Genomic DNA, 112109 nt, shown 5'->3' on the forward strand with positions numbered 1-112109 from the left:
GCAGATCGATCAGGTCCAGGCCGATAACAAGATGAAGCCCGACGACAAGAAGCAGGTCCTCAACGATCTGAACGCGGCGCTGAAGGCGAAGCCACCGGAGGTCGAGAACAAGGGCAACATCGATCTCGTCGTCAAATATTACGACAAGCTCGCCGCTGCCTTCGGCGAGGATGACAACTGAGCCCAGACGTCACGTGATCTCAGAGCCCCGGCCCTCGGTCGGGGCTTTTTATTGACCGCGAGAGGGGTGAGGCTCGGGAGTGAATCCGCGCGCGAACGCCATTTCCATCCCTTTGCGGGTCGCGACGATATCGCTGTCCATGTTGTCCACGTCGACGTCGCCCCACCGCACGACTGCACCATGAGCAACGTCGTCTTTGAGCTTCACGCGATGCGCCAATCCGATCGGCAGCGCCCCAAGCTGGAGGCTTGTACGCGCCGGAATCACCTTACCCCAGACCGTGTAGCCGCCCTCACCATCGAGCATCTCGCCGGCGCGCAGGTCCTTCTTGGCGACGGCGACGACGTCGCCGCGGAAACCGAGCGGCTGTCCGGTCGGCTCGCGCCGCAGCGCCGCCGACAGCACCGAGACGTTCAGCTCCAACCCGATCAGGTGATAGGGCTTGTACATCGCCGCATAGCGGCCGCTGGCGTCCGTCTTCAGGCCGTATTGGCGGAAGCAGTCCGCTGCGTAGTCGTTCGGCGCCTCCAGCACGACATAGACGCCCCAGCGCAGATCGCGAAACACCGGCCGTCCGTCGCGTTCCAGCGATGACACCACTTCGACCATGCCCGATCGTTCCAGCACGCCGCCGCGGTCGCGCGGGCGCAGGACATGGGGCAGATCATCGACACCGCAGGGTGGAAACAGCAGTCCGTCCGTGGGCACGTCGAGCCCGGTCGCGTTGGCGATCGCGGCCATCTCGATGGCCGACTTGGTGCCGTCGAGGAAGGAATTGAACATCTGCGGGTTCATGCCGGCAGACTGTGCTTCGCCCGCCGTCAGCCCGTAATGCTGCCAGACGCCGTCCGGCGTCACGTCGTGATAGGCCGGCAGATATTTCGTGCCCTTGCCGGCCGCGACCACGTGGAAGCCGGTCGCGCGTGCCCAGTCGACGAGTTCGGCTGTCAGCGCCGGCTGGTCGCCATAGGCCAGCGAATAGACCACGCCCGCCTTGCGCGCCTCTTCCGCAAGAAGCGGCCCGGCCAGCACGTCGGCCTCGACATTGACCATCACGATGTGCTTGCCAGCCTTGATCGCGGCGCGCGCATGGCGGATGCCGGCAGCAGGATTGCCGGTCGCTTCGACAACGACATCAACGCCGTCACCCGTCGCCTTCGAACCATCGGGGCTGAAATTCGTGCGCGCGATCAGCTCGGCGCTCCAGCCGACCGTCCGGCACGCGTCGCGGGCGCGCTCGGGATCGAGGTCGATGATGACGGGGACCTCGAGGCCCGCGACATGCGGTACCTGCGCCAGAAACATCGAGCCGAATTTGCCGGCGCCGATCAGTGCCACGCGGACGGGCTTGCCGGAGGCATTGCGCGCTTGGAGGAGGGCGTGGAGGTTCATTGGGGAATTCCAGTGTTTCTTGGAGGCGCGGTAGGGCGGCTATCAGTTTCCCCGTCATGGCCGGGCTTGACCCGGCCATCCATCTCCAACGGGGGCCGTCGTCCTGATTGATGGATGCCCGGGTCAAGCCCGGGCATGACGACATTTTTCGTGGCGAGTGCTGTGCTCTACTCCGCCGCTTCGCGATGCGCCCGCGCCAGTTGTAGCAGCGCATCGTCCGGCAGCGTCACAATCGGCGTGAAGTCGCGATGCGCGATGTAGTCGGGCCGCGTGGGCGTGCGGATATGGTTCGAGACGGCGTTGAGCGTGAGGTACACGATCTTGCGCGGATAGGGTGTGATGTTGCCGGCGGAGCCGTGCACAAGATTGCCGTGGAACATCAGCATGCCGCCCGGCTTTCCGGTTGGCGCGACGATGCCGCCTTCTGCGACCAGCCGCGTCACCGTCGCCTCGTCCAAGGTCCACAATGGATAGGAGGTGGTCGCGAGATCATGCGACGCCTCGAGGTCGCCGGCATGCTGGCTGCGCGGCACCAGCATCAAGGGGCCGTTGATCGGCATGACCTCGTCGAGGAAGATCGCGATGTTCATCGCGCGCGGCTCCGGCATGCCGTCGTCGCGCTTCCAGGTGCCGTAGTCCTGGTGCCATTGCCAGACATCGCCGGTGAAGGCCGATTTGGCGTTGATCTTGAACTGATGCATGTAGACCTTCTCGCCGAAGATCTGCTCGATCGGCTCGATCATGCGCGGATGCGCCGCGAGCACGCGGAAGGCGTCGTTGTAGAGATGGGCGGCAAACGCCGTGCGCGGCGCGCCGCTCCTTTCGCGCCAGACCTCGGGCCTGTTGGCGGCGTAGATCGCCTCCGCCTCGTGGGCGAGGAACGCGGTCTCCTCCGGGCTGAACAGCTCGGGCAGGAACAGCCAGCCCTCGCGGTTGAAGAATGCAATCTGCTCCGGGGTCAGCTTCATGTCCTTCTCCCTCGCCTTGGCTTCCTCGGACGGGGCGCCCGCTCTTTGCGCCGGGCTGCCTCTGCGTCGTGCTCCCATCCTCTCGGCCTGCCGATGGGCGTCACGGTGCTTCCGCTGTCGACATTGGCAGAATCCGGGTGGATCGCAACATTCTCCAAGCCTATTTTGACTGGCAGATGATACGGGGCAGATCGACGATGGAGCCCGCCATGTCTGACCACTTCTACGCACTTTTCGAGACCGCGATCGGCACTTGCGCGATCGCCTGGGGACCGCGCGGAATCAACGCGGTGCAACTGCCGATGGGCGGCGTCGCGCAGACCCGGACCCGGATGCAGCAGCGCCACCCGGGCATCGGCGAGGATGAGCCGCCGGCGCATGTGCAGCGCGTCATCACCCGCGTCAAGGCGCTACTGGCCGGAGAGCCGGATGATCTCACCGACGTGGCTCTCGATCTCGACGGCGTCAGCGCATTCCAGCGCGGCGTCTACGACATCGCGCGCCGGATCCCGCCGGGCCGGACCCTGACCTATGGCGACATCGCCAAACAGCTCGGCGGCGTCGAGTTGTCGCGCGAGGTCGGTCAGGCACTGGGCCGCAACCCGTGTCCCATCGTGGTGCCATGCCATCGCGTGCTCGCGGCTGGCAACAAGCCGGGCGGCTTCTCCGCCAATGGTGGCGTCGACACCAAGCTGAGGATGCTGGCGATCGAGGGCGCCGCGGTGAACCATACGCCCAGCCTGTTCGATTGACGGCAGAACGCTACTGGAAGGCGGGTTTGATCTCCGGCGCGGTTCGCTCTATGCGGTGGCGCGGTCTCGACCCCGCCAACCCATCTCCGAGCTGAGCGCGCCGATGAAAATTCCGACCCTTCCCTTCACCGTGACCGACTGGTCGGCCGTTCCCGTGACCGAGCATCCGGGAGAGCAGGGCACGGCCTATTGGCGGACGCTGATGATCGGCGACATCCGGGTGCGGCAGGTCGAGTACACGCCGGGCTATCTTGCCGATCATTGGTGCGATCGCGGCCACATCCTGCTGGTGCTGGAAGGCGAGCTCGAGAGCGAGCTCAAGGATGGTCGCAGGTTCACTCTGTCGGCGGGCATGAGCTACCAGGTCTCCGACTTCGGCGACGCTGCCCATCGGTCCTTTACGCCGAAAGGCGCCAAGCTGTTCATCGTCGACTGAGATCTGCGAGCGTTACACGGTCTCGCAGGCGAAGCCGTCGCCCTTGCGCCTGATACGCCCGACCGAGGGCGAGGGAAAATGGGCCGTGCAGCACAGCGTCGCCGTGTCGCAATAGCGATCGAGAAAGGTGCGCCGCGTCGCTGCGGCCTGCGCCGGATCGACGTCGAATTTCGGTGACAGCTCGGGAAGCCCAAGCTGCAGCGGCGAGTGCATCAGGTCGCCGGAGAACACCGCGTCGTCCCTGCCCTTGCCGACGGCGACCGCGACATGGCCGGGCGTGTGCCCCGGCGTCGGCAGCAGACGGACGTGATCGCCGATCGCGAATCCATCCTTCACGATGTCGGCGCGCTTGGCCTCGACCACCGGCAGCACGCTGTCGGCGAATGGAGGCACCTCGGTCTTGGCGTTCTGCGCCACCCAGTAATCATATTCACGCTGCGCGAATACGTAGCGCGCATTCGGAAAGGTCGGCACCCAGCGGCCGTTGTCGAGCCGCGTGTTCCAGCCGACATGATCGGTGTGCAGATGCGTGCACATCACGACGTCGATGCCGTCGACCGACACGCCCGCAGTCGCAAGCGCCCGGATGTAGGTGTCGTCGGTCTTCATGTTCCAGACCGGCCGCGCGCGCGGCTTGTCGTTGCCGATGCAGCTGTCGATCAGGATGGTGTGGTGAGGCGTCCTCACCACGTAGGACTGAAAGCACAGGATCAGCGTGTCCTGCGCATCGAGGGCACCGGCCGCCTGCAGCGCGCTGCGTTCCGCTGCCAGCATCTCCGACGTCAGCTCCGGAAACATCTCGCGCGCCGGCAGGAACGTGGTTTCCTGCTCGATGATGCGATGAATGGTCGTGTCTGCAACCGAGAATGTCAGCGTCACGTCAGCTCCTGTTCGGCGATCAAGCCGCCGGCGGCACCGAGACCTTCACCGATTCCCGCTCCAGCATCTTGTTGTGGAACGCGTCGAGCGTTGGAAACGCCTTGCGCCAGCCGCAATCCGCAAACCGGAAATCGGCATAGCCGAGCACGCAGACGAGTCCGATCGAGACGATGTCGAACGGGCGCGTCATCAAGTCGGGCTGCGCATTGAAGCGCGCCATGCCCATCCAGGCTCTGTTCCAGTGGTCGTCGGACCACGCCTGCCAGCGCAGGCCCTCCGGGCGCACCATCGCCTCGTAGCGGCACAACAGCATCGAATCGAGCATGCCCTGCAGCATCGAATGCTCGCTCTTCACCTTCCAGCGCGAGGGACCCGATGCCGGAATGAGCTTGTTGCCGCCGGCGAGCTCGTCGAGATACTCGACGATCACATAGGAATCCAGGATCACGTCGCCGTTGTCGAGGATCAGCACCGGCAGCTTCTTCAGCGGCGTGATCTTCGAATACTCCTCATTGGCCTGGCCCGGCGTCACCGCTGCGGCCATGAATTCGATCTTGTCGATCAGCCCGAGCTCGATGGCGGCGATGCGCACCTTGCGGGCGAACGGCGAGGCGGGCGAGAAGGTGAGTTTCATCGGTAGTGTCCTCTGGCTGGTCATTCCGGGGCGATGCGAAGCATCGAACCCGGAATCTCGAGATTCCGGGTCTGGCGCTACGCGCCATCCCGGAATGACTCACAAGTCGATATCGCGCCTTACGCCTCGATGATCTCCTGGCGCTGCTCGCCGAGGCGCTCGATGCCGAGCGTGACGACGTCGCCGACGTTGAGGAAGGTCGGCGGCTTCATGCCCATGCCGACACCCGGAGGCGTGCCCGTGGTGACGATGTCGCCGGGCAGCAGCGTCATGAACTGCGAGACGTAGGAGATGCACTTCGCCATCGAGAAGATCATCGTCGCGGTGGTGCCGGTCTGGCGGCGCTGGCCGTTGACGTCGAGCCACATCGACAGGTTCTGCACGTCTGGAATCTCGTCCTTGGTGACGAGCCACGGGCCGACCGGGCCGAACGTGTCGTGCGACTTGCCCTTGGTCCACTGGCCAAGCCGCTCGATCTGGAAGTTGCGCTCGGAGACGTCGTTGCAGATCGTGTAGCCGGCGATGTGGTTCAGCGCCTCCGCCTCGGAGACGTATTTGGCGCGGGTGCCGATGATGGCGGCGATCTCGACCTCCCAGTCGAGCTTGGTCGAGCCGCGCGGCTTCTCGACCTGGTCATAGGGACCGCACAGCGCAGTGTTGGCCTTGAGGAAGAAGATCGGCTCGGCCGGAATCGGGTTGCCGGTCTCCTTGGCATGGTCGGAGTAATTGAGACCGATCGCCACGAATTTCGAGATGCCGGTGACGGGGGCGCCGAGCCGCGGCTTGCCGGCGACGGCGGGCAGGGAGGCCGGATCGAGCGCGGCGAGCTTCTTCAGGGACTCCGGCGCATAGGCGGCGCCGTCGAGGTCCTTCACATGCGCCGACAGGTCGCGCAACTGGCCGGATGCGTCGATCAGGCCCGGCTTTTCCGCGCCCTTCTCGCCGTAGCGAACAAGCTTCATTGGTTTCTCTCCCTCAATTCCTTGGTATTCCAGAGCCCTGTCATGGAGCATGGCGGGAGGAAATTCAACCTCGCGGGCTATGCGTCGCCGCTGCCCTGTAATGCCTCGAAGCGGAAGGCGGCGCCGTCCCGCCGGATATGGCCGGCATGGAAATGGCCGCCGATCACCAGCGTCTCAGTGTCGGCAAAACGCGAGAACAGCGCCCGCCGGGTCGCGATCGCCTGCGCCGGATCGGAATCGACCGTCGAGCTCCAATCGAGATGCGCCATCTGGCAGGGATGATGGGCGACGTCCCCGGTGAGCAGGGCCTGTGCGCCATCCGAGCCGATGTGCAGGCCGACATGACCGGGGCTGTGGCCCGGCGTCGGGATCAGCGTGATCTCGTCGGTGATCACAGCCTCGCTTCCGACCAGCTCCGCACGTCCGGCCGCAACGATCGGCTGCACGGAATCGGCGAAGGTCGCGGTCTCGTCGGCGGCCTCGCCGTGATCGCGCCAATGCTCATATTCGCTGCGGCCGAAGACGTAGCGCGCATTGGCAAAGGTCGGGACCCAGCGGCCGTCGACCAGCCGCGTATTCCATCCGACATGGTCGACATGGAGGTGGGTGCAGATCACCATGTCGATGCTCTCAGGCGGGAGGCCAGCAGCGCTCATCGTCTCCAGGAACGGTGTCGCGCGGTTGTTCCACATTGGCACGCTGCGGCCCTGCTTGTCGTTGCCGAGCCCGGTGTCGACCACGATCCGCATCGTCGGTGTTTCCAGCACCAGGGTGTGGATCGACATCTTCAGCCGGCCTTCATCGGTCGCAAAATCGGGCGCGAGCCAGGACAGCTCGCGGATCGCCTCGGGCGTTGCCTGCGGCAGGATGAAGCGGGTGCCGCCGACAGTCTCCAGCTCGACGAATTTGGTGATCCTGACCCGGCCGATCGTCCAAGACATGCGCGCTTCCTCGTCGTATTCTTGATGCCGCTCACGATGCCGCGTGGCTTATTCCGGCGCAATGGATCAACTGCCCGGAACAAGCGTTGCTGCATTCCGTCCATGAGGAGAACGCCATGCCAGAGCTGACGATATCGCCCGAGAAGGTCGCCTTCCTGATCGAAAAGGCGCGCGAGTTCGACGTCAAGGAGCAGGCGACCGATGAGGAATCCGGCTCGAATGCCGTCGATGACGACATGGTCGACGTGCTCCAGGATAGCGGCGATGATCCTGTGGTGCGCGAGATCACCGGTTTCATCAACGCGATGACCGAGGACGAGCAGACCGATCTCGTCGCCTTGATGCGGCTCGGCCGCGGCGACGGCGATATCGACGAGTGGGACGATCTGCGCCGCGAGGCCGCCGGCCAGCGCGACCGCCACACCGCGCGCTATCTGCTGGGCGAGCCGATGCTGGGCGATCTGCTTGCGGAAGGTCTCGACGCCTTCGGCATCGACTGGACGGAAGGCCGCACCACGGCGGATTCGTCGAGCCCGAGCCAGCGCGACGAGGACGAGACCACGAAGCGGTAGGTCGTTCGGAAAGGTAGAGTCGCTGTATTCATAGCGCGGATGGCAAACAGAACTCATAGCTTTATTAGTTGGATTCGAATTCCTGTTGCGCCGGCACTGCGCTCCCTCGCCCCGCTTGCGGGGAGAGGGGTGGGTGAGGTGGACTCTCCACAGACACCCGCGTTCGCGGGAGAGCCCTCCTCATCCGGATTGCATCTTGCGATGCAATCCGACCTCTCCCCGCAAGCGGGGCGAGGTGAAAGCCCGGGGTTGGCGTAGCAGGTTTCCGCGCCAGACCGCCCAAGGAAGTCTGTCTTACAGCGTGCCTGGGAAGGCGCCGCCGTCGAGCAGGATGTTCTGGCCGGTGATGTAGCCGGCCTTGGCGCCGCACAGGAAGGCGCAGGCGAGCCCAAATTCCTCGGGATCGCCGAAGCGACCTGCAGGGTTCGTCTTGGCGCGGTCGGCGAGGATCTGCTCCGGCGTGACACCGCGCCTCTCGGCTTCGCCCTTTGCCGTCGAGAGCAGGCGGTCGGTCTCGAACGGCCCCGGCAGCAGCGCGTTGATGGTGACGTTGTTGATCACGGTCTTGCGCGACAGGCCGGCGACGAAGCCGGTGAGGCCGGCGCGGGCGCCGTTGGAGAGGCCGAGGATGTCGATCGGCGCCTTCACCGCGGCCGAGGTGATGTTGACGATGCGGCCGAATTTGCGCGCCATCATGCCGTCGACGGTCGCCTTGATCAGCTCGATCGGCGTCAGCATGTTGGCGTCGAGCGCCTTGATCCAGTCGTCGCGGGTCCAGTTGCGAAAATCGCCGGGCGGCGGGCCGCCGGCATTGTTGATCAGGATGTCCGGATCCGGGCAGGCCTTCAGCACGGCGGCGCGGCCCTCAGGCGTGGTGATGTCGCCCGCCACTTCCGTCACGGTGACGCCAGGATTGGCAGCGCGGATCTCGGCCGCGGTCTTTGCCAGCACCTCGGCGCCGCGCGCCGTGATCGTGACATGCACGCCCTCATTGGCGAGCGCGATGGCGCAGGCGCGGCCCAAACCCTTGCTGGAGGCGCAGACGATGGCGCGGCGGCCCTTGATCCCGAGATCCACGATTGATCACTCCGATATGTCAGTGAGGCTGGAAGGAAGATGGGCGCATTCTAGCCAACCGAATTGCCGCTGATAAGAGCAGCCGGCCTGTGCCGAATTGCATGGCTCGCTATGACGGGAGAGGCGGCGCCGCCGTGTCCGTCAGATGCGCCGTTCCTGCTTCAGCCGGTCGATCAGGCTTGCGACCTCCGGAGGCAGCGAGCGGAAGCCTTTTGCGCCTGCGAGCGAGAGCATCGGCCGCAGGCGTGATCCCTCGAGGAAGCGCGGCTGACGCTCGGGGGGAACGATCCTGTCGAACACCAGCACCAGCGTGGTCGCGACCATGCCGGTGCGGATCGCGCCCAGCAGAGCGCCGCCGAGCCGGTCGCCAAAACCGGCTTCGGAACCGATCGCCTCGTCGAGCAGGATGCGGCCGATCTTGCCCAGCGCCATGCCGATGACGACGAAAGCGGCGAAGAACTGCAGCCAGTTCTGTGCCAGCGGAGTGCCGTGCACGTCGCGCAGTTGCGGGCTCATCGCCGCGACAGCGCCCATCGCCAGCGGCATCGCGAGCAGGTAGGCCAGAATCGTGATGGCGCTGCGCAACAGCCCGGTCGAGAAGCCGCTGTAGACGGCAACCATCAGTGCTGCACAAGCGGCGAGGTCGAAAGCGTTCATGGTTGCTCCGCCGCGGTTGTAGGCCGGTCCGGTAAACGATTCCGGTTTGCGCTGTTTCAAATCGTCTGTATCAATGCGCTGCAACAAATGAGGAAACTGTGGGAGAGACCATGTCCGACCTGTTCGATGTCAGCCGCGAGGTGATCCTGATCACCGGCGCGAGCCAGGGACTCGGGCGGCAGTTCGCACGGGTTCTATCGGCGCATGGCGCCGCCGTTGCGCTCGCGGCGCGCCAGACCGGCAAGCTCAAGGCGTTGGAGGAGGAGATCAGGGCGAGGGGTGGTCGCGCCGCCGCGGTCGAGATGGACGTGACGAGCACGGCGTCGATCGCCAGGGGCATGGATGCCGCCGAGGCCGCGCTCGGGCCCGTCACGGTGCTGATCAACAACGCCGGCATCGCGGTAGAGAAGCTCGCGGTCGAGCAGAGCGAGGCGGATTGGGACGCCGTGATCGGCGCCAATCTGAAGGGCGCCTATTTCGCCGCAACCGAAGCGGCGCGGCGCATGACGGCGCGCAAGGCCGGCGGCAACATCATCAACATCGCCTCGGTGCTCGGCTTCAGCGTCGTCAAGTTCATCTCGCCTTATGCGATCTCCAAGGCCGGCGTGGTGCAGGCGACCAAGGCGCTGGCGCTGGAGCTTGCGGCGAGCGGCATCCGCGTCAACGCACTGGCGCCCGGCTATATCGACACCGACATCAATCACGACGTCTGGGAGACGCCTGCGGGCGAGAAGCTGATCAAGCGCATCCCGCAGCGGCGCGTCGGCCATGAGAGTGATCTCGACGGCGCAATCCTGCTGCTGGCGTCCAATGCCTCGCGCTACATGACCGGCAGCGTTGTCACCGTGGACGGCGGCTTCCTGCTGACGTGAGGCCCTGCTGATCCGCAGGTTGATATCCCTCGATGGCAAGCGGACTCAGCCTTTCAGCTCGCTCCTGATCATGTCGGCGGCCTTCTCGCCGATCATGATGGTCGGCGCATTGGTGTTGCCGCCGATCAGGGTCGGCATGATCGAGGCATCGACCACGCGCAGGCTGGAGAGACCGTGCACCTTCAACTTGGGATCGACCACGGCGAGTGGATCGTCGACGCCCATCCTGCAGGTGCCGACAGGATGGTAGACCGTATCGACGCGGGCGCGCATGACGGCGCGAATGTCGTCGTCGGTCCTGACGTCCGACGTGAACAGGTCGCGCTTGCCGAGGCTGCGCATCGCCGGCGTCTGCATCAGCCGCTGCGTCGTCTTGTAGCCAGCCACCATGGTCTCGAGATCCTCGGCCTCGCCCAGGAAGTTGGGATCGATCAGCGGCGCGGCGAGCGGATCGGCATTCCTCAAACCGACCGTGCCGCGGCTCTTCGGTCGCAGCAGACAGAAATGGCAGGAGAAGCCGTTGCCATGGCGCTTGCGGCCGTGATCGTCGGTGACGGCCATGCCGAAATGCAGCTGGATGTCGGGGATGTCGAGATCAGGCCGCGTCTTCAGGAAGCCGCCGCATTCGGCGAAGTTCGAGGTCAGGACGCCGCGGCGCTCGCGGCGATATTGGCCGATGCCCGCCAGCAGCCGACGCAGGCCTTTCGGCGACAGGGAAGAGAAGTTGGGGTTGTCGGAGGTGTAGGCGAAGATGAAATCCGGATGATCCTGCAGGTTCTGTCCGACACCCGGCAGATGGTGGACGCTGGCGATGCCGAGCCGCGCCAGTGCAGTTGCGTCGCCGATGCCTGACAGCATCAGCAATTGCGGGGTCTGGAACGCGCCGGAGGCGAGGATCACTTCGCGCCGGCAGCGGATCTCCTTGACCTCCTTGCCCTGGCGATACTTCACGCCGACCGCGCGCTTGCCCTCGAACAGGATCATCGAGGCATGCGCCGAGGTCTCGACTCGCAGGTTGCTGCGGCTGCCGAGATGCGGCTGGATGTAGGCCCGTGCCGCGCTCCAGCGCTCGCCATTGGCTTGCGTGACTTGATAGAGCCCGAGCCCTTCCTGCGTCTCGGCATTGAAGTCGTCGCGGATCGGAAACTGCGCTTCGCGCGCGGCCTGGAGGAAAATCTCGTGCACAGGATTGTCGGTCCGCAGCCGGTTGACGGGCAGCGGTCCCGATCGGCCATGATACTCGCCGTCGAACTCGGCATTGTTCTCGGAGCGCTTGAAGTAGGGCAGTACGTCGTCATACGACCACCCGGGATTGCCGAGTGCAGCCCAATGATCGTAGTCGGCGCGGTGGCCGCGGATGTAGACCATGGCGTTGATCGCCGAGGAGCCGCCGAGCCCGCGGCCGCGCGGCTGATAGCCGATGCGCCCGTCCAGGCCCTTCTGCGGCACCGTGGTGAAGGACCAGTTGTTCACGGGCCCCGCGACCATCAGGAACAGCATGTAGGGCGTGGTCACGATCCAGTTGTCGTTGCGTCCCCCGGCGTCGAGCAGCGCCACGGATGTCGCCGGATCTTCCGACAAGCGGCCAGCAACCGTTGCGCCGCCGCTGCCGCCGCCCACGACGATGAAATCGACCTCGTCCGTCACGCATCTCTCCCTGATGTTGTCTTGCTTGTTGTTTGAATGTCATTCCAAGAGCGGCGCCGCGCGCAGCTGGCGAAACCATTGGGTTAGGCTTGCACCCCATCATCTCGGGGTTCCGGGTTCGCACTTTGCGCGCCCCGGAATGACGATTGGTGTGGCTAGGACAGGAATCGCAGCAGCTTTTCGATTCGTGCGATGCTGGCGCCGTAGGGAGGATAGAGATCCTTCATGCGGTTGAAGGGCGAGCGGTAGAATACCGGCTTCAGCTTGCTGAAGCTGTTGAATCCCCATTCGCCGTGATAGTGGCCGATGCCGGAGGCGCCGACGCCGCCCATCGGCTGGTTCATCTGCGCAAAATGCAGCAGGCAGTCGTTGATGGTGACGCCGCCGGAGACGGTGCGTGCAAGCACCGTATCACGGGCCGCAGCGTCAGTGCCGAACCAGTACAGCGCGAGCGGCCGGTCGTGGGCATTGATGTGGCGGATCACCTCGTCGGACTGGCGATAGGTCATGATGGGCAGCAGGGGACCGAAGATCTCCTCCTGCATGATCGCCATGTCCGGGGTTGCACCGACCACGACGGTCGGTGGAAATTTCCGCAGCTTCTTCCAGGCCGGATCTTCCGGACTGGTCGTGCTCAGCGTCTTGGCGCCGCGCGCGATCGCGTCGCGCAGCAATCCTTCCAGCCGGGCATAGTGCCGCTCGGAGATGATCGACGTGTAATCGTCATTGGCCGGGTTGGTGCCGAACATCTGCAGCATCTGCCGGTGCAGCTTGCCCGCGAATGCGTCGCGTTGCGGCTCGGGCACGAACACGTAGTCCGGCGCGATGCAGGTCTGGCCGGCGTTGAGCAGCTTGGCATAGGCGATCCGCTCCGCGGCTTCGTCGATGTTGGCGGAGACGTCGACGATGGTCGGTGACTTGCCGCCGAGCTCGAGCGTCACGGGGGTCAAGTTGCGCCCGGCGGCCTCAGCGACGATGCGGCCGACGCGGGTCGAGCCGGTGAAGACGAGATGATCGAACGGCAGCGCCGCAAAGGCCTCCGCGATGCCGTTGTTGATGCCGGTGACGGTGAGCTGGGCCGGGTCGAAATTCGCCGCGATCAGCTCCTTGAGCAGCGCGGAGAAGTGCGGCGTCAGCTCGCTCGGCTTGATCATGACCCGGTTGCCGGCGGCGAGCGCGCCGATTGCCGGCGCCAGCGTCAGCTGCAGCGGGTAGTTCCACGGCGCGATGATGCCGACCACGCCGAGCGGCTGCGGAATCAGGCGGTTGCGCGCCGGCCAGAACTGCAGCGCGGTGGCGATGCGCCGCGGCGCCATCCAGCGCGGCAGCACCTTGAGCGTGTGCCTGATCTCGGCCTGCAGGAACAGCGTTTCGGCAATCGTCGTCTCGACGGCGCAGCGGTGGCCGAAATCGGCCGAGATCGCCTGCTCCAGGCGCTTCTCGTTGTCCGACAGCATCGCTCGCAGCCGCTTCAGGCCGTCCAGCCGCGCCGCGAGGGCGGGTGGAGGCGCATTGCGGGAGGCCTCGACCTGCGCGTGGAACGCGTCGTCGAGCGCCGAGAGGGCTGGGCTCTTCACGGACTGGTCCATGGACGTCTCCTCGCGTGTACCGCGGCCGCGTGCAGGGCCGTCATTCTGGTTGGCCTAAAGCTGCCGCGTTGCGGAACCCTTGGCAAGCACGGCATCGGTTTGCGCCGCCTGGCGATAGCGTAGAGCCAAACCGTTTGGCGGGTGTGTGGTTCGTCGATCCCTGCCGCCGCCCTTCGAGGAACTTTGTCGTTGTTCCCAGCCTGGGCCGTGCGCCTCATGCTGGCGGGCAAACAGGCCGATCTCATAAGAGATTGGATTATCGATGTAATTCGAGCAACGAGGCTCGTAGCGGGCGGTGTCACAATCCGGCAAAAAAACTTGCGGAAAGCCCTTTCCAAACCGGCCTCGCATTGGTACATACCGCCCGCACCCGATGGCCGACCCGGCCGGCGGGCTCAAGCCTTCTCAGGAAGCCTTTGGGATGGATCGGCAGCGCCTCAGGCGTCTGCCAGGACCGCCCCGTGCTTCTCTGAAGGTGACGCACAAGTTAACGCGGGGTGGAGCAGCCCGGTAGCTCGTCAGGCTCATAACCTGAAGGTCATAGGTTCAAATCCTATCCCCGCAACCATTGAGACCGAAACTCCCGTAGCCGACGAGGCTGCGGGAGTTTTGGTTTGTGCCGCGTCCTCCCTGTGAGCTCCTGTGCAGCTGAGGACAGTGCCGTCTCCCCATGAAGCGTGGCATCGGAAGATCCGGGGATTATCACCAGGACGGCGCGCACACGACCGTGTGAGCCGGCAGACAATCTGCGAAGCTCGCGTTGAACTGAAGTATTGAGGCAACGGCGAAATCCACAATCCGTCTGCCTGCGGTACAACGCCATTGCCCTGGCGTGGGGGCAAGCTTGCGCATTGCGAGAGCGCAGCCACCGTCACGATGTCAGACGCAACAGATTGCGCACGGCGGGGCGCCATTCTCCGGTCATGGTGTATTCGAGGCCGAGCCGTGCGCCGCAGGTGATCGCCAGCATCGTCAACGGCGCCGAGACCGCCAGCGTCGAGAATGCCGACAGGCCCTGTCCGATCGTGCAGCCCATCGACATGATGCCGCCGGTGCCCATCAGCAGCGCGCCGGTCATGTGACGCTTCAGCTCGCGCGCGTCATCGCAGGCTTCCCAGCGGAAGACGCGCGAAAACATTGCCGCGACGAACGAGCCCAGGATCACGCCGGCGACGGAGCCGATCGCGAAATCGGCCCGGCTGCCCGACAGCGTGGCGATGTAGAGCACGGTATTGCCGAGCGGGGCAACGAAGGTCAGGGATGCCACGCGCGCCGGATCGAAATCGTCATTGCCGAGCCAGCTGGTGGCGAACCAGCCGAACGCCACCGCACAGCCTACGGCGAGGCCGGAGAGCAGCAGGCGCGGCGATCTCACGAGGCGCCCGTCGGCCAATGCCCAGGCCGCGAGCGCGACCGCTGCGACGGAAACGGTTGCCGGCCGCGCATATGAGCCAAGCGCGGGCGACAGCAGCATATCCATGCCCTGGGTCATCGTTTCGGGCAGGCGTATGGAGAGCGGCTCGATCAGCGAGATGCGCAGGAATCCCGTGAGCCCGCGCATCGCGGCCAGGGCTGACACGCCCAGCACCAGAAACACGACGATGGCGCGCAGATCACCGCCGCCGATACGGACCAGCGTTCCGAAGCCGCAGGTGCCGACCAGGGCCATCCCGATGCCGAACGACAGGCCGCCGAGAATGGCGCCGCCGAGCGGAATGGACGACGTCAAGTAGATCGAGCGCGACAGGTCGATCAGGCCGAAGCTGGCGAGCAACTGGGTTGCGACCAGCGCGACCGCGGCCGCCAGCGCGAAGGATTTGAGTCGTCGGGTATCGGCGCCGAAGAACGCGTCCTCCAGCATCGCGAGCGTACAGAAGCGGCCGGCGCGACCGGCGACGCCGAGAACGGCGCCCGCGAGCAGCCCACACATGAACGTCAGTGCTGATGGGCTGAGCATTCCTCTCCGACATCCTCGTTGGCTTCCTGGCATTGTGCGCCAGGAACGGCGGGGACGCCAGACCTCTCGCGCCCGCTACAGGGCGCGCCGATGCGAAGCCCGAGACCGCGAGGGCCAACCTCTCAGCGGCGGCGCTTGCGGACCGGCTCGCAATAGACGTCGTAGATCGCCGTCAGGATCTTGCGGACATCTTCGCTCGCAAGGCTGTAGTAGATCGTCTTGCCCTCGCGCCGCGTCGTGACCAGCCGGTCGAGCCTGAGACGGGCGAGCTGCTGCGAGACGGTCGACTGCCGCTCGCCCAGGAACTGCTCGAGCTCGGTGACGGATTTTTCGCCTTCGGCGAGGATGCAGAGCAGCAAAAGTCGGGACTCGTGGGACAGCGCCTTCAGCATCTCGCTGGCTTCCCGCGCCTTCTCGATCATCTGCTCGAGCTCGGCAGAGGTTTCGATGTCCTTCAACTTCGGCAGCGGCATGAATTCTGGATCCCTCGGTTGGCGTCAGGAGCGGGCCGGAGCCCCGCTTGTAGCATTCATTATGCGGCCGAGCAGCCCAAAGAAGAACGCATCGCCGGGATAACCGCGGATGCGTCCGATCTCGCGGCCCTGCTCGACCACCACGAAGGTCGGGGTGAACGCTCCCGGATCGATGCCGGAAAGATCCGTCGGCAGCGGCTTGGCAAGGTCGACCCGTCGCAGCGGCAGCGCGCGCCCTTCGTCGGTCTTGTCGTAGATGGGACCGATTTCTGCGTTGAAGCGGGCGCACCAGCCGCAGCCCGGACGTTCGAACATCACGAGCTCGGAGGCGAACGCCGGGGCCGAGAGGCAAATGCCGGTCACCACCGCCCCTGCGAGCGTTGCGAATCCGCGCGATGCACTTCTGCTGGACATGCCGAGATCCTCTCTGGACTTGTCGGTCAATCTATCATTAAATTCGAATATGTACTAGTGCGCGATTTCCGAATCCTGCCCGGCAGGCCGGGCACGTAGCGCTGGCCGACCGGGAGGAAAGATGGATCTCGACGTCACGCTGGGGGCCGCGCTGGCCGCGGGTCTGTTGTCGTTTCTGTCACCGTGCATTCTGCCGCTGGTCCCGCCGTTCCTGTGCTACATGGCTGGCGTCTCGGCGGCCGACGCGATCGGCGAAACCAGCATGGCCCAGCGGCGGCGGACGGTGCTGACGGCGCTGTGCTTCGTCGGCGGTTTTTCGCTGGTGTTCGTCGGTCTTGGCGCCACCGCCTCGGTGTTCGGGCGATTCATCGCCGGCCATCTCAGCCAGCTCGGCATCCTCGCCGGCCTCGTCATCATCACGATGGGGCTGCATTTCCTCGGGGTGCTCCGGATTCCGCTGCTGTACCGGAGCGCGACGATCGACGTCGGAAGCAAGCCGGCCGGTCTGCTCGGTGCGTTCGTGATGGGACTTGCCTTCGCCTTCGGCTGGACGCCGTGCGCGGGGCCGGTCCTTGCCGCCGTGCTGATGATGGCCGGCGCGGAGGCGACGGTCGGCAAGGGCGCGCTGCTGCTCGCCGCCTACTCGGTCGGGACCGGCATCCCGTTCCTGATCGCTGCCGCCTTCACAGGGCAGTTCATGACCATGCTCAAGAGCATCAAGCCGCATCTCCCCCTGGTCGAGAAGACGATGGGCGGCTTTCTCGTCCTGACCGGCGCGGCCTTTCTCGCCGGCGTGATCCCGCGGATGTCGGAATGGATCTTCGAGCGCTTTCCGTCGCTCGCCACCATCGGCTGATCAGCCGAAGCGGAAGTCCAATAGATTGACGAAGGACTGCAGCTCGATCTCATAGCGATGCACCAGGCCGGCGTCGCTCTCGCGCGCAGCGCGGCCGATTTCGCCGGCGCTCGTCGTGGCGCCGTCGATCAGGCGGCGGAATTCGGCCTGGCGCGCCACATCGGGCGCGGCGAGGCCGTTGCAGCGTTGCAGTCGGTCGCGCAGCGCTGTGCCGGCCTGGACGACCTCGCCAGGCTCGGCCTTGCCTGCTGCGAACCGCGCAGCGGCGTTGCGCAACGCGTCCATGACGGGCGACAGCTCGAACACGCAATCGCTGAGCTCGACCACGCCGGCGTCCTGCCTCAGGGCGTGAAGCGACCGGCGCAACGCGGCAATGGCCGCCGCAGCGCGCGCGCCGTCACCTGCGGTCAGCGCTTCGTCCGCCTGCTTCAGGCGATCGTTTCCGGTGGCGATCAGCTCTGCAAAGGATTTGGCCGAATAGGGCGCATTGGAGCGCTCGGCGAGCCGGCTGAGCCTGGCCCAGGCGATCCGGGCGTCGTCGAGCTCGATCTGCGCCAGACCCACATTGCCGGTGCGGCCATAGCTCGCGGCTGTGCGCAGGCTGGCCATCGCCGAGCGCATGAAGGCAGCAACGTCCGCGTTCTCTTCGGCGTGCCCACGGACGCCATGCGTGAGGCATGACAGCACGAGCGACAGCATGATGACGCGGCGCAGCATCGAATGTCCTTTTCACATTCTGTTATTCGAATATCATGTATCGAAATTCCGTGGACTTGGCAAAGTGGACTTGGCAAAGCGCGCGAGCAGGCTGATGACGACGAACCGGACGATGACGCGGCGCGATCTGGTTGCGCTGCTGCCTGCGGCGGCCGTCGGCCTGGCGTCAGCGCCGGCGCAGGCCGACGCGGCGCTCGGCGACGACGGGCTCTATCACCAGTCCTGGTTTCTCAACAGCTTCCTGGATCTGCGCGAGGATCTCGAAAGCGCGGCGTCGGAAGGCAAGCGGCTTGCGATCATGTGGGAGCTGCGCGGCTGCCCGTATTGCCGCGAGACTCATCTGGTGAACTTTGCCGACCAAGGGATCACGGACTACATCCGTGCCAATTTCGAAGTGCTGCAGCTCAACCTGCTCGGCGCGCGCAAGGTGATCGACTTCGACGGCAAGGAGTTCACCGAGAAGGAGCTCGCCGAGCGTTACGCGATCCGCTTCACGCCGACGTTCCAGTTCTTTCCGCCATCGGCCGAGGGCGTCTCTGCGAAGGAGCCGCTCGCGCGCGAGGTGGCTCGCGCGCCGGGCTATCTCAAGCCGCCGCATTTCCTCGCAATGTTCCGCTTCGTGCGCGACAAGGCCTATGAGCGCGGCACATTCCGCGACTATCTCGCTTCGACCAAGGGTTGAGTGCACTGCGGCATCGAAATACGCTTGACACCAATCACATTATCAAATCATAATTCTTGAATATGATGGATCGTAAGTCCGTCGCGTCTTCGTAAGGCGAGGGGACGCCTCGTCGGTCAGGGTGGAAACATGCGCCGTTTGATTCCGGCCGCCTTGCTCTGCGTGTTGCTGTCGGCAGCCGCGCGAGGTGACGAGCCGATCAGGCTCGATGTCATCGACTATGCCATTCCGAAATCGTTGACCGGCGCGCCCGGCAATGCCGATGCCGGCAAGAAGGTGTTCTTGACGCGGACGCTGGGCAATTGTCTCGCCTGTCATCAGGTGTCGTTGCTGAAGTCGGAGGAGTTTCACGGTGAGTTCGGTCCGTCGCTCGACGGCGTCGCGACCCGCTACAACACGGCGCAATTGCGCCTGATCGTCGCCGATCCCAAGCGCATCTTCACCGACACGGTGATGCCCGCCTTCTACAAGAACGACGGACTCAATCGCGTCAGGCCGGAGTTCGTCGGCAAACCCGTCCTCACCGCCGCGCAGGTCGAGGACGTCGTCGCCTTTCTCGAAACATTGAAATAACCGCCTCTGGAGGATGAAGCATGGGCGCAATCAACAGACGACAGGCGTTCCTTCTCGGCGGCGGTTTCGTCGCCCTGACGGTGCTGCCGATGGCCGCCAACGCCGAGCCGAGCAACGACGCGGCCGAGATGATCAAGAAGTTCACCGGCGGCAAGGAAGCGGCCAAGGGCAAGATCACGCTCGATCTGCCTGAGATCGCCGAGAACGGCAACACGGTGCCGCTCGCGCTCTCGGTCGAAAGCCCGATGACACCAGACAACTACGTCAAGGAAGTGCTGTTCGTGGCCGACGGCAATCCGAACGCCGGCGTCGCCACGCTGATGTTCACGCCGATGTCCGGCAAGGCCGAGGCGTCGATCCGTATCCGTCTGGCGCAGACCCAGAACGTGATCGCGGTCGCGAAGATGAGTGACGGCTCGCTCTTCACGGAGCGCAAGACCGTCAAGGTCACCATCGGCGGCTGCGGCGGCTGAGACAGGGGAGAGACGAACATGGCAGACAAGCCGCGCATCAAGCTTCCGAAGGAAGCCAAGAAGGGCGAGATCATCCAGATCAAGACGCTGGTCTCGCATCTGATGGAATCGGGTCAGCGCAAGGATGCGCAGGGTAAGCCGATCCCACGCAAGATCATCAACAAGTTCACCTGCGAGTTCAACGGCAAGCCGGTGTTCTCCTGCGCGCTGGAGCCGGCGATCTCCGCCAACCCGTACATCCAGTTCGACGCAAGGATCGACGAGGAAGGCACGTTCAAGTTCGCATGGACGGATGACGATGGCTCCGTGGTGACGGCCGAAGAGAAGATCGCGTTGAAGGCCTGATCGGCCGCGTGTGATCGCTAGGAGGAGTGACGGATGTCCATTCGCTACGGTTCTCTCGCCGTCCTGGCTTCGGCCGCGCTGGCCCTGTCGGCAGCCGCGACGTTCGGCCAGGAGGTCGAACGGAAGGGCATTCCGGCGCCTCCCGGTCACGTCTTCAAGACCATCATCTCGGGTTATCAGTTCCGCACCAAGGAAACGCGCGCGCTCCAGGATGACGACCTGGAGAATCCCGGCTTCCTCGCGGTGGAGCGGGCCGCCGACGTCTGGAAGACGGTCGACGGCAGCGAAGGCAAGTCGTGCATGAGCTGCCATGGCGAGGCGGAAAAGACCATGAAGGGCGTCGGCGCCGCCATGCCCAAATGGAGCGATAAGCTCAACAAGCCGGTCAATCTCGAGCAGCAGATCAACATCTGCCGTACCGAGCACATGAAGGCGCAGCCCTGGGCCTTCAAGTCGAAGGAACTGACGGACATGACGGCGTTCGTCCGCTACCAGTCGCGCGGCATGCCGGTGGCGGTGAAGACCGACGGTCCGATGTCGCCATGGTTCGAGAAGGGCAAGGAGATCTACTATACGCGGGTCGGGCAGCTCGATCTTGCCTGCGCGTCCTGCCACGAGAAGAACAACGGCAAGTTCATGCGCGCCGATTTCCTGAGCCAAGGCCAGACCAACGGCTTTCCGACCTACCGGCTGCGCGATCAGCGCCTGATCCCGCTGCATGAACGGTTCGAGGGCTGCATGTTCGACGTTCGCGGCGTGCCCTACAAGCCGCTGTCGGACGAGTTCCTCGCGCTCGAAGTCTACGTCGCCTGGCGCGGCATCGGGCTGCCCGTCGAGACACCGTCGGTCCGCAACTAGCCGCGGACACAAGGAAGATACATCATGATATCGCGTCGCGAATTCGTTCAGGTCGCATTGGCGGCGGCTGCCCTGACGGGTGGCTCCGGTCTTGCGGGTGCGACCCGCGCCTTTGCTCAGCAGAAGCTGACCGAGAAGGAGCTGCTGGCGTTCGATCCGGTCGGCAACGTCACCTTGGTTCATGTCACCGACATCCACGGCCAGCTGATGCCGCTGTATTTCCGCGAGCCGTCGACCAATCTCGGCGTCGGCGACGCCAAGGGCCAGCCGCCGCATGTCACCGGCAAGGATTTCCTCACCCGCTTCGGCATCGCGCCGGGCTCGTCGTCGGCCTATGCGCTGACCTCGGAGGATTTCGATGCGCTCGCCAAGACCTACGGGCGGATCGGCGGGCTCGACCGCGCCGCCACCGTCATCAAGGCCATCCGCGCCGAGCGCGGCGACAAGGTCGTGCTGCTCGATGGCGGTGATACTTGGCAGGGATCATGGTCGTCGCTGAAGACCCGCGGCCAGGACATGATCGACTGCATGGCGCTGCTGAAGCCGGATGCGATGACGGGGCATTGGGAGTTCACCTACGGCACCGAGCGCGTCAAGCAGGCGGTCGATGGTCTCGGCTTTCCGTTCCTCGGCCTCAACATCCGCGACACCGAATGGAACGAGCCGGCGTTCGAAGCCTCGACGATGATCGAGCGCGGCGGCGTCAAGATCGCGGTGCTCGGCCAGGCCTTCCCGTATACGCCGGTCGCCAATCCCCGCTGGATGATTCCGAACTGGTCGTTCGGCGTGCGCGAGGAGGATGTTCAGACCCAGGTCGACAAGGCGCGCAAGGACGGCGCCGGCCTCGTGGTGCTGCTGTCGCACAACGGCTTCGACGTCGACCGCAAGCTGGCGAGCCGCGTCAAGGGTCTCGACGTCATTCTCACGGGTCACACCCATGATGCGCTGCCTGAGGCCGTGAAGGTCGGCAAGACGCTGCTGATCGCGTCGGGCTCCTCCGGCAAGTTCGTCTCGCGGCTCGATCTCGACGTCAAGGACGGCGAGGTGAAGGGCTATTGCTACAAGCTGATTCCGCTGTTCTCCGACGTGATCACGCCGGATCCGGCGATGGCGGCCAAGATCGCCGAGGTGCGCAAGCCGTTTGCCGCCGATCTCGCCCGCCCGCTGGGACGGACCGAGACGCTGCTGTATCGCCGCGGCAATTTCAACGGCACGTTCGATGACCTCATCTGCCAGGCGCTGCTGCAGGAGCGCGATGCGGAGATCGCGCTGTCGCCGGGCTTCCGCTGGGGCACCAGCGTGATGCCGGGCCAGGACATCACCTTCGAGGACGTCACCAACGCCACCGCGATCACCTATCCGGCCGTCTATCGCATGGGCATGACCGGCACGCGGCTGAAGGAGATCATCGAGGACGTCGCCGACAACCTGTTCAACGTCGACCCCTACTACCAGCAGGGCGGCGACATGGTCCGCATCGGCGGCATGTCCTACGCCATCGACGTCAACAAGCCGCAGGGGCAGCGGATCTCCGACATGCGCCTGATCAAGACCGGGGCCGCGATCGATCCGACGCGCGAGTACCAGGTCGCGGGCTGGGCCAGCATCAACGAAGGCACGCAGGGGCCGCCGATCTGGGAGGTCGTGTCGAGCTATCTGCAGCGTCAGAAAACCGTTCGTCTCGAGCCCAACCGGGCCGTCAAAGTCTCCGGAGTGTGACGACGATGTCCAAGGACAAACTACTTCCCTCAGCCCCGCGCGCGTCGCGCCGTGGTTTCCTGACTGCAGCCGGCGGTCTTGCCGCCACGGCGCTGGCCTCGCAGGCGCGTGCCGGCGTCGGCAATCCCGCCAACCAGCCGCCGAACGTGCCGGAATGGACGCGGACCCTCGGCGAGGGCGTCGCTGTGCGCCCCTATGGCAAGCCGTCGAAGTTCGAGAAGGACGTCGTCCGCCGCGACGTCGAATGGCTGACGGCTTCGCGCGAATCCTCGGTCAGCTTCACGCCGCTGCATGAGCTCGAAGGCATCATCACGCCGAATGGGCTGTGCTTCGAACGCCATCACGGCGGCGTGGCCGACGTCGATCCGGCCGATCACCGGCTGATGATCCATGGCCTGGTCGAGCGACCGCTGCTGCTGACGCTCGACGAGCTCAAGCGCTACCCGCGCGTCAACCGCATCCACTTCATGGAATGCGCCGCCAATTCCGGCATGGAGTGGCGCGGTGCCCAGCTCAATGGCTGCCAGTTCACGCATGGCATGATCCACTGCGTGCAGTACACCGGCGTCTCGCTGCGCACGCTGCTGGAGGAGGCCGGCGTCAAGACCAACGGCAAATGGCTGTTGGTGGAGGGCGCCGACTCCGCGTCGATGGATCGCAGCCTGCCGATCGAGAAGGCGCTCGACGACTGCATCATTGCCTACAAGATGAATGGCGAGGCGCTGTATCCCGAGCAGGGCTATCCGATGCGCCTGGTGGTGCCGGGATGGCAGGGCAATCTCTGGGTCAAATGGCTGCGCCGCATCAAGGTCGGTGACCAGCCCTGGCATACCCGCGAGGAAACCTCGAAATACACGGACCTTTTGCCGAATGGCAAGGCGCGGCGCTTCACCTGGGCGATGGATGCCAAGTCGGTGATCACCAGCCCGAGCCCGCAGGCGCCGATCAAGCACGGCAAGGGCTTTACGATCGTCTCAGGGCTGGCGTGGTCGGGCAACGGCAAGGTCAGGCGCGTCGACGTCTCGCTCGATGGTGGCCGCAACTGGTGGCCGGCGCGGATCGACGGCCCGGTGCTCGACAAGGCGCTGACCCGGTTCTACTACGAGTTCGACTGGAACGGCGAGCCGCTGCTGCTGCAGTCGCGCGTCCAGGACGAGACCGGCTACGTCCAGCCGTCGAAGGCCGAGCTGCGCAAGGTCCGCGGCTACAACTCCATCTATCACAACAATGGCATCCAGACCTGGCACGTGCAGGCAAACGGTGAGGTCGAGAATGTCGAGGTCGCCTAAGCTCCTCATTGCCGCCGCGGCGCTGGCAACGCTTGCGGGCTCGGTGGCATTCGCCGGCGGTCCGAGCGAGAAGATCGAGGCCAAAACCGAGGCCAAGCCGCCGCAGCGCTTCAACATCGGCCGCGCGCCGAGCGCCGAGGAGATCCGCGGCTGGGACATCGACGTGCGTCCGGACGGGCAGGGGCTGCCAGTCGGCAAGGGCACCGTCGCCCAGGGCGAGAAGCTGTTCATGGACAATTGCGCCAGCTGCCATGGCGAATTCGGCGAGGGTGCCGGCCGCTGGCCGGTGCTCGCCGGCGGCAAGGGATCGCTGACATCAGATAATCCGGTCAAGACGGTCGGCTCCTACTGGCCCTACGCCTCGACGCTGTTCGACTACGTCCGCCACGCGATGCCGTTCGGCAGCCCGCAGTCGCTGAAGGTCGACGAGTACTACGCGCTGGTTGCCTATGTGCTCTATCTGAACGACGTGATCACCGATCAGAACTTCGAGTTGAGCAACAGCAATCTCGCCACGATCAAGATGCCGAACGAGGGCGGGTTCATCATGGATGACCGGAGCACGAGCGAGAAGGCGTTCTGGCAGAAGGATCCGTGCATGAAGAACTGCATCGCGCCGGTCAAGATCACCGGACGCGCGACAGCGGTCGACGTCACGCCGGAAGACAAGGACGGCAAGCCGCGAGGCGTCGAGTGAGGATTGCCGGATGCAGCCGCCGCCAGATGCTGTTGGCGGCCGCATCTGTCGCCCTGGCCGGAAGCGGGGTTGCGTCCATCGCCACTGCAGCCGAGCCACACAGGCTCGCGTTGCAGATCAGCGACGAGGATCCGGCCAAGATGCGCGCGGTGCTCGACGTCGCCGCGAATGTCTCCCGCCACTATTCGGGCGAGGGCGCGGAGGTCGAGATCGTGATCGTCGCCTTCAATGGCGGCCTCGACATGCTGCTGGCCGACCGCTCGCCGGTGAAGGAGCGGGTGCTCGGCTTCGCCAAGTCGATGCCCAATGTGAGCTTCATCGCCTGCGGCAACACCTTGGAGACGCTCGCGAGCAAGGAGGGACGGCAGCCGCCTCTGCTCGACGGTGTCACGGTCGTCAAGACCGGGGTCGCGACCCTGCTGGAGCTGTCCGAGAAGAACTGGACGATCGTGCGTCCCTGAAGGAATTTGCGATGCGGTGGTGGCTCGCTCTTGTCGTCTCGTTCATTGCGTCGATCGCCTTCGCGGCCGAGGAGCCGCGCGAGCTCACGATCGGCGGGCGTACGGCGCTCGGCACGCTGCGACTGCCGGCGCAGTCTGGACCGGATGTGCCGCTGGTGCTGATGACGCACGGCACGCTCGCGCACAAGGACATGGAGACCATCCAGGGCCTGTCCAAAGCGTTGGCCGAGCGGGGCATCGCCTCGCTCGCGCACAATCTCGTGCTCGGTCTCGATCGCCGCACCGGCATGTACGATTGCGCCAAACCCCATGACTATGTGACGGACGATGCTGTCGTGGAGATCGCCGCCTGGCTGAGCGAAGCGCGCAAGACCTCGTCGCACGTCTTCGTGCTCGGACATTCGCGCGGCGCCAATCAGCTCGCGCGCTATCTGGCCGCCAATCCCAAAGCGGCGGTCGACGGTGCGATCCTGCTGGCGCCGGCGACGGCGAGCATCGAGGCCGGTTTGAGAGACGCCTATGCGGAGAGCTACGGTCAGCGATTGGCGCCGCTGCTCGACAAGGCTGAGGCTGCGATCGCCGCCGGGCGCGGCGGCGATTGGATGTCGGTGCCGGGCTTCATCTATTGCCGCAATGCCAAGGTGACGGCGCGCGCATTCGCAGCATTCTATCGCGCCGACCGGCGCCAGGATACGGCGGCGCTGATCGCCGATGTGAGCCTGCCGGTTCTGGTGCTTGCGGCAGCGCAAGACAAGACGGTACCGGACGTGGCAGCGTCGTTCGCGACGCTGGCGTCACGCGCCGGCAGCCGTGTCCGATTGGAGACGATTGACGACGCAGATCACTTCTTTCGCGATCTCGCCGCCGAGGATGCCGCTGATCGCATCGCAGGATTCATTGCAGCCGCGCGTTAGGAGCCACCATGGAACGTCGATCTTTGATGCAAGCTGGTCTTGCCGGCCTGTTTGGAATCGTCGGTGTCAGCAGCGCACGCGCGGCGACGGAATCTCCGCGCCAGCGCGTCGCCTATCATCTCGCCGATCAGGACCGCGCTCTGTTCGTTCTCGGCAACCTCCAGAACCACGTCGATGGCACCGGAGGACCTGGACGCGCAGACATTCGCCTGGTGATCCACGGTCCGGGCTTGCGGGCCTTTCATGCGATTTCGGCCGACCAGACCATCTCGGCTCTGGCCGAGCGCCTCATGAAGGCCGGCGTCGGCTTCGAGGCCTGTGCCAACACCATGAAGGCGCAAGGCGTGAAGCTCGACGATCTCTTGCCAGGCTTCGCGGTGGCGGAGAAGGGCGGCGTCGTGCGCCTCACCGAGCTGCAGCAGAGTGGATACGCCTATCTGCGCCCGTGACGGGCGCATGCGTCCTTACCGATGCCGCCCGGCATGTTGAGCGGCAGGCCTGAACGACGGGAGCGCCCGTGCTCACCGCATTGATCGACCTTCTGGGTGAGGAGCTGGTGTCGCTGCTGTGCGGGCTCGCGGCCGGCGGCGCGTTCGGCTTCTTCGCCCAGCGCAGCCGCTTCTGCCTGCGGGCGGCCACAGTCGAGTTCGCGCGCGGGCAGGGCGGTCCGCGGCTGGCGGTGTGGCTCCTCACCTTCGCCTCGGCGCTGCTGGGCACCCAGGCACTGGTGGCGATGGGCCTGCTCGACGTCTCTGAAGCGCGCCAACTGGCGCAGCAGGGCAGCATTTCCGGCGCGATGATCGGCGGCACGCTGTTCGGCTGCGGCATGATCCTGGCGCGCGGCTGTGCCAGCCGTCTGCTGGTGCTCTCGGCCAACGGCAATCTGCGGGCGCTGCTGTCCGGCCTCGTCTTCGCGGTGACGGCGCAGTCGGCCTATCGCGGCCTGCTCGCGCCGGCGCGCGAGTGGCTCACCAATCTTTGGCTGGTCGACGGCGGACCGTCGCGCGACATCATGAGTCTGTTCGGCGGCGGCACGCCCGAGAAGCTCGGTTTCGGCATGCTGTGGTTCCTGGCCGGGCTCGCCGCCGTGTCGAAGTTTCAGGTCGGCCCGAAGATCCTGCGCGCGGCGGTCGCCGCGGGCGCGGCGGTCGCCGGGGGCTGGCTCCTCACCTATCAGCTCGGCCAGGCCTCGTTCTCGCCGGTGCCGCTGAAGAGCCTCACATTCAGCGGTCCTTCGGCGGAACTGCTGATGCAGGTGCTCGCCAGCACGCAGCTGAAGCCGGGCTTCGATCTCGGCATCATTCCGGGCGTGTTCATCGGCTCGTTCGTTGCGGCCGCGCTGGCGCGCGAACTCAATCTCGAAGGCTTCTCGGATGGCCGCGGCATGCGCCGCTACATGATCGGCGCCGTCCTGATGGGATTCGGCGCGATGCTGGCGGGCGGCTGCGCCGTTGGCGCCGGCGTAACCGGGGCATCGGTGTTTGCGCTCACAGCGTGGATCGTGCTCGGTGGAATGTGGTTGGGTGCGGCCGTCACCGATTTTGTCGTCGACCGCTGGTTGTTCGCCACCAAGCCGGCGCAGAGCCCGGTTCAGTCGCCCTCCGTCATGCCTTCATGAGACATCTTGCGGAAGCGAGCCTGCTTCTGCTGAGCGGCATTGAAAATGCAGCGTCAAAGAGCAGCATCCATCAATCTCCGGGACCTGTCTGTCACAGGCTCGTCGACGCCTGGCGTGTCGGCGCACTCCAAGCCTCTGATAGAACGTTGTCTGATCAGATCGGATCGAACCCGAAGACACGTGTCTTTGCGTCGTTCACGCAGGAGCGCAGATCGCGTAGTCCGCGGGTCGACCACAGGAGATGCGCGCCGAACCGGGCATTCGGACTATCACGCCCGAAAATTACGTTGGTAGATCACAGTCTCGAGATCCCGCCCGTTAACCAATTTGCGAAGGTCGAGTGTTACCGTCGCGAGGGGTACGGCGCAATCATGCGGCGGACCGATACGAATCGCCGGGACTACGAAAGGCACGCGAGATGTCGCAACTCTCCATTCGAGCAAAAATGGCGGCCGTCATTGCGCTGCTGCTGCTGGCGATGACCATCGTCGGATTGCTGGCCGTCCGCGGCATGCAGACAATCAACACGCATACCGAACAGATCGCCAAGAACTGGCTGCCGAGCGTGCGCGTGCTCGGCGAGTTGCGTTCGGCGATCAATCTCAATCGGGCGCAGCTCCGAGCCTACATGACGGCTGATACGACTGAGGAGAAGGACAATCTCGACCGCAACATGAAGGCAACGCTCGCCGTCATTGCGACGGCGCGCCGCTCCTATGAGGCGATGATCTCGTCTTCCGAGGAGCGCAGCCTGTTCGAGAGCTGGTCGCGGGGCTGGGAGCAATATGTCAAGGCTGCCGATGGTGTGCTCGAGGTGCTGCGCGCAGGGAACGGCAATGCGACCAAGCAGGCAAGCGATCTGTTCAACAAGACGGTCCGGGGCATCGCCAATCAGTCGGACGAATATCTTCGAAAGCTGATTGACCTCAACAATCGTGGCGCCGACGCCGAGACGAAGATCGCCGCGGATGGCTATGCCGAGGCATTTGCATTGATGTCGACGGTCATCGTCCTTGCCGTTCTCGCCGGCATCGGCGTCGGAAGCTGGTTCGTTCGCGACATTTCCCGGTGCATCGCTTCCATCATCAGGCCGATGCAGGCGCTCGGTGAGGGCAACCTGGCGACCGAGATCCCCTATCGCGGCCAGAAGACCGAAGTAGGCATGATGGCCGACGCCCTGGAGGTCTTCAAGACCGCCTTGATCGCGAAGAAGCAGGCCGACGATATCGCTTCGAAAGAGGCAGAGGTGAAACTGGAACGCAGCCGGCGGCTTGACGAGATCACTGGCCGCTTCGAGGCCGTGGTCGGCGAGATCGTCGACACCGTGTCCACGGCATCGAGCACATTGGAGGGTCACGCCGGCGGGCTCAGCAACACGGCGAGCCGCGCACAGAACCTGGCCACGTCCGTCACCGCGGCTTCCGAGGAAGCCTGCGCAAATGTGCAGTCGGTGGCATCTGCGACCGAGGAGCTCTCCGCGTCCGTCAACGAGATCAGCAGGCAAGTCCAGGATTCGGCCCAGATGGCCAATGAGGCGGTGGCGCAGGCCCGCAAGACCAATGAACAGGTCAGCGAGCTTTCGAAGTCCGCTGCCCGCATCGGCGACGTCGTCGAGCTGATCAATACGATTGCCGGACAGACCAACCTGCTCGCGCTGAATGCAACGATCGAGGCCGCGCGCGCCGGCGAAGCCGGCCGCGGATTTGCCGTGGTCGCATCCGAGGTCAAGGCGCTTGCCGAGCAGACGGCGAAGGCCACCGGCGAGATCGGCCAGCAGATCTCCGGCATCCAGTCCGCCACCCAGCAATCGGTCGGTGCGATCCGCGACATCAGCATCACCATCGAGAAACTGCAGGAGATTTCGTCGACGATCGCATCGGCCGTGGAGCAGCAGGGCGCTGCCACGCAGGAGATCTCGCGCAACGTCCAGCACGCGGCGGCGGGAACGCAGCAGGTCTCAGCCAACGTTGCGGATGTGCAGCGCGGCGCCGTCGATACCGGAACCGCGGCTTCCCAGGTTCTGTCCGCCGCGAAATCGCTGGCCGACGACAGTGCCAGACTGAGCATGGAAGTGAAGAAGTTCATCGCCGGCGTGAGAGCCGCCTAGGGTTCGTAGCGACTGAGAGCCGCGCAGATCCGATCTCGCCGCCATTTCGGCCGGCCCGCGGGGTGTGCTGACAGGTGCGCCGGCCACGCTGCCATCGCTTCTGCGGTGGCCTGCGAGCCTCATCTCGAGGATCTTTCGCGCGGCCGCGGCAAGCTGCGTGACCGAGTCGCCTGGTGACGATGGGCTTGCGAGGCCCGCGCGGACATGAACAGAGCGTGGGGTCGCGGCGGATCATGCTCCGCCGCGCTTGCTCGGGGCTGCCGTCCCCGAGTTCGTCAGTGCCGCTGTTTCCTCGCAGTCAGGCTGCCGCAGAGCCCCGCCTTTTCACCTCACCTGTCGGCATCGGCTGAATTATAATTGCAGAAATTCGAATATATGCATATAGTAACGTAAGTCGGTCGCGGCGCTGGGCCGCGTCAGCAGGGAGGACCCGTCGTGGCAATGATGAACGACGTCATGGTCAAGGATCTGGGCAAGTCCAAGCGCATCGACTGGCCGCCCTATCTGGTCGGCGCCGGCATCGGCGTCCTCAGCTGGGTGGCCTTTGCCGGGTTCGGCGACCCCCTCGGCGTCACGACGGCGTTTTCGCGCATCGCATCGCTGTTTGCCGCGCCGGTGATCGGATCCGACGCCGTCGCCGCCAACAGCTATTGGAGGTCCATGCCGTTGAAATGGGACTATGGCGTCTGGTTCCTGGTCGGCATTCCGTTCGGCGCATTCCTGTCGGCGATCATCTCCGGCACGTGGCGCCTCGAACTGGTACCGGAGGTCTGGAAGGAGCGCTTTGGCCCGTCTGTGGTCAAGCGCTTCGTGGCCGCGTTTCTCGGCGGCATCGTCATCATGTATGGCGCGCGTCTGGCCGGCGGTTGCACCAGCGGACACGGCATCTCCGGCGGTCTGCAATTGGCGCTGTCGAGCTGGCTGTTCCTCGCCGTGATGTTCGCGACGGGCCTTCTGGCGTCGCGCGTCATGTTCCGCAAAGCATAGGAGAATGGCCATGACGTCATTGATGAGCATCGCCGGCCCGCTGCTGATGGGCGCCGTGTTCGGCTATCTGCTGCAGCAGGGCAAGGTCACGAGCTGCAACGTGATCGAGAACCAGTTCCGGCTGCGCGACTTCACCGTGCTGAAGGTGATGGGCACGGCGATCTTGGTCGGCGGCATCGGAGTGCTGCTGCTGGTTGATACCGGCAACACCAAATATTACGTCAAGGACGCCAACATGCTCGCGGTCGCGCTCGGCGCGGCGCTGTTCGGCGTCGGCATGGTGGTCTACGGCTACTGCCCGGGCACCGCGCTCGGCGCCATCGCCAGCGGCAGCGTGCATGCCGCAGTCGGCGCTTTCGGCATGATTGTCGGCGCGATCCTCTATGCGCTGAGCTTCGACTGGGTGAAGGCTCACGTCCTGAATGTTTGGGCGCTCGGCAAGGTGCGGCTGCCCGACATCACCGGCGTGCCGGATGGCGTCTGGTTCGCCGCGCTCGCGATCGGCGCAGGTGCGTTCTTCTTCTGGGTCGAAGCGTCCGAGGCCAAGGCGAAGCGGACACAGGGGTAGGCGGAGTCGCCGAGTGCCCCCTATGTCAATCAGTGAGAGGTTCCTCCCATGCTATCAGGACTGTTCAGCAAGCTGACCGGATCGACCAGCGTGCCGGCGATCGAGCATGACGAGCTGGTGCGGGCGCATCAGCAGCGGAGCTGCGTCGTCGTCGACGTGCGCGAGCCGCATGAGTTCAAGGGCGGACACATTCCCGGCGCCGTCAATCACCCGCTGTCGCGTTTCGACCCGGGCGACCTCGTGCACGACAAGCCGGTGGTTCTGATCTGTCAGGCTGGCGGCCGCTCGGCCACCGCGCTGCGGCGCGCGCTGTCGGCGGGGCGGCAGGATATCCGCCACTATGCCGGCGGCATGAGCCGCTGGCGGGCGCGCGGCGGTCCTGTCGCCTGAACGCGCCCTGTCCGACAGATCCGACCTTCTGCTCTGTCAGGACGTTCCGAACGGATCTGTTCTGGTTGAGATGAAATGACCTGCAACCAGCGTGGGTTGCGGCAGGTTAAGAGTAAAGTGTGCGGCGGAAAGCTTCGATAGCCGTTCTCGCCCGCAGCAGCTAATTTGTTGTTGGTCCACTCCATTGGTTGACTCGTTCAGGAATAATTAGTTGCAACGCTGCAATACTCGAACACCGGTCGACGTTCGAGGATTGCATGTTGAAGCTTGTTGGCTTGAGAACCCGGATCACCCTTTCTCTGGTGATCGGCGCGGCCGCGACGGCCCTCTTCGTGCTGCTGGTCGCCATGTGGATCATCGGCGGCATCATCGACCGCGCCAATGAGCGCGAGCTCCACGCCCAATATGACGCCTTCAATTCGCGCCTGCAGCTGGAGTCGACCCGCGCGGAAGCCATGAGCGCGGTGGTCGCCAAGATCCCCGCCGTCCAGGACGCCATGGCGCAGAACGACCGCGACGCCTTGATGCGGCTGTTCGGCGCGGGCATGGCCAGCATGAAATCCGATTACGGTGTCGACCAGTTTCAGTTTCACACGCCGCCGGCGATGTCCTTCCTGCGCGTGCACCAGCCGGCCAAGTTCGGCGACGATCTGTCGGGCTTCCGCAAGACGGTGGTGGCCGCCAACACCGACCGCAAGCCGATCGTCGGGCTGGAGGGCGGCGTTGCCGGCCTCGGCCTCCGCGGCGTCGTACCGATCGTTTCCGCCGGCAAACATCTGGGCTCGGTCGAGTTCGGCCTGACCTTTGGCCAAAACTTCTTCGACGAGTTCAAGCGCAGCCGGAATGTCGACGTCGCGTTCCGCCTGGCTGGCGACAACGGCTTCAAGCTGTTCGCGACAACGATCGGGGAGACCTCCTTCTTCGCAAGCGGCGACTATCGGGAGGCATCGGCCGGCAGCTTCCTGTCGCGCCAAGGACAGCTCAAAGGCGTTCCGGTGGTCGCGCTGCTGGGCCCGATCAAGGATTTCTCCGGCAAGCCGATCGGCGCCGTCGAGATCATCATGGACAACAGCGAGTTCATCCAGGCTCGCAATCGCGCCGGGGCGTTGGCGATCGGGATGACGCTGGCCGGCCTCGTGCTGATCGCGCTCGCCGGGCTGTTGATCGCGCGCAGCATCTCCCGCCCGATCGTCCAGATGACGAGCGCCATGCGCGAGCTCGCCGATGGCAACCTGGACGTCAGCGTCCCGGCCGACTGGCGCAAGGACGAGGTTGGACAGATGGCGCGCGCCGTTTCGGTCTTCAGGGACAACGCCATCCGGATGAGGGATCTGCAGGCGGAGCAGGAGAAGGCCCAGGCTCGTGCCGAGGAGGACCGGCGCCGCATGCTGATGGAGGTGGCCGATGGCTTTGAGGCCAGCGTCCGCGGCGTTGTCGACGCAGTGTCGGCTGCGGCCATTGAAATGGAGGCGACCGCTCGTTCGATGTCGGTGACGATCGATCAATCGAAGCAGCAGGCCCTGACGGTGTCGCAGGCGTGCGGCTCCGCATCGGATAATGTCAACACCGTTGCCTCGGCGGCCGAAGAGCTGTCATCCTCGATGAACGAGATCAGCAAGACGCTCGAGCGTGCGTCGTCCGTGGTTCGCAAGGCCGCGGACGAAGGGCAGCAATCCAACGACAAGGTGCAGCGGCTCAACGTTGCCGCCAGCAAGATCAGCGAGGTCGTCGCACTCATCAACCAGATCGCCAGCCAGACCAATCTGCTGGCGCTGAATGCGACGATCGAGGCCGCGCGCGCCGGCGAGTCGGGCAGGGGATTCGCCGTCGTCGCCAGCGAGGTCAAGACGCTGGCGACCCAGACGGCCAAGGCGACCGAAGAGATTGGTGCTCAGATCGCCGCGGTTCAGGCCGAAACCGCCGCCGCGGTCCAGAGCATCGGTATGATCTGCACCACGATCCAGGAGGTCGACGAGATCTCGACCATCATCGCCTCATCGATCGCGCAACAGGACGCCGCGACCCGCGAGATCGCCGGCAATGTGAACGTCGTCGCCGGCAAGACCCAGGACGTCACGCGCAACATCGCGGGCGTCACGTCCGGGGTCGTGCAGACCGGCCACGCCGCCAACGAGGTGCTGTCGGCGGCCGGCGAGCTCGCGCAGCAGTCGACCCGGCTGCGCAGCGAGGTCAACCAGTTCCTGGCCCATATCAGAGCGGCCTGACCGGTCGTTGGGTGGCTGAAGTATCAAGCTCGCCGACACGCCCGTCGCCCCGGCCGTATCCGCCACGGGGGTGATTCCCGTGTCCGACCGGCATGAGCTGTGTCCTGGTGCCGTGGTCTCGAGAGCGCGAGGCGGGGCGGCGCCTCCTGTCCCGTGGCTCACGCCTGCTTCGCGGCCGCCTTCTCGAGCCGCTTCGCCATCACGCGCCAATAGGTGCCCGGCATGAACCGCTGCAGGAGATCCATGAAGCGCGCATCGCCGCCGATCAGGATGCGGGGCTCATTGCGCTCGACGCCCTCGATGATCCGCAACGCGGCGTCGCGCGGGCTGGTCCTGGCAAGCCGCTCGAACCGCTCGATGGCCTGCACGCGGCGCGCATTGTCGGTCATGCCCTGGCCGGCGCGGGCATTGCGCGCAATCGCCGTGGCGATGCCGCCGGGATGCACGACCGACAGCCGCACGGGACTGCCGGCGGCTGTGAGTTCGTGACGCAGGCTCTCGGAAAATCCCCGCACCGCGAACTTTGCCGCGGCGTAGGCCGATTGGCCGGGCGGAGCGATGATGCCGAAGATCGAGGACAGGTTGACGACATGCGCTTCGCGCTGGCGCGAAAGATGCGGCAGGAACGCGCGCGTGCCGTGCACGACGCCCCAGAAATTGATGTTGAACAGCCACTCCATCTCCGCCTGATCGATCTCGGCGAAGCTGCCGAACAGTGCCACGCCGGCATTGTTGACGACGATGTTGAGGCCGGGATGCGCGCGGGCCGCGTCCTCCGCGAACTGGTTGACTGCAGCGACGTCGCTGACGTCCAGCCGGTGCGTGGTCACCTTGCGGCCGCTCGCGGCGAGCTCGGCGGCGAGGCTTGCGAGGCCCGCCTCGTCGCGGTCGGCGAGCGCCAGATCGCAACCGCGCGCCGCCAGCTCCTGCGCCAGCGCACGGCCAATGCCGCTGGCTGCGCCTGTCACGGCGGCAGATGCGCCTCGAATGATCGTCATTGTCGCTTCACTCCCCTGATCGACCGGATCTACGTGCCTGTTCCAATTGCAGCTGGGTTTTCTGCCACTTTTTCTGATTGGAACCGAACCATCCGGCTGTTCAGCTTTTAACTCACATTACTTTACGAGCACACATTCGTGGAGGACCTGCATGGGACAGTCGCAACCTTTCCGTGCCACCGCACTGATCGTGGAAGACGATCTGGCGCAGCGCGAGATGATCACGCTGCTGCTCGAAGAGAGCGAGTACGACGTGATCGCGTGTGAGAGCGCGGAGGCCGCCGAACTCGTCCTGAACAAGCCGGGTCATCGCATCGTGCTGCTGATGACCGACGTCAATCTGGCGGGCCGCATGAACGGGGTCGAGCTTGCCCATCTCGCCAAGGCGCGTCACCCCCACATCAATGTGGTCGTCACTTCTGGCCGGCCGCTGTCGCAGCCGCTGCCGGGCGGCACGAAGTTCTGGAGCAAGCCGTGGGCGCCGCTCGATGTGCTGCGCGAGGCTGAGGTGACGCTCGAGCGCGCGCCCGATATCGGGTGAGGCCAAGGTCTTGCTCCGCCAGCGTCGCTCAAAGGGTGATGCGTGGCAAATGTCGACCGGTGGAGACGTGGGACCGGCTAGCGGCCGAGTCGACTGAGAGCCGGGTGGAAGCCGCGCTCCCACCCGGAAGTGCAACTACTTCTTCTTGGCAGCCTTCTTGGTCTTCTTCGCAGCTTTCTTGGTGGCCTTCGCGGCCTTCTTCGCCTTCTTCGCCATGGCATCCTCGTCAGGAGTTGATGGATTGCAACGCGACTTCGAGGCTTCGCTGGCGCACGCCAGCCATGCATCAGCCTCGGGTGTCGATCCCAGCAGATTCGCGAAGCTCTGCCTCACGCTGTCACCAGCACGGTTGCGCTTATCCACAGCTCGATGCATTCGCCGGCCAGTTGCGCCGTTGGCACGCAGGTCGTGACAAGGTTAGCGGATCGTAAAAGGTGTCTTCATTGATTCAAAACCAAGGCGCAATCTTGGTTGCGACCTTGAGGAACCGTTAACTGCGCCGCGCCCATGTTGCCGCGAACAACAGGGTAGCTCATGAGCGCGGCGCTATTGAACATCGAGGACAGGAGCTGCGGCGTCCTGCTGTCGGGATGCTGAACGTTCCGACGCTATGGACCGCCTTCGTGGTCAATTTCCTCGCGCTGGGCCTGATCTGGGCCTACGTGATGCGCAGCTATCCCAATCTGGATTCGGCGCGGTACTGGACGGCGTCTGCGTTCATGTGCGCGCCGGCGGCGACGTTCGCGCTGACGCGGTTCTATTTCGGCTCGTTCGTTCCGCTGCTGGCCGGCGGCTCGCTGATGACCTTCGCGATCTGCCTCGCGGCGATGGGCGTCGAGCGCTTCTATGGCTACAGGGCGTCGTGGCGGCTGAGCTTGATCGTCGTCGCGATGACCTGTGCGTCGATCGCATTCTTTCAATACGTGTACGACCACGGCCCGCTGAGGATCCTATGCTACTCGATCGGGCAGGCGGTCCCCATGGCGATCATCGCGCGGCTGGTGCTGGATGCGAGGCGCGGGCCCGTCAATCCGGGAGCGCGGCTGGCCGGCCTGCTGTCCGTTCTGATCATCGCGGTGTTTGCCGCGCGGTCGATCGGGGCGTTCGTCGGCGCCGATTTCAATTTCAGCCACTCCACCAGCGGCCAGGCCGCCGCGGTGCTGCTGCTGATCTTCCTGTCGATGTCGCTCAACTTCGGCTTCCTGCTGATGGCGGTGGACCGGCTGCGCAACGAGGTCGCCGATCTCGCGCTGCTCGACGATCTCACCGGCGTCGCCAACCGCCGTCACCTGATGCAGCGCCTGAGCGAGGAATGCGCGCGCGCCGAGCGCTCGCGGCGGCCGTTCGCGCTGCTGGTGATCGACCTCGACGGCTTCAAGATCATCAACGACACCCATGGCCATGCCGCCGGCGATGCCTGCCTGCAGCACTTCACGCTGATGGCCCAGACCCGGCTGCGCCCCGGCGACATGCTGGCGCGCACCGGCGGCGACGAATTCTGCATCGTGCTGCCGGCGTCCGCCTTGCGCGAAGGCGCGATGATCGCGCGGCGCATCCTGCAGGTTTGCCGCGACGATGCGGAGGCCTGTGCCGGCGCCGAGGTGCCGATCGAGGTCTCGATCGGCATCGCCGAATGGACCGAGGATGTCGGCGCATTCCCCGACCGGCTGATGGCGCGGGCGGACCAGGCGCTCTATGCCGCCAAGAAGGAGGGCAAGAACCGCTATGCCGTCTTCGCCAGTGACCATGAGACGCCGGCATTGGCGCCGGACCAGATCGAGCCGATGATGGCGCCGCCGCGCCGGCAGGATGCCACCGCCGGGTAGCCGGTGCTATCGTTGCCGGCCATGAGGCCGGTTCTGTTCTTCCTCCGCGCAGCGCTCGCGCTGCTTCTTCTTCCTGCGCCGGTCTCGGCCGAGGATCTCACGTCGCTCGCCCGCTCGTCCGGCACGCCGGACATCCCCGGTCTGAAGATGGTCTGGCTGGCGCCGTGGGGCGATCCGGCCAAGGCCCATCCCTGGACCAACATCATCGTCCACCAGACCGAAGGACCGGCGGGATCGGCGCGATCAGGGGCGCTGGCGCAAGCCAAGAACCCGAAACGGCGCGGCGTCACCCTGTGGGTGGAAACCGACGGCACGGTGTATTGGGCGGTGCCGGAAACCCTGGTGACGCTGCATGGCGACGGCGCCAACCGCAACGACAACCGCTATATCGACAACGGCCCGACCTATCGCAAGGTCGTCCGCGACAATTCCATCGGCGTGGAGTTCGCCGGCAACTATCCCGACGTCACCCGGCCCGCCACCGAAGCCCAGGTCGCCGCGTGGCGCATTCTCTCGAAGCTGCTCCGGCTGCGCTATCAGATCCCGCGGGAGCGGATCTATGCGCACAACTGGATCGACTACAAGGATGCCCGCTATTGCGAGGGCTGTGCGCTCGCCGGGCTCGCCCGCGCTGCGCCGGACTGATCACATAACAAACTGATCACATAACAAGAAGCCGGCGTCTCCGCCGGCTCCGATCGCATCCAAAGACCACCTTCAAGCCGCAAGCCGCGCCGCTAATGCGCGGCCTCGAGGGCCGCCGCCTCCTGCTTGGCGATGGCGCCCTTGACGGCGGACTGCACCTTCTCGAACGCGCGCACCTCGATCTGGCGCACGCGCTCCCGCGACACGCCGAACTCGGCGGCGAGGTCCTCGAGCGTCATCGGCTCGTCGGCCAGGCGCCGCGCCTCGAAGATGCGGCGCTCGCGCGCGTTGAGCACGCCGATCGCGCCGTTCAGCGCCTGCCTGCGGTGGTCATATTCCTCGTGCTCGGCCATGATGGCTTCCTGGTTGGGCGAGGTATCGACCAGCCAGTCCTGCCATTCGCCCGCTTCGCCGTCGTCGCGGATCGGCGCGTTCAGCGAGGCGTCGCCGCCGAGGCGGCGGTTCATGTCGACCACGTCCTGATCGGTCACGCCGAGGCGCTTCGCGATCAGCTTGACCTGATCCGGATGCAGATCGCCTTCATCCAGCGCGGAGATCTTGCTCTTGGCCTTGCGCAGGTTGAAGAACAGCTTCTTCTGGTTCGCGGTGGTGCCCATCTTCACGAGCGACCAGGAACGCAGGATGTACTCTTGTATCGACGCCTTGATCCACCACATGGCGTAGGTGGCGAGGCGAAAGCCCTTCTCGGGCTCGAACCTTTTCACCGCCTGCATCAGGCCGACATTGCCTTCCGAAACGACTTCGGATATCGGCAGGCCGTAGCCGCGGTAGCCCATGGCGATCTTGGCCACGAGCCTGAGGTGGCTGGTCACGAGTTTATGTGCTGCGTCGCTGTCGTCATGCTCGCGCCAACGCTTGGCGAGCATGTACTCCTCCTGCGGTTCCAGCATCGGGAACTTGCGGATCTCGGCGAGGTAGCGTGAAAGTCCGGATTCTCCATTGAGAACCGGGAGTGTAGCTGTACGGGCCATCGAGCGCCCTCCAGTTGGTTCAGGCCCCCGATAGCGGCGGGCCAGGCAAAGCGGTCGCTTGGTTAAAGCCGGCCGGTTTGCGACGTTCCATGCGTCGACCATTCGACGCAGGCGCAACATACACCATTTTCGCCCCCCGGTGGAAGGATTCCGGGGGTCACGTCCCCGTGTGGCTGCCATAACCTGCTGGCATGCTTGCGTTTTTCTGAAGGCGCTGCGTCATAGCGCCGCTCGCAGGGCGCTCCTCAACAGCATGAGATCCTCCGGCAGCTCCGATTCCCAGTGCATTATTTCTCCCGTCCGCGGGTGCTCGATGACCAGCAGATAGGCGTGCAGCGCCTGCCGTCCGAGCGCCTCGAGCGCGTCCCGCGCGGCCGACGCGAGCTGGTTCGCCTTGGTCTTGAAATGCGGGCCATAGACGGCATCGCCGAGCAGCGGATGGCCGAGGTGAGCCAGATGCACCCGGATCTGGTGGGTGCGCCCGGTCTCGAGATGGCACGCGATCAGCGACGCCACCGGCTTGCCGTCGCGGCCAAGAAAGCTCTCCTGCACCTCGTAATGGGTGATGGCCTCGCGGCCTTTGGGCCGCACCGCCATCTTGTCGCGGGCATGCGGATGCCGGTCGATGGCTGCGTTGATGGTGCCATGCGGCCGGTGCGGCACGCCCCAGGCGAACGCCAGATAGCCGCGCTCCATCGCGCCGGTGCGGCCGTGATCGGCGAACTGCGCGCTGAGCGAGGCGTGCGCCCGATCGTTCTTCGCGATCACCATCAGCCCGGTGGTGTCCTTGTCCAGCCGGTGCACGATGCCGGGGCGCTTGACGCCGCCGATCCCGGAAAGACTGGCGCCGCAATGCGCGATCAGCGCGTTCACCAGGGTGCCGGTCTCGTGCCCTGCGGCGGGGTGCACTACAAGGCCGGCCGGCTTGTCGATGACGACGATGTCGTCGTCCTCGTAGATGATTTTCAGTGGGATCGCCTCGGCCGCCGGCTCGGCCGGCACCGCTTCCGGCACGTCGATTGTGATCGTGTCGCCGGCTGTGACGTGATAAGCGGGGTCCCGCACCGCCTCGGCGCGGAGGCTGACCTGACCGGCCAGGATCAGCGCCTTCAGCCGCGACCGCGACAGCTCCGGCAGCCGGACCGCGAGCACGCGATCGAGCCGTGGCGAGCCTTCGTCGCCGGCGACCGTGACCGTCATCAGACCGTGGGATTGTGAAGTCGAGATGTCCATGAATTCCACCGTTGCGCCCGAGCCGTCATCGCCCGAGCAGGCCCAGCTGATGGCGCGGCTGCGGCGCATGATGATGATCGCGGGCGTGACCACCTCGATCGCGATCGCAGTGCTTCTGGTCGCCATCGGCTACCGCCTTTTCCGCGGCGATGGAAGCACAGCTTCGGGCCCCGACCTCACCGCCATGCTGCCCAAGGGCGCCCGCATCGTCGCCACCGGCACCGCCGGCGACCGCTTGGCCGTGACGCTGGATGTCGGCGGCGCCACCGAGATCCGCACCTTCGACGCCAAGTCCCTGAAACCCACCGGCCGCCTCCGCTTCGCGGTGGAGCCGTAAGGGGCAGGGGCGGTTTCGCCCGGACGCCAGCCATTATTGCGTTGCTGCCCCATCTCTGCCGACTCGGGCGGTCAGCGCCTCCCCCGCCTGCGGGGGAGGTCGCATCGCATCGAAGATGCGATGCGGGTGGGGGAACTCTCTCCATTGGCACCGGCGCCGGCAGCGCCCCCACCCCAACCCTCCCCCGCAAGCGGGAGAGGGAGCCCACCGCCGCCTTGGCCGGCTGTTTCCATCCTATGATGGCCGATCCCTTCGCCACCCGGGCAGTCCACTCCCCTCCCCCTTGCGGGGAGGGGTCGGGGGTGGGGGTCCCCACAGGGAAAGACCCTCGAGGCACTCACCCCACGAAATTTCCCATCCCCCGTCTTGCGGCGCGGCGATTTCGAGGCTATGCGGTTCACCTCACGCTCCCTTCGTCTAGCGGTTAGGACGCGGCCCTCTCAAGGCTGAAACAGGGGTTCGATTCCCCTAGGGAGCGCCATTCCCGGCGCTCAACCTGACATCCCCGACCTGTAAGCGCGGCTTCGCAGCCTCGCGGCGCGCGTTCGCGTCCGAGCTTTGCTCTCAGGCACGCCCTTCCAAGAGAAGGGCGCAGGGAAGGCCGGGTGCAGGCCGCACCCATGGCCCGCCTGCAGAAAGAAAAGCAGGCGGCAGTCACCACAGGATTGGCCGAACAACCGGCCTTCCCTGCGCGATGGGTTGAACGGCTGCTCCGTGCTCTCCCAGGGGACCGGGCTTGCTTGCCCCCGTCATCGGGATGTCGCCGACCAAGACACCAGCGTCGGGGTGTCGGGACCACACGGCTTGACCGTCCGCCTCGGGCTCGTTCGTCCGCACGCGAAACGCGCACTGCGACCCCAGGCGGCCACCGCATCCCACGCTCCACGGCCCGTGACGATCGCGAAACGCCCCTTCAGTGAGCGCGAGACGGCGTTGTACATAACATGATTTCCGAAAAAGAGAAACAGAAATTTTTGTTGAGCTGGACAGGCCTATGCATCTTGCGTTTGGCGCTGACAGCGAAACCAGACCGAAAAGCCCGCCACGGCGCCTGCTCCCGTGGATCAAATCTATGGAATTGGCATTCGACTTGCCGGAGTGAGAGAGCCTGTCTAAGTTGAGTAACTCGCGGAGGGGTTGAAGATGTGGGGCCACCAAAGGACGGCTACGGCGATTCAAATTTGTTGAACGGAGCCAGCTATGGCTCTTATTGAGTGTCCTGAGTGCGGCGCTCGCGTGAGCGTCCGCGCATCTGCCTGCCCGCAATGCGGCCACCCGATCGCGGAATATCCGTCGTCCGATCCGCTGACCGCCGCACGTGCGCAGCGATGGCTCAAGAGCGAATCCGCTCACGAGGCCGAACGCCCGTTACCCAAGAAGGCGAACCGAGGATGCGCCAGCGTTTTCGTGCTCTTGCTCGTTTTTATCGGTGTAGGCGCGATCATAGGAGATCGCGATGACGAAAAAGAGAAGGCCAATCCTACCTGCAAATCAGATTGGCGCCGATGTTCAGACAATGCTGATCTCGTGAATAACTTCCGAGACATTTCGTACGGTCAGGCGTCATGCAAGACTGAAGCACAGAAGCTTGCAAAGTTTGGCGAACCGAAATTTCCATTCCTCGCTTTCAGCACTTTCTACAAGGGAGACAACTACGTAAAGAGCGGCATTGTGACCCTAGTCGAGAAGGAAGCCCAGTTCCAAAATGGATTCGGCGCGATGGTGCACAGTACGGTCATCTGCAAATATGACCTTAATATCAAGCAAGCTGTAGATGTTAAGGTGAGCAGCAATTGATGCCATGAAGATGGCCGCTCCTATCTTTCGGCATTGTGATGTAGACGCTTGCGGACATCCCTGCCGCTTCAATGGACTGCGGTGAGGGTACAGTCTACTTTGTTGCTGCGCGTCGGCGTCGCCCGCCGCTACGGCGTCCAATTCGCCGGGCCGAGCAGGGTCGGAGGAATGAGCGCGCCGGTCATGGCGTGGATGAAGTGAAATCTCGTGCAGGCCGGGCAGCTCACGGTCTCGAAGGTCACGGTCTCGAACCGACAGTCGTCTTTCGGCTGGTGCAGGATGGCATCGACCTCGGACCCGGTCTGGGGGCAGCGAAATGTGATCGGACAATCCATCGTCCCATCTCCGATGCAGACTCGAACGTTGGGTCGCCGCAGGTTGCGCCTGATTCTCCGGGGTTGACTGCGCAATATTGATCAGCCGCTCGCGTTCGCCTCTGGCAGTCTGGTCGCGGGAGACATCGGGAGACGCGCTTGAACGGCCGCTTCGCCCCGCCCGAGAGGCCCCGAGGCGGATCAGGCGGCGCTTCAGACCGTCGGCTGTATCACGGGGCGTTCATTCCTTGCCGCTGCCCGCGAACGACGTGTCATGGCGTCGCGTGCCGTGCGGCGACGTCGAAGCCTGGATGACGACCAGGCTGGGGAGCCGATCATGATCGCGAATTCCATCCTGCGACGTTTGACGCTTCACCTGATGGAGACACGGATGTTGATCGACGTCAGGGTCGATGGAAACGTCGAGGGCGGTGAGCAGTTGTCGCAGGACGTGAAGGCGTCGCTTCATGCGGTGCTCCATCGCTACGAGGATCAGGTCAGACGTATCGACGTGCAGCTCAGCGACGCGGTGAGCCACAAGCCCGGTCACGACGACAAGAGCTGCAAGATCGAGGTGCACCGTGACGGCGGCGAGCCGATCGTCGCGACGCATCAGGACAGCTTCATGGAGCAGGCCGTGCGTGGCGCGGTCCACAAGCTGAAGCGCGCGCTCGACCACGCCTTCGGCAAGGAGGCGGTGTCCGATCAGCTTCGGGATCATCGCTAGACCCGTGGCGGGACGGTTTGCCGGCAAGGCCGCCGGGTGGGAGATCCGTGATGGATGTGCTTGCTGATGAGATCACCGACATCGGGCCGCAGCCGCAGGCGTTCGACATCGAGCGGGCGACCCGGGACAATGCCAATTATCGGTCGGTCGCCTGGAGCGGGCGCTAATCTGCAGGTGACGCTGATGTCGATTCCGGTCGGCGGCGACATCGGCCTGGAGGCGCATCCGGAAACCGATCAGTTCCTGCGGCTCGATGCCGGCCGCGGCCGGGTGCAGATGGGCCCGCGAAGGACAGGCTGACATTCGACCAGACGGTGTCGAACGGCTGGTGCGTGCTCGTTCCGGCCGGGACCTGGCACAACATCACCAACATCGGCCCGACGCCGATGCAGGTCCATGCGATCTATGCGCCGGCGCATCACGCGCCCGGCAAGGTGCGGGCGACGGCGGCTGCGGCCGCAGCCGACCGCGACGACACGCCCGCGGCCTGGTCCGTGCAACCCAAACAGGTGGTCGATCACCACGGATGAACGACCGCGAGGATGCGGTGAGGCCTCATTCGCTCGGCCGGTTCGCGCTGAGGAGATGGTCGAACGCGCGGGGTCTGGTGCACGTCGGTCTCTCGTTCGAGGCGGCTCCGCCGTGAGCATCCTCCATCGTGTGAGTGGCGACATCGCATGGAAGGTCTCGCATCGATTGCAGAATGGCGCTCGCGGCGCCCCGGCCTCGCCGAAAGCTCAATCGGAGGATGATAAGCAGATTGATCTAGCGCAAAGCGAGAGGAGGTTTCCACCGTAAAGTTCGGCATGTCCATCAACATGTCCATCGAGCGGGATGGGGGCTGTGCCGAGTTCGAACCTCGCCAGATTTGATCCGAAGGCCTTTCTCGACAAGGTTTGCCCGGGCCAGAAGGTCCTGAAGGTTCCCAAGGGGGGAAGCGTGTTCGCCCAGGGCGATCCGGCCGACGTCCTGTTCTTTCTCCAACAGGGAAAGATCAAGCTGACCGTCGTCAACGACGTCGGTAAGGAAGCGGTCATCGGCATCGTCGATGCCGGGCAGTTTCTTGGCGAAGGCTGTCTGACGCGGCAGGCGGTGCATACCGGCTCGGCATTCGCGCTGCAGGATTGCGTGGTCACCGCCATCGCCAAGAAGACGATGATCGCAGCGCTTCGCCTCTACCCTGAGCTTGCGGAGATGTTCATCGCGTTTCTGCTGGCCAGGATCGACCGGTTCGAAGCGGACCTGATCGACCAGCTCTTCCATAGCAGCGAAAAGCGGCTGGCGCGGCTGCTTCTGACGATGGCCAATTACGGCCGTGACGAAACGCCGCTGCCGGTCATTCCAAGAATCAGCCAGGAAACGCTGGCCGAGATGATCGGCACGACGCGGTCGCGCGTCAGTCATTTCATGAACAAGTTCAGAAGGGCGGGCCTGATCGAATATGACGGCGAGATCGTCGTCTATCCGGCGCTGCTGCAAGCCGTCCTGAACGACAACCTGCAGGCGGAGCAGCAGAACTAGCTGCGGGTGTGCAGCGCGCGGGTGGTCTGTCTTGCACAGACGGTTCTGTCCGCATCGCTAGCTGCCCATAACTCGCCGCCGGGCTCCGCGTTTCGTTTCGCCGCTTGAAGGCGGGACGCGCGAAGCGTTCGTGACGGGGTGAAGTGTTGCGTAGGGAGGGGACCACATGTTCAAGCAGCAGTTTTCCGACGCGTCTGACGCGTGCGCACTTGCCGAAGCCATTGTGGACACGGTCCGGGAGCCGCTGCTCGTCCTCGACCACGATCTCCGCGTGATTGCCGCCAGCCGTTCGTTCTATCTCACCTTCTCCGCGGCGCCCGAGGATGTGCTGGGACAACTCTTCTATGAGCTGGATGACGGCGCCTGGAATATTCCGGCGCTGAAGTCGTGGCTGGGCCAGATCTTCTCCAACACCGGCGCGCTGCATGATTTCGAGGTGGAGCACGTTTTTCCCGCCGTCGGCCCCCGGGCGATGCGGCTGAACGCCCGGCAGGTGTCCTACACGGTCGGGTCCCATACGACCATCCTGCTCGGCCTCGAGGACGTCACCAGCGAGCGCGCGATGGCGCGCCGGAACGAGGAGCTGCTGCGTCAGAAGGACATGCTGCTCGAGGAGTTTCAGCACCGGGTCGGCAACAGCCTGGCGATCATCGCCAGCATCATCTCGTTGAAGGCACGGTCCGTCGGCTCCGAGGAGGCGCGACGCCACCTGGACGACGCCCGCGATCGGGTCATCTCGTTCGCGAACATCCAGCAGAGTCTCCACACCTCCGCGCGCAGCGGCGTGATCGCGCTCGGACCGCATTTCGCGAGGCTCTGCCAGGCGATCTCGCAATCGATGATCGCCGACCAGCAGCGGACCAGGATCGAAACCCGCGGTGACGGTCAGGCGACGACGAGCGAAGCTGAAAGTCTCGGGCTGATCGTCACCGAGCTCGTCATCAACTCCCTCAAGCACGCCTTTCCCGAGGACACCGCGAATGGGCTGATCACCGTGATCTACGAGTCCTCAGGAGCCGGCTGGACCCTGTCCGTCTCGGACAATGGAACGGGGAAATTGCAGGTGAACGGCCGGCCGAAGGGGGGCCTGGGCACCGGCATCATCATGGCCCTGGCGAAGCAGCTCGGTGCCGAGGTCACGACCGTGGCCGGCCGGCCCGGCACGACCGTCTCGGTGCGTCACGCCGCCGTGGCGACATGCGACGACTTGACCGGAGCAAGCGTGCCGTCCGCTCCCGCGATCCGATCCAGGGCCGAATCCAGGGCAGGATCCGCGGCCGGATCGCGGACCGTCAGCCGATCGTGACGTCGTCGCCGATCAGTCCAGCATCGCCCGAACTCGTCTCCTCGCGCGACGCCGCTCCATCCGCAGGCCCCGCGGGCCGGTCCTACTGCAGCCGAACCGGCAGATTGAGCGGGCCGCGGAAGCCGAAGCCGTGCCAGCGCACGCTCGCGGGATCGGGCAGCGTCATGTCGGGGAAGCGCTCGAACAGCATCGGCAGCAGGATGGCGCCGACGGTGCGCCGCGAGAGGTGCGCGCCGGCGCAATGATGCGGGCCGTTGCCGAAGGCCTGGTGGGGGTTGGGGTCGCGCAGCGCGTTGTAGGTTTCGCCATTGTCGAAGAGGTCCTCGTCGCGGTTGGCGGAGGCCTGGATCGTCATCACGGTGTCGCCCTTCGGGATCAGGCAGCTGCGAATCTCGGTGTCTTCCATCACGAGGCGTGAGCTCGCCTGGATCGGCGCCACCCAGCGCACCCCTTCCTCGAAGGCGGAGCGCCATTTGTCCTGAGCGCGCACGGCTTCGAGCTGCTCCGGGTTGGTCAGCAGGCCATAGAGGATCGTCAGCAGGGCGTCGCGCGGCTCGTTGATGCCGCCGCCGATCGCGATCTTGATGTTGGCGATGATCTGGCTGTCCGGGATCGGGTTCTTCGCGTTCACCATGAAGGAGAGCGCGGACGAATCCGGCTCGGCGCGCACGCGCTCCATGTTGGCGCGGATGCAGCGGTCCATCTCCGCGTTGGCGATATCAGACGCGTCGAACGGCCCCGGCGTCCAGCCGAAATTGCCGGCGCCGTCGATCAGGGCCTGCGACCAGCGCTGCATGTCGGCATCGCCGGCGTCGGGAATGCCCATCACTTCAGCGAGAATGCGCGCGGCCAAGGGGCCTGCGAGGGCGGGGAAGAGATCGACGACCTCGCCGCGCGGCAGGCGGTCGAGATAATCAGTGGCGAATTTGGCGTAGAGCGGCTCCCAGACGGCTTCGATCGTCTTCGGCATCAGGGCGGGCATCATCGCCATGCGCTCGGTCCGGTGCTCGTCGTGATCCTTGCGCATCAAGGTATGCGCGAGGAAGGCGCGCTTCATCGGCGTGTTCGGATCGTTGGACGAGAACAGCGCCGCATTGTCCTTCACATATTTGGTATCGGCCGCCTTGGTGAGGAACGTCCGGCCCACCGACTTGACCCGCAGCACCGGCGCTTCGCGTCGCAGCCGCCGGTAGATCGGATAGGGATCGCGCGTCAGCTCCGCGATCGTGATGGTCTCGTCCAGGGGAGCCAGGGTCGCGGTCGGCATGGGGCGCTCCTATTGGATGCGGGCCAGCGCGTGTCCGTCCAAGGATAGTGGCAGGGACGGACCCGTGCAATCCTGGTCCGATGCCTTGGCGGGGAGGGGCGCGGCCGGATCGCTGATTTCGGCGGCTGGCAAGCGGCGTTCGGGCTGTGAGCTCCTAGCACCAATTCAGCCGGTCAGTCCTGCGCAGCCGGCGAGACCTCCTGCGGCTTGATCAGCAGCTCTCCCTCGCGGCGCAGGTTTCCTGCGGCGAGAAGATCCTCGAGGCTGCCTTGCAACGCCTCGCGCAACTGGGCGCTGGTCGAACCGAAACCGAACAGCCGGGCGACCGCCTGGATCAACTGGTCTTCCTCGGCGCCGTAGTTTTGCTCCACGACCTGCACGATGGCCGCCTTGATCTCCTCCGGCGGCAGCATCTCGGGCTTGCGCAAAGACTGCGATTGCACGTCCTCGCGGCTTCGAACGACGATCGCCTGGCCGGGCACGGCGTAGAACGGGCCTCCAGCGATCTGTCCCTTCGCGACTGCCGATTTCAGCGCCGTTCGCACGGCATCGCGGATGCGATTGCCGGCGCGGGCAAGGCCCCAGGCCGATCTGATCCGGACGATGATTTCCGATTCATGCACCGGTCCCTCGATGGCGACGATCTCGACGACGTGCCGCGTCATGTCGGCGAGCGGCGTCTCGTGCGGCTCGATCTCCCGACGGACGCGCAGCTTCGCCTCTTCATAGGGGGCCACCGTTGGTGCCTGTGCGAGGATCTCCAGAGGGCGCTGCTCGGTCTGCTCCGGCGCCGGCACATCGGGGTTTGCCGGAGGCTCGGGTTCAGCTCGAGCAGTCCCTTGGTCGATGTCCCGCCAATGCGCCTTCGCAGCGTCGATCGCGCGGAGGACCTTCTCGGTTTCCTCCTTGGGTCGGAGAAACCAGTCCGTCGACCAGATGCGATGCAGCACCCAGCCATGCGCTTCCAGCACGTTCTGTCGCAGGCGGTCGCGGTCCCGCGCCGAACGAGACGCATGGTACTGGGCGCCGTCGCATTCGATCCCCAGCAGGAAGCGGCCGGGCTTGTCGGGGTCGACGATAGCGAGATCGACGAAGAATCCGGCGGTGCCGATCTGGGTCTTCACGTCGTGACCAAGCGCCCGGAGCCTGGCGGCGACCTGCTCCTCGAACACCGAGTCGGGATCGCGCCCGGTCTCCTGCGCGATGCCGAGCTGCCCCGTCTGCGCGAAGGTCAGGAACGTCTTCAGCGCCGCGATGCCGCGGCCCTTGGCGCGCGACAGGTCGATGTCGTCGCCGGTGATCGAGGAGAAGACCTCGCAACGGAGCTTGGCGCGCGAGATCAGCACGTTCAGCCGGCGCTCGCCTCCGTCGGAGTTGAGGGGACCGAAGCTCATCGAGACGAAGCCTTCCTTCGTTCTCCCATAGCCTATGGAGATGAAGATGACGTCGCGTTCGTCGCCCTGGATGTTCTCGAGGTTCTTCACGAAGAACGGCTCGCTGGCACCGCGGACGAAGAACGTCTCCGTTTCCGGGTTCTCTTTACGCAAGATTTCGAGCTGATCCTGAATCGCCTGGCGCTGCGCCACCGAGAAGGTCGCGACGCCAAGGCTTCGGTCCGGCGTCTCGCGCGCATGGCGCATGACGGCCTCGGCGACGAGCCGCGCTTCCCTGGGGTTGGTCCGGCTGCTTCCACGTTCGTAGTGTGCATCGGGGTTGTAGTTGAACTTCAACCCCATTCCCGCGACGGCGTCGTACGGGCTCGGCACGATGAACAACCGGTTGTCGTAGAACTGCTTGTTGGACACGGCGATCAGCGACTGATGCTTGCTGCGATAGTGCCAGTTCAGCATCCGATGCGAGAGGCCCTTGGCAAGGCAGAGGTCGAGAATGCTTTCCGCATCCTTGACCTGGAATGTCGGCTGATCCTCGTCGTCGTTGTCCTCGTCATCATTGCCTGTCAGCTTCGCGAAGAAGCGCGTCGGCGGCAGTTGCCGCTCGTCGCCGACCACCACCATCTGCCGGCAGCGCGCGACGGCGCCGAGCGCATCGACCGGCTCGATCTGCGAGGCCTCGTCGACGACCAGCAGATCGAAGGCGATCGCGCCGGGCTTCAGGAACTGCGCCACCGACAGCGGACTCATCAGGAAGATCGGCTTGATCTGCTGGACGACCGGGCCGGCGCGCTCCAGGAGTTGACGGATCGGCAGATGGTTGCGCTTCTTGGCAAGTTCGCCGTTCAGCACGCCGAGCGGCCCGATGCCGCCGGCGTTGCGCGGCAGCGCCGCGGCATGCTCGTGGGCGATCTGATCGCGGGCCAGTTGCATCCGCGCGACGTCGAGCTTGCGGAAGCCGTCGACCAGCCGATCGTGCGATTCGCCGTCGAAACGTTTCAGTTCAGGATGGTTAGCGAAGATCACGCTGCGCATGGCATCGTAATAGGATCGGTCGAAAGCGGCTTCGAGCGCTTCGCCCGGCAAGGAGCCATCGAGCGCGCGATCGACCAGCGCGGCGAGACCTTGCGCGCGCGCAAGGCGGACCCGGCCCATGAACGCGATCCAGCGGGTGAGGCGCTCGGTCGCGTTCTGCCACTCCGACAAAGTCTGCGACAGCTCGTCCAGCCGGATCTGGTCGCCGGCGTCGAGTGGGATGCGGGCGGGCTCCAACTGGAGAGAGACGATCAGCCCGCGGAGGCCGGACATCAGACTTGCGAGGCTGTGGTTGAGCTGTTCGATCGATCGCCGATCATCGGCCGACAGCGTCAGCTGCGTCAGCCGCTGGCGCGTTTCATCGCTTGCAAACGGTTTGGGGAATGCAGTCCACCAGGTCGCCAATTTGGAAAGCGCATCCCAATCCGACCGTTCCTTCTGCCACGCGGTCCCGAAGGCGGTGCTGCCGGCGGCTTCGACCTCCTCGAAGGACCGGCGAGCGGCTTGCGCCGCGATCAGGCCGTCGATCAGCAGAAGCCGCTGCTCGAGCGTTTTCGGCATCGGCACCTTCAGGTACGAGGCCAGCAGCGCCACCTGTTGGCGATAACGCGGGCTGAGCAGGCGCAGCCAGGAGCGGCCCTTCTCGGCGATGACCTTGCGGCAATTGGCGATCGGTGCATCCCAGGCGGCCTCGACGAAGGCGCTCTCGAAGGCCGTCCTTAATTTCGCGTAGCGCAGTCCCTTGTCGACGATGTCCGTGATGAGTCCGGCCTGGCTCCAGACGGCCTCGCGGAAGGCAGTCCGATCGCACTCCGGCATCGCGGCCGCGACCTCCGCAAAGGCGAGTATCCCCGCGGCATCGGCCAAGGTGGCCGGCGGCGGGAGATCGAGCAGCGTGCCGAGGCGGGCGGCGCCTGAGGATGCGTTGCTGACAACGTTCGAAATGTCGCCCAGCGATCTCCGCAGCTCGGTCATTTCGGCTGGATCGAGCGCGTCGCGGCCGACGCCGCGCCAGGGATGCAGGTGCGGCGCGCCGTCGGCTGCAATTCGTTCGGCGAGCTCGGCGATCAGCTCACGCCGCCGCTCCAGATCCAGGGGAGACCAGGAGGGCGCGCCCTGCAACGGGTAGGGCGGCTGCGCGGAGATGTCCCCGCAGCGCACGAGGTGACCGAGCAGCCTGAATGGCGTCAGCTCGCTCGGCTGCTGCGGCTGGTGCATCATGTCCGCATGCCGGTTGAGGCCGTCACGGCTGTCAGTCAGGCGCTGGACCAGGGTGGCTTCGCCGCGCGGGACCGGGACCTCAGCCGATTTGCAGCGTTTCAGCTCTTCGAGCAGAACGCGCTTGTTGGCCTTGTTGGAGTGCAGCTCCAGCGCGAGCGCGCCGAGACCGACATGCTTCAGCCGCCGGTGCACGACCTCGAGCGCCGCCATCTTCTCGGCCACGAACAGCACCGTTTTTCCCTCGGCGGCCGCCGACGCGATGATGTTGGTGATGGTCTGCGATTTGCCGGTCCCAGGCGGTCCCTTGACGACGAGGTCGCGTCCACGGACCACTTCCTCGATCACCACGGCCTGGGATGAATCGGCATCGACGACATGGTTCATCGCCACCGGCTGGATGACGGAATCGATCTTGCCGTCGTCGGCCACGATCGGCTCCGCGCCCTCGAAGCCGTCCTGAAGCAGCGCTGAGATCAGGGGATGACGATCAAGGCTGCCATCTGCGGGCCAGTTGTCGGGGTCCAGATCGCGATACATCAGGAACTTGGAGAACGAGAAGAAGCCGAGGACGATCGCGTCCGCCCTGACCTCCCACCTCTGCTTGTTGGCGACCGTCTCCGCGACGCCGGCGAGATAGGTCGCGATATCGACGTCGTCCTCGTCGCCAAAATCCTCGATCTTGAGTCCGAACTCGGCGTCGAGCTTGGCCTGGAGCGAGAGGTTCGGCGACGGCGGCTCAGCGCGCGAGACCAGGTGAAACCGATCGGCGGCGCTGCTGCGTTCGAGGCGAACGGGCAGCAGGACGAGCGGCGCGAAGCGCTCGACGTCGGATTTGTCGTCCTCGAACCATTTCAGCAGCCCGAAGGCGAGATAAAGGATATTGACGCCCTGTTCTTCCTCGAGCGTTCGTGCGTCGTACCAGATATCCAGCAGGCGCTTCTGCAGCGCCTCCGATGACAGCCGGGTCTTGAGCCGGGTGTCCGGCTGCCGCGTCTGCGACTCCGAATCATCACCTCCCTGGTCCCCCTTGGTGGTCGGCGTGTCGGATCGCGGCGCCGGCTCGCTCAAGGGCAGGGTGCCGTCCGTCTCCGCAGTCTCAGCCTTCGTCGGAAGGAACGTGAAGCGTTTGCCTTCGCCGAGAAGCTCGAAGAGCGCAGCAGAGCGCGCGCCGACGATGTCAATGGTGCGGATGGTCTTGGTCTTGAGCGGGATGTGCACGAGCCGGTTGCGCGTGCCCAGATCGAGCAGCGCGCGCCGGTCCGCCAGCAATCGGTCTCTTACGGATGTGGTTGCCACGTGCAATCCTCCTGCGATTCGAGGATTGCAACCCGAAGTCATCTCGGTCAAGCGTTCGGCACGATGGAGATGTGCTCATTGAGCAATGTTTAATCTCCTCGCAGAATTTCATCTCCCCATAAGAGGGAGATGAAACTCGTATGCGGCCTACGCCGCCGCCTTATGCCGCGCCAGTTCCGCCTTGTAGAGCTCGAACTCCTCGGCGATGGCACGGGCGATCGACGGCCGCACGCGCAGGCGCTCGTAGTACGCCTTCACGGCCGGCCATTTCGCGAGCTGGACCGGCGGCGTTGCCATGGTCCAGTTGATCACGGTGACGAGATACGCGTCGGCGACCGTGAAATGATCAAGCAGATAGTCGCGATCCCGCAGGTGGTTCTCGAGATGATCGAGCCGCGACAGGTTCTTCTTCAGGACATGGGCCTTCATCTCCTCGGGCGCGGTCTTGTCGAGGATCGGGATGAACAATCCCTTGTGCAGCTCGGTGCCGATGAAGCAGAGCCATTGATGCAGCCGGCTGCGGTCCATGCCGGGGCCGGTGCCGAGCTTCGCCTCGGGGAAGCGATCGGCGACATATTGCAGGATCGCGGCATTCTCGGTCAGCAGGTCGCCGTCATCGGTGCGGAGCGTCGGGACGAGCCCGAGCGGATTGACGGCGCGGAAATCGGAGCCGTCGTTGAGGACGATCTTCGTCTTCGGGTCGACCTCGAGATAATTCGCCGCAGCGCCAGCTTCATACAGCGCGATGCGGGTGGCGAGCGAGCAGGCGAGTGGCGAGAAATACAGGTCCATGGACGTCTCCCTCGGGCTCCGGACCGGAGCGTTGATTGATTTTTATACTGTCTCGCATAATATAAGGCCGGTCAAGGAATTTATTGCGAAATGGTACAAAAAAAGAAAGGGCCGCCGCAGGGCGACCATCCCCTAAAAAAGGCAACCGCCCCGGTCGAGCCGAAGCGGCGCGGGAGGCCGCGGGCGTATGAGCCGGATGTCGCGCTCGGCAAGGCGCTCGACCTGTTCCGGTCGACCGGATTCGCCGCGACCTCGCTCGACGATCTCAGCGCCGCCACCGGCATGAACCGGCCGAGCCTCTATGGCGCGTTCGGCGACAAGCGCGAGCTCTACATCAAGAGCTATCAGCGCTACCGCGACAACGCCCGCGCCGTGATGGGCGAGATCTTCCGTCACGACTGGCCGGTGCGCGAGCAGCTGCAGAAGATCTTCGCCGCCGCACTCGACATCTATCTCTCGGGCGAGGAGGGGCCGCGCGGCTGCTTCACGGTGATGACGGCGGGCTCGGAAGCGGTCGCCGATCCCGACATCCGCGCCATGGTGCAGAACGCCCTGACCGAGCTCGACATGGCGTTTGCGCGCTGCTTCCGCCGCGCCAAGGAGCAGGGCGAGCTGCCTGCGGACGCCGACCCCGCCGTGCTGGCGCGGCTGGCGTCGGCGACGATCCACTCGATCGCGGTCCGCGCTCGCGCGCGGGCGTCGCGTCAGGAGCTGGAGGCGATCGTCGCCGGCGCAATCGATGTGATGGTCGGCAAAGGATAGCGTTTCAATATCCCCTGACGCGATCGACCAGGTTGCGCAGCGCCCCGCCGGCCTCGAAGGTCGCGATCTGCTCGGCGACGTAGCGGGAGATCGCGTCGGCGTCGGTGTCGGCTGCATTGTGCGGCGTCAGCACCACCTTCGGGTGGGTCCAGAACGGGCTGTCGGCCGGCAGCGGCTCCTGGCCGAACACGTCGAGCGAGACCGAACCAAGCGTGCCGTCGTCGAGGCAGGCGAGGATGTCGGCCTCGTTCTGCAGCCCGCCGCGGCCGGCATTGATCATGACGGGGGCGCCGAGCGGTGATGAGCGCCTGAGCTTGGCGAACATCTTGCGGTCGAGAATGCCGCGCGTATCCGGCGTCAGCGGCAGCAGCGACACCAGGATGTCGGTCCGCGCCAGGAACGCGTCGAGCTGCGCCGCGCCATGGAAGCATTCGATGCCGTCAGCCTGCTTGGCGCTGCGGCTCCAGCCGGCGACCTGGAAGCCCAATCGCTTGAGCACCTCGGCTGCGTCGATCCCGAGCGTGCCCAGTCCGAGAACGCCGACGCCGATCGCGGCCGCCGGCCACTGGTATTTCGGCGCCCAGCGCTTCACGCGCTGCGACTCGCGCAGATACAGCTCCTGGCGATGATGCATCAGCACGTGCAGCACGACATATTCGGTCATTCGCGCGGTGAGATCGTCCACCGCGACGCGGACCAGGGGCACGCTGGGCAGCGTCTTGTCCGCCATCAGCGCGTCGACGCCGGCGCCGAGGTTGAAGATCACGCGCAGGTTCGGAAAGCCGGCGAGCTCGCCGGGGACCGGCTTCCAGACCGCGGCGTAATGCACCTCGGCTGGATCGAGCCCGGGATCGGGCAGCAGCACCACAGGGCGGTCGCCGCAGACATCGTCGAAACGCGCCTTCCAGCGCTGTGGCGACCAGTTGTCGGTGCCGCCATGGATCAGGAGCGCCAGCGCGCCTTTGGTCATCGGAGGGTCCTCGAGCTTATGTGACGTGTTCCACATACCAGATCGCGCGGGCACGCCAATCTCCGCCCATCAACATGGAGACAATCGTCATGCGCAAATTGCTTCTCGCCACTGCTTTCGTCGTCGCGTCTGCCTCGGTCCAGGCCCAGACCATCGATGTCGGGTCGATCCTGTCGGCCAACGGCATCTCGATCGGCAAGGGCAGTCAGCCGCAGGCCGGCGGCCAGACGCAGGACGGTATGTCCCCGAACGCGGGCAGCCAAGGTGGACCGAGCGCCGCAGGGCAAGGGCAGGGCCCGGCCAACTCGCAGCGGCAGGCCGCGCGCGCCAGGCAGCCGCGCGAGAGCGCGCAGGAGAGCCGGGCGCGCAACATCGCGGCCAAGTACGGCATCTCCTGGTAGGCGGCTTGTTCCTGCGGGCGGAACCCCGCGAAAATACTTCGTGGGACTGTCGGCCGGAGGCATACTCCGCCGTCTTGAAGACGAAGGGAGATGCCTGCCGATGTTGTACGCGCTGCTCTGCTATCATGACGAGGATGTCGTCTGCGCCTGGAGCAAGGACCAGGATGCCGCGGTCATGGCCAAGCTTGCCGTCATCCAGGAGAAGCTCGCCAAGCAGGGGCGGCTCGGGCCGGTGGCGCGGCTGCTGCCGACCACGGCCGCGACGACGCTCCGGAAGGAGGATCCGCCGCTCGTCATCGACGGCCCCTATGCCGAGACCAAGGAGCAACTGCTCGGCTTCTATCTCGTCGACTGCGCCAATCTCGATGAGGCGCTGGAGGTCGCACGCGAGCTCGGCGAGGCCAATCCCGGCGGCTCCTACGAGATCCGTCCCGTCGGCACGTTCAGGCCGGGTGGAGCGCTGGCATGACCGATACGGCCTGGATCGATGCGGCCCTGACATCGGCACGACCCCAGGCCGTCGGCGCGCTGCTGCGCTATTTCCGCGACCTCGACACGGCGGAGGAGGCGTTCCAGAACGCCTGCCTGCGCGCCCTGAAGAGCTGGCCGCAGAACGGTCCGCCGCGCGATCCTGCGGCCTGGCTGATCATGGTCGGACGCAACGCGGCCATCGACGATGTCCGCCGGGTCCGCCGCGAGCAGCCGCTGCCGGATGACGAGGCGATCTCCGATCTCGACGACGCCGAGAGCGCGCTCGCCGAGCGGCTCGACGGCTCGCACTACCGCGACGACATCCTCCGCCTGCTGTTCATCTGCTGTCACAAGGACCTGCCGGCGACGCAGCAGATCGCGCTGGCGCTGCGGGTGGTGTCCGGCCTGACGGTGAAGCAGATCGCCCGCGCCTTCCTGGTCAGCGAGGCGGCGATGGAGCAGCGCATCACCCGCGCCAAGGCGCGCGTCGCGCAGGCGGACGTGCCGTTCGAGACGCCGGGCGCGATCGAGCGCGCCGAGCGCCTGACCGCGGTCGCGGCCATGATCTACCTGATCTTCAACGAGGGCTATTCGGCCAGCGGCGAGACCGCGGCGCTGCGCCAGCCGCTGTCCGAGGAGGCCATCCGGCTGGCGCGGCTGCTGCTGCGGCTGTTTCCGAGCGAGCCCGAAATCATGGGGCTGACGGCGCTGCTGCTGCTGCAACACGCGCGCAGCGCCGCCCGCTTCGATGCGGAGGGGACGCTGATCCTTCTCGACGAACAGGATCGCTCGCTGTGGAACCAGCCGATGATCGCGGAAGGCGTGGCCCTGATCGACAAGGCGATCCGCCACCGCCACAGCGGCCCGTACCAGATCCAGGCGGCGATCGCGGCGCTGCATTCGCGCGCCGCGCGCCCGGAGGACACCGACTGGACGCAGATCGATCTTCTCTATGGCGCGCTGGAAGTGGTGCAGCCCTCGCCGGTGGTGACGCTCAATCGCGCCGTCGCCGTCGCCAAGGTGCGCGGGGCCGAGGCGGCGCTCGATTTGATTGCGCCGCTCGAAGGGCGGCTTGCCAATTATTTCTATTTCTTCGGCGTGCGCGGCGCGCTGCTGATGCAGCTCGGGCGCAATGACGAGGCGCGGACCGCCTTCGACCGCGCCATCGCGCTGGCGCACAGCTCGGCGGAGGCCGCGCATATCCGCATGCAGCTCGATCGCCTGATGCGCGACAGCGCGACGGCTCAGGCTCGGGTCGGCCAGTGAAATACTGCCGAGATTCGGTCTAAAATTCTGCACCGGGCTGTCGGCGGCACGATCCTTCATTCGTCCTGGGAGCAGCATCACGGAGAGGAGCTGCAGATGACGACGATGGAAGAGCCGGTCTCGCGCGCCGAATTGTGGAGCGGCCGCATCCTGAGCGGTCTGGTGACGCTGTTCCTGCTGTTCGACGGCGCGGTCAAGCTCATCCCTCTGCCCGTCGTCACCCAGACGCTGGATCAGATGGGCTATGGAGCAGGCGACGCCATGGCGCGGGCGCTCGGCCTCATCACGCTTCTCTGCACCGTGCTCTATATCCTGCCGCCGACATCGTTCGTCGGCGCGATCCTGCTCACCGGCTATCTCGGCGGCGCCATCGCCTCGCATGTCCGCATCGGCAGTCCGCTGTTCAGCCACGTCCTGTTCGGCCTCTATCTCGGACTCCTGCTGTGGGGCGGCTTGTGGCTGCGCGACCGCCGCCTGCGCGCGCTTCTGCCGCTGCTGCGCTGAAAAATGATCTTTCAACCAAGGAGGATGACGATGATCTGTCCCTATCTGACATTCAATGGCGATTGCGCGCAGGCGCTCAAGCACTACGGCGAGGTGCTCGGCGCCAAGGTCGACATGATGATGCGTTATGGCGAGGCGCCGCCGGAGATGCCTTCTGCACCGGAGCACAAGGACAGGATCATGCATGTGCGCTTCTCGATCGGCGGCGGCGTCCTGATGGCCTCGGATTCGCCGCCCGAATATTATCAAGGCAAGCCGCACGGAATCTCGGTCTCGCTCCAGATCGCAGACCCGGCCGAGGCGGAGCGTAAGTTCCACGCCCTGCTCGAAGGCGGTGCCGTCACCATGCCGTTCGGCAAGACCTTCTGGTCGAAGGGCTTCGGCATGGGCGTCGATCGCTTCGGCATTCCGTGGATGATCAATTCCCCGGCGGATGGCTACGAGGCGTGACGCCGCTAGCGGCACGAGGCGTACATCGCCTTGAGCTCGCGCCCGCGCAACAACAGAAGCCGCGACGTCAGGCCGCCGCGGCGCTCGATCCAGCCGCGCACCGGCGTGGGATAAGTCTGCAGCACCAGCTTGGAAGCCTCGGGTTCCGCATAAGCGCGGCCGCGCCGGTCGACCGAGCGTGCGGCGTGGAAGCCGAGGGTGGCTCGCCGCGTCACGCAGATGCGGTCCTCGGGCACGACGCTGAGCACCAGCGTGCAGGCCGACAGGCAGGGACCGTCGATGATGACACGCTCGCCGGAGGCGCGAACCTTCTCGAACAGATCGATGAACGGCCCCACCTCGCCGCCGGGCGAGGAGATGATGCGGACGTCGGCGCGCGCCAGCATCGTCGCGATTCCCCACAGGACGACCGCCAGCAGCAAGGTCAGGATGATGCGCATCCGGCTCGGCATCGTTTCACGTGTTCCTGCGTTGGCCGCGCAAGGTCGGCAATCCGATTCCCGCGGCGTCGAAGCCGCCATCGACGGCCAGGATCTGTCCGGTGATATAGCTGGAGCGTTCGGAGCTGAGAAACAAGATGGCCTCGGCGAGCTCGTCCTCGAGGCCGTAACGGTTGAGCGGGATGGCGTCGTGATAGTCGGCGCGGATCTCCGGCGTATGCACGTCCTTGGCCATCGCGGTCTCCACCGGGCCCGGCGCTACCGCGTTGACGCGGATGCCGGCGGATGCGAGCTCGACCGCGAGTTGCTTGGTCAGATGCGCCAGCGCCGCCTTGCTGGTGCCGTAGGCGGAGCGCAGTGTGGAGGCGCGGACGGCGGAAATCGAGGTGATGTTGACGATGGTGCCGCCGCGCTCGCGCATCAGCGGGACCGCGGCCCGCGTGCACAGAAACGGCCCGGTCAGATTGACGTCGAGGATGCGTTGCCAGTCGGCTTCGCTGGTTTCCATGATCGGAGCGAAGCGTGCGACACCGGCATTGTTGACCAGCGCATCGAGACGGCCGAACCGGTCGGCGAGGCGCGCCAACGCATCGGCGACCATCGCGGCTTCCGCGACGTCGCAATGCAGGGCGAGCGTTCGATCGGGAGATTCGAGTGCGGCCGTAGCGTCGTCGAGCAGCTTCTTCTCGATGTCGAGCAGGGCCACACGCCAGCCCTCGTGCAGAAATCTCTTTGCTGTCGCCAGCCCGATGCCGCGCGCCGCCCCGGTGATCAGGGCGACTTTGTCGGTCTGCGTCGTCGTCGATGTTTCCGTCACGGCGGTCGACTCCTCGGGCCGGCAGCCCGGCTTTTCTCTTCGTTGAGTCCTAACATGCGCTGCGCGGATCAGCTGTGAAGGCCGTCACATCTGTCAGTGTACGTTCAATCCAGCTCCGCGCGATGGCGCATAGCCAGCGAAGTTCGTGGGCGTTGTCAAACAGCCAGCGGTGGTAGCGGTCGCATCGGCTCGCGTCCTCGCGGTGGAGAAGCATCCGAGTCATGCTCGCCTTGGCCTCCCGCTCGATCGGAGGCAGCAGGGAAGACCGGGAGCTTGGCGCCCCATCGGCCCCCGTGCGGGAAAAATGCACGGGGTAGGAACCCCAGGTTCGGCTGAGACATCCCGGCCCTCCCTGCGCGATGGTCTGACGGCCTATGACACGCTCCCCGGGGACCGGCTGTCTTGCCCCGGTTTCCGCCACAATGCGCTCACGCATCGGACACGGCATCAGCATCGGGATGCCGGGACCACACGATTTCGCCGTACGCGCCGCGTTGTTCGTCTGCGTGTCCTCATATGAGCATGATCTTGTCGGAAAGCTGTGGCGCAATGCGCGTCAACATCCTCCGGTTCCGAATCATGCTCCACGCTGCAACATCGACGCTTCCACCGCGTCCTGCTCCCCACGTTCGTGACGACCGCGAAACGTCCCTCTCGATCGGGAACAGGAGGAGCATTCTTACGGGAAGGACTGGACAAGGGTAAGGGTGATCGACTTGAAAGTCTTCACGAAAAAGCTCCGTGGCGCCGGCGGTCTCGCGGCCGCGCCGCAGCCTCCAAAGGCGCATTCCCCCGTGGAATTGGACAGTCCCGCCGTCGGCTGATTTGCCCGTCGTCGGGTCGCTCTCGGACGTGTCTGGGACGAATCTGAACCGGTAGCGTAGAGTTTAAGAGTCTCGGTAGAATCGACATGGGCGATCAATTCATCAGCCGGCGAATCACTCTCGTCAGAACCACGGAGCTGCACGCTTCGTCGCGCGGGCCGAATGATCTGAGGCGCGTGTGCGGCGCGTTGCTGTTGTCGTGCATTGTCCTCGGGCTCGCGGCGTCCGGCGCCGCCGGAGCGGATGGCAGCGTTGCTGCGAAACCGGCAGAGACCGAGCAGGCTGCGCACGATGTCGCGCCGCCGCAGCAGCCGCAGACGGCGGAGCCCGAGACGGTGGGGCGGCCGTCGGACGTGCCGACGCCGGCTCCGAAGGTGGCCGTGCCATCGACCGAGCCCGCGAAGCCGGTCGCGGCCGAGCGCAAGGCCGACCCGCGGAGCGACACCAAGACGACGAAGAATCTGTCGGTGCCTCAACGCGCGCTCCCGGCCGACGTTGCGCAGATGATCGGCCGCAAGATCTGGCTCAACGAGGCCGGGGGACGGCGCGACGCGATCACGTCGTGGAATGCGGGTGAAGAATTCGCCTCGCTGGGAATCGGGCATTTCATCTGGTACCCGTCCACCGCGAAGCCGCCTTATGAGGAGGGCTTTCCGGGGCTGATCGCGTTTCTGCGCAAGGGCAGGACGCCGTTGCCTGCATGGCTCGACAAGACGCCGATTCCGGCATGCCCGTGGACCAGCCGGGCCGACTTCAAGCGGAATTTCAACTCGCCGCAAATGCGGCAATTGCGTCAGTTCCTGCTCGACACGATTGCGGAGCAGACGCAGTTCCTGGTGGCGCGTGCGCAAGGCGCGATGGACAAGATCCTCGCCAACACGCCCGACAGCGCCGAACGCGAGCACATCGTCGCGCAGTATTCGCGGGTCGTGCGCGCCTCCAACGATCTCTATCCGCTGATCGACTACATCAACTTCAAGGGCGAGGGCACCAATCCGTCCGAGACGGCGGTGGACAAGGAGACGGGCCAGCGCCAGGGCTGGGGTCTCAAGCAGGTACTGCTCAAGATGAACGGCACTACCACCGAGTCCAAGGCCGTGCTCGCCGAATATTCCGACGCGGTGCAGGTCGTGCTGCAGCAGCGGGTTCGCAATCTGCCCTCGAACCGCGTGTGGGAGGCGGGCTGGCTGCGTCGCGCGGAGACCTATCGCCGCCCGATCGCGCAGCTCGAGCAGGCCCCCGAACGCGCCCCGCGCAAATCATCGCGCTACAGGGCCGACAACACGCGGTTCTGATGCGGGAAGCGGCGCGCACGATCCGTGCGCGTTGCGAGGCGCACGATCACCTGCCACCTGCCTCGGCTGTCTTGGCAGCGACGACCTTCTGGTAAGCCGCCTGCAGCCGCTCGCCGACACTCGGTCCAGCCTTCCTGCGCCGTTTCGCGCCGAGATGGGTCTCGCGCAGCTCGTCCATGAATTCGGCCCACATTTTCGGGCCGCCTTCCATCAACAGCTTGGCGCGGATGCCGAGCTCCTCCGAGACGGGGAGATATTTGTAACCCCAGCCCGCCATCTGCGCGAGGATCGGCAACAGCTCGATGCCCTGCTCGGTCAGGGAATAGATGCCCTTCTGCTTGTGGCTCGGATCGTCCTCACGGCTGATGATGCCGGCCGCGAGCAGTGTCTTCAGCCGGTCGGCGAGAATGTTCGAGGAGATGCCTTCCTCCGAGCCGCCGAGCAGCTCGCGATAGTGCCGGCGATTTCCGAACATCATGTCGCGGATGATCAAGAGGCTCCATTTGTCTCCCACCACTTCGAGCGACAGGTTGATCGGGCAGCCGGAGCGCTGAGGGTCGGACATCGAAGTCTCGTGAGCAGGGATCGCGTATAAACCGCTTGCAATATTGCACCGGTCTGGGCATTCTCCAACTGCTTGCAAAATGAAAGCAGTCAGGGGAGAGGCAGTCGATGGCGAGACTGGTGATGTGGAACATGATGACGCTGGACGGCATGGTTGCGGGCCCGAACGGCGACATCTCCTGGCACGAGGACGTGTGGGGCCCGGAGCTGGAGCAGATCTCCGAGACGCAACTGCACGAGGCGGGCGTACTGCTGTTCGGCCGGGTGACCTACGATCTGATGGCCGGCTATTGGCCGACCGAGAAGGGCGTGATCGCCGACTTCATGAACAGCATCCCCAAATATGTCGCGTCGCGCACGCTGTCTCGCCTGGCATGGTCAAACGCGCATCTGCTGGGTCCGCAGCTCGCGGCCGATGTCGACAAGCTCAAGCAGGAGAATGCCAAGGACCTGTTCCTGTTCGGCAGCGCGGACTTCGCGTCGACGCTCGTCGCGCACGATCTGATCGATGAGTTTCGTATCGCGATCAATCCGCGCGTGCTCGGCGCCGGACGGCCGCTGTTCAAGCCGGGTCAGGCCGTGAAGCTCCGCCTGATCGACAGCCGGGCGCTGTCCAACGGCGTTGTCATCGCGCGCTATGCCCCCGTTCGGGACGTGTGAGTCCAGCTCTCGCGGGCGCGCTCCGTGTCCCGGGGGAGTGCAGGTCTATAAACCACACCGCCGGTGCGTCTAGCCCTCGCCTCAACCCTCTCTCCGTGAAGAACGGGGCGAGGGAGCGCACCATCCCTGCGGCCGCGCGTTCGGGACCAAACAACTTGTTCTCACTCAACTCATCAGGAGCGTAGGATGTCGCTGACCCTCTACTATCATCCGCTGTCGTCGTTCTGCTGGAAGGTGCTGATCGCGCTGTATGAGAACGACGTTTCGTTCACGCCGAAGCTGATCAATCTCGGTGACGCGGATGAGCGCGCGGCGTTCTTGAAGCTTTGGCCGGTCGGTAAATTTCCCGTGCTGCGCGACGAGCAGCGCACGATTCCGGAATCGAGCATCATCATCGAATATCTCGACCAGCACTATGCGGGCAGGACGCGCTTCATTCCCGATGATCCAGATCTCGCTTTGCGGACACGTCTGCGCGATCGCTTTCTCGACCTCTATCTGCACATGCCGACGCAGACCGTCGTGTTCGACCGGCTGCGTCCGGCCGATGCCCGCGATCCGCTCGGCGTCGCCGACGCTCGAAGCCGGCTGCGCATGTCCTACGCCATGCTCGAGACTGAGCTGCCGCCGCGTGGCTGGGCGATGGGAGACCCGTTCACCTTGGCGGATTGCGCGGCCGTGCCGGCGCTGTTCTACGCCGACAGAGTGGAGCCGCTTGGTGATGGGCTCCCCCGGGTCACAGCCTATCTCGACCGGCTCAAGGCGAGGCCATCCGTGGCGCGGGTGCTCGCAGAGGCCGAGCCTTATTTCCACATGTTCCCGCAGGAGCCGGGCTGAACCGGGAACCCGGCCAAAATAATTGCGGGAGCGTGTCGGCGGCACCAGGGCCGGATCGTCCTACTGATGAGGGCAGGGCAGTCCTGCCGGACAGCATCAGGGGAGAGGCGCCATGCGGTTCATGGTGATCGTGAAGGCGACCAGGGACACGGAAGCCGGAATCCTGCCGACGACCGAGGAGTTCGCGGCGATGGGCCGGTTCAACGAGGAATTGGTCAAGGCCGGCATGATGGAAGCCGGCGAGGGCCTGCATCCGACCGCGAAGGGGGCGCGCATCGACTTCTCGAACGGGACGTCGAGCGTCGCGCGCGGTCCGTTCGATCTCTCCCGCGATCTCGCGGCGGGCTTCTGGATGATCAAGGCCGGCTCGCTCGACGAGGTGATCGAGCACATGAAGCGGGCGCCGTTCCCGAGCGGCGAGATCGAGATCCGCCAGGTCTATGCCGCGGAGGATTTCGGCGAGGCGTTCACGCCCGAATTGCGTGAGCGGGTCGAACGGCTGCGTGCGCAGGCCGCCAAGAGCTGAACCGACCCTGATCAGGAGAGGAGGAGAAACGCGATGCGATTCATGATGCTGATGATCCCGCTCGGCTATGAGAGCGCGCCGCCGGACGTGCAGCTCGATCCCGAGCGTGTCAAAGCGATGATGCGCTACAACGAGGCCCTGAAGGACGCCGGCGTGCTGATCACGCTGGAGGGCTTGCATCCGCCGTCGATGGGGGCGCGGGTCTCGTTCGCGGGTGGCAAGCCTGTCGTCACCGACGGCCCGTTCGCGGAGGCCAAGGAGGTGCTCGGCGGCTATTGGATGATCGAGGTCGCCTCGCGCGACGAAGCCATTGCCTGGGCGAAGCAATGCCCGGCCTCGGAGAACGAGATCATCGAGATCCGCCAGGTGCAGGAGATGGCCGATTTTTCCGACGAGGTGCAGCAGGCCGCGGCCGGCTTCGCCGAGCTGCCGCATGCCGGCCGTGTCTGATCGATCCGTTTCACAGCAGGAGAGGGAAGTGCAATGAGCGACAACAGCAACACCTATCTCGCCGTCTTTCTCGGCAGCAAGACCAGTCCGGCCTGGAAAGCCTGGGATGCGCTGTCCGAGACCGAGCGCAATGCCAGGGGGCAGCAGGGCATGGCGGCCTGGCATGCCTGGGTGGACCAACACAAGGACGCGATCGTCGCGTTGGGCGGGCCGCTCGGCAAGACCAAGCGGGTCGACAAGGGCGGCGTCAACGACATCGCCAACGAGATGGGCGCGTTCACCGTGGTTCGCGCCGCGTCGCACGAGGACGCCGCGAGGATGTTCGTCAACCATCCGCATTTTGCGATCTTCCCCGGCGAGCGGGTCGAGATCATGCCGGTGCTGCCGATTCCGGGCGGTTAGTTGAGCGGCCCGCAGGGCGGAACGTCGGCTGAGGTGTGAACATCGCGCTTGCTGGGGCGCCCGGCGTTTGTGCCGGGCCCGCTGATCTCGCGGTGACTTCGGTGCCACCCTGCCCCTTGCGCGACCCTCCAGGCGAGGGTGGCGCCTGTTTCGCTAGGGGCCTAACGGGACGACGGGACGGACCCCTCGCGCACATCGGCGGCTGATCCCGCCCAAAAGTCGCTGGCTTCCTTTGACCCGGCTCATGTAAAAGCCTTTTACATGAGCTGGCGCAAGGAAGAGCGCCGCGCCGAGCGCGGCTATCATCACGGTAACCTCAAGGAGGCGCTGCTGCAGGCGGCGCTCGACCTGATCGCGCAGAAGGGGGCTGCCGGCTTCACCTTTGCCGATGCGGCCCGCATGGCCGGCGTCAGCCCGGCCGCGCCCTACCGCCACTTCCGCGACCGCGACGAATTGCTGTCGAGCATCGCCCAGCGCGGCTTCGAGCAGTTCGAGGCGCAGCTCTCGGCGGCGTGGGACGACGGCCGGCCCGACACCGTCACGGCGTTCGAGCGCGTCGGCAAGGCGTATCTCGCATTCGCCCGTTCGGAGCCTGCGTTCTATTCGGCGATGTTCGAATCCGGCGTGCCGGCGGACTCCACCGCGGGCCTGTTGGCGGCGGGCGAGCGCGCTTTCGGCGTCATCCGGGCTGCCGCCGAGCGGCTGGCCGCGCTGGCGCCGCCCGGCGTGCCGCGGCCGCCGGCGCTGATGATGGCGCTGCACATCTGGTCGATGGCGCATGGCATCGCCTCGCTGTTCGCGCGTGGCGACGCCGCCCGCCGCAAGCTGCCGATGTCGCCGGAAGAGCTGCTGGAGGCCGAGGTGCTGATCTATCTGCGCGGGCTCGGCTTCCCGACCGACCGCCGGCCTGCGCCGTCCTCCGTTGCCGAGCCGCCGCCGCTGCCGGACGATGACAAGCCGGCAGGGCCCTGGGGCCGCCCGAAATAAGGTTCAAAGAACGCCGAAAAATAATTCGAGCGACGCGCCAGGCGGTCGCCTTGACAAAATCCCGGGTTGAGCTAGCTATGTAAATGTTATTTACATTCACACGGCATGGCGCCGCGAATGGAGAGGGAGATGGCCTACACCGCAGATGTCAATCGTTGGCGCGGTTCGGAGGAGGAGCAGAGGTACCGGCCCCGCATGATGGAGTCGCCCTGGCATCCCGGCTGGATCGCCGTGACCGTGCTCGGCTTCATCATCTGGTGGCCGATCGGACTTGCCCTTCTCTTTTTTACACTCGGGAGCAGAAAGATGGCGTGCTGGAACGGCGGTGATCGCTGGTCGAACAAGATGGAGCGGATGCAGTGGAAGATGGACCGCATGCGCGACAAGATGGAGCGCCGCGGCTTCGGCTTCGGGTTCTCGCAGCCGGCTTCGAGCGGCAACCGCGCCTTCGATGAGTACCGCATGGAGACCCTGCGGCGGCTCGAGGAGGAGCAGCAGGAGTTCCGCGACTTCCTGACCCGGCTGCGCCACGCCAAGGACAAGGAGGAGTTCGACGCGTTCATGGCCCAGCACAAGCCGCGTCCGACCCCGCCGAACGACCAGCCGCAAAGCTGATCGCCTCTCACCTGACGGCGCAGGGCTTTCAGCCCCCGCCCTGACGGCATAAGACGCCCGCTTGCGGTTTCCCCCGCCGGCGGGCGTTTTGCGTTCTCCGATACCGCCCGCCTGCGGCAGCCGGCCGCTGCCCGCTGGCGGCCAAAATGGTCAAGCTGCTGATCACAAAGGCTCTATCTGGCTGGTCCGGCTGGACCTTTGACCTCGGCAATACTCCGCGGTAACCCCGCCTTAACCCCGGAGGGGGTTTGGTTAAGGGGCGCTTACGCGCGCCAAGAGCCCTTGTTTTGACACGTTGGCAGAGGAAGCAGGCCGCTTATGGCTTCGGCGGGCCTCTTAAAGCGATCAGTTCAGGGTTTTCTCGCGCAGGCGCTTTCCGCCGCGACGGCATCCGGCATGGAACGGCGGCTGCATGGTCCCGGGCGTCCCGGGATGATTGGTTGAGAGGATACTGCAGATGTCTGTCGATAGCGGCGGCCTGTCCCTGATCGATCTGTTCGGCAATGCCGGCTGGGTGGTTCGGATCATCATGCTCGGCCTGATCTCCTGCTCGATCTGGGTCTGGGCGATCGCGATCGACAAGATGTTCCTGTTCTCGCGGACCCGCCGCTCGATGGATCGGTTCGAGCAGGCCTTCTGGTCCGGGGAATCGATCGAGGAATTGTATCGGGTGCTGTCGGCGAAGCCGACGCAGTCGATGGCGGCGTGTTTCGTGGCGGCGATGCGGGAATGGAAACGCTCGTTCGAGGGCCATGCGCGCTCCTTCGCCGGGCTGCAGATGCGCATCGAGAAGGTGATGAACGTGTCGATCGCGCGCGAGGTCGAGCGGCTGGAACGCCGTCTCCTGGTGCTCGCCACGGTCGGCTCCGCCGGCCCGTTCGTCGGCCTGTTCGGCACGGTCTGGGGCATCATGACCAGCTTCCAGGCGATCGCAGCCTCGAAGAACACCTCGCTGGCGGTGGTCGCGCCGGGCATCGCGGAGGCGCTGTTCGCCACCGCCATCGGCCTGATCGCGGCCATCCCGGCGACGATTTTCTACAACAAGTTCTCTTCGGAGGTGAACCGGCAGGCGCAGCGGCTGGAAGGCTTCGCAGATGAATTTTCAGCCATCTTGTCCCGTCAGATCGACGAGCGGGGATGAGGGCAGGTATAGTGGCATCCGGATCGTGAGTACCACAGCATGGGCATGAGCATGGGCAGCGCGTCCGGCGGCGGTGGTCGCCGCGGTCGGCGCAAGGCGGCCGTGATGGCGGAGATCAACGTCACGCCGATGGTCGACGTCATGCTGGTGCTGCTGATCATCTTCATGGTCGCGGCGCCGCTGCTCACCGTCAACATCCAGGTCGACCTGCCCCAGGCGCAAGGCGGCTCGGCCTCGACGGCCGACGCCAAGCCGCCGCTCGAGGTCACCGTCAAGAAGACCGGCGGCGGCTGCGCGTCGAAGGTGGACGTGTATCTCGGCGACTCGCCGATCGCGATCAACGAGCTTGGGCCGAAGATCAAGGCGATGAAGGAGGCGGGCGCCGGTGGCGCCGACAACGTCGTCAAGATCCGCGGCGACCGCGACGCCTGCTACTCCGACATGATGAAGGTGCTGGGCCTGGCGCGCGACGCCGGCTATCGCGCCAGCATTGTCGTGCTGCCGGATCAGGGCTCATGACGTCGGCAGACCTCATCCGGTTCGTTCGCACGCGCAAGGGGACGGTGCTGTCCGTCGCCCTGCACGTGCTCGTGCTGTGCTGGGGTCTGTTCAGCTTCTCCGCGCGCTCGATGGTGGTGCCGGCGGAGGACCTGGTGCCGGTCGACGTGATCTCGGAGGACAACTCGTCCAAGGCCAAGGCCGGCGCGCTGACGGGCAAGAAGGAATCCCAGAAGCTGCTGGCCGACAAGATCGGCGAGAAGAAGCCGACCGAGGACATCGTCGGCAAGGTCGACACCAAGCAGGTCACCGAGACCGACGCCGCGCCGACGCCGCAGCCCAAGCCGGAGAAGCCGGTCGAGAAGAAGCCCGACCCGCCGAAGCCGGTCGAGAAGCAGCCGGATACGCCGAAGCCGGTGGCCGAAAAGAAGCCGGAGCCGCCGAAGCCCGCGCCGGCCGAGAAGCCGAAGCCGGAAGAGAAGAAGCCCGATCCCTTCAATCCGGACCAGATCGCCAGCGTGCTCAACAAGGACAAGGCGAAGCAGCCGCCGAAGCCGCAGGCAGCCGCCACGCCGCCGGAGCCGCCCAAGCACAAGAGCGAGCGCAAATACGACTCTGAGAAGATCGCGAGCCTGATCAATCAGAAGGACCCGACGCGGCAGGCTGCCACGGGGGCGGAGCTCAACGCCAATGCGGCGCTCGGCGCAACGCAGGGAACGGCTGAGAGCAACGTCGCGAGCTGGCAGATCGCATTCCAGCAGGCGGTCGGCCGCTGCTTCAATCTTCCCTACACCGGCGTCGATGAGGACAAGATCGAGGTCGATATCGACATCCAGCTCCGTCCGGATGGATCGCTGGCCGCCGTGCCGGCCGTCGTTGGGACGCGAGGACCGTCGCGGGTCAGCGTGGCCATGGCGGAGAATGCCAAGCGCGCGGTCGAGAATTGCCAGCCCTATTCGTTCCTGCCGAAGAACCGGTACAATGAGTGGAAGCTCGTACCGACGACATTCAATCTCAAAATGATGAATTCGATGCGAGGCCGAACTTGACGACACCTCCGACGCGCACGACCGGATTTTTCACGCGGCGCCAGCTGTTGCTGACCGGAGGCGCCGCGATGGCGGCGCTGGGCGCTGGGCCCGCGCTCGCCCAGCAAAAGCGCCTGGAGATCATCCCGAGCGGCGAGTTCAAGCCGATCCCGATCGCCGTTCCGCCCTTCGTGCCCGGCGGGGCAGGGGATGCCGATGTTGGCAATGGCATTGCGCAGGTGATCACCAACAATCTGAAGCGCAGCGGGCTGTTCGTGCCGGTCGACCCGGCTGCGTTTCCCGAGCGCATCAGCAATTTCGAGGCGCCGCCGCAATTCGCGAGCTGGCGTCCGCTCGACCTGCGCGGGCTGGTGACGGGCCGCGCGACGCGGCAGCCGGACGGGCGCCTGAAGGCGGAGTTTCGGCTGTGGGACCCGAACTCGGGACAGCAGCTCACCGGCCAGCAATATGTCACGGCGCCGGAATATTGGCGGCGCATCGCGCATATCATCTCGGACCAGATCTACACGCAGATGACCGGCGAGAAGGGCTATTTCGACAGCCGCGTCGTGTTCGTCGACGAGAGCGGCCCGTCGGATCGCCGCGTCAAGCGGCTCGCGCTGATGGACCAGGACGGCGCCAACGTCCGCTATCTCACCCGCGGCGCCGACCTGGTGCTGACGCCGCGGTTCTCGCCGTCGAGCCAGGAAATTACCTACATGGAGTTCGGGCAGGGCGACCCGAAGGTCTATCTGTTCAACATCGAGACCGGCCAGCGCGAGATCGTCGGCAACTTCCCAGGCATGTCGTTCTCGCCGCGCTTCTCGCCGGACGGCCAGCGCATCATCCTGAGCCTGCAGCAGGGCGGCAACTCCAACCTGTTCGTGATGGACCTGCGCTCGCGCACGACCACGCGGCTCACCGACACGCCGGCGATCGATACCTCGCCGTGCTACTCGCCGGACGGCAGCCAGATCTGCTTCGAAAGCGATCGCGGCGGCAAGCCGCAGATCTACGTGATGTCCTCCAGTGGCGGGGCAGCGCAGCGCATCTCGTTCGGCGAGGGCAGCTACTCGACGCCGGTGTGGTCGCCGCGCGGCGACTTCATCGCCTTCACCAAGCAGGGCGGCGGCCAGTTCGCGATCGGCATCATGAAAACGGACGGCTCGGGCGAGCGCATCCTCACCGCCGGCTTCCACAACGAAGGGCCGACCTTCTCGCCCAACGGCCGCGTGCTGATGTTCTTCCGTGACCCCGGCGGCACCGCCGGTCCGTCGCTGTACTCGATCGACGTCTCCGGCCGCTTCGAGCAGAAGGTGCCGACGCCGGGCTTCGCCTCGGATCCGGCCTGGTCGCCGCTGTTGTCGTGACGGTGAGCGAGGCTCTGGGCCCGCTCACGTCGTGGTGGACGCGATTTTTCGAGTCGCGCGAGGCGTGTTCTGTGGAAAGGTGGAACTATTAGTTGTAGTAGCCGGGTAGTGTTTGCCTAGTTCTCTGAATTTTCGAGCGAATTCGTGCATTTCGCGAGCGCGGAAACGCTCCGCTAACGATGTTCCCTCAGAAAGACTTCACCTGCGAGCGGTAATGTTTGTGCACCGAACAGGACGCGTGCGCACGAATGCAGCTTGCCACTCAGAATGGAGAAGACGATCGAAAGTTGTCGCCTGCGATCCAGGCGGCTCTCGTCGACTCCCTCTTCCAGGATCCCGGCCCGATGTTCGCCGGCGCACTCTGCGCCGCCGTCGCCGCCGTCATGACCGCGATCAAGAGCGGCGACGTCAATCTGTGGCCGTGTGCCGCGATGCTGATCATCGCAGGGGCGTTCCGTTCGCTCGACATGCGCTACTATCGGAGCCTCTGCGACAACGGTCGCCTCACGCAGGAGGCGGTCGAGCGCTGGGAGGTTCGCTACCAGATCGGCGCCATGATCTATGCGCTGGTGCTCGGCGTGTGGTGCGTAGTCGCCCTTGTCGACAACAGCGACCCGGTGGTGCACCTGATCGCGATCACGGTGACGCTCTGCTACATGTCGGCGGGCGCCGGCCGGACCTACGGGCGGCCTTGGATATTCCATGTCCAGATCCTGCTCGCCTGCGGACCGCTTGCAGTGGCTCTCGCGATCCACGGCAGCCCTTATTACCTGGGCATGGCGGCGTTCTGCGTCCTGTTCTTCGTGTCGCTGAAACATATCTCGACCAATCTGCAGAGGATCTTCGTCCAGGCCTTCGTGGCGCGCGAAAGCGAGGCTGCGCTGGCCAAGCAGTTCGATACGGCCCTGAACAACATGCCGCACGGCCTGTGCATGTTCCGCTCCGACGGGCGTCTGGCCGTGATGAACCACCGCTTCGGCCACATGATGAGCCTGCCGGATGACATCCTGCAGCGTGGCGGCAAGGCGGCCGACATCATCAACGCCTGCGTGATCGCAGGCTCGATCTCCGCTTCGAGCGGCCGGCTGATCCTGGCCGAGATCGAGCACACCAAGACCCATAACGTCATTACCAGCGATCCCGACGTCGCGCGCGACCGGTCGCTGTCCTGGACCTTCCAGCCGATGGCCGACGGCGGCGCCGTGGTCCTGCTCGAGGACATCACAGAGCGCCGGCATGCGGAGGCGCGCATCTCGCATCTGGCGCGCTATGACGAGCTCACGACCTTGCCGAACCGCGTCAGCTTCCGCGACGAGATCGAACGGCTGCTCAGGATTCCGCAGCGGCACGGCGAATTGTCCGCGCTGCTGTTCGTCGATCTCGACCGCTTCAAGCAGGTCAACGACACGCTCGGCCACCCCTGCGGCGATCAACTGCTCTGCGCGGTCTCCGAGCGGCTGCGCGACATGCTGCGTCCGGAAGACTTCGTCGCGCGCTTCGGCGGCGACGAGTTCGTGGTGTTCCAGCGCAACATCCGCTCCAACGATGACGCGGCCATGCTGGCGCGCCGGATCGTCGACCAGCTCAGCGAGCGCTACAAGATCGACAATCATCTGGTCGAGATCGGCGCCAGCGTCGGCATCGCCATGACTGGGCCGGGGATCAGCGCCGACACGCTACTGAAGAACGCCGACATGGCGCTGTACCGCGCCAAGGCCGAGGGACGGGGCACCTTCTGCTTCTTCCGCGACGAACTCGCCCAGACGGTCGAGGCGCGCCGCATCCTCGAGCTCGATCTGCGCAAGGCGCTGGCGAACGAGGAGTTCGAGCTGTTCTATCAGCCGCTGGTCAATCTGAAGTCCGGCAAGATCTCGACCTGCGAGGCGCTGCTGCGCTGGAACCACCCGGTGCGCGGCACGGTCTCGCCGGTCGACATCATTCCCGTCGCCGAGGACATGGGCCTGATCGTCGATCTCGGCCGCTGGATCCTGCGCAAGGCCTGCCTCGAATGCATGAAATGGCCGGATGCGGTCAGCGTCGCCGTCAACTTCTCGCCGCAGCAGTTCCATCAGCGCGATGTGCTCAGTGAGGTCCGCTACGCGCTCGAAGTGTCCGGGCTGCCGCCGCATCGGCTCGAGATCGAGATCACCGAATCCTCGCTGTTGCGCAACACCCAGCTCACGCACGATGTGCTGTCGCAACTGCACATGCTCGGGGTTCGTATTTCGCTCGACGATTTCGGCACCGGCTATTCGAGCCTCAGCTATTTGCACAACTTCCCGTTGGAGAAGGTCAAGATCGATCGCTCTTTCCTCGAAGGCATCGACAGCGATCGGCCGCTGACCCTGTTGCGCGGTGTCGCAAGATTGTCCGCCGATCTCGGCATGTCGGTGGTGGTAGAGGGCATCGAGACCAACGAGCAGCTCGAACTGGTCAGCGCCGACGGCACGGTCACCGAGGCGCAGGGCTATCTGTTCAGCCGGCCCGTCCCCGCAATCCGCATCCGACAGCTCCTGAATGCCTCGCATGGGCGCCGTTCGAGCGACGGGGCGATCGCGGCCGCCGGCGGGACACGTTCGATCGCTTGATCGCCCGACCTCCGCCTTGATGCGGACGTGCCGCGAAGATCGACCGGCGCTGGAGGCGAGCTCTGTGCGTAGCATCCCGCCGGTCCTCTCTACGAGCGTGGCTCGCATGTGAATGGCGATGTGACAACCCCACGTCGCACCATTCGGAAACATTGCGCGCGTCTACCAAGCGAATCCGTTTCGATTTGACACGCAAGTGATCCGAAGCAATCCGTCCGGTGCAGCGTCCAATCCCGTAAGTCACGGTTGCGCCTCCGGGATTCTGCGAGCCGTTAACTTTGTACCGCCGAAAGCTTTGCGTCGGCATTAACCCGCTGTTAAGCTCATACTGCTCGTAGGAGTTGTGTGAGAAGGGGTTGCGGATGAAGTCGGCGGCTAGAGTAAGTGCCGTTGCTGAACAGAAGTCGGATGTGCTGGAGAACGTGGACTATCGACTGGCGCTGACTGTTGAGGACAAGGACGAGATCTATCGGCTGCGCTACCGCGCCTATCTGCGTGAAGGCGCCATCCTGCCGTCGCCCAGCGAACGCGTCACCGACGAATATGACGATCTTCCCAACAGCTTCATCTTCGGCGTCTACGTCAATGGCGAGCTCTACAGCTCGATCCGCATCAGCGTCGTGAACTCGCAATGGCGCCGATCGTTGTCCTCGGACATGTTCGCCGACTTGCTGCATCCCGAGCTTGATCGCGGGAAGGTCATCATCGACCCGACACGGTTCGTCGCCGACCATGAGAAGGCGCGGCTGTTTCCGGCGCTTCCCTATGTGACGGTCCGGCTCGGCTACGTCGCCTGCGCCCACTTCAATGCGGACATCGGTCTCGCCAACGTCCGCCCCGAGCATCGCGCCTTCTACAAGAAGGTGTTCCTGCAGGAACCATGGGGTGAGCCGCGGCTCTACTCCGGCCTCACCAAGCCGGTCGGCCTGGTGGCGGCGCATTACCCTTCGATCCGCGATCGCGTGTTCCAGCGCTTTCCGTTCATGCGCTCGAGCGCGTTCGAACGGCGGATGCTGTTCGATCGTCCCGCGCCGGACGCCTTCACTGATTCGTTCAGGATTCAGGCGGTCGCGAAGGCCGGCTGATCATCGGCCGATATCGGGGCCAGTTCGGCCGTCTGGCCGGTTCACACCGTGGCACTGATGCAAAATTCAGCGAAAAAGCGCCCTGCTGCAGGCGTCGCGCCGCTTGCCTTCACCCTGGCGCCACATTTACAACCCATTAACCATCGCGGTCGCTTTTCGGGTTTCGTTAGCATTTGACGGGGTTCGGCAAGACCCCATCAAGGTTGACGGAACGTTCGCTTAACCATCGCCCTGTAGACCGGATGGCAGTCTAAGAACGTGAGCGTGGAGGCTCCGGGAATGAAATATCAGATGCGTATCCTCCAGGGATTGAAGTTGGCCGCCGTGCTGGCCGTGGCGCTGTCGATGGGCGCCTGCGCCAACAAGAATCTCACCGGGGCCGACGGGGCGATGGCCAGCGCTGCGACTCCAGGCAGCCAGCAGGACTTCGTCGTGAATGTCGGCGATCGCGTCTTCTTTGAGAGCGATCAGACCGATCTCACGCCGCAGGCGATCGCGACTTTGGAGAAGCAGGCGCAGTGGCTGCAGAGCTATCCGCGCTACTCCTTCACGATCGAGGGCCATGCCGACGAGCGCGGCACCCGCGAGTACAACATCGCACTGGGCGCGAGGCGCGCGCAGTCGGTCCGCAACTTCCTGGTGTCGCGCGGCATCGACCAGGGCCGCATGCGCACGATCTCCTACGGCAAGGAGCGGCCGGTGGCGGTTTGTAACGATATCTCGTGCTGGTCGCAGAACCGTCGTGCGGTGACGGTCCTGAACGCCAGTTCATAAAGCTGAACGAATCCGTTGCTGATGAAGCCGGCGTCGCCCATCGACGCCGGCTTCATTGTATGTGATCGGCGGGTCTTGTCCGGGCTTGGTCTTGTCTTCGCTTGAACGTCAATTGTCTCTATCGCATTTCTGCTTTACAGCCTCGCTCACAGGCCTGTTTTCAATGTCTCGCCGATCCGGTCGTCAGGGCAGCATGTCATTCATGTTTCTTCCACGGAGCGCCGCCGCGATCCTCGCAGCGCTCGTCGTTTTCTCGTGCCAGGCATTTTCGTCGCGGGCGCTCGCCCAGACCGACGATGATCCCGAGATCCGGATTCAGCGGCTCGAAAATCAGCTCCGGCAACTGACCGGTCAGAACGAGGAGCTGCAATATCGCAATCGCCAGCTCGAGGAGCGGCTGCGGCAACTGCAGAGCGCAGCGCCCGGCGGCGCCCCCGCGGCGCAGCCGAGCGCGGCCGCGCCGGCGCAGGCCAATCCCGCCTACGGCCAGCCTCCACAGCCGGCCTACGGGCAGCAGCAATATGGCCAGCAGCAGTACGGCCAGCCGCAACAGGCCTCTCCCCAGCAGCAGCCGGGCTATGCGCAGCCGCAGGCCGGCGCGCCGGTGCAAATCGTCCAGGAGCCCGCGGCCCCTGGCCGGGGCCGCCGCGGCGATGCGTTCGATCCGAGCCAGAATCCGACGGCTCCCGGCGCCCCGCAAGCGCTCGGCGGCGGCCAGTTGCCGATCCAGCCGGGTGGCGGCCAGCCTGCTGGTCGGCCCGTCGGCGATCCCTCGAATCTCGCGAATGCCACGGGCGGTCGCTATCCCCAGGGTGCGCCGCCGGCCGCCGCTCCCGGCGCTGGCGGACTGGAGACCGCGCCGCCGCGGCAGACGCCGCGCGACGAATACGACCTCGGCATCGGCTACATGCAGCGCCGCGACTACGCGCTGGCCGAGCAGACGATGCGCAACTTCACCCAGAAATATCCGAACGATCCGATGGTCGGCGACGCGCAATATTGGCTCGGCGAGAGCTTCTACCAGCGTCAGCAATATCGCGATGCCGCCGAGGTCTTCCTCGCCGTGACGACGAAATACGAGAAGTCGGGCAAGGCGGCGGATGCGCTGCTCCGGCTCGGCCAGTCGCTGGCCGCGCTGAAGGAGAAGGAGGCGGCCTGCGCCGCGTTCGGCGAAGTGACGCGCAAATATCCGCGCGCGTCGGCGGGCGTGAAGGCGACGGTCGATCGCGAGCAGAAGCGGGTGAAGTGCTGAACGCCCCCGGGCGAGGGTAGGCCTCTCGCCTACGACCGACGGGGCGGGTAGGCTGCGGCGCCATGTCGAAGGCCGGTTCCGAAGATGATCTTGCGATCTCCGCCGCCGAAGCGGAGCGCCTGTTCGCGCCGCTTTCGGCGGCGCCCGTGCTGGTGCTCGCCGTATCGGGCGGTCCGGATTCGATGGCTCTGATGTGGCTCGCGGCGCGGTGGCGCGCGGGGCTTGCGCAGGGGCCGCGCCTTGTGGCTGTGACGGTCGACCATGCTCTGCGGCGCGACTCCGCCCGTGAAGCCCGCATGGTGAAGGAGACCGCGCGGCGGCTCGCAATTCCACATCGGACCTTGCGCTGGAACGATGAGAAGCCGGACACCGGGATTCCCGAAGCGGCGCGCCTGGCAAGATACCGCCTGCTGGCGCGCGCGGCGCGGCAGGCGGGCGCCGGACACGTCGTCACCGCCCACACCCGTGACGACCAGGCCGAGACCGTGCTGATGCGGCTCTTGCGTGGCAGCGGTATTGCGGGGCTCGCGGCGATGGCACCGCTCAGCGAGCGTGAAGGGCTGTTGCTGGCGCGGCCTCTGCTCGACGTTACCAAGGCCAGGCTGGTGGCGACGCTGCGCTCGGCCGGGATCCCCTTCGCAGATGATCCGACCAATCAAGATCCCGCCTTCACCCGGCCGCGGCTGCGCGCCCTGATGCCGGCTCTGGCCGCCGAGGGCGGCGATGCCCGGACGCTGGCGGCGCTGGCCGACCGGCTCGGACGGGCCAATGCCGCGATCGAATTGATGGCGGATGGCGCCGAACGCTATCTCGCATTGCGAGCGGCCGGCACCGGGCCCGGACAGGCGGATCACGGCGAGACCTTCGAGGCGCGCGCCTTTGTCGCACTCCCGGCAGAAATCAAACTGAGGCTGCTGATGCGCGCCATCAATCGCATTGGCACTGAAGGTCCCGTGGAACTCGGCAAGGCCGAGGCGCTGCTGGCGCGGCTGGACCGGACTCTTGCGGGGAACGCAGATGGCGGTACGTCTGCTCCGGGCAGGCTAAAACAGACCCTGGCTGGTGCACTGGTAAGCATGACGCGAGGCGCGATCCGCATCACGCCCGCGCCGCCGCGGCGGTCGGGCGCGACTTGAAGCGGCTCGTCGCTTTCGCGGACCCTTAACCACCGGCCCTGGCAGCGGTTTCCCGCGCCTTTTTTTGAGCGGGAATCGGGCTAGGATGCGATAAATAGTCCTTTCTAGTTCCCTTGGCATTGCCGCGAGTGGTACCTAGATTACGAGACGGTCGACCGGGGGATTCCCTCGTGGCTACCCAGGGATGAGTCCGAGGACGAACGGCCGCGATCCGCGCGACCACGAAGGAAAATCGATGAACGCCAATCTGCGCAATTTCGCCCTTTGGGTCATTATTGTCCTGTTGCTGTTGGCGCTGTTCACACTCTTCCAGAACCCGGGGCAACGCGCGTCCTCGACCGACATCAACTTCTCGCAGTTGTTGACCGAGGTCGATCAGGGCAATGTGCGCGACGTTGTGATCCAGGGGCCGGAGATTCACGGCACCTTCAAGAACGGCTCGTCGTTCCAGACCTACGCGCCGAGCGATCCGAACCTCGTGAAGCGCCTGTACGACGCCAAGGTCAACATCCAGGCCAAGCCGCCCGGCGACAACGTGCCGTGGTTCGTGTCGCTGCTGGTGTCGTGGCTGCCCTTCATCGCGCTGATCGGCGTCTGGATCTTCCTCTCCCGGCAGATGCAGGGCGGCGCCGGCAAGGCGATGGGCTTCGGCAAGTCGCGCGCCAAGATGCTGACCGAGGCGCACGGCCGGGTGACGTTCGAGGACGTCGCCGGCGTCGACGAGGCCAAGCAGGACCTGCAGGAGATCGTCGAATTCCTGCGCGATCCCGGCAAATTCCAGCGGCTCGGCGGCCGCATTCCGCGCGGCGTGCTGCTGGTCGGCCCCCCCGGCACCGGCAAGACGCTGATCGCACGTGCGGTGGCCGGCGAAGCCAACGTGCCGTTCTTCACCATTTCGGGTTCTGACTTCGTCGAGATGTTCGTCGGCGTCGGCGCCAGCCGCGTCCGCGACATGTTCGAGCAGGCCAAGAAGAACGCGCCCTGCATCATCTTCATCGACGAAATCGACGCCGTCGGCCGCCATCGCGGCGCCGGTCTCGGCGGCGGCAATGACGAGCGCGAGCAGACCCTCAATCAGTTGCTGGTCGAGATGGACGGCTTCGAGGCCAACGAGGGCGTGATCCTGATCGCGGCCACCAACCGGCCCGACGTGCTCGATCCTGCCCTGATGCGTCCCGGCCGCTTCGACCGCCAGGTCGTGGTCTCGAACCCGGACATCATCGGCCGCGAGCAGATTCTCAAGGTTCATGTCCGCAAGGTGCCGCTGGCGCCGGACGTCAACCTCAAGACCATCGCCCGCGGCACGCCCGGCTTCTCCGGCGCCGACCTGATGAACCTCGTCAACGAGGCTGCTCTGACCGCCGCTCGTCGCAACAAGCGGATGGTAACGCAGTCCGAGTTCGAGGAGGCCAAGGACAAGGTGCTGATGGGCGCCGAGCGCCGCTCGATGGTGATGACCGAGGAAGAGAAGATGCTGACCGCCTATCACGAGGCGGGACATGCGATCGTCGGCCTCAACGTCCCGAGCCACGACCCGATCCACAAGGCCACCATCATTCCGCGCGGCCGCGCGCTCGGCATGGTGCAGTCGCTGCCCGAGGCCGACCGTCACTCGCATACGCGTGAGTGGTGCGTCTCGAAGCTCGCGATGATGTTCGGCGGCCGCGAGGCCGAGGTGCAGAAGTTCGGTGCGGAGAAGGTGACCAATGGCGCCACCGGCGACATCCAGCAGGCCACCAACCTCGCCCGCGCGATGGTCATGGAATGGGGCATGTCGGACAAGCTCGGCCGCGTGCGCTACCAGAGCAATGAGCAGGAGGTCTTCCTGGGTCATTCGGTGGCGCGCTCGACCAACATCTCCGACGATACCGCCCGCCTGATCGACTCCGAAATTCGCGGCCTGATCGAGGCCGGCGAGCAGGAGGCGCGCCGCATCATCACCGAGAAGCGCGACGACTGGGAAGCGATCGCCCAGGCGCTGCTCGAATACGAGACGCTGACCGGCGAGGAGATCAACGACCTCCTGAAGGGCAAGAAGCCGAACCGCGAATCGGCGATCGAGCCGTCGACGCCGCGCGCGTCGGCCGTGCCGCCGGCCGGCAAGCCGCGGCCGCGGCCCGATCCAGGCCTGGAGCCGCAGCCCCAGGCGTGAGCCAGGGTTGATATGCAACGAACTTCCGACGGGTCAGCCTATCTGATCCGGAAGATCGAGAGAGACGACAGGCCCGGCTTACAGCCGGGCTTTTCGTTTGTTTGGAGTCGTGCCGGCGGCAGTCCGATTCGCGCGCGGTGGGCGCGCGTTCTGTTTGTCACGTCTTTCGTTGACGGGGTGCCGCGCCGCGGACCGCATCCAGCGGCGCCGCGCGCATCACGGCTTGTCGAACCAGGCCTTCCACTGCGGGACGGCGGTCGCGAACGTGCCGCGATGGCTGGTCGGTCCCGTCGACACCGCCTCGACCTTGCTGTTGCCGGCCCCGATCGCCTGCTGGTAGGTCATCGCCAGCCGGCCGAGACCGGTCGAGATCGCCTCGTCGGTCTCGCCGTAATAGTTGCGCACCGGCGTCTTGATGATCCAGCGATAGGCTTGCGTCTGCGCGATCAGGCGGCCGTAGGCCGACGCAGCGAAATACTGCGCATCGAAATAGTCGGGCTTGAGCAGCTTGTGCAGATCGGTCGGGACGTCGGCGACGTTGAAGGGCTCGCGCTCATAGGCCTTGCGGGCGACGTCGTAGTAGCTGTCGCTGATCACCGAGCGCGCCAGTCCGGGTACGCTGTAATAGTTCTCGAACGCGAAGGCCGACAGAATGAACAGCGAGTTCGTCCAGGAGGCATCGTTGCTGCGCGGGAAGTTCAGAAAGCCGTTCAGCGCGACGAACACGTCGACCGGCGCGCTCGCGGTCGCCGCTGCCGCGACCGGCACGCCGGCGCTTTCGAGCTTCTCGAGATAGGCCATGGTCACGAAGCCGCCCTGCGACCAGCCGGCGATGTCGAGCCTGGCGCTCGTCAGCTTCATCTGGTCGAGCACGGCGCGGCTCGCCCGCAGCATGTCGTAGGTGGCCTGCTGATGGCTGGCCTTCACCATGTAGCCTTCCGGCTCGGTCGAGATGCCCATTCCGAAATAGTCGGCGCCGATCAGCAGATAGCCTTGTCCTGCGAACTGCGCGATCATCAGCTGCGTCTCGGGCGACTGCTCCGGAAACGACGGCACCTCCTGCTTTCCGTACACCGTGCCGTGCTGATAGGACACCATCGGCAGGCTGGTCTCGCCGGTCTCGGGCACCGCGAGCAGGCCGCTCGCCGTGATCGGCTTGTTGCCGCGCTCGGGCACGACTGAGGCATAGGTTACGCGATAGAGCCGGACGGCATTGCGCGCCGGGGTGTAGGTCACCGAGACGCCGGCGAATTTCGGCGTATCGACAGCGAGGATGGTGTTCAGCCGGGCGACGTCCCAGCGGGCCAGATATTCATAGCTGACGTCGGAGGAGACGCGGACCGGACTCTTGTCCTGGGCGCGGCTTGCGGCCGGCCAAATGGCGCAAACGAGTAGCGCGATGAGAGCGCGATAAACGAACATGGGATCCCCCCGGCCTGCCGCCGCTGGTTGCATTCGAACCCCTGCGATACAGATCGCGCGTAAACAATCGGTGCGGCGCCGGCGGTCGCGCGCCGTCGCCCACGCTTAAGCCTTCTTCAAGCGTCCCCGCCTATGTCTCGATCGGGAGGCGCCCATGCAGGCGCGGGGCGAGGTCCAGATGGCTGACAATCCTGATGCCGCCGCGATCCCATCGCAGCGTCGTGACGTTCCGCTCGGCCTGTTCGCGGCCTGCTTCGCGCTCGCCTGCATCAACGCCTCGTTCTTCCCGGCCGGGCTGTGGTCGGGCACCTGGATCTGGGACCAGGCGGGTCTCGGCATTCCCACCGATTTCGTTAATGTCTGGGCGGCCGGCAAGCTGGCGCTGCAGGGACATCCGGCGCTGGCCTGGGACTGGGACGTGCAGCGCCAGGTCGAGCTCGACCTGCTGCGGCAGGATTTCCCGGGCTACTTTGCCTGGCACTATCCGCCGCCGTTCCTGTTCGTCGCAGCGTTCCTGGCGCAGTTTCCCTACACGCTCGCCTTCGTCGGCTGGGTCTATGCCAGCTTCGTTCCCTATGCGCTCGCGATGCGCGCGATCGTCGGCCGCGGCTTCGGCCTGCTGCTCGCAGCCGGCTTTCCGGCCCTGTTCTCGAACGCGCTGGTCGGGCAGAACGGATGCCTCACTGCCGCGCTCGTCGGCGGCACGCTCTATCTGCTGCCGGTGCGGCCGGTGCTGGCGGGGATCTGTCTCGGGCTCCTGACCTACAAGCCGCAATATGGCCTGCTCTTCCCGATCGTGCTGATCGCCACCCAGCGCTGGACAGCCTTCGTCTCTGCGAGCGTCACCGCCATCGTTCTGGCGCTGCTGTCATGGCTCGCCTTCGGGCTGGAGAGCTGGCAGGCCTTCTTGCATTGGCTGCCGATGTTCTCGCAGGCGTTCCTGACCGAGGGCAAGGCGACCTGGTGGAAGCTGCAGAGCCTGTTTTCGCTCGTGCGCTATTTCGGCGGCTCGGAAGCGCTTGGCTGGACCTTCCAATGGGTGCTGACCGCAGCCGTTGCGGTCGTGCTGGTGACGCTGTGGCGCAGCCCGGTGCGCTACGCGCTGAAGGCGGCGGCGCTGGCCGTCGGGCTGCTGCTGACGACGCCCTATTTGTTCATGTACGACATGATGGTTCAGGCCATCGCGGTGGCATGGCTGGTGCGGATCGGCCTCGCCGAGGGCTTTCGCCGCTACGAGCTGCCCGCGCTCGGCGGCATCGCGGCGCTTCAGATCACGTTCATGCTGTCCGGGATTCCGCTCGGGCTTGCGGCCAATCTGATCCTGGCCGGCCTGGTGCTGGCGCGCGCCGGCTCGTGGTGGCGTCGGCAGCCGGCGCCCGCCGCGGCGGCGCTCGCGAGCGCCTGACACACTGGTTGGGGCCGGGCAGGGTCATGATTTCCCTTGTCTTCCTTCGTGAACAAGTGTTCAGTTCTTCCTAGCCATTTGTGAGGTCGATCCTCCAAAAACACTGAACCAGCGTTCGCCGGGTGCCCTGGACGAGCGCGTCCGGGACGAGAAACGCCATGGTCTATCGGCGAACCCATCAGGTCGTGAAGCGGCTGGCGGCCCGCCGCAGCGCGATTCTGGCTGCCGCCCGCGAAACCGCCGCGGAAGGCGGCATGTCTGCCGTCCAGATCGCCCCGGTGGCGATCCGGGCCAATGTCGCAGCCGGCACCGTCTATCGCTACTTTCCCTCCAAGGCGGATCTGATCTCGGAGCTGATCGCGGAAGTCTCGCGCGATGAGCTTGCCGCCGCCCGGCGCGCCGCCGATGCCGCTCCCGGTCCATCCTCGGCGCTGGCTGCCGCGGTGTCCACGGTCGCAGTGCACATCCTGTCGCAGCGCAAGCTCGCCTGGGGCATCCTGGCCGAGCCCGTCGACGTCGACGTGACGGCGTCGCGGATCGCGAGCCGCCGCGAGATCGTCGGCGAGATCGCCTCGCGGATCGACGCGGCCGTCCGTGCTGGCCATCTTCCGGCGCAGGACACCCAGTTGGCCGCGACCGCGCTGCTCGGCGCGCTGCACGAGGCGCTGGTGGGGCCGCTGGCGACCGAGAATCCCGACGACCCTGCCAAGCTCCGCGACACGGTTCAGGCGGTCACCCTGCTGGCGCTGCGCGCGGTCGGCGTCATGGATGCGCGTGCGCGCGGTCTCGTCGTGCAGGCCGTGCTGCCGGTCAGGAGCCTGGTCGGCGCGTAGTCAGCGCCACCATGCCTTACCCTTCGGACGCAAGGCCGCGCTTAAGCAAGGATTCACCCGTCGCGGCGATGGTGAGGCTGGCGTGCCGCGAGAGCACCGCCTTGCCCCACTCCAGGTGCCTCCTCAGACGATGTCGATTGCACGCAACCCTCTGGCGACGCGCCTCGTCATCGCCGGATCGGCCGCCGCCGGCGCTGTCTATGCATATCTCGCCGGCGAGGACATCAACTGGGACTGGCAGAACTATCACGACTATGCCGGCTTCGCGCTGCTGCATGGCCGCTTCGACATCGACGTCGCGCCTGGCGGCTTTCAGAGCTTCCTCAATCCGCTGATCTACCTGCTGCCTTACGCGGTCCGCCACGGGCTCGATGCGCCGTGGTGGGGCGTCGCGCTGGGCGCGCTGCACGGCCTCAATCTCGCGCTGGTCTATTGGGTTGCGCGCGTGCTGCTCCGGCGCGCGGCTGACGCGTTCACGCTCAGCGCCGCGCTCATCATCGCTGCCCTCAGTCCGATGGCGCTGTCCGAGGTCGGCACCAGCTTCGCCGACATTCTCACGACCATTCCGATCCTCGCCGGCATCGCGCTGATCTTCGGGGAGGACGATGAGCGCGGCCGACGTTTCGTCGCCGCTGGCCTGCTGATCGGCGCGGCCACGGGACTGAAGCTCACCAATGCGACGTTTCTGGCCGGAGCCGGCGTGTCGCTGCTGCTGGTGGCGCGGCCGTGGCGCGCGATCGTCGCATTCGGCGCGGGCAGTTCGGCCGGCGTGATCGTGACCGCGGGGCCGTGGGCATTGAAGATGGCGCGCGACTACGGCAGCCCGCTGTTTCCATTCTACAACACGATCTTCCGCTCGCCCGAAGCGCCGCAGGCCTCGATCGTCGATACGCGCTTCATGCCGCAGGGACTGCTCGATGCGCTCGCCTATCCGTTCTACTGGGTGATCGGCAAGCATCCCTCGTCGGAATGGCCGTTCCGCGATCCGCGTTTCGCCGTCGTGATCGTGCTGCTCATCGCGCTGATCGTCACCGGCCTGTGGCAGCGGCGCGAGGTGCTGCCGCTGCGCGACCGGCGCCTCCTGATCTTCTTCTGGCTCAGCTACGTCCTGTGGATGCTGGCCTTCTCGATCCAGCGCTATCTGATGCCGCTCGAGCTGTTGTCGGCGCCGCTGATCGTGCTGCTGCTCATCCGCCTGGTCGATGCTTGGCGTGCAGACGCTGGGCCGGTCGCGTCACCATCGCGGCGGATGACGCAGGCCGTCACGGTGATGGCCGCGCTCGGCATCGCGCTGGCGTCGCAGCCGACCGACTGGATGCGGCGGCCATGGTCCGATCCCTACCGGCCGCAGCTCGCGGCGGACCTGCAACGTCCCGCGACGTTCCTGCTGCTGCAGAAGCCGCTCGGCTACGTCACGTCGTTCCTGCCACAGGGCTCGCGCGTCTATCAGTTGTCCGAGCTCGTGGTGCCGATCGTGTCCGGCGGCGTGCTGGACCGCCGGGTTCGCAACGGCCTGGCCAATCCGCTGCCGGGAGGCGTGTGGGCGCTGTATTTCTCCAAGAGCCCGGCCGACAACCCGCCGCGGCTCGAGGTGCTTGCGGACTATGATCTCCAGATCGATGCGTCGCGTGGCTGCGAGCGCATCCCCGGCGCCGCCGGCATTGCCATCGAGGCCTGTCCGGTGATCGCGCGGGCCAAGCCCCCGTCCACGGCCGGACTGGGCGCGATCGATAGGACCCAATAGGTCGTCTCAGATATGGGCGTCGCTCGACGGCCCGACATAGGCGATGCGCACCATGTTCGTGGTGCCGGGTGTGCCGAGCGGCACGCCGGCGACGATGATGACGCGCTGTCCGGCGCGGACGAAGCCGTCGCGGAAGGCAATCGAGCCGGCGCGCTCGACCATGTCGTCCTGGTCGCGCGCGTCCTCGGCCACCACGCAGTGCACGCCCCACACGACCGACAGGCGGCGTCCGGTTGCCAGGTTCGGGGTGATCGCGACCACCGGCGGCTTTGGCCGCTCGCGCGCGACGCGGATCGCGGTGGAGCCGGACGAGGTCCAGCAGATGATCGTAGGAAGATCGAGATTCTCGGCGATCCGCCGTGCGGCCTCGGCGATCGCATCGCCCGCGGTCGATTCCGGCTCGGGACGCTGCGCCGCGATCACCGAGCGATAGACCACGTCGCGCTCGACCTCCTCGCCAATGCGGTTCATGGTCGAGACCGCCTCGACCGGGTATTTGCCGGCGGCCGACTCGGCCGACAGCATGATCGCGTCGGCGCCTTCATAGACCGCAGTGGCGACGTCGGAGACCTCGGCGCGCGTCGGCACCGGCGACTGGATCATCGATTCCAGCATCTGTGTCGCGACCACCACCGGCTTGCCGGCGCGGCGCGCCAGCCGCGTCATCTGCTTCTGCAGGCCGGGCACGCGTTCCAGCGGCAGCTCGACACCAAGGTCGCCGCGCGCCACCATCAAAGCATCGGAGACGTCGACGATGTCGTTGAGCCGGTCGATCGCCTGCGGCTTCTCGATCTTCGACATCACGGCGGCGCGGCCGCGGATGATCTTCTTGGCTTCCAGCACGTCGTCGGCGCGCTGCACGAAGGACAGCGCGATCCAGTCGATGCCGATGTTCAAGGCTGCATCGAGGTCGGCCCGGTCCTTCGGCGTCATCGCCGAGACCGGCAGGTCGGTGTCCGGTAGGCTCACGCCCTTGCGGTCGGACATCTTGCCGCCGATCACGACCCGGGTGACGGCGCGGGTTGGCGAGGTCTCCTCGGCGATCAGCCGCACCTTGCCGTCATCCAGCAGCAGCGCATGTCCCGGCTGCAGGGCGGCCAGGATTTCCGGATGCGGCAGATGGACCCGCGTCGCATCGCCCGGTGTCTTGTCGGAATCGAGCACGAAGCTCTGGCCGTTGTTGAGCTGAACCGGGCCGTCGGCGAAGGTGCCGAGCCTGAGCTTCGGACCCTGAAGATCGACCAGAATGCCGATCGGGCGGCCGTAGCTCGCTTCGACGCTGCGGATCGTCGTCACCAGCTCCCGCAGCTTGTCGTGCGGGGTGTGGCTCATGTTGATCCTGAATATGTCGGCCCCGGCCTCGAACAGCTTGCGAATCATCGCGCTGTCCGAGGAGGCGGGGCCGAGCGTCGCGAGGATCTTGATGCGTCGCAGCCGCCTCATGGCTTGGGTGCTTGCCCTGGCGGCAGGGCCGGTGCGGCTGCCGGCGGCGCACCTTGCGGCCCATTGGGCAGACCTGGAACGTTGCCTCCGGGTCCCAACGTACCGGGAATTCCGGGCACGCGCTGCTGCGCCGGCTGCTCATTGGCCTCCGTGAGCTGCACCGTCCAGGCGCGCTGGTCGCCGGTGTCGACCTCGAAGAAGCCGGTGCGGTCGAAGCCACGCGCCAGGCAATTGTCGGTGCCCTTGATGGTGAATTCCTTGTCGCGCGAGCACATGAAGGCCTGTCCCGACCATTCACCGCCGCGGTCATAGTCGAGCGCGTAGATGTAATAATAGCGTGCCACCAGCGTGCCCTTGAGAAGGGTCTCGCAGCTGCGTGACGACACGTTCCACCAGCCCTCCGTGGTCCAGCCTTCGGCGTCCTTGTAGCCGAGGGCGATCCCGACCCGGCTGGAGGTGTTGTTGCAGAGCCGGAAATCGGCGGCCGCCGGAGTGGACGACAGACAGAGCGCGGCCAGCCCAAGCAGCGAAAGCAGTCCGTAGCCAGGGCGGAAGGGATTGCGATGCAGGAGAGAGGAGATTTTGGGGATCATTGCGCGACGCTATATCAACCGTTGAACGATGTCGCTGGGCTTGGCTGCGGCTGTCAACGCCATGACGATCTCGTGCGAAGCCGCTGCGATCCAGCGCCTCGCTCCTCCTGACCGCGCTGCGATATGGCCAAATCTGCGACGAAGCCTCATTATATAGCAGACATCCGTCATGGCGCGGAACAGGGAACAAAGAGATGACGATGGACAGCACCACCCGGACCGAACTCGAAGCCGCCGCCTTTCGCCGGCTCGTCGAGCATCTGCGGACCAGAACCGACGTTCAGAACATCGATCTGATGAATCTGGCGGGGTTCTGCCGCAACTGCCTCTCCAACTGGCTGAAGGACGCCGCCGACGCCCAGGGGGCGCCGATGACCAAGGACGAGAGCCGCGAGGCGGTCTATGGCATGCCTTACGAGGAATGGAAGGCGAAGTACCAGCGCGAGGCCAGCGCCGAGCAGCGCGAAGCCTTCAAGAAGGCGCATCCGGGCCACTGATTCCGAAACGAGCGCGCAGGAGACGCGCTTTACTGCCGTTCGCGCGCGAGCCCAGACTTGGCAGGGGCTTCGAAGGCGAATCGGGTCCTGCGCAGGATGGTGACGAAACACAAGTGGCGCGGCCGGCTTGCGTGGGCTTCACGCTGCGCAGGCCAACAAGATGTGGGCCGCTCTGTGGATGAGGGCGATGTCGCCTTGACGCGGGGCACGCCAGATTTGAGGGTCGCGGCGAACATGTAGCGCCCTTTGGCGCCTTCCTTGGACACACGAGTTCCACTCAGGAGTATCAGATGGCCACCTCCGCCGCCGCGAAGGACGACGACTCGCCCGCGACCCGCTTTGCCGTAGACCAGCTCAAGTCGATTATCGAGCGGATCGAGCGTCTCGAGGAGGAGAAGAAGGCGATCTCCGAAGACATCAAGGACGTCTACGCCGAGAGCAAGGGCAATGGCTTCGACGTTAAGGCGCTGCGCACGATCATCCGGCTGCGCAAGCAGGACCCGAACGAGCGCCAGGAAGAGGAAAGCATCCTCGAGACCTATATGCAGGCGCTCGGAATGATCTGAGCAGCCGGCCTCGCTCACCTGGAGCAGACCTCGGCTGCCCCTGACGGGGCATTCGCTTTCTCCCGGTTCGCCTCGGCGCGCCGGCGGCATGCGGCCATCGACGCTGCACTCCAGCTCGTCAATGCCGAGGAGAACGACGAACCGGCTGTCGCGGCGTCAGCGCAAGGCTGCCGCGCGCATGGCGAAGGATTTGGTTTCGAGCTTGATGATCGCCGGCCCTGTGAACTGATCGTAGCTCAGTCCCGGCGTCGGCTCGGCGGTGAAGCTCATCGCCAGCGCGACCTGCGGTTTGACGAAATAGCTGCGCATCACGGTGAGGTCCACGTCGCCCATTTTCGTCACGGACATCGATGACGATGCGCTCGGCGTCAGCATGATGGCCCGCATCCAGGTCGAATCGGGGGCCTTGGCCGCCGAGATTCGCGTCGCCATCGTGATGGCGCCGTCCTGACCTTGGCCGTTCTTCGCGGCCGCGGGGGCGGCCTCAGGCACCGGCGCGACGCTGCGGGTCGCCGGGCGGGAGTTTCGCACCGGGATGGGGGCCGTGGAGGCGACATTGGCGCGATCGAGCGGAGAGGAGGCCGGGGGTGCGAAGGCCATGGCCTGCATCAGGCTTGCGGTCTGCTGCTGATCGATCGATGACAGCGCACGGCGTGCCGTGATCGCGGCAACCTGCTCGGGGGTGGCCTGCTTCGGCGTGCCGGGATTGTCACCCCAGAAGCCGCGCGAATTGATGATGTCGGCGACGCTCTGCGGCGCGCCGTCCCTGGATTTGCTGCCGACGGCGCTTGTCGTTTCGGACTTCGTCTCGGGCTTGGTCGCCGCGGGCTGAGCGGCAGATTGCGCATCCGCGGAGGCCAATTGCAGGGCATTGGCGATCTTGCCGCGCGTGGTGGCGGCTTTGCTGTCCACCGATCGCTCGACGGTCCGGCCGTCCTTGTCGGAGCTCTTGTCAGCCGGCTTCGCGGCGAGTGCCGCGGTCTGGACCGGCTTGGCGTCGGCCTTGCTCTCGCTCTCGCCAGACTCCTCGTCATCCTCGCTCGGACGACCGCGGAACAGCCTTGCAAACAGGTTGGGGCGGCTGGACGACGCGTCATCGCCATTGCCGCGTTTCTCGATCTCGGCCTTGGCCAGCTCATAGCCCTTGAGCGGAACGCCGTTGCTCGGCACGTGAACGGTCTTGCCGTCCGGGAACACGCGGGCGAGCTGGTCAGCCGTCATCCGCGGCCAGTGCCGGATGTTGCCGGTGTCGAGGTGCACGAAGGGCGAGCCGGAAGTCGGGTAGAAGCCGACGCCGCCGCGCTGCAGGCGCAGGCCAGCGAAGCGGATCTGCTCCAGCGGCACGTTCGGAATGTAGAAATCCATCGCGTGGCCCAGCATGTGCTGGCTGTGCCGCGCCACCCCGGAATGCGCCGAGCGACGGCGCAGCATCGAGTTGGTGGCGGGCGACCGGTACGACGAGATGATCTGGATCGGCTGCTTGGCGTCGACGTCGCGATAGACCTCCCAGAGGATGTCGAACAGGCGGCGGTCCATGACCGTCTCGTCCTGGGTACGCCAGTCGCGGAGGAAGTGATTGAGCTTCTTCAGCGCGTCTTCGTCATAGCGGCCCTCGCGCTTGAAGGTGACCGTCAGGTCCTCGCCGGAATGGGTGTGGTGGAAGGAGAGGGTGTGGGTTTCATTCAGCGCCGCCGCGTCATGCACCGAGCCGGCGCCGATGAGTAGCAGCAGCGCCGCCAGCCCGCATTGGCATCCAGCCTTCCAACCCGCCCTCGTGAGCGAAACAGATTGGCGCGCGAAAACAGACAGCAAGATGCAGCCACCCCGTCGACGAGCGTTTACTCGATGACCCTCTTGCGGCCCGTCCGGCGGAAGAGAGAGGAAACGCTTACCTAAGGCGGGATGGTTAAGGGATACTGACCGACCCGCCCCCCAATTACCCTTAACATATACTCTTGAGTGTGGCGAAAAAGAGCCATCGAATCTTGGTTGATCATTGTGGTTAACCTAAAGCAAAGGCCCCGCCGATCGGCGAGGCCTTTGATCTCAAGATGGAAATTTTGACCGTGATCGGCGGCCTGATCAGCGGGTGAAGACCCGCCGGGCAGGGCGGCCGACCGGCGCCGGCGGCGTCGGCAGGCCACCGCCGCCGAACAGGCGCTCGAAGAAGTTCGGGCCGGAGGAGAAGCTGTTGTCGCTGATGTTGACCGAGTTCGGCAGCGGCCCCTTCGGACGCGCGTAGCTCGGTTGGGCGTGGGCGACGACGTTCTCGAGATCCTTGCCGCGGTTGTTCTTCAGGATCGAGATCATGGTCGCGTCGCGGCCATAGATGTCCTTGCGGAATTGCAGCTTGCCGGCATCGTCGACGAAGGCGGTCTGGTAGGTGATGTTGACCGGGATCGGCGTCGGGAATTTCAGGTCGATCTCGCTGCGGCCGTACATGCTGCGGATGCGCTCGGGCGTGTAGCGCTCGTTCGGCATGGTGATGTTGAGCAGGACCGACGCGTACTGATCCGGATACTGCACGCGCATGCAGCCATGGCTGAAGGCGCGCTCGTCACGGGCGAACAGGTTCTTGTCCGGCGTGTCGTGCTGATAGACCAGGAACTTGTTCGGGAAGTTGAAGCGGATGCGGCCGAGCGCGTTGGCCTCGCCCGGCGGCTGCGAGATGTGGATCGAGCCGTCGCGCGCGCGCTCCAGCCGCAGGCCCATGCGGTCGAGCACGGTCGGATCCTGCTGCAACGCCGGCAGATACTCGTTGTAGATGATCGACGGCGGCACGTTCCAGGTCGGATTGACCGTGATGAACTTCATCGTCTCGCTGAGCAACGGCGTCGCATGCTGCCCCGGCTTGCCGGTCACCACGCGGGTGGTCCACACCTGCGCGCCGTGCTGCATCACCTTCAGCGTGTAGTCGGGGATGTTGAGGATCACATAAGCGTCGCCGATCGCGGGCGCTCCGAGGTCGCGCGGCAGCCAGCGCCAGCGCTCCATGTTGACGAGGACCGTATCGATCTGCTTGTCGCGCTTGGGCGTGTTGAGCGCCTTCACGGTGCGGTCGTCGAGCACCCCGGTCGGCTTGAGGTCGACGCTTTCCTGGAACTTGCGGACGGCGGCGGCGACCTTGGCGTCATAGCGGATGTCGTCGGCGTTCTCGGTGATGCCGAGCTTGGCGCGCAGCTTGGGCACGCGCGGGTCGGACATCTGCGCCTCGGCCTCCGGCGCATTCTTGCCGCGGGCAGGGGCGTATTTCAGCGGCTGGCCGTCGTCGATGATAACAGGCGCGCCGTCGCTGACGCCGCGCAGCTCGGCGAGCTTGGCCTTCAGCAGCTTGTAGAGCTTGTGCGGCGGGTTGTAGCTCTCCAGCGCCGCGGAGGCATCCTTTGCGCCGGTGACGTTGGCCAGCACCTCGTTCGGATCGACCGGATGCTCGGGATATTGGATATCCGCTGAGACCTGCGACCAGTGCATGCGGCCGCTCTGCGCCTGGCGCGCGTAGTCCATCATGCTCTCGGTGAGTCTGAGATCCGCCTCCGCCAGCGCGTCCGGTGCGGAGGCTGCGGCTGCGAAATCCGGCACCGGATAGTCGCCGGGATTGAGGCCATCGGCTGCTGCATCCCTGAGACGGGCGATGACGCCCTTCGCGGCGGCTGTCAGATTGCCGCCCTGGGTCCAGATCGGCGCGTAGTCGCGGCCAGTGTAGAATTTCTCGACGGCGGCGCGTTCGGCCTTGCGGTCGAAATACCTTGTCGCCTTGCTCGCCATCAGGTCGCGCAGACGGTCGGCAACGGGCTGGTCGGCGGCGGGAACGGTGCTGGCGGCCTTGACCGGGTCTGGGACCGTCGCGGTCGCAGGGGCCGCTGCCGGCGGCGTGGCGACGGTTTTGGCGGGATCGGCCGCAGGCGCCGCGGCAGAGTCGAGCGGCTTGGTCGTCGTCTCGGGCGACTTGGCCTGGTCGGGCGACACGGTGGCGGTGGTGTCGAGTTTGAAGTCACTGGCGGTCGGCGGCGGCACGTTGGCCGGCTCGGGGAACGGGATCGCCGCATCGATGGCGAGCTCGGCCGCGCTGTTGCGGGGCGGACCGCTCTGGGCGAAAGCAGAGGTCGAGGACACCGCGAGGAAGGTCGCCGCGACAGCCATGAGCACGCGGTCATATCCGCCACGGGTGGTCACACAATCTCGCATCATCAATCCCTCGGATGATCTGTCCCGGCTGGAACAGGGGTAACAAGGTCGATCCGCCAGCTTCGGCGCGGGTACCGCCTGTGAGGATGGTTCACATCTGCACGCAATGATTCACGCCCAAACGATACTCAAGCCCCATTTCTGCGGCCAGCGCCACACGGGACAACTCACGACAAACTGACTCTTGGGAAACCCCGGCCAAACCGATCGTGCGTTTGTGCCACGCGTTATTTCCTTTGTCTGTCACCGCAAGGCAACGGTTCAGATGTTCCAGTGTTGCCAAGACTTGCGGCCTTTTTCGGACGACAGCCAAGCGCAACCATGGTGCGGATCCGAGCGGCTCAGCCGAGCGGCGGGCTTTCCGTCGTGGGGGTCTCGTCATTGGCTTCGTCGAGCTTGCGGTAGAGCGTCGAGCGTCCGATTTTGAGGCGGCGCGCCACCTCCGACATCTGGCCGCGGTAATGGGCGATGGCGAAGCGGATGATCTCATGCTCCATCTCCTCGAGCGGCCGCACCTCGCCGCTTGCGGTGAGCAGCGGCAGGAACCCGTGCGAGGGCAGAGGGGCAATGGGGACTTCACTTCCCGGCACCATCGCAGGCAGCGCCGGAACAGGCCGCTCCACGGTGAGGGCCGGCGCAGGCTCCACCGGCGGTGCGTGGGTGGGAATCAGCGGAAAATCGGCCACGCCGAGCTGGTCACTCTCGCCCATGACGACGGCGCGGTAGACCGCGTTTTCCAACTGGCGGATATTGCCGGGCCAGTCGAGCTTGGTCAGATAGGCGACGGCCTCGCCGGCGATGCCCGAAATGGCGCGGTTCTCCTCAGCCGCAAACCGCGCGAGGAAATGCCGCAACAGATGCGGGATGTCCTCGCGGCGGGTGCGCAGCGGCGGAACGGTGAGCGGTAGCACATGCAGCCGGTAGAACAGATCCTCGCGGAAGTGGCCCTCCTTGACGCGGTCAAGCAGCCTGCGATTGGTCGCCGAGATGATGCGGACGTCGACCTTGACCGGCTTGCGGCCGCCGACGGCTTCCACGGCGCCCTCCTGCAGGGCGCGCAGCAGCTTGACCTGGGCGGTAAGCGGCAGCTCCGAGACCTCATCGAGGAACAGCGTGCCGCCATGGGCTTCGACGAACTTGCCCATGTGACGCTCGGTCGCGCCGGTGAATGCGCCCTTCTCGTGACCGAACAGGATCGATTCCACCAGATTGTCCGGGATCGCGCCGCAATTGACGGCAACGAACGGTTTCGTCTTGCGCTCGCTGGTGCCGTGGATGGCGCGGGCGAACAGCTCCTTGCCGACGCCTGATTCGCCTTCGATCAGCACCGGGATCGACGAGGCCGCGGCCTTCTCGGCGATGCGCAGGATCGGCGCCATCGCCTCCGCGCGGGTGATGATGTCGGCGAAGGTCAGGCGCCCTTCGCGGCTGTGCCGGATGCGCTGCAACTCGCCCTTCAAGGCCGAGGTATTGAGCGCATTACGCAACGAGACCTGGAGCCGCTCGATGCCGACCGGCTTGACGACGAAGTCCTGCGCGCCGGCGCGCATTGCGGAGACGACGTTGTCGATGCCGCCATGCGCGGTCTGCACGATCACGGGTATCGAGATCCCCATCTCGCGCATCTTGGAGAGGACACCCATGCCGTCGAGGCCGGGCATCACGAGATCGAGCACGATGGCGTCGATGGGGCCGGCGTCAGGATTCGTCAGCTTCTCGATGACGGCATCGCCGGTCTCGACGACGACCGCCTCGTAGCCGCATTTCTGCACCATGTTCTCCACCAGCCGGCGCTGGACCGGATCATCATCGGCAATCAAAATGCTGGCAGCCATGGCTTTCCTTGCACGCTACGACTATCTGTCTCGAATCGGGGCACTCTCGCCGACGCCGATTAACGCAACCTTAAACCTCGCTGATCGGGATACACGTTCGAACAACAGGTTACCCATCCGATGACCTCGCGCGCTTCTTCTGCCCTTCGCAAGCCGACCAGATCCGCCCCCCAGACCAAATCCGCCAAGACCAAATCCAACAAGGCCAAGCCGGCCAAGAAGCCCGCGTCAAAGCCGAAGCCGGTAGAGGTCAAGGCTGCGCGCGGTGCGACGGCCAAATCATCGGCCAAACCGGCAAAGAAGGCCGTCGCGGCAAAGGCCGGCATCGGCGTGCTGCCCGAATGGAATCTCGGCGACCTTTATATGGGCATCGACGCCCCTGAGATCGCTCACGATCTCGCGAAGATGGATTCCGAATGCGTCGCGTTTGAGACCGACTACAAGGGCAAGCTCGCCGAGCATGTCGCGCGCGAGGATGGCGGCGAATGGCTCGCAGAAGCCGTGCGGCGCTACGAGGCGATCGACGATCTCGCCGGGAGGCTCGGTTCGTTCGCCGGTCTTGCGCATGCCGGCGACAGCGTCGATCCGGCGATCTCCAAATTCTACGGCGACATCTCGGAGCGGCTGACGGCGGCGTCGACGCATCTGCTGTTCTTTCCGCTCGAGCTCAACCGCATCGACGACGGCGTTATCGAGCGCGCGATGGAGACGCCCGCGCTCGGCCATTACCGGCCGTGGATCGAGGACCTGCGCAAGGACAAGCCGTATCAGCTCGAGGACCGCGTCGAGCAGCTGTTCCACGAAAAATCGCAGACCGGCTATTCGGCTTGGAACAGGTTGTTCGACCAGACCATCGCTGGCCTGCGGTTTCAGGTCGGAGGTAAGGAGCTCGCGATCGAGCCGACGCTGAATTTCCTGCAGGACCGCGACGGCGCCAAGCGCAAGGCGGCCGCCGAGGCGCTGGCAAAAACCTTCAAGGCCAATGAGCGCACCTTCGCGCTGATCACCAACACGCTCGCCAAGGACAAGGACATCTCGGACCGCTGGCGCGGTTTCCAGGATGTCGCCGACTCCCGCCACTTGAACAATCGCGTCGAGCGCGAGGTGGTCGATGCACTGGTGGCCTCGGTGCGCGCGGCCTATCCGAAGCTGTCGCATCGCTACTACCAGCTCAAGGCGCGCTGGTTCAAAAAGAAGAAGCTGGCGCATTGGGACCGCAATGCGCCGCTGCCCTTCGCCGCCAATGCCACCATTGCGTGGCCGGAGGCCAAGAGCATGGTGCTGACGGCCTATCGCGGCTTCTCGCCGGAGATGGCCGACATCGCGCAGCGCTTCTTCGACCAGAGCTGGATCGATGCGCCGGTGCGGCCCGGCAAGGCGCCGGGAGCGTTCTCGCATCCGACCACGCCGTCGGCGCATCCCTATGTGCTGATGAACTATCAGGGCAAGCCGCGTGACGTCATGACGCTCGCGCATGAGCTCGGCCACGGCGTGCACCAGGTGCTGGCGGCGAGGCAAGGCGCGCTGATGGCGCCGACGCCGCTGACCTTGGCGGAGACCGCGAGCGTGTTCGGCGAGATGCTGACGTTCAAGCGGCTGCTATCCGAGACCAAGGACGCCAGGCAGCGTCAGGCGCTGCTCGCCGGCAAGGTCGAGGACATGATCAACACCGTGGTGCGGCAGATCGCGTTCTATTCGTTCGAGCGCGCGGTGCATACCGAGCGCAAGAACGGCGAGCTGACCGCCGAGCGGCTCGGGCAGCTCTGGCTCTCGGTGCAGACCGAGAGTCTCGGCGAGGCGATCGAGATCAAGCCGGGCTACGAAAACTTCTGGATGTACATCCCGCACTTCATCCATTCGCCGTTCTACGTCTACGCCTATGCGTTCGGCGACTGCCTCGTGAACTCGCTCTATGCGGTCTACGAGCACGCCGCCGAGGGGTTTGCCGAGCGCTATCTGGCGATGCTCGCGGCCGGCGGCACCAAGCATTATTCCGAACTGCTCAAGCCGTTCGGCCTGGACGCCAAGGACCCCAAATTCTGGGACGGCGGTCTCTCAGTCATCGCCGGCATGATCGACGAGCTGGAGGCGATGGGGTAGGGGCGTAAAACATTTGTTGAACGGATTGAAGAGGTGCGTTATACATTTGTATAACGCGCCTCTTTTTCGGAGCGGCCTGCTATGAAGATCGAAATCAAGAAGATCGGCAATTCCGACGGCCTGCTGTTGCCGCGCGAACTGATGCAGCGGCTCGATCTCAAACGCGGTCAGCAACTGCACATCGTCGAATTGCCCGGCGGCGGCTTCCAGGCGCTGCCCTATGATCCGGATTTCGAGCGGACGATGGAGATCGCGGACGAGATCATGGATGAGTATCGCGACACCCTGGCCGCGCTCGCCAAATGAGCGAGCAGCAGGGGCCGCTTTGGATCACCTACGAGCAGGCCGTCGCGATCCACGCCCGACAGTTGCGCCGCTTCGGCGGCGCGCCCGGGCCGCGCGACGAGGGCATGCTCCGCTCGGCCCTGGAGCGGCCCATTAACAAATGGAGCTATGAGCAGGCGACGCTTCCCGAGCTTGCCGCAGCCTATGCATTCGGACTGGCCAAGAACCACGCTTTCGTAGACGGCAATAGGCGGATCGCCTTCATGGCGATGATGACGTTTCTGCGGAGAAACGAAATCGCGTTCGCGCCCGAGCCGGCTCAGGCCACCGCCATGATCCTCGCCCTCGCTGCCGGCGAGGTCAGCGAGGCCAGCCTGACGCGCTGGATCCGTGACAATTGGCCTCGCCAATAGGGCGATCGGAAAACGCGATAAAACTGCCTTGCATGCCAGCCGTTGCCCTTGCATCGGCTTTGGGGTATGCGACCTTAACAAAGCATATTTCTCTGGGGGACCCCGATGGCAAACCATGGCGAGATCGCCTACTCGACGGCTGACGGCAACGACTATGTGGCGCATGAGGCCACCTACGAGGGCTTCATCAAGCTGGTGAAGTACGGCACGATCAGCGTCGCTCTCATCGTCATCTTGATGGCTATTTTCCTCGCTTAATGTCGCTCTCGGCCCGCCGGCATCCCCGCCGGCGGGCCTTCAGCTGACTGCCGAAGCCAAGTGCTAACTTGGCGTCATGCTGTAGCCCATGGACGTCCCGCCCTCTTAAAGCTCGCGCGCGCATTCGCGCCGGAGGCCTCATGAAGATTGCCGTCGCCAAGGAAATCGACCCGTTGGAGCCGCGGGTTGCCGCCTCTCCCGACACGGTGAAGAAGTTCAAGGCGTTGGGTGCCGAGATCGCGGTCGAGCCCGGCGCCGGCATCAAATCCGGCCTGCCGGACTCGGAATTCACGGCGGCGGGCGCAACCGTGAGCGCGGACGCGCTCAAGGATGCCGACATCATCATCAAGGTGAAGCGGCCGGAAGCCTCCGAACTCGCCAACTACCGGCGCGGCGCCTTGGTGTTCGCGATCATGGATCCTTACGGCAATGACGCGGCGCTCAAGGCCATGGCCGATGCCGGCATTGCCTCCTTCGCGATGGAGCTGATGCCGCGCATCACCCGCGCCCAGGTGATGGACGTGCTGTCGAGCCAGGCCAACCTTGCCGGCTACCGCGCCGTGATCGAGGGCGCCGAGGCCTTCGGCCGCGCCTTCCCGATGATGATGACCGCGGCCGGCACCGTGCCGGCGACCAAGGTGTTCGTGATGGGCGTCGGCGTCGCCGGCCTGCAGGCGATCGCGACCGCGCGCCGGCTCGGCGCCATGGTCTCTGCGACCGACGTGCGGCCGGCCACCAAGGAGCAGGTGGAGAGCCTCGGCGCCAAGTTCCTCGCGGTCGAGGACGAGGAGTTCAAGAACGCCCAGACGGCCGGCGGCTACGCCAAGGAGATGTCCAAGGAGTACCAGGCCAAGCAGGCGGCGCTGACGGCGGAACACATCAAGAAGCAGGACGTCATCATCACCACGGCGCTGATTCCCGGCCGTCCGGCGCCGCGCCTCGTCACCATGGAGATGGTGAAGTCGATGCGCCCGGGCTCGGTGCTGGTCGACCTCGCGGTCGAGCGTGGCGGCAATGTCGAGGGCGTCAAGCTCGGCGAGACCGTCGAGATCGACGGCGTCAAGATCATCGGCTACCCCAATCTCGCCGGCCGGGTCGCAGCTTCCGCCTCCAGCCTCTACGCCCGCAACCTGTTCTCCTTCATCGAGACCATGGTCGACAAGAAGGAGAAGGCGCTCGCGGTCAACTGGGACGACGAGCTGGTCAAGGCCACGGCTTTGACAAAGGATGGCGCCATCGTCCACCCGAACTTCCAGCCGAAGGCCTAAGGAGCAGAGCCATGGAACATGTCGTCCAAGCCGTCGACCCCTTCGTTTTCCGGCTGTCGATCTTCGTGCTGGCGGTGTTCGTCGGCTACTTCGTGGTGTGGTCGGTGACGCCGGCCCTGCACACGCCGCTGATGTCGGTGACCAACGCGATCTCCTCGGTGATCGTGGTCGGCGCGCTGCTCGCGGTTGGCGTTCCCATGCTGTCGAGCGGCAGCGGTCTGGCGCGGGCCTTCGGCTTCATCGCGCTGATCTTCGCCTGTGTGAACATCTTCGGCGGCTTCCTCGTCACCCAGCGCATGCTGGCGATGTACAAGAAGAAGTCCAAGTAACAACGCCGCACGACGCGGGATGACAGGCACAACGGGGCATCTGCAATGAACGCCAATCTGTCGGCACTCCTTTATCTCGTGGCAGGTGTGCTGTTCATCCTGTCTCTTCGCGGGCTGTCGAGTCCGGCCTCCAGCCGGCAAGGCAATTTCTTCGGCATGGCCGGCATGGCGATTGCGGTCGCCACCACGCTGGCCGGGCATCCCCCGGCAGATGCGATCGCCTGGATCCTCGTGATCCTCGGCGTTGCGATCGGCGGCGGCATCGGTGCGGTGATCGCGCGCCGGGTGCCGATGACGTCGATGCCCGAGCTCGTGGCGGCGTTCCACTCGCTGGTCGGCATGGCCGCGGTGCTGGTCGCCGCCGGCGCGTTCTTTGCGCCCGAAGCCTTCGACATCGGTACGCCCGGCAACATCCATCCGCAGAGCCTGGTCGAAATGTCGCTCGGCGTCGCCATCGGCGCGCTGACCTTCACCGGCTCGGTCATCGCCTTCCTGAAGCTCTCGGCACGGATGAGTGGCGCGCCGATCATCCTGCCGGCGCGCCACATCATCAACATTGCGCTCGCCGTTGCGCTCGTCTTCTTCGTGGTCCGCCTGGTGATGACGGGCGGCGGGTTCGACTTCCTGATGGTGACGCTGCTGGCGCTGGCGCTCGGCGTGCTCATGATCATCCCGATCGGCGGCGCCGACATGCCGGTCGTGATCTCGATGCTGAACTCCTATTCGGGCTGGGCCGCGGCGGGTATCGGCTTCACGCTCGGCAATTCGGCGCTGATCATCACCGGCGCGCTGGTCGGCTCGTCCGGTGCGATCCTGTCCTACATCATGTGCCATGCGATGAACCGGTCCTTCATCTCGGTCATCCTCGGCGGCTTCGGCGGCGAGACCGCAGCGGCCGGCGGTGGTACCGGTGAGCAGAAGCCGGCCAAGCTCGGCTCGGCTGACGACGCGGCCTTCATCATGAAGAACGCCTCGAAGGTGATCATCGTGCCCGGCTACGGCATGGCCGTGGCCCAGGCCCAGCACGCGCTGCGCGAGATGGCCGACACGCTGAAGAAGGAAGGCGTCGAGGTGAAGTACGCCATTCATCCGGTCGCGGGCCGCATGCCCGGCCACATGAACGTGTTGCTCGCCGAGGCCAACGTCCCCTATGACGAGGTGTTCGAGCTCGAGGACATCAACTCCGAGTTCGCCCAGGCCGACGTCGCCTTCGTGATCGGCGCCAACGACGTCACCAACCCGGCCGCTGAGGAGGACAAGTCCTCGCCGATCTACGGCATGCCCGTGCTGCAGGTCTGGAAGGCCGGCACCGTGATGTTCATCAAGCGCTCGCTCGCCTCGGGCTATGCCGGCATCGACAATCCGCTGTTCTACCGCGACAACACGATGATGCTGCTCGGCGACGCCAAGAAGATGACCGAGAACATCGTCAAGGGCATGTAGCTGGCATTATTGGGAGCCATGGCGGTCCTGAAATGGCTCCTTATCGTCGTGGTGGCGATCTACGCCACCGTGCTTGCTGTGCTGTTCATGCGCCAGCGCGCGATGCTGTTTCCGATCCCGCCGGTCGGTCGCACCGCGCCGGACGCGGCCGGTTTTCCGCAGGCTGAAGAGCACGTGCTGACCTCGGCCGACGGCGAGAAGGTCATCGCCTGGCATGTGCCGGCGCAGCCCGGCCGCAAGGTCGTGCTGTATTTCCCAGGCAATGGCGACTTCCTCGCCGGCGTGGTCTCGCGCTTCAAGGCGCTGACCTCCGACGGGACCGGCCTCGTCGCGCTGTCCTATCGCGGTTATGCAGGCTCGAGCGGCAACCCCAGTGAGCAGGGGCTGCTTCAGGATGCCGCAGCCGCCTATGCCTTCACGCGCGAGCGCTACGCGGCGGAGCGCATCGTGGCTTGGGGCTTTTCACTGGGCAGCGGCGTGGCCGCCGCGATCGCCGCTGAGCGTCCCATCGCCAGGCTGATCCTGGAGGCGCCCTATACGTCCACGGTCGACGTCGCCTCCGACATGCTCAAAGTGGTTCCCGTCAGCCTGCTGATGCGCGACCGCTTCCAATCCGATCAGCGCATTGCCAAGGTGCATGTGCCGCTGCTGATCATGCATGGCGCCAAAGATCCGGGGATTCCGATCCGCTTCGGGGAACGATTGTTCGCGCTTGCGCATGACCCCAAGCGCTTCGTACGGTTTCCCGACGGCGGACATAATGATCTGGATTTCTATGGTGCGACAGGTACGGCCAAGAGTTTCATCGACAGCCCGTAATGTCCTCGGTCGGTGGCCAGCTCTGCTTGTAGTCGCGATCGTCGCAGGTCTGCCGATCCCCGCGTATGCCGCCGCCGGCCTCGATGGCGCTGCGATGACCTGGCCGTTCGCGCTGCCGTTTGCGGGATTGCTGCTATCGATCGCGCTCGGCCCGCTGCTGTTTGCCCGCCTCTGGCATCACCATTACGGCAAGATCGCCTTGGCATGGGCCGTGGTGACGCTGGCGGCGCTGACCTGGCAGGCGGGACTGGCGGCCTCGCTCGCGTCCTTCATCCACGCGCTGCTCGCGGAGTATCTCAGCTTCATCGTGCTGCTGTTTGCGCTCTACACCGTCGCCGGCGGCATCCTGGTGACCGGCGACATCAGAGGTACGCCGGCGACCAATACGGCCATCCTGGCACTCGGCACGATCATCGCGAGCGTGGTCGGCACGACGGGTGCCGCGATGATCCTGGTACGTCCGCTGATCCGCGCCAATCTGACGCGGCCGCACAACGTGCACGTGCTGGTCTTCTTCATCATCCTGGCTGCCAATGTCGGTGGCGCGCTCAGCCCTCTGGGCGATCCACCGCTGTTCGTCGGCTTTCTGCGCGGCGTCGATTTCTTCTGGACGACGCAACACCTCTGGCTGCAGACCGCGATCGTCGCCGGATTGCTGCTCATCGTCTTTGCCGCTATCGACTGGTGGCGCTTCCGCGCGGAGAAGCTTGCGTCGCAGGCGTTCGTAACGAAGGAGCCGGTGCGCATTCGCGGCCTCATCAATGTCGTTCTGATCGCCGCGATCGTTGCCAATACGCTGCTCTCGGCGACCTGGAAGCCAGGCATCTCCTTCGACGTCTTCGGCACGCATGTCGAGCTTCAGAACCTCGTGCGCGATGCCATCCTCGTGGCGATCGCCGGCCTGTCGCTCTGGCTCACGCCGGACGAGCACCGCGAGGCGAACGGGTTCAACTGGGAGCCGATCCGAGAGGTCGCCAAGCTGTTCGCGGCGATCTTCACCGCGATCGTCCCGGTCATCGCCATGCTGAACGCGGGTCGCAGTGGCTCGTTCGGCTGGCTCTTGGATGCCGTGACGACACCCGCCGGCGCGCCGAGAGAGGTCGCCTATTTCTGGTTCACCGGGCTGATGTCGGCCTTCCTCGACAATGCCCCGACCTATCTCTTGTTCTTCGAATTGGCGGGCGGCGATCCCAAGGTGCTGATGGGCGAACTCTCGGGCACGCTGGCGGCGATCTCGATGGGCGCCGTCTACATGGGTGCGCTGACCTACATTGGAAACGCGCCGAACTTCATGGTCGCAGCGATCGCCAATGAGCGCGGCATCAAGATGCCGAGTTTCTTCGGCTACATGCTGCGGGCAGGTGCCGTCCTCGTTCCGCTGTTCGTGCTGCTGACCGTGCTTCCGATCCATCCGCTGCTCAGCCCGCATTGACCTGATCGACGGCACTTTCAGAGACCGTCCTGGTTGACCCTGTCACGGCCGGACCGCGTGACGATCGCCTCGCTGTCGCGCATAGTCGGACAGAACGGATCGAAGGACGCGAATCATGAGCGTGAAGGGCGCAACGCCCGCATCATCGGTGATCTTTCCCGGCCTGGCGGTCGCGCTCGTCGCGATCGTCACGGCGACGCATTATGACTTCACGCCTTCGGCCGCCGGCGTGGTCTTCGCCGCGGTGCTGCTGGTAATCCTGTTCGGCACGGTGTTCGCGGCCGTGCATCACGCCGAGGTCATCGCGCATGAGCTCGGCGAGCCGTTCGGTACACTGCTCCTGACCCTGGCGGTGACGGTGATCGAGGTGGCGCTGATCGCCACCATCATGCTCGGCGACAAGGCTGCGCCCGCGCTGGCCCGCGACACCGTGTTCGCGGTCGTCATGATCGTGTGCAACGGCCTGGCCGGCATCTGCATCTTCATCGGCGGCCTGCGCTATCGCGAGCAGGACGTGCTGGTCTCCGGTGCCAATCTGTATCTCAGCGTACTGTTCACGATGGCAACCATCACACTGGTGCTGCCGAATTATACCTTGACGTCGCCTGGTCCGGTGTATTCTGCCGTGCAGATCGCCTTCGTCAGCGTCGTGACGATCCTGCTCTACGCGGTGTTCCTGTATACGCAGACCACCCGCCATCGAGACTATTTCGTCGGCGGCTCGGCTGGGTTCGCCGATGACGATGTCCGGCTGCCGCGTGCGAAGCTGTTGCTCAGTGTCGGGCTGCTGCTGGTCGCACTGCTCGCTGTGGTCCTGCTTGCCAAGAAGTTCTCGCTGGTGGTCGACGCCGGCGTTGCCGCAACGGGTGCGCCGCAGGCGGTCGCAGGCGTGCTCGTGGCGCTGTTGATCCTGCTGCCGGAGAGTATCGCCGCCCTCTCGGCCGCCCGCGCCAACGACCTTCAGAAGAGCATCAATCTCGCGCTTGGCTCCTCGCTCGCCACCATAGGGCTGACCATCCCGGCAGTGGCGGTCGCCGCCCATGTGCTCGACAAGCAGCTCGTCCTCGGGCTGGACCCGCAGGGAATAGTGCTGCTGGTCCTGACCTTCGTTCTGAGCATGCTGACCTTCGGCACGGGACGGACGAACATCCTGTTCGGGCTGGTGCACATGGTGGTGTTCGCGATATTCCTGTTTCTGCTCTTCGTCCCCTGATTCAAGAGATCCCCGATGCTCAGCGCCCAGTCCGACGTCCAGGTCGATACGCCCGAAGTCCGCGTCACGGAGTGGCGGCTATTGCCCGGCAGTGCCACGGGGCGCCACGTTCATGAGATGGATTACGTGATCGTGCCGGTCACCGCGGGCGAGATGACGATCGTGGCGCCGTCCGGCGAGCGCTCGAAGGCGCAGCTCGCGGTCGGCAAATCCTATTTCCGCAAAGCCGGTGTCGAACACGATGTACTGAATGAGACCGGCTCCGAGATCGTTTTCCTCGAGGTTGAATTGAAGCCGTAACCATTTGTTTACCGGGATGCCGCTGATTGTGGTATCTTGAGCCGGCGATCCGGAAGCAGTTGGCAGCGCCCATACGATCTTGGATTGCAGCACGGCTTCGGTCTCAAAGGGCTTCAGGAGAACGACTTTTCGGCGGTTGCGCCTGCAGGGATCGCAGGTTGCGGGCTCCGGAAGGTACTGGGATGGTCCCTTAATTGTGCCTCAAAGTTCCCGCAAATACCGCGCGGGAGTGGTCAGCATGCTGAAATATCTCACAAAGTTCGCCATGGAGATCGTCCCGTCGGTGGTTGCCACCATCATCGGGGCCTACATCGTCAACCACTACATCAATACCAAGCCCGACTCGCCGCCATCGACCGTGGCGGCGGTGGCGTCGGCTGCCTACGCCAAGCTCACCGGCTCAAAGAGCGACGCTCCGAAATCCACGGGCAAGGGGACCGACCCCGCCAAGCTGGAAGCGAAGGCCGATCCCAAGTCCGACGCCAAGCCGGCGGAAACGTCGACGGAGGTCTCCAGCATTCCCGCTCCTGGCATCAAGGCCAAGGGGGTCTCGGAGAAGTCGCTCGCCGACAAGGCTGCGGAGAAGGCCGTCGAAGTGAAGCCGACCGAAACAGCGAGCCTCCCGACCGATGTGCAGGCCGCGCGCCATCCCGGGTCGCCGCGGGAAAAGCTGATTGCGCGCGGTACTCCGGCCGAGGCCCCGGCGGCCCAGCAGGACGATCGCCGGGATGCTGCTGATCTCGCCCGCGCGGCGATCGAGCGGTTGCGCGCGAGCGAAGGTGCCGGCAAGACGGCTGCCGAGAAGCCGTCGAGCGATGCAGCCCGGGGCGCTGGCGAGACCCCGCGCATCGCGACCGTCGCGCCACAGGTGTCGCCGGTCCGTCCGCTGCCGCCTCCCGTGACGGTCTCTGCGCCACCGGCCGAGCAGGGCTTTGCCTTGCCGTCGGCCTCGAGCCCGACCTACACGGGATCATTGCAGCCGGACGGGCGCCCGACCCCGCCGGCGGAGATCCCTGTCCAGCAGTTGCGTCCGCTCGACCTGCGCGCCGACAAGACTGATCCATCGATCAAGGACCAGATGTCCAGCGTGGCGCAGGACATGATGTCGGCGGCGAAATCGGTGTTCCACTCAGTGCTGCCGAAATAGCCGGTCGAATCGTTCGCGGACGTGATCGAGGCGGTGGGCCTGGCCGGTCTGCCGCTTTTTCTTTGGAGTGGCGAGCTCTGCAGCGATGCGAGGGGCGGGCGCAGCAACCCGGATTCAATCCGGTCGCCGGATGGCCAGAGGCGCAAAATCAAAAAGGAGCGCCCAAAACAAAAACGCGAGCCAAAGGCCCGCGCTTCAGACGACGTCAGATTGAAGTGACCAGATCAGCGCGGCGCGCCGGGACGGGCACCTGCGCCCGGACCACGACCAGCACCACGGTCACCGCCGGGGCCAGCGCCGAACACCGGCTTCGGCTTCATCGGCAGCAGGCCTTCACGCTGCAACTTCTTGCGGGCCAGCTTGCGCGCACGGCGCACGGCTTCGGCCTTCTCGCGGGCTTTCTTCTCGGACGGCTTCTCGTAATGGCCGCGAAGCTTCATCTCGCGGAAAATGCCCTCACGCTGCATCTTCTTCTTGAGCGCCTTGAGGGCTTGATCGACATTGTTATCGCGAACGAGAACCTGCACGCGGCATCCTCTTTCTCAGTCTATCGGTTTGAAATCTGGTGAAGCCAGGGCTGGCAAATGCCCGCGCCCTTAACCTTGAGCGCGCCCGTGTATCAGAGGACACCGTCGCTGTCCACCCGCTGACGGGCTCTTGACCGCAAGTTTAACCTCGCCGGAGCGGTTTATTTCAGCCCTGCCTCGGCGGCAGTGGCAAGACCTGGGTCACATGCCCCATTTTGCGGCCCGGACGAGCGGCGCCCTTGCCGTAGAGATGCACGGTCGCGCCGGGAACCGTGAGCCACTGCTCGTAGCTGTCGATCTCGTCCCCGATCAGGTTCGTCATCGTGACGTGGCCGTGGCGCAGCGGCTTGCCGAGCGGCCAACCGGCGATCGCCCGGATGTGCTGTTCGAACTGGGAAATCGAGGCGCCATCGAGGGTCCAGTGGCCGGAATTATGCACCCGCGGGGCAATCTCGTTGACCAGGACGCCTGGAGTGGGACCATCCGATACCACGAACATCTCCACGGCCAGCACCCCGACGTAATCGAGGGCGGTGGCGATCCGGCTCGCAATGTCCCTGGCCTCGTCGGCGAGCGCATCCGGGATGCGCGCCGGCGCCCGCGACACCTTCAGGATGTGATCGCGATGCTCGTTCTCGGTGACGTCGAAGCACTCGACCTGTCCATCGGCCGCTCGGGCCGCCACGACCGAGATCTCGCGCTCGAACGGAACGAACGCCTCAAGGATCGCCGACTTGGTGCCGAGTTCGGCCCAGATCCGCTCGAGATCGTCACCCGGGCGGATCTTGATCTGGCCCTTGCCGTCATAGCCGAACCGACGCGTCTTCAGCACGGCCGGCAAGCCGATCCGGAACGCGGCTTCGCGCAAGGTGGCGACCGAGGACACGTCGGCATAGGTCGCGGTGCTGATGCCCAGCGAGGTGACGAAATCCTTCTCGGTGAGGCGATCCTGGGTCGTCTCGAGCGCCGAGCGGCGCGGCAGCACCGGGCGCCTCGCCGCCAGCACCATGGCCGCGGCCGAGGGGACGTTTTCGAACTCGTAGGTGACGACGTCGACGTCATTGGCGAACAGCTCGAGCGCCTCGACGTCGGCATATTCGGCGCAGGTTGCGTTCAGCACCACGTCGAAGGCGGGGGAGTCCGGGTCCGGCGAGAATACCTGGCAGCGCAGCCCGAGCCGCGCCGCAGCAAGCGCCAGCATGCGGCCGAGCTGGCCGCCGCCGAGAATACCGATGGTGTCGCCGGGCTTGAGCTTCACCCGATTGGAGTCGGTCACGCCGTGCCCTCCGGACGTTCGGCGATCGCATTGGTCTGCGCCTGGCGCCAAGCCGACAGACGGCCGGCGAGCGCGGGATCGGAGAGAGCGAGCACGCTCGCCGCCAGCAGCGCTGCGTTGATGGCGCCGGATTTGCCGATGGCGAGCGTTCCCACCGGAATTCCGGCCGGCATCTGGACGATCGAATACAGCGAATCGACCCCCGACAGCGCCTTCGACTCGACGGGAACACCGAACACGGGCAGCTCTGTCAGCGAGGCCGTCATGCCCGGCAGATGGGCGGCGCCGCCTGCACCGGCGATGACGAGCTTGTAGCCGGCCGCCTTGGCGCCCTTGGCAAAGGCATACAGCCGGTCCGGGGTGCGGTGCGCCGAGATGATACGGGCGTCGTAGCTCACGCCCAACGCTCCGAGTGTGTCGGCGGCATGGCGCATGGTATCCCAGTCCGACTGGCTTCCCATGATAATGGCGATTGGGGCGGTCATAACCTCAAATCTTCTCGGGAATCCATCAGCATGGGCCGGAGTATAGGATCGGTCCCGACAGCGGCAAGCCATGGCATGGAGGCCCGAATGGACTATCCTGTCTTGGTTAAGCCCGGCAAGCCCAAACGACGGCGCGGCAGGTGTCCGATGAAAAAGAAGCGCATGGCGGCCGCGTGGCGGGCCGGGAAGCGAAGAACCCGGTACCGTCATAGGGTTCTTCGGGGCGCGCGCTCACCTGAACCTGGTTCCGCATCGGCGGGCACGCGGCAGACGATCCGACGCCTGAAGGCCGAGCTGAGGGCAGCGCAGGCGCGGATCGCCGAGCTCACGGCCTCCGCCGAGCGCGATTTCCTGCTCGACATCTTCAATCGTCGCGGCTTCGCCCGCGAGCTCCATCGCTCCATCGCGTTCATCAAGCGCTACGATGCGACCGGTGCCCTGGTCGTGCTCGACGTCGATCGGTTGAAACCCATCAATGACACCTTCGGCCATGCGGCCGGTGACGAGGTCCTGAAGGCGGTTGCGCGTGTCCTCGGCGAGCGGGTCCGATCCTCCGACGTGATCGGTCGGCTCGGCGGCGACGAGTTCGGCGTGCTGCTCTGGCACCTCAGCGCGACGGAGGCGCATGCCAAGGCGGCGGAGCTGGAGCAGGCCATCGACAGCCTGACCTTCACCTTCGGCGATCAGACCGTGTGTGCCGGCGCGTCGGCCGGGGTTGCCCTTCTCGACAAGCGCGTCAACCCAGTACGTGCGTTGGAGGAAGCCGACCGCGCGATGTACATGCGCAAGGCCCAGCGAAGGTACGAGAGCCACGCGTAACGAACGACCCTGCCGGGCGACAAGCGGTGACGCTCGCCGGCCATCCGCGCCGATGACCGAGCTGGCGGAACACGGCGCTCACAACTCGCCGAGATCGTCAGGCAACTCGCCGAACTTGTGCAGCAGCCGGGCGTCGCTGAATTCCCCCTTCAATGGATCGCCGCTGCGGCTGAAGGCAATGGCGCCGATATTGTCTGATAAGCGCGACATGGCCTCCGCGCGACGCAGCGCGGCCGACGAGCTCTGGCATTCCTCAGCCGTTCCCGCGACCAGCATGCCACCCTCGTCCCGCCTGAACGGCATCGCGACGTAGTAGGTGATATCGGGCATTGCACGCTCCTCCTGACCTCTCGCCGAAGCTCCGAGCGAGTGCATGGGTCATCGCCTGGAGAGCCTCAAAGGCCGTCGGGCTCAGGCCGCATCGCTCTGCGCGGCGTCCGAGGCGGTGTTGGGCATGCAGCCGCAGGAGATCGCGGCCCGCAGCTCCTGCAGCTCCAGCTCGAGATACTCGTTCGCCATGATCAGCGCCTTGATCGTGGAGCGCAGATTGCCGTCGCACATCGCGATGGCTTGGTCACACGCCTGTTCGTAGAGGCGATCCTGTGGGGAGAAGGAGGCGGGCATCACAACCATCCTTGTTGTTGTCCGGGGACTACGAGGGATGGTCTAATTGTTCCCTTTTTGTTCCCTTTGTCAAGGCGCTTCGGCAACTCCAGCATCGCCGTATTGCCTGTGGGCATACGGTCAGCCGTGCTGACGCTTCGCCTCAGGCGATGATGTCGGGCGTGATCTGGTCTTCGATGAAGGCGATCCGATCGCGTAGCAGAAGCTTCCGCTTCTTCAGTCGTTGCAGCCGCAACAAATCGGGGGCGGGCGATTGATGCAAAGCGTCGATCGCCGCGTCGAGGTCGCGGTGCTCCTGCTGCAGGCGCGCGAGTTCGGCCTGCAGTTCGCGCTCGTCTTGGTCAGCCATGATCTATGATAGCAAAAAAGCGGAAGGAAGTGGAAAGCCTTGCGAAGGCGGGCGCAAATATTGCGCCTGCGAAGCTGATAAGCAAGTCGCACCCCTCAAGATCCGTGCAGCTGTCCCGTGAATTTCAGGTTGGCGCCGGCGTTAGATTCGCCCGGATCAGCTCACGCTTCGTTACACACGGCGCTCAAATTTGCATGTGCGGTCTTTTGGCCCCATCGACAGGTCAAGCGACTAGTGTACACTCATTAGCCCTGGTCGAATCTCAGGTTCACCTACCGAGGAGGTTTCGAATGGCTATTCAGGCGCATCTCGTTGAACTGGAGCGTAAGCATAAAGTTCTTGAAAACGAATTGCATCAAGCTCTCCTGCATCCATCGACGGACGACCTGCGAATTGCCGAACTGAAGCGACGCAAACTGATGGTGAAGGATGAGATCGAGCGCTTGAGACAGGTAACCAGCGAAACACTTCACTGACATGTGACCATCATCCGCCGTATCATCTGATCGCAAGACCGTGCGCCTGGGATGGCGACGAGTCCATCCCAGACGCAACTTCAATCGAATTAGTTGCGATACACGACTTAGTTTCGATACGCGACGACGCGAACGCATCTGCCTGCGTTGTCTCCCAGCGTGTCTATCGCGACAGGCTGTTCATCGCGATATCGAGGGTCTTCAGCTCGAGGCGAGATCGCCGACGTGAGCCGCGATCGCGAGCGATGACGTCAATCCAGGCGATTCGATTCCGAACAGATTGATGAGTCCGGGCACGCCGTGATCGCGCGGGCCCTGAATGACGAAATCCTGCGACGCCACGGCCGGCGGTACGATCTTCGGCCTGATGCCGGAATAGCTCGGCATCAGCGCCCCATCCGGCAGCGACGGCCAGTATTTGCGGATCGCCGGGTAGAAGCGCTCGGCGCGCGCCGGATCGACCGTGTAGTCGATCCGGTCGATCCACTCGACGTCGGGGCCGAATCTGGCCTGGCCTGCCATGTCGAGCGTGAGGTGAACGCCGAGCCCGCCCGGTTCCGGCACCGGGTAGATGAGCCGGCTGAACGGTGCCCGGGCGCTGCAGCTGAAATAGTTGCCCTTGGCGAGATAGGTCGTCGGCACCAGCGGCGACGGCATGCCGTCGATCCGCCGGGCCACCGCGGGCGCGTCGAGGCCGGCAGCGTTCACCAGCAGCCGGCAGCTCAGCGTCATCGGCTGCGCGCCGCCCGCGTCGACCTCGATCGATTCTCCGGCTGCCTTGGCCCGCAGCAGCGGCGTGTGGAAGGCGAAGGCGCCGCCGGCGTCCTCGATCTCGCCGCGCAGCGACAGCATGAAGGCATGGCTGTCGATGATGCCGGTCGACGGCGACATTAGGGCCGCCTCGCAGGCCAGGGCCGGCTCCAGCGCCAGCGCTTCGGATCCAGCCAGCAGCCGCATTCCTTCGACGCCGTTGGCTTCGGCGTGCGCGCGGATGCCCTGCAGCTTCTCGGTCTCGGCCGGATTGGTTGCAACGATCAGTTTGCCGCAATTGCGGTAGGGCACGCCATGCTCGTCGCAATAGCGGTAAAGCATGCGCTTGCCGGCCACGCAGAAGCGGGCCATCAGGCTCCCGGCCTTGTAGTAGATGCCGGCGTGGATCACTTCGCTGTTGCGAGACGAAGTGACGGTGCCGATGCCCTCGGCCGCCTCGAGAACGATGACCTCGCGTCCGGCGCGGGCCAGCTGTCGTGCGACGGCAAGTCCGACGACGCCGGCGCCCACGACGACGCAATCCACTCTATCCATGCGCGGTCCTGAGACGATTCGGAGAAATCATGGCTTGCTGCAACCCCTGGTGGGTGGAGCCTCGGTCCGGAGTGCGCACGCCCTTAGCAAACCGTTCATCATAGGGAGGCCATTGACCAAATTTGCTTCGTCTTTTTCGAAGTTTGCCGAACCCGTTTACCCGATCCCAATAGGTGAAGCCAGATACTGTCGCCGAATACCGCGGGTGATTGATGGCTGGCAAGAATTGGCAGGCGAGCGACCGAAACGCGTTTTCTGCGTGCGTCGTTGCGGCCTCGATGGCCGCCATGGCAGCGTGGGCGGCTGCGCCGACGCGCGCCTGGGCTGCGTCGTCCGATTTCTCGCCCTCCGGCTACCTGGGCACCATCGAGCCGGACGTGCTCTGGGAAGTGTTGATCGCCGGGGTCGTCGTCTGCGCCTTCCTCGCCTCGGTCGTGATCTGGATCCATTCGGCCTTGCGGCGCGCCAAGCGGGCACAACTGCGGCGTAATGTTTTCATCAGCTCCGCGCTCAACAATCTGAGCCAGGGATTGATGCTGACGGACGCCGCCAACCGCGTCGTCTTCTACAACCATCGCTTCCTCGAAATCTACGGCATGAGCCGGGCCGACATTCCGCCCGGTTGCACCGGCCGGGATCTGGTCGAGTTGCGGCGGCAGCGCGGCCTGCTCAATCTGACGGTCGAAGACTATGCGCGCCAGGCGCGGGAGCCGGACGGGTGCCTGACCGAGCTGCCCGGCGGACGTGTGGTGCGAGCCCAGATATTCCGTCTTCCGACCGGCGGATCGATCGGCATCCACGAAGACTGCACGGTGCAGTGCCGGCTGGAGCGCGAGCTCGCCTCGACCAAGCAGTTCCTGGAATCGGTGGTCGATCAGGTTCCCGTCTGCGTCGCCGCCAAGAACATCGACGACGGCCGCTACATCTTCGCCAACCGAGCATTCGAGCAGTTCTCTCGGATGCCGCGGGATCAGATCATCGGACGGCGCCCAAGCGACCTCTTCGGCGACGCGACCGCGGCCGACATCGCGGCTGCCGACCGCGAAGCGATGCTGGCGCCCGGCACCACCTATTGCAGCGAGCTGGTCGTTCAACGCGGCAACGACAAGCGCATCCTCGAAGCCCATCGGGTCGTTGCACGCAACGACAAGAACGAGCCGCAGTTCCTCATCGCGCTGTTCGACGATGCCACGGAGCGGCGATCGCTGAGCCGCGAGCTGGAGAACAGCAAGAAGTTCCTGGAGCTGGTCGTCGACAACATTCCGGTCTCGCTCATCGTCGAGAGCGTCAGCGACGGCCGCTATCTGCTCGCCAACCGCAGCGCTGAGATCA

115 protein-coding genes and 2 tRNA genes (2 of these 117 cut by a window edge) are annotated in these 112109 nt (G+C 65.3%); 78 read left to right on the forward strand and 39 right to left on the reverse strand.

Annotated elements, in window-relative coordinates; translation table 11 throughout:
* Positions 1 to 181 carry the end of a hypothetical protein gene (locus QX070_RS07360; RefSeq protein ID WP_315736253.1) on the forward strand. 413 nt of this gene lie to the left of the window's left edge, so the window shows 181 of its 594 coding nt (coding positions 414–594); the start codon falls outside the window, past its left edge; it ends in the stop codon at positions 179 to 181.
* Positions 182 to 229: 48 nt separating this feature from the next.
* On the opposite strand, the gene QX070_RS07365 is transcribed toward QX070_RS07360, so the two are convergent.
* Both QX070_RS07365 and QX070_RS07370 read right to left on the reverse strand, forming a co-directional pair.
* Complete coding sequence (locus tag QX070_RS07365) at positions 230 to 1573, reverse strand: NAD(P)H-dependent oxidoreductase (RefSeq protein WP_315736254.1); 1344 nt, start codon at positions 1571 to 1573, stop codon at positions 230 to 232.
* A 167-nt stretch (positions 1574 to 1740) separates the two neighbouring features.
* Positions 1741 to 2541 (reverse strand): phytanoyl-CoA dioxygenase family protein, encoded by an 801-nt coding sequence (locus QX070_RS07370; RefSeq protein WP_315736255.1) that lies wholly within the window; start codon positions 2539 to 2541, stop codon positions 1741 to 1743.
* A 209-nt stretch (positions 2542 to 2750) separates the two neighbouring features.
* On the opposite strand from QX070_RS07370, the gene QX070_RS07375 reads away from it, so the two are divergent.
* Together QX070_RS07375 and QX070_RS07380 are read left to right on the forward strand one after the other, a co-directional pair.
* Positions 2751 to 3293, forward strand: coding sequence for a methylated-DNA--[protein]-cysteine S-methyltransferase (locus QX070_RS07375; RefSeq protein WP_315736256.1), 543 nt, complete (start codon positions 2751 to 2753; stop codon positions 3291 to 3293).
* A 103-nt stretch (positions 3294 to 3396) separates the two neighbouring features.
* Positions 3397 to 3729, forward strand: coding sequence for a DHCW motif cupin fold protein (locus tag QX070_RS07380; RefSeq protein WP_315736257.1), 333 nt, complete (start codon positions 3397 to 3399; stop codon positions 3727 to 3729).
* 12 nt (positions 3730 to 3741) lie between these two features.
* Here QX070_RS07380 and QX070_RS07385 read toward each other — a convergent pair whose 3' ends face one another.
* The 4 genes from QX070_RS07385 to QX070_RS07400 all read right to left on the reverse strand — a co-directional run bounded on the left by QX070_RS07385 (position 3742) and on the right by QX070_RS07400 (position 7145).
* Positions 3742 to 4608, reverse strand: a complete 867-nt coding sequence (locus tag QX070_RS07385; RefSeq protein ID WP_315736258.1) for an MBL fold metallo-hydrolase — start codon at positions 4606 to 4608, stop codon at positions 3742 to 3744.
* A 19-nt stretch (positions 4609 to 4627) separates the two neighbouring features.
* Positions 4628 to 5242: a glutathione S-transferase family protein gene (locus QX070_RS07390; RefSeq protein ID WP_315736259.1), complete on the reverse strand. Its 615-nt coding sequence runs from the start codon at positions 5240 to 5242 to the stop codon at positions 4628 to 4630.
* A gap of 119 nt (positions 5243 to 5361) precedes the next feature.
* Positions 5362 to 6204, reverse strand: a complete 843-nt coding sequence (locus QX070_RS07395) for a fumarylacetoacetate hydrolase family protein (RefSeq protein ID WP_315718081.1) — start codon at positions 6202 to 6204, stop codon at positions 5362 to 5364.
* A gap of 77 nt (positions 6205 to 6281) precedes the next feature.
* Positions 6282 to 7145, reverse strand: coding sequence for an MBL fold metallo-hydrolase (locus QX070_RS07400; RefSeq protein ID WP_315736260.1), 864 nt, complete (start codon positions 7143 to 7145; stop codon positions 6282 to 6284).
* A 116-nt stretch (positions 7146 to 7261) separates the two neighbouring features.
* On the opposite strand from QX070_RS07400, the gene QX070_RS07405 reads away from it, so the two are divergent.
* Positions 7262 to 7717, forward strand: a complete 456-nt coding sequence (locus QX070_RS07405; protein WP_315736261.1) for a DUF3775 domain-containing protein — start codon at positions 7262 to 7264, stop codon at positions 7715 to 7717.
* A gap of 294 nt (positions 7718 to 8011) precedes the next feature.
* On the opposite strand, the gene QX070_RS07410 is transcribed toward QX070_RS07405, so the two are convergent.
* Together QX070_RS07410 and QX070_RS07415 are read right to left on the reverse strand one after the other, a co-directional pair.
* Positions 8012 to 8794, reverse strand: a complete 783-nt coding sequence (locus QX070_RS07410) for an SDR family oxidoreductase (protein WP_315736262.1) — start codon at positions 8792 to 8794, stop codon at positions 8012 to 8014.
* A gap of 141 nt (positions 8795 to 8935) precedes the next feature.
* Positions 8936 to 9451 carry a CvpA family protein gene (locus QX070_RS07415; RefSeq protein WP_315736263.1) on the reverse strand — a complete coding sequence of 172 codons (516 nt, stop codon included), beginning with the start codon at positions 9449 to 9451 and terminating at the stop codon, positions 8936 to 8938.
* Positions 9452 to 9561: 110 nt separating this feature from the next.
* On the opposite strand from QX070_RS07415, the gene QX070_RS07420 reads away from it, so the two are divergent.
* On the forward strand, positions 9562 to 10323 hold the full coding sequence (locus QX070_RS07420) for an SDR family oxidoreductase (protein WP_315736264.1): 762 nt from the start codon (positions 9562 to 9564) through the stop codon (positions 10321 to 10323).
* A gap of 45 nt (positions 10324 to 10368) precedes the next feature.
* On the opposite strand, the gene QX070_RS07425 is transcribed toward QX070_RS07420, so the two are convergent.
* Together QX070_RS07425 and QX070_RS07430 are read right to left on the reverse strand one after the other, a co-directional pair.
* Entirely contained in the window at positions 10369 to 11970 is a 1602-nt protein-coding gene (locus tag QX070_RS07425; protein ID WP_315736265.1) for a GMC family oxidoreductase, read from the reverse strand.
* A gap of 155 nt (positions 11971 to 12125) precedes the next feature.
* Positions 12126 to 13559 carry a coniferyl aldehyde dehydrogenase gene (locus QX070_RS07430; RefSeq protein WP_315736266.1) on the reverse strand — a complete coding sequence of 478 codons (1434 nt, stop codon included), beginning with the start codon at positions 13557 to 13559 and terminating at the stop codon, positions 12126 to 12128.
* 491 nt (positions 13560 to 14050) lie between these two features.
* Here QX070_RS07430 and QX070_RS07435 point away from each other — a divergent pair.
* Positions 14051 to 14127 (forward strand) — tRNA-Met (locus QX070_RS07435).
* A 303-nt stretch (positions 14128 to 14430) separates the two neighbouring features.
* On the opposite strand, the gene QX070_RS07440 is transcribed toward QX070_RS07435, so the two are convergent.
* From QX070_RS07440 to QX070_RS07450, 3 genes are all read right to left on the reverse strand, one after another.
* Positions 14431 to 15516, reverse strand: coding sequence for a YeeE/YedE family protein (locus QX070_RS07440; RefSeq protein WP_315736267.1), 1086 nt, complete (start codon positions 15514 to 15516; stop codon positions 14431 to 14433).
* A 122-nt stretch (positions 15517 to 15638) separates the two neighbouring features.
* A complete protein-coding gene (locus QX070_RS07445; protein WP_315718315.1) occupies positions 15639 to 15989 on the reverse strand; it encodes a metalloregulator ArsR/SmtB family transcription factor in 351 nt (116 codons plus the stop codon).
* 24 nt (positions 15990 to 16013) lie between these two features.
* Positions 16014 to 16403 (reverse strand): thioredoxin, encoded by a 390-nt coding sequence (locus tag QX070_RS07450; RefSeq protein WP_315737028.1) that lies wholly within the window; start codon positions 16401 to 16403, stop codon positions 16014 to 16016.
* Between the two features lie 121 nt (positions 16404 to 16524).
* On the opposite strand from QX070_RS07450, the gene QX070_RS07455 reads away from it, so the two are divergent.
* Positions 16525 to 17259, forward strand: coding sequence for a cytochrome c biogenesis CcdA family protein (locus QX070_RS07455; RefSeq protein WP_315736268.1), 735 nt, complete (start codon positions 16525 to 16527; stop codon positions 17257 to 17259).
* Here the strand turns inward: QX070_RS07455 and QX070_RS07460 are convergent, their stop codons facing one another.
* Positions 17260 to 17976, reverse strand: a complete 717-nt coding sequence (locus QX070_RS07460) for a hypothetical protein (protein WP_315736269.1) — start codon at positions 17974 to 17976, stop codon at positions 17260 to 17262.
* 94 nt (positions 17977 to 18070) lie between these two features.
* Here QX070_RS07460 and QX070_RS07465 point away from each other — a divergent pair, with 94 nt between their 5' ends.
* The 17 genes from QX070_RS07465 (at position 18071) to QX070_RS07545 (ending at position 33882) form a co-directional block, all read left to right on the forward strand.
* Positions 18071 to 18658: a thioredoxin family protein gene (locus QX070_RS07465; protein ID WP_315736270.1), complete on the forward strand. Its 588-nt coding sequence runs from the start codon at positions 18071 to 18073 to the stop codon at positions 18656 to 18658.
* A gap of 129 nt (positions 18659 to 18787) precedes the next feature.
* Positions 18788 to 19231: a sulfur oxidation c-type cytochrome SoxX gene (soxX, locus tag QX070_RS07470; RefSeq protein WP_315736271.1), complete on the forward strand. Its 444-nt coding sequence runs from the start codon at positions 18788 to 18790 to the stop codon at positions 19229 to 19231.
* Positions 19232 to 19251: 20 nt separating this feature from the next.
* Positions 19252 to 19704 carry a thiosulfate oxidation carrier protein SoxY gene (soxY, locus tag QX070_RS07475; protein WP_315736272.1) on the forward strand — a complete coding sequence of 151 codons (453 nt, stop codon included), beginning with the start codon at positions 19252 to 19254 and terminating at the stop codon, positions 19702 to 19704.
* Positions 19705 to 19722: 18 nt separating this feature from the next.
* Positions 19723 to 20049: a thiosulfate oxidation carrier complex protein SoxZ gene (soxZ, locus tag QX070_RS07480; RefSeq protein WP_315718309.1), complete on the forward strand. Its 327-nt coding sequence runs from the start codon at positions 19723 to 19725 to the stop codon at positions 20047 to 20049.
* Between the two features lie 33 nt (positions 20050 to 20082).
* Positions 20083 to 20907, forward strand: a complete 825-nt coding sequence (gene soxA / locus QX070_RS07485) for a sulfur oxidation c-type cytochrome SoxA (protein WP_315736273.1) — start codon at positions 20083 to 20085, stop codon at positions 20905 to 20907.
* A gap of 24 nt (positions 20908 to 20931) precedes the next feature.
* On the forward strand, positions 20932 to 22626 hold the full coding sequence (gene soxB, locus QX070_RS07490) for a thiosulfohydrolase SoxB (protein WP_315736274.1): 1695 nt from the start codon (positions 20932 to 20934) through the stop codon (positions 22624 to 22626).
* A 5-nt stretch (positions 22627 to 22631) separates the two neighbouring features.
* Positions 22632 to 23915 (forward strand): sulfite dehydrogenase, encoded by a 1284-nt coding sequence (soxC, locus tag QX070_RS07495; protein WP_315736275.1) that lies wholly within the window; start codon positions 22632 to 22634, stop codon positions 23913 to 23915.
* The gene (locus QX070_RS07500; protein WP_315736276.1) at positions 23854 to 24612 is read left to right on the forward strand and encodes a cytochrome c; all 759 of its coding nucleotides are present in this window, start codon (positions 23854 to 23856) and stop codon (positions 24610 to 24612) included. The genes soxC and QX070_RS07500 overlap by 62 nt, the downstream gene beginning before the upstream one ends.
* A gap of 26 nt (positions 24613 to 24638) precedes the next feature.
* Complete coding sequence (locus QX070_RS07505; RefSeq protein WP_315718331.1) at positions 24639 to 25073, forward strand: hypothetical protein; 435 nt, start codon at positions 24639 to 24641, stop codon at positions 25071 to 25073.
* Between the two features lie 11 nt (positions 25074 to 25084).
* Positions 25085 to 25987: an alpha/beta hydrolase gene (locus QX070_RS07510; protein ID WP_315736277.1), complete on the forward strand. Its 903-nt coding sequence runs from the start codon at positions 25085 to 25087 to the stop codon at positions 25985 to 25987.
* An 8-nt stretch (positions 25988 to 25995) separates the two neighbouring features.
* A complete protein-coding gene (locus QX070_RS07515; RefSeq protein ID WP_315736278.1) occupies positions 25996 to 26436 on the forward strand; it encodes a DsrE family protein in 441 nt (146 codons plus the stop codon).
* Positions 26437 to 26504: 68 nt separating this feature from the next.
* Positions 26505 to 27605 (forward strand): YeeE/YedE family protein, encoded by a 1101-nt coding sequence (locus QX070_RS07520; protein ID WP_315736279.1) that lies wholly within the window; start codon positions 26505 to 26507, stop codon positions 27603 to 27605.
* Between the two features lie 418 nt (positions 27606 to 28023).
* On the forward strand, positions 28024 to 29712 hold the full coding sequence (locus tag QX070_RS07525; RefSeq protein ID WP_315736280.1) for a methyl-accepting chemotaxis protein: 1689 nt from the start codon (positions 28024 to 28026) through the stop codon (positions 29710 to 29712).
* Between the two features lie 444 nt (positions 29713 to 30156).
* Complete coding sequence (locus tag QX070_RS07530; RefSeq protein ID WP_315737030.1) at positions 30157 to 30699, forward strand: YeeE/YedE thiosulfate transporter family protein; 543 nt, start codon at positions 30157 to 30159, stop codon at positions 30697 to 30699.
* Between the two features lie 10 nt (positions 30700 to 30709).
* Entirely contained in the window at positions 30710 to 31267 is a 558-nt protein-coding gene (locus QX070_RS07535) for a YeeE/YedE thiosulfate transporter family protein (RefSeq protein WP_315736281.1), read from the forward strand.
* A gap of 48 nt (positions 31268 to 31315) precedes the next feature.
* Positions 31316 to 31657, forward strand: coding sequence for a rhodanese-like domain-containing protein (locus QX070_RS07540; protein ID WP_315736282.1), 342 nt, complete (start codon positions 31316 to 31318; stop codon positions 31655 to 31657).
* 257 nt (positions 31658 to 31914) lie between these two features.
* Positions 31915 to 33882, forward strand: coding sequence for a methyl-accepting chemotaxis protein (locus QX070_RS07545; protein WP_315736283.1), 1968 nt, complete (start codon positions 31915 to 31917; stop codon positions 33880 to 33882).
* A gap of 158 nt (positions 33883 to 34040) precedes the next feature.
* Here QX070_RS07545 and QX070_RS07550 read toward each other — a convergent pair whose 3' ends face one another.
* Positions 34041 to 34880 (reverse strand): SDR family oxidoreductase, encoded by an 840-nt coding sequence (locus QX070_RS07550; RefSeq protein ID WP_315736284.1) that lies wholly within the window; start codon positions 34878 to 34880, stop codon positions 34041 to 34043.
* Positions 34881 to 35031: 151 nt separating this feature from the next.
* Here QX070_RS07550 and QX070_RS07555 point away from each other — a divergent pair, with 151 nt between their 5' ends.
* A complete protein-coding gene (locus tag QX070_RS07555; protein WP_315736285.1) occupies positions 35032 to 35421 on the forward strand; it encodes a response regulator in 390 nt (129 codons plus the stop codon).
* A gap of 135 nt (positions 35422 to 35556) precedes the next feature.
* Here QX070_RS07555 and QX070_RS07560 read toward each other — a convergent pair whose 3' ends face one another.
* Complete coding sequence (locus tag QX070_RS07560) at positions 35557 to 35754, reverse strand: hypothetical protein (protein WP_315736286.1); 198 nt, start codon at positions 35752 to 35754, stop codon at positions 35557 to 35559.
* Between the two features lie 257 nt (positions 35755 to 36011).
* Here QX070_RS07560 and QX070_RS07565 point away from each other — a divergent pair, with 257 nt between their 5' ends.
* Complete coding sequence (locus tag QX070_RS07565) at positions 36012 to 37247, forward strand: GGDEF domain-containing protein (RefSeq protein ID WP_315736287.1); 1236 nt, start codon at positions 36012 to 36014, stop codon at positions 37245 to 37247.
* 21 nt (positions 37248 to 37268) lie between these two features.
* Positions 37269 to 37892 (forward strand): peptidoglycan recognition family protein, encoded by a 624-nt coding sequence (locus QX070_RS07570; protein ID WP_315736288.1) that lies wholly within the window; start codon positions 37269 to 37271, stop codon positions 37890 to 37892.
* 92 nt (positions 37893 to 37984) lie between these two features.
* Here the strand turns inward: QX070_RS07570 and rpoH are convergent, their stop codons facing one another.
* Both rpoH and QX070_RS07580 read right to left on the reverse strand, forming a co-directional pair.
* A complete protein-coding gene (gene rpoH, locus QX070_RS07575) occupies positions 37985 to 38884 on the reverse strand; it encodes an RNA polymerase sigma factor RpoH (RefSeq protein ID WP_315737032.1) in 900 nt (299 codons plus the stop codon).
* Between the two features lie 219 nt (positions 38885 to 39103).
* Entirely contained in the window at positions 39104 to 40084 is a 981-nt protein-coding gene (locus QX070_RS07580; protein WP_315737034.1) for an RluA family pseudouridine synthase, read from the reverse strand.
* A gap of 31 nt (positions 40085 to 40115) precedes the next feature.
* Here QX070_RS07580 and QX070_RS07585 point away from each other — a divergent pair, with 31 nt between their 5' ends.
* The 3 genes from QX070_RS07585 (at position 40116) to QX070_RS07595 (ending at position 42251) form a co-directional block, all read left to right on the forward strand.
* Positions 40116 to 40454 carry a hypothetical protein gene (locus QX070_RS07585; protein ID WP_315736289.1) on the forward strand — a complete coding sequence of 113 codons (339 nt, stop codon included), beginning with the start codon at positions 40116 to 40118 and terminating at the stop codon, positions 40452 to 40454.
* Between the two features lie 406 nt (positions 40455 to 40860).
* Positions 40861 to 40935 (forward strand) — tRNA-Glu (locus tag QX070_RS07590).
* Between the two features lie 719 nt (positions 40936 to 41654).
* On the forward strand, positions 41655 to 42251 hold the full coding sequence (locus QX070_RS07595; RefSeq protein WP_315736290.1) for a zinc ribbon domain-containing protein: 597 nt from the start codon (positions 41655 to 41657) through the stop codon (positions 42249 to 42251).
* 128 nt (positions 42252 to 42379) lie between these two features.
* Here QX070_RS07595 and QX070_RS07600 read toward each other — a convergent pair whose 3' ends face one another.
* A complete protein-coding gene (locus tag QX070_RS07600) occupies positions 42380 to 42586 on the reverse strand; it encodes a hypothetical protein (protein WP_315736291.1) in 207 nt (68 codons plus the stop codon).
* 316 nt (positions 42587 to 42902) lie between these two features.
* Here QX070_RS07600 and QX070_RS07605 point away from each other — a divergent pair, with 316 nt between their 5' ends.
* From QX070_RS07605 to QX070_RS07620, 4 genes are all read left to right on the forward strand, one after another.
* Complete coding sequence (locus QX070_RS07605) at positions 42903 to 43292, forward strand: HPF/RaiA family ribosome-associated protein (RefSeq protein WP_315736292.1); 390 nt, start codon at positions 42903 to 42905, stop codon at positions 43290 to 43292.
* 314 nt (positions 43293 to 43606) lie between these two features.
* Positions 43607 to 43822: a hypothetical protein gene (locus QX070_RS07610; protein WP_315736293.1), complete on the forward strand. Its 216-nt coding sequence runs from the start codon at positions 43607 to 43609 to the stop codon at positions 43820 to 43822.
* Between the two features lie 304 nt (positions 43823 to 44126).
* Positions 44127 to 44813, forward strand: a complete 687-nt coding sequence (locus QX070_RS07615; protein ID WP_315736294.1) for a Crp/Fnr family transcriptional regulator — start codon at positions 44127 to 44129, stop codon at positions 44811 to 44813.
* 166 nt (positions 44814 to 44979) lie between these two features.
* Entirely contained in the window at positions 44980 to 46119 is a 1140-nt protein-coding gene (locus QX070_RS07620) for a sensor histidine kinase (RefSeq protein WP_315736295.1), read from the forward strand.
* Between the two features lie 82 nt (positions 46120 to 46201).
* On the opposite strand, the gene QX070_RS07625 is transcribed toward QX070_RS07620, so the two are convergent.
* The 3 genes from QX070_RS07625 to QX070_RS07635 form a co-directional block, all read right to left on the reverse strand.
* A complete protein-coding gene (locus QX070_RS07625; RefSeq protein ID WP_315736296.1) occupies positions 46202 to 47386 on the reverse strand; it encodes a cytochrome P450 in 1185 nt (394 codons plus the stop codon).
* Between the two features lie 173 nt (positions 47387 to 47559).
* Positions 47560 to 52380: a DUF3320 domain-containing protein gene (locus QX070_RS07630; RefSeq protein ID WP_315736297.1), complete on the reverse strand. Its 4821-nt coding sequence runs from the start codon at positions 52378 to 52380 to the stop codon at positions 47560 to 47562.
* Between the two features lie 96 nt (positions 52381 to 52476).
* Positions 52477 to 53121, reverse strand: coding sequence for a glutathione binding-like protein (locus QX070_RS07635; protein ID WP_315736298.1), 645 nt, complete (start codon positions 53119 to 53121; stop codon positions 52477 to 52479).
* A gap of 90 nt (positions 53122 to 53211) precedes the next feature.
* On the opposite strand from QX070_RS07635, the gene QX070_RS07640 reads away from it, so the two are divergent.
* A complete protein-coding gene (locus tag QX070_RS07640; RefSeq protein WP_315736299.1) occupies positions 53212 to 53883 on the forward strand; it encodes a TetR/AcrR family transcriptional regulator in 672 nt (223 codons plus the stop codon).
* A gap of 4 nt (positions 53884 to 53887) precedes the next feature.
* On the opposite strand, the gene QX070_RS07645 is transcribed toward QX070_RS07640, so the two are convergent.
* Entirely contained in the window at positions 53888 to 54853 is a 966-nt protein-coding gene (locus QX070_RS07645) for a glyoxylate/hydroxypyruvate reductase A (RefSeq protein ID WP_315736300.1), read from the reverse strand.
* An 89-nt stretch (positions 54854 to 54942) separates the two neighbouring features.
* Between QX070_RS07645 and QX070_RS07650 the strand changes: the two genes are divergently transcribed.
* From QX070_RS07650 to QX070_RS07670, 5 genes are all read left to right on the forward strand, one after another.
* On the forward strand, positions 54943 to 55254 hold the full coding sequence (locus QX070_RS07650; protein WP_315736301.1) for a hypothetical protein: 312 nt from the start codon (positions 54943 to 54945) through the stop codon (positions 55252 to 55254).
* A 100-nt stretch (positions 55255 to 55354) separates the two neighbouring features.
* Positions 55355 to 55723, forward strand: a complete 369-nt coding sequence (locus QX070_RS07655) for a YciI family protein (RefSeq protein ID WP_315717600.1) — start codon at positions 55355 to 55357, stop codon at positions 55721 to 55723.
* Complete coding sequence (locus tag QX070_RS07660) at positions 55720 to 56991, forward strand: RNA polymerase sigma factor (RefSeq protein WP_315736302.1); 1272 nt, start codon at positions 55720 to 55722, stop codon at positions 56989 to 56991. Before QX070_RS07655 ends, QX070_RS07660 begins: the two co-directional genes overlap by 4 nt.
* 132 nt (positions 56992 to 57123) lie before the next feature.
* Entirely contained in the window at positions 57124 to 57495 is a 372-nt protein-coding gene (locus tag QX070_RS07665) for a DoxX family protein (RefSeq protein ID WP_315737036.1), read from the forward strand.
* 30 nt (positions 57496 to 57525) lie between these two features.
* Positions 57526 to 57945: a VOC family protein gene (locus QX070_RS07670; RefSeq protein ID WP_315736303.1), complete on the forward strand. Its 420-nt coding sequence runs from the start codon at positions 57526 to 57528 to the stop codon at positions 57943 to 57945.
* Positions 57946 to 57950: 5 nt separating this feature from the next.
* On the opposite strand, the gene QX070_RS07675 is transcribed toward QX070_RS07670, so the two are convergent.
* The gene (locus QX070_RS07675) at positions 57951 to 58397 is read right to left on the reverse strand and encodes a hypothetical protein (RefSeq protein ID WP_315736304.1); all 447 of its coding nucleotides are present in this window, start codon (positions 58395 to 58397) and stop codon (positions 57951 to 57953) included.
* A 4-nt stretch (positions 58398 to 58401) separates the two neighbouring features.
* The gene (locus tag QX070_RS07680; RefSeq protein WP_315736305.1) at positions 58402 to 59202 is read right to left on the reverse strand and encodes an SDR family oxidoreductase; all 801 of its coding nucleotides are present in this window, start codon (positions 59200 to 59202) and stop codon (positions 58402 to 58404) included.
* A gap of 910 nt (positions 59203 to 60112) precedes the next feature.
* On the opposite strand from QX070_RS07680, the gene QX070_RS07685 reads away from it, so the two are divergent.
* Entirely contained in the window at positions 60113 to 61321 is a 1209-nt protein-coding gene (locus QX070_RS07685) for a hypothetical protein (RefSeq protein ID WP_315736306.1), read from the forward strand.
* 46 nt (positions 61322 to 61367) lie between these two features.
* On the opposite strand, the gene QX070_RS07690 is transcribed toward QX070_RS07685, so the two are convergent.
* Complete coding sequence (locus QX070_RS07690; protein WP_315736307.1) at positions 61368 to 61886, reverse strand: helix-turn-helix domain-containing protein; 519 nt, start codon at positions 61884 to 61886, stop codon at positions 61368 to 61370.
* 107 nt (positions 61887 to 61993) lie between these two features.
* Between QX070_RS07690 and QX070_RS07695 the strand changes: the two genes are divergently transcribed.
* The 17 genes from QX070_RS07695 to ftsH all read left to right on the forward strand — a co-directional run bounded on the left by QX070_RS07695 (position 61994) and on the right by ftsH (position 79386).
* Positions 61994 to 62545, forward strand: a complete 552-nt coding sequence (locus QX070_RS07695) for a dihydrofolate reductase family protein (protein ID WP_315736308.1) — start codon at positions 61994 to 61996, stop codon at positions 62543 to 62545.
* 186 nt (positions 62546 to 62731) lie between these two features.
* The gene (locus tag QX070_RS07700) at positions 62732 to 63382 is read left to right on the forward strand and encodes a glutathione S-transferase family protein (protein WP_315736309.1); all 651 of its coding nucleotides are present in this window, start codon (positions 62732 to 62734) and stop codon (positions 63380 to 63382) included.
* A gap of 112 nt (positions 63383 to 63494) precedes the next feature.
* Positions 63495 to 63908: a YciI family protein gene (locus QX070_RS07705; protein ID WP_315736310.1), complete on the forward strand. Its 414-nt coding sequence runs from the start codon at positions 63495 to 63497 to the stop codon at positions 63906 to 63908.
* Between the two features lie 33 nt (positions 63909 to 63941).
* Complete coding sequence (locus tag QX070_RS07710) at positions 63942 to 64358, forward strand: YciI family protein (protein ID WP_315736311.1); 417 nt, start codon at positions 63942 to 63944, stop codon at positions 64356 to 64358.
* Positions 64359 to 64391: 33 nt separating this feature from the next.
* Positions 64392 to 64760 (forward strand): hypothetical protein, encoded by a 369-nt coding sequence (locus tag QX070_RS07715; RefSeq protein ID WP_315736312.1) that lies wholly within the window; start codon positions 64392 to 64394, stop codon positions 64758 to 64760.
* 261 nt (positions 64761 to 65021) lie between these two features.
* On the forward strand, positions 65022 to 65747 hold the full coding sequence (locus QX070_RS07720) for a TetR/AcrR family transcriptional regulator (protein ID WP_315736313.1): 726 nt from the start codon (positions 65022 to 65024) through the stop codon (positions 65745 to 65747).
* A gap of 129 nt (positions 65748 to 65876) precedes the next feature.
* A complete protein-coding gene (locus QX070_RS07725; protein ID WP_315736314.1) occupies positions 65877 to 66362 on the forward strand; it encodes a DUF2852 domain-containing protein in 486 nt (161 codons plus the stop codon).
* 457 nt (positions 66363 to 66819) lie between these two features.
* Positions 66820 to 67503, forward strand: coding sequence for a protein TolQ (tolQ, locus tag QX070_RS07730; protein ID WP_315717584.1), 684 nt, complete (start codon positions 66820 to 66822; stop codon positions 67501 to 67503).
* Between the two features lie 39 nt (positions 67504 to 67542).
* Entirely contained in the window at positions 67543 to 68022 is a 480-nt protein-coding gene (locus QX070_RS07735; protein ID WP_315736315.1) for a biopolymer transporter ExbD, read from the forward strand.
* Positions 68019 to 69050, forward strand: coding sequence for a protein TolA (locus QX070_RS07740; protein WP_315736316.1), 1032 nt, complete (start codon positions 68019 to 68021; stop codon positions 69048 to 69050). Before QX070_RS07735 ends, QX070_RS07740 begins: the two co-directional genes overlap by 4 nt.
* A gap of 68 nt (positions 69051 to 69118) precedes the next feature.
* Entirely contained in the window at positions 69119 to 70399 is a 1281-nt protein-coding gene (tolB, locus tag QX070_RS07745) for a Tol-Pal system beta propeller repeat protein TolB (protein WP_315737038.1), read from the forward strand.
* A gap of 248 nt (positions 70400 to 70647) precedes the next feature.
* Entirely contained in the window at positions 70648 to 72987 is a 2340-nt protein-coding gene (locus QX070_RS07750; RefSeq protein WP_315736317.1) for a putative bifunctional diguanylate cyclase/phosphodiesterase, read from the forward strand.
* Between the two features lie 362 nt (positions 72988 to 73349).
* On the forward strand, positions 73350 to 74072 hold the full coding sequence (locus tag QX070_RS07755) for an N-acyl amino acid synthase FeeM domain-containing protein (protein WP_315736318.1): 723 nt from the start codon (positions 73350 to 73352) through the stop codon (positions 74070 to 74072).
* A gap of 279 nt (positions 74073 to 74351) precedes the next feature.
* Entirely contained in the window at positions 74352 to 74846 is a 495-nt protein-coding gene (pal, locus tag QX070_RS07760; RefSeq protein ID WP_315736319.1) for a peptidoglycan-associated lipoprotein Pal, read from the forward strand.
* A 202-nt stretch (positions 74847 to 75048) separates the two neighbouring features.
* Positions 75049 to 76098 carry a tol-pal system protein YbgF gene (ybgF, locus tag QX070_RS07765; RefSeq protein WP_315736320.1) on the forward strand — a complete coding sequence of 350 codons (1050 nt, stop codon included), beginning with the start codon at positions 75049 to 75051 and terminating at the stop codon, positions 76096 to 76098.
* A gap of 62 nt (positions 76099 to 76160) precedes the next feature.
* A complete protein-coding gene (tilS, locus tag QX070_RS07770; RefSeq protein WP_315736321.1) occupies positions 76161 to 77234 on the forward strand; it encodes a tRNA lysidine(34) synthetase TilS in 1074 nt (357 codons plus the stop codon).
* Between the two features lie 235 nt (positions 77235 to 77469).
* Positions 77470 to 79386, forward strand: a complete 1917-nt coding sequence (ftsH, locus tag QX070_RS07775) for an ATP-dependent zinc metalloprotease FtsH (RefSeq protein WP_315736322.1) — start codon at positions 77470 to 77472, stop codon at positions 79384 to 79386.
* Positions 79387 to 79602: 216 nt separating this feature from the next.
* On the opposite strand, the gene QX070_RS07780 is transcribed toward ftsH, so the two are convergent.
* On the reverse strand, positions 79603 to 80808 hold the full coding sequence (locus QX070_RS07780; RefSeq protein ID WP_315736323.1) for an acetylxylan esterase: 1206 nt from the start codon (positions 80806 to 80808) through the stop codon (positions 79603 to 79605).
* A 178-nt stretch (positions 80809 to 80986) separates the two neighbouring features.
* Between QX070_RS07780 and QX070_RS07785 the strand changes: the two genes are divergently transcribed.
* The 3 genes from QX070_RS07785 to QX070_RS07795 all read left to right on the forward strand — a co-directional run bounded on the left by QX070_RS07785 (position 80987) and on the right by QX070_RS07795 (position 84790).
* Positions 80987 to 82213, forward strand: coding sequence for a glycosyltransferase family 87 protein (locus QX070_RS07785; RefSeq protein ID WP_315736324.1), 1227 nt, complete (start codon positions 80987 to 80989; stop codon positions 82211 to 82213).
* 158 nt (positions 82214 to 82371) lie between these two features.
* Complete coding sequence (locus QX070_RS07790) at positions 82372 to 83046, forward strand: helix-turn-helix domain-containing protein (protein ID WP_315736325.1); 675 nt, start codon at positions 82372 to 82374, stop codon at positions 83044 to 83046.
* Between the two features lie 130 nt (positions 83047 to 83176).
* Positions 83177 to 84790, forward strand: a complete 1614-nt coding sequence (locus tag QX070_RS07795) for a glycosyltransferase family 87 protein (protein ID WP_315736326.1) — start codon at positions 83177 to 83179, stop codon at positions 84788 to 84790.
* Between the two features lie 6 nt (positions 84791 to 84796).
* On the opposite strand, the gene pyk is transcribed toward QX070_RS07795, so the two are convergent.
* Together pyk and QX070_RS07805 are read right to left on the reverse strand one after the other, a co-directional pair.
* Positions 84797 to 86233 carry a pyruvate kinase gene (pyk, locus tag QX070_RS07800; RefSeq protein ID WP_315736327.1) on the reverse strand — a complete coding sequence of 479 codons (1437 nt, stop codon included), beginning with the start codon at positions 86231 to 86233 and terminating at the stop codon, positions 84797 to 84799.
* Entirely contained in the window at positions 86230 to 86826 is a 597-nt protein-coding gene (locus QX070_RS07805) for a DUF1036 domain-containing protein (RefSeq protein ID WP_315736328.1), read from the reverse strand. Before QX070_RS07805 ends, pyk begins: the two co-directional genes overlap by 4 nt.
* A 200-nt stretch (positions 86827 to 87026) precedes the next feature.
* On the opposite strand from QX070_RS07805, the gene QX070_RS07810 reads away from it, so the two are divergent.
* Together QX070_RS07810 and QX070_RS07815 are read left to right on the forward strand one after the other, a co-directional pair.
* On the forward strand, positions 87027 to 87323 hold the full coding sequence (locus tag QX070_RS07810; protein ID WP_315736329.1) for a DUF1244 domain-containing protein: 297 nt from the start codon (positions 87027 to 87029) through the stop codon (positions 87321 to 87323).
* Positions 87324 to 87613: 290 nt separating this feature from the next.
* Positions 87614 to 87889 (forward strand): DUF2312 domain-containing protein, encoded by a 276-nt coding sequence (locus QX070_RS07815; protein WP_008961835.1) that lies wholly within the window; start codon positions 87614 to 87616, stop codon positions 87887 to 87889.
* A 156-nt stretch (positions 87890 to 88045) separates the two neighbouring features.
* Here QX070_RS07815 and QX070_RS07820 read toward each other — a convergent pair whose 3' ends face one another.
* From QX070_RS07820 to QX070_RS07830, 3 genes are all read right to left on the reverse strand, one after another.
* The gene (locus QX070_RS07820) at positions 88046 to 89701 is read right to left on the reverse strand and encodes a DUF882 domain-containing protein (RefSeq protein WP_315736330.1); all 1656 of its coding nucleotides are present in this window, start codon (positions 89699 to 89701) and stop codon (positions 88046 to 88048) included.
* Positions 89702 to 89971: 270 nt separating this feature from the next.
* Positions 89972 to 92029, reverse strand: coding sequence for a murein L,D-transpeptidase (locus tag QX070_RS07825; protein ID WP_315737040.1), 2058 nt, complete (start codon positions 92027 to 92029; stop codon positions 89972 to 89974).
* Between the two features lie 386 nt (positions 92030 to 92415).
* Positions 92416 to 93909 (reverse strand): sigma-54 dependent transcriptional regulator, encoded by a 1494-nt coding sequence (locus QX070_RS07830; protein WP_315736331.1) that lies wholly within the window; start codon positions 93907 to 93909, stop codon positions 92416 to 92418.
* A gap of 120 nt (positions 93910 to 94029) precedes the next feature.
* On the opposite strand from QX070_RS07830, the gene QX070_RS07835 reads away from it, so the two are divergent.
* From QX070_RS07835 to QX070_RS07890, 12 genes are all read left to right on the forward strand, one after another.
* Positions 94030 to 96009, forward strand: a complete 1980-nt coding sequence (locus QX070_RS07835) for a M3 family oligoendopeptidase (protein ID WP_315736332.1) — start codon at positions 94030 to 94032, stop codon at positions 96007 to 96009.
* Positions 96010 to 96090: 81 nt separating this feature from the next.
* Entirely contained in the window at positions 96091 to 96315 is a 225-nt protein-coding gene (locus QX070_RS07840; RefSeq protein ID WP_015664446.1) for a MazE family transcriptional regulator, read from the forward strand.
* Positions 96312 to 96707, forward strand: a complete 396-nt coding sequence (locus QX070_RS07845) for a type II toxin-antitoxin system death-on-curing family toxin (RefSeq protein WP_315736333.1) — start codon at positions 96312 to 96314, stop codon at positions 96705 to 96707. The genes QX070_RS07840 and QX070_RS07845 overlap by 4 nt, the downstream gene beginning before the upstream one ends.
* Before the next feature lie 105 nt (positions 96708 to 96812).
* On the forward strand, positions 96813 to 96965 hold the full coding sequence (locus tag QX070_RS07850) for an aa3-type cytochrome c oxidase subunit IV (RefSeq protein ID WP_315736334.1): 153 nt from the start codon (positions 96813 to 96815) through the stop codon (positions 96963 to 96965).
* A gap of 140 nt (positions 96966 to 97105) precedes the next feature.
* Complete coding sequence (locus tag QX070_RS07855; RefSeq protein ID WP_315736335.1) at positions 97106 to 98233, forward strand: Re/Si-specific NAD(P)(+) transhydrogenase subunit alpha; 1128 nt, start codon at positions 97106 to 97108, stop codon at positions 98231 to 98233.
* 11 nt (positions 98234 to 98244) lie between these two features.
* Entirely contained in the window at positions 98245 to 98562 is a 318-nt protein-coding gene (locus tag QX070_RS07860; protein WP_284420324.1) for a proton-translocating transhydrogenase family protein, read from the forward strand.
* 45 nt (positions 98563 to 98607) lie between these two features.
* Positions 98608 to 100005: an NAD(P)(+) transhydrogenase (Re/Si-specific) subunit beta gene (locus QX070_RS07865; protein WP_315736336.1), complete on the forward strand. Its 1398-nt coding sequence runs from the start codon at positions 98608 to 98610 to the stop codon at positions 100003 to 100005.
* 18 nt (positions 100006 to 100023) lie between these two features.
* Positions 100024 to 100824: an alpha/beta hydrolase gene (locus tag QX070_RS07870; protein WP_315736337.1), complete on the forward strand. Its 801-nt coding sequence runs from the start codon at positions 100024 to 100026 to the stop codon at positions 100822 to 100824.
* A gap of 94 nt (positions 100825 to 100918) precedes the next feature.
* Positions 100919 to 102256, forward strand: coding sequence for a sodium:proton antiporter (locus QX070_RS07875; RefSeq protein ID WP_315736338.1), 1338 nt, complete (start codon positions 100919 to 100921; stop codon positions 102254 to 102256).
* Positions 102257 to 102371: 115 nt separating this feature from the next.
* Positions 102372 to 103469 (forward strand): ionic transporter y4hA, encoded by a 1098-nt coding sequence (locus tag QX070_RS07880; protein ID WP_315736339.1) that lies wholly within the window; start codon positions 102372 to 102374, stop codon positions 103467 to 103469.
* A 15-nt stretch (positions 103470 to 103484) separates the two neighbouring features.
* Positions 103485 to 103769, forward strand: a complete 285-nt coding sequence (locus QX070_RS07885) for a cupin domain-containing protein (protein ID WP_315717559.1) — start codon at positions 103485 to 103487, stop codon at positions 103767 to 103769.
* 238 nt (positions 103770 to 104007) lie between these two features.
* On the forward strand, positions 104008 to 104916 hold the full coding sequence (locus QX070_RS07890; protein ID WP_315736340.1) for a hypothetical protein: 909 nt from the start codon (positions 104008 to 104010) through the stop codon (positions 104914 to 104916).
* A 224-nt stretch (positions 104917 to 105140) separates the two neighbouring features.
* Here QX070_RS07890 and rpsU read toward each other — a convergent pair whose 3' ends face one another.
* From rpsU to purE, 3 genes are all read right to left on the reverse strand, one after another.
* Positions 105141 to 105443 carry a 30S ribosomal protein S21 gene (gene rpsU / locus QX070_RS07895; RefSeq protein ID WP_011924350.1) on the reverse strand — a complete coding sequence of 101 codons (303 nt, stop codon included), beginning with the start codon at positions 105441 to 105443 and terminating at the stop codon, positions 105141 to 105143.
* 166 nt (positions 105444 to 105609) lie between these two features.
* Positions 105610 to 106719, reverse strand: a complete 1110-nt coding sequence (locus QX070_RS07900) for a 5-(carboxyamino)imidazole ribonucleotide synthase (protein WP_315736341.1) — start codon at positions 106717 to 106719, stop codon at positions 105610 to 105612.
* The gene (gene purE / locus QX070_RS07905) at positions 106716 to 107204 is read right to left on the reverse strand and encodes a 5-(carboxyamino)imidazole ribonucleotide mutase (RefSeq protein ID WP_315736342.1); all 489 of its coding nucleotides are present in this window, start codon (positions 107202 to 107204) and stop codon (positions 106716 to 106718) included. Before purE ends, QX070_RS07900 begins: the two co-directional genes overlap by 4 nt.
* 87 nt (positions 107205 to 107291) lie before the next feature.
* Between purE and QX070_RS07910 the strand changes: the two genes are divergently transcribed.
* Positions 107292 to 108023 (forward strand): GGDEF domain-containing protein, encoded by a 732-nt coding sequence (locus QX070_RS07910; protein WP_315736343.1) that lies wholly within the window; start codon positions 107292 to 107294, stop codon positions 108021 to 108023.
* A 78-nt stretch (positions 108024 to 108101) separates the two neighbouring features.
* Here the strand turns inward: QX070_RS07910 and QX070_RS07915 are convergent, their stop codons facing one another.
* From QX070_RS07915 to QX070_RS07925, 3 genes are all read right to left on the reverse strand, one after another.
* Positions 108102 to 108353: a hypothetical protein gene (locus QX070_RS07915; RefSeq protein WP_315736344.1), complete on the reverse strand. Its 252-nt coding sequence runs from the start codon at positions 108351 to 108353 to the stop codon at positions 108102 to 108104.
* 81 nt (positions 108354 to 108434) lie between these two features.
* Complete coding sequence (locus tag QX070_RS07920; protein ID WP_315736345.1) at positions 108435 to 108647, reverse strand: hypothetical protein; 213 nt, start codon at positions 108645 to 108647, stop codon at positions 108435 to 108437.
* A 142-nt stretch (positions 108648 to 108789) separates the two neighbouring features.
* On the reverse strand, positions 108790 to 108996 hold the full coding sequence (locus QX070_RS07925; RefSeq protein WP_009028242.1) for a YdcH family protein: 207 nt from the start codon (positions 108994 to 108996) through the stop codon (positions 108790 to 108792).
* 290 nt (positions 108997 to 109286) lie between these two features.
* On the opposite strand from QX070_RS07925, the gene QX070_RS07930 reads away from it, so the two are divergent.
* Complete coding sequence (locus tag QX070_RS07930; protein WP_315736346.1) at positions 109287 to 109472, forward strand: YdcH family protein; 186 nt, start codon at positions 109287 to 109289, stop codon at positions 109470 to 109472.
* A 201-nt stretch (positions 109473 to 109673) separates the two neighbouring features.
* Here the strand turns inward: QX070_RS07930 and QX070_RS07935 are convergent, their stop codons facing one another.
* On the reverse strand, positions 109674 to 110777 hold the full coding sequence (locus tag QX070_RS07935; protein WP_315736347.1) for an NAD(P)/FAD-dependent oxidoreductase: 1104 nt from the start codon (positions 110775 to 110777) through the stop codon (positions 109674 to 109676).
* Positions 110778 to 110989: 212 nt separating this feature from the next.
* On the opposite strand from QX070_RS07935, the gene QX070_RS07940 reads away from it, so the two are divergent.
* On the forward strand, positions 110990 to 112109 hold the 5' end (the start) of the coding sequence (locus QX070_RS07940) for an EAL domain-containing protein (RefSeq protein ID WP_315736348.1). The gene runs 1586 nt beyond the window's last position; only the first 1120 of its 2706 coding nucleotides appear in the window; its start codon is at positions 110990 to 110992; the stop codon falls past the right edge of the window.

This window comes from Bradyrhizobium sp. SZCCHNR1093 (genome assembly GCF_032381175.1).
GTDB lineage: Bacteria > Pseudomonadota > Alphaproteobacteria > Rhizobiales > Xanthobacteraceae > Bradyrhizobium.

Coding starts and splice junctions, on each gene's coding strand:
- QX070_RS07835 (WP_315736332.1), top strand. CDS start 94,030: ATGACCTCGCGCGCTTCTTCTGCCCTTCGCAAGCCGACCAGATCCGCC.
- QX070_RS07705 (WP_315736310.1), top strand. CDS start 63,495: ATGCGGTTCATGGTGATCGTGAAGGCGACCAGGGACACGGAAGCCGGA.
- QX070_RS07640 (WP_315736299.1), top strand. CDS start 53,212: ATGGTACAAAAAAAGAAAGGGCCGCCGCAGGGCGACCATCCCCTAAAA.
- ftsH (WP_315736322.1), top strand. CDS start 77,470: ATGAACGCCAATCTGCGCAATTTCGCCCTTTGGGTCATTATTGTCCTG.
- QX070_RS07740 (WP_315736316.1), top strand. CDS start 68,019: ATGACGTCGGCAGACCTCATCCGGTTCGTTCGCACGCGCAAGGGGACG.
- QX070_RS07460 (WP_315736269.1), bottom strand. CDS start 17,976: ATGCTGCGCCGCGTCATCATGCTGTCGCTCGTGCTGTCATGCCTCACG.
- QX070_RS07935 (WP_315736347.1), bottom strand. CDS start 110,777: ATGGATAGAGTGGATTGCGTCGTCGTGGGCGCCGGCGTCGTCGGACTT.
- QX070_RS07395 (WP_315718081.1), bottom strand. CDS start 6,204: ATGAAGCTTGTTCGCTACGGCGAGAAGGGCGCGGAAAAGCCGGGCCTG.
- QX070_RS07545 (WP_315736283.1), top strand. CDS start 31,915: ATGTTGAAGCTTGTTGGCTTGAGAACCCGGATCACCCTTTCTCTGGTG.
- QX070_RS07525 (WP_315736280.1), top strand. CDS start 28,024: ATGTCGCAACTCTCCATTCGAGCAAAAATGGCGGCCGTCATTGCGCTG.
- QX070_RS07825 (WP_315737040.1), bottom strand. CDS start 92,029: ATGGCTGTCGCGGCGACCTTCCTCGCGGTGTCCTCGACCTCTGCTTTC.
- QX070_RS07875 (WP_315736338.1), top strand. CDS start 100,919: ATGACCTGGCCGTTCGCGCTGCCGTTTGCGGGATTGCTGCTATCGATC.
- QX070_RS07675 (WP_315736304.1), bottom strand. CDS start 58,397: ATGCCGAGCCGGATGCGCATCATCCTGACCTTGCTGCTGGCGGTCGTC.
- QX070_RS07375 (WP_315736256.1), top strand. CDS start 2,751: ATGTCTGACCACTTCTACGCACTTTTCGAGACCGCGATCGGCACTTGC.
- QX070_RS07735 (WP_315736315.1), top strand. CDS start 67,543: ATGGGCATGAGCATGGGCAGCGCGTCCGGCGGCGGTGGTCGCCGCGGT.
- QX070_RS07885 (WP_315717559.1), top strand. CDS start 103,485: ATGCTCAGCGCCCAGTCCGACGTCCAGGTCGATACGCCCGAAGTCCGC.
- QX070_RS07685 (WP_315736306.1), top strand. CDS start 60,113: ATGGGCGATCAATTCATCAGCCGGCGAATCACTCTCGTCAGAACCACG.
- QX070_RS07655 (WP_315717600.1), top strand. CDS start 55,355: ATGTTGTACGCGCTGCTCTGCTATCATGACGAGGATGTCGTCTGCGCC.
- QX070_RS07920 (WP_315736345.1), bottom strand. CDS start 108,647: ATGCCCGCCTCCTTCTCCCCACAGGATCGCCTCTACGAACAGGCGTGT.
- QX070_RS07365 (WP_315736254.1), bottom strand. CDS start 1,573: ATGAACCTCCACGCCCTCCTCCAAGCGCGCAATGCCTCCGGCAAGCCC.
- QX070_RS07870 (WP_315736337.1), top strand. CDS start 100,024: ATGGCGGTCCTGAAATGGCTCCTTATCGTCGTGGTGGCGATCTACGCC.
- QX070_RS07440 (WP_315736267.1), bottom strand. CDS start 15,516: ATGCTCAGCCCATCAGCACTGACGTTCATGTGTGGGCTGCTCGCGGGC.
- QX070_RS07650 (WP_315736301.1), top strand. CDS start 54,943: ATGCGCAAATTGCTTCTCGCCACTGCTTTCGTCGTCGCGTCTGCCTCG.
- QX070_RS07585 (WP_315736289.1), top strand. CDS start 40,116: ATGAATTCCACCGTTGCGCCCGAGCCGTCATCGCCCGAGCAGGCCCAG.
- QX070_RS07600 (WP_315736291.1), bottom strand. CDS start 42,586: ATGGATTGTCCGATCACATTTCGCTGCCCCCAGACCGGGTCCGAGGTC.
- QX070_RS07815 (WP_008961835.1), top strand. CDS start 87,614: ATGGCCACCTCCGCCGCCGCGAAGGACGACGACTCGCCCGCGACCCGC.
- QX070_RS07890 (WP_315736340.1), top strand. CDS start 104,008: ATGCTGAAATATCTCACAAAGTTCGCCATGGAGATCGTCCCGTCGGTG.
- pyk (WP_315736327.1), bottom strand. CDS start 86,233: ATGAGGCGGCTGCGACGCATCAAGATCCTCGCGACGCTCGGCCCCGCC.
- QX070_RS07505 (WP_315718331.1), top strand. CDS start 24,639: ATGCTGTTGGCGGCCGCATCTGTCGCCCTGGCCGGAAGCGGGGTTGCG.
- QX070_RS07915 (WP_315736344.1), bottom strand. CDS start 108,353: ATGCCCGATATCACCTACTACGTCGCGATGCCGTTCAGGCGGGACGAG.
- QX070_RS07605 (WP_315736292.1), top strand. CDS start 42,903: ATGATCGCGAATTCCATCCTGCGACGTTTGACGCTTCACCTGATGGAG.
- QX070_RS07455 (WP_315736268.1), top strand. CDS start 16,525: ATGGATCTCGACGTCACGCTGGGGGCCGCGCTGGCCGCGGGTCTGTTG.
- QX070_RS07710 (WP_315736311.1), top strand. CDS start 63,942: ATGCGATTCATGATGCTGATGATCCCGCTCGGCTATGAGAGCGCGCCG.
- QX070_RS07550 (WP_315736284.1), bottom strand. CDS start 34,880: ATGACGATCATTCGAGGCGCATCTGCCGCCGTGACAGGCGCAGCCAGC.
- QX070_RS07450 (WP_315737028.1), bottom strand. CDS start 16,403: ATGTCCAGCAGAAGTGCATCGCGCGGATTCGCAACGCTCGCAGGGGCG.
- rpoH (WP_315737032.1), bottom strand. CDS start 38,884: ATGGCCCGTACAGCTACACTCCCGGTTCTCAATGGAGAATCCGGACTT.
- QX070_RS07720 (WP_315736313.1), top strand. CDS start 65,022: ATGAGCTGGCGCAAGGAAGAGCGCCGCGCCGAGCGCGGCTATCATCAC.
- QX070_RS07715 (WP_315736312.1), top strand. CDS start 64,392: ATGAGCGACAACAGCAACACCTATCTCGCCGTCTTTCTCGGCAGCAAG.
- QX070_RS07865 (WP_315736336.1), top strand. CDS start 98,608: ATGAACGCCAATCTGTCGGCACTCCTTTATCTCGTGGCAGGTGTGCTG.
- QX070_RS07390 (WP_315736259.1), bottom strand. CDS start 5,242: ATGAAACTCACCTTCTCGCCCGCCTCGCCGTTCGCCCGCAAGGTGCGC.
- QX070_RS07855 (WP_315736335.1), top strand. CDS start 97,106: ATGAAGATTGCCGTCGCCAAGGAAATCGACCCGTTGGAGCCGCGGGTT.
- QX070_RS07580 (WP_315737034.1), bottom strand. CDS start 40,084: ATGACGGTCACGGTCGCCGGCGACGAAGGCTCGCCACGGCTCGATCGC.
- QX070_RS07415 (WP_315736263.1), bottom strand. CDS start 9,451: ATGAACGCTTTCGACCTCGCCGCTTGTGCAGCACTGATGGTTGCCGTC.
- tolQ (WP_315717584.1), top strand. CDS start 66,820: ATGTCTGTCGATAGCGGCGGCCTGTCCCTGATCGATCTGTTCGGCAAT.
- QX070_RS07645 (WP_315736300.1), bottom strand. CDS start 54,853: ATGACCAAAGGCGCGCTGGCGCTCCTGATCCATGGCGGCACCGACAAC.
- purE (WP_315736342.1), bottom strand. CDS start 107,204: ATGACCGCCCCAATCGCCATTATCATGGGAAGCCAGTCGGACTGGGAT.
- QX070_RS07555 (WP_315736285.1), top strand. CDS start 35,032: ATGGGACAGTCGCAACCTTTCCGTGCCACCGCACTGATCGTGGAAGAC.
- QX070_RS07880 (WP_315736339.1), top strand. CDS start 102,372: ATGAGCGTGAAGGGCGCAACGCCCGCATCATCGGTGATCTTTCCCGGC.
- QX070_RS07695 (WP_315736308.1), top strand. CDS start 61,994: ATGGCGAGACTGGTGATGTGGAACATGATGACGCTGGACGGCATGGTT.
- QX070_RS07910 (WP_315736343.1), top strand. CDS start 107,292: ATGGACTATCCTGTCTTGGTTAAGCCCGGCAAGCCCAAACGACGGCGC.
- QX070_RS07595 (WP_315736290.1), top strand. CDS start 41,655: ATGGCTCTTATTGAGTGTCCTGAGTGCGGCGCTCGCGTGAGCGTCCGC.
- QX070_RS07850 (WP_315736334.1), top strand. CDS start 96,813: ATGGCAAACCATGGCGAGATCGCCTACTCGACGGCTGACGGCAACGAC.
- soxZ (WP_315718309.1), top strand. CDS start 19,723: ATGGCAGACAAGCCGCGCATCAAGCTTCCGAAGGAAGCCAAGAAGGGC.
- QX070_RS07635 (WP_315736298.1), bottom strand. CDS start 53,121: ATGGACCTGTATTTCTCGCCACTCGCCTGCTCGCTCGCCACCCGCATC.
- QX070_RS07750 (WP_315736317.1), top strand. CDS start 70,648: ATGCAGCTTGCCACTCAGAATGGAGAAGACGATCGAAAGTTGTCGCCT.
- QX070_RS07445 (WP_315718315.1), bottom strand. CDS start 15,989: ATGCCGCTGCCGAAGTTGAAGGACATCGAAACCTCTGCCGAGCTCGAG.
- QX070_RS07930 (WP_315736346.1), top strand. CDS start 109,287: ATGGCTATTCAGGCGCATCTCGTTGAACTGGAGCGTAAGCATAAAGTT.
- QX070_RS07700 (WP_315736309.1), top strand. CDS start 62,732: ATGTCGCTGACCCTCTACTATCATCCGCTGTCGTCGTTCTGCTGGAAG.
- soxY (WP_315736272.1), top strand. CDS start 19,252: ATGGGCGCAATCAACAGACGACAGGCGTTCCTTCTCGGCGGCGGTTTC.
- QX070_RS07530 (WP_315737030.1), top strand. CDS start 30,157: ATGAACGACGTCATGGTCAAGGATCTGGGCAAGTCCAAGCGCATCGAC.
- QX070_RS07400 (WP_315736260.1), bottom strand. CDS start 7,145: ATGTCTTGGACGATCGGCCGGGTCAGGATCACCAAATTCGTCGAGCTG.
- QX070_RS07780 (WP_315736323.1), bottom strand. CDS start 80,808: ATGTTCGTTTATCGCGCTCTCATCGCGCTACTCGTTTGCGCCATTTGG.
- QX070_RS07660 (WP_315736302.1), top strand. CDS start 55,720: ATGACCGATACGGCCTGGATCGATGCGGCCCTGACATCGGCACGACCC.
- QX070_RS07565 (WP_315736287.1), top strand. CDS start 36,012: ATGCTGAACGTTCCGACGCTATGGACCGCCTTCGTGGTCAATTTCCTC.
- QX070_RS07830 (WP_315736331.1), bottom strand. CDS start 93,909: ATGGCTGCCAGCATTTTGATTGCCGATGATGATCCGGTCCAGCGCCGG.
- QX070_RS07515 (WP_315736278.1), top strand. CDS start 25,996: ATGGAACGTCGATCTTTGATGCAAGCTGGTCTTGCCGGCCTGTTTGGA.
- QX070_RS07810 (WP_315736329.1), top strand. CDS start 87,027: ATGGACAGCACCACCCGGACCGAACTCGAAGCCGCCGCCTTTCGCCGG.
- pal (WP_315736319.1), top strand. CDS start 74,352: ATGAAATATCAGATGCGTATCCTCCAGGGATTGAAGTTGGCCGCCGTG.
- QX070_RS07570 (WP_315736288.1), top strand. CDS start 37,269: ATGAGGCCGGTTCTGTTCTTCCTCCGCGCAGCGCTCGCGCTGCTTCTT.
- soxB (WP_315736274.1), top strand. CDS start 20,932: ATGATATCGCGTCGCGAATTCGTTCAGGTCGCATTGGCGGCGGCTGCC.
- QX070_RS07465 (WP_315736270.1), top strand. CDS start 18,071: ATGACGACGAACCGGACGATGACGCGGCGCGATCTGGTTGCGCTGCTG.
- QX070_RS07840 (WP_015664446.1), top strand. CDS start 96,091: ATGAAGATCGAAATCAAGAAGATCGGCAATTCCGACGGCCTGCTGTTG.
- QX070_RS07795 (WP_315736326.1), top strand. CDS start 83,177: ATGTCGATTGCACGCAACCCTCTGGCGACGCGCCTCGTCATCGCCGGA.
- QX070_RS07430 (WP_315736266.1), bottom strand. CDS start 13,559: ATGGACCAGTCCGTGAAGAGCCCAGCCCTCTCGGCGCTCGACGACGCG.
- QX070_RS07540 (WP_315736282.1), top strand. CDS start 31,316: ATGCTATCAGGACTGTTCAGCAAGCTGACCGGATCGACCAGCGTGCCG.
- QX070_RS07670 (WP_315736303.1), top strand. CDS start 57,526: ATGATCTGTCCCTATCTGACATTCAATGGCGATTGCGCGCAGGCGCTC.
- QX070_RS07755 (WP_315736318.1), top strand. CDS start 73,350: ATGAAGTCGGCGGCTAGAGTAAGTGCCGTTGCTGAACAGAAGTCGGAT.
- tolB (WP_315737038.1), top strand. CDS start 69,119: ATGGCGGCGCTGGGCGCTGGGCCCGCGCTCGCCCAGCAAAAGCGCCTG.
- QX070_RS07405 (WP_315736261.1), top strand. CDS start 7,262: ATGCCAGAGCTGACGATATCGCCCGAGAAGGTCGCCTTCCTGATCGAA.
- ybgF (WP_315736320.1), top strand. CDS start 75,049: ATGTTTCTTCCACGGAGCGCCGCCGCGATCCTCGCAGCGCTCGTCGTT.
- QX070_RS07625 (WP_315736296.1), bottom strand. CDS start 47,386: ATGCCGACCGCGACCCTGGCTCCCCTGGACGAGACCATCACGATCGCG.
- QX070_RS07535 (WP_315736281.1), top strand. CDS start 30,710: ATGACGTCATTGATGAGCATCGCCGGCCCGCTGCTGATGGGCGCCGTG.
- QX070_RS07380 (WP_315736257.1), top strand. CDS start 3,397: ATGAAAATTCCGACCCTTCCCTTCACCGTGACCGACTGGTCGGCCGTT.
- QX070_RS07925 (WP_009028242.1), bottom strand. CDS start 108,996: ATGGCTGACCAAGACGAGCGCGAACTGCAGGCCGAACTCGCGCGCCTG.
- QX070_RS07785 (WP_315736324.1), top strand. CDS start 80,987: ATGGCTGACAATCCTGATGCCGCCGCGATCCCATCGCAGCGTCGTGAC.
- QX070_RS07860 (WP_284420324.1), top strand. CDS start 98,245: ATGGAACATGTCGTCCAAGCCGTCGACCCCTTCGTTTTCCGGCTGTCG.
- QX070_RS07790 (WP_315736325.1), top strand. CDS start 82,372: ATGGTCTATCGGCGAACCCATCAGGTCGTGAAGCGGCTGGCGGCCCGC.
- soxX (WP_315736271.1), top strand. CDS start 18,788: ATGCGCCGTTTGATTCCGGCCGCCTTGCTCTGCGTGTTGCTGTCGGCA.
- QX070_RS07725 (WP_315736314.1), top strand. CDS start 65,877: ATGGCCTACACCGCAGATGTCAATCGTTGGCGCGGTTCGGAGGAGGAG.
- QX070_RS07420 (WP_315736264.1), top strand. CDS start 9,562: ATGTCCGACCTGTTCGATGTCAGCCGCGAGGTGATCCTGATCACCGGC.
- QX070_RS07620 (WP_315736295.1), top strand. CDS start 44,980: ATGTTCAAGCAGCAGTTTTCCGACGCGTCTGACGCGTGCGCACTTGCC.
- QX070_RS07500 (WP_315736276.1), top strand. CDS start 23,854: ATGGCATCCAGACCTGGCACGTGCAGGCAAACGGTGAGGTCGAGAATG.
- tilS (WP_315736321.1), top strand. CDS start 76,161: ATGTCGAAGGCCGGTTCCGAAGATGATCTTGCGATCTCCGCCGCCGAA.
- QX070_RS07370 (WP_315736255.1), bottom strand. CDS start 2,541: ATGAAGCTGACCCCGGAGCAGATTGCATTCTTCAACCGCGAGGGCTGG.
- QX070_RS07510 (WP_315736277.1), top strand. CDS start 25,085: ATGCGGTGGTGGCTCGCTCTTGTCGTCTCGTTCATTGCGTCGATCGCC.
- soxA (WP_315736273.1), top strand. CDS start 20,083: ATGTCCATTCGCTACGGTTCTCTCGCCGTCCTGGCTTCGGCCGCGCTG.
- soxC (WP_315736275.1), top strand. CDS start 22,632: ATGTCCAAGGACAAACTACTTCCCTCAGCCCCGCGCGCGTCGCGCCGT.
- QX070_RS07690 (WP_315736307.1), bottom strand. CDS start 61,886: ATGTCCGACCCTCAGCGCTCCGGCTGCCCGATCAACCTGTCGCTCGAA.
- QX070_RS07845 (WP_315736333.1), top strand. CDS start 96,312: ATGAGCGAGCAGCAGGGGCCGCTTTGGATCACCTACGAGCAGGCCGTC.
- QX070_RS07805 (WP_315736328.1), bottom strand. CDS start 86,826: ATGATCCCCAAAATCTCCTCTCTCCTGCATCGCAATCCCTTCCGCCCT.
- QX070_RS07615 (WP_315736294.1), top strand. CDS start 44,127: ATGGGGGCTGTGCCGAGTTCGAACCTCGCCAGATTTGATCCGAAGGCC.